Below are 115,343 nucleotides of genomic sequence, written 5' to 3'. Positions count from 1 at the left end.
CACAGATCGAGGTCCGGGTACAGCTGACGGCCCAGGCCTTCGATGTTCAACAGGGTTTTTTGCAGCAAAACGAGTTGTGGCTGCACTTCCATGTTGAAGCGTCGGGCGGTCTGGAACAGGCGCATCAGCACCTGACCGAAGGAAATATCTTTTAACGGTTTTTCGAAGATAGGCTCGCAAACGGTACGGATCGCCGCTTCGAATTCGTTGAGTTTGGTTTCCGCCGGTACCCAGCCCGAGTCGATGTGCAGTTGCGCCACGCGCCGGTAATCGCGTTTGAAGAACGCGAACAGGTTGCGCGCCAGGTAATCCTGGTCTTCCGGGGTCAGGCTGCCGACGATGCCGCAGTCGATCGCAATGTACTGCGGGCTCCACGGGTTGACGGTGCTGACGAAGATGTTGCCCGGGTGCATGTCGGCATGGAAGAAACTGTCGCGGAACACCTGGGTGAAAAAGATCTCGACGCCGCGCTCGGCGAGCATTTTCATGTCGGTGCGCTGGTCGGCCAGGGTCGCGAGGTCGGTGACCTGAATGCCGTAGATGCGCTCCATCACCAGCACTTTCGGCCGGCACCAGTCCCAATAGACTTGTGGCACGTACAGCAGCGCCGAACCGTCGAAATTACGCTTCAACTGGCTGGCGTTGGCCGCCTCGCGCAACAGGTCGAGTTCGTCGTAGATGGTTTTTTCGTAGTCGCTGACCACGTCCACCGGGTGCAGCAGACGCGCGTCGGCGGAGAGTTTTTCCGCTGCGCGGGCGAGGATGAACAGCCATGCCAGGTCTTGCGCGATGATCGGTTTCAGACCGGGGCGGATGACTTTGACGACGACTTCTTCACCGGTTTTCAACTGCGCGGCGTGCACCTGCGCCACCGAAGCCGAGGCCAGCGGTTCGACGTCGAAACGGCTGAACACTTCACTGATCTTTTTGCCGAGCTGTTCTTCGATCAACTTGACCGACACTTGCGAATCGAACGGCGGCACGCGGTCCTGCAGCTTCATCAGCTCATCGGCGATGTCTTCCGGCAGCAGGTCGCGGCGGGTGGACAGGATCTGCCCGAACTTGATGAAAATCGGCCCCAGGTCCTGCAGCGCCAGGCGCAATCGCGCGCCACGGCTCAGGTCCAGCGGCTTGCGCGGGAACCAGCGCCACGGCAAGGCGTAGCGCAGCGCCAGCAGAAACCACGGCAGCGGCAGGGCGAACAACAGGTCATCGAGGCGGTAGCGAATCACAACGCGCTGGATGCGCAACAAACGGCGGACGGCAAGCAGCTTCATGCGTTATCGCTTGGGTCGAGGGATCGGGAAAGGCGCTCGAAACGCGCCTCGAGACGTTCCAGATCGAGTTTGATCTGGTCCAGTTCACTGAATCGGGCTTCGGCTTCGCGCTGACCGACGAGGGTGCGCGATTCTTCGGCCAGGTATTCGCCCAGGTTCTGACCCAGGCTGGCAAATCCTTGCTGATACCAGCGTGCGCGACTGCGCAGGTGACCGCCGACCAGTTGCGTGGCCACGGGTCCCAGCCAGCGCGAAAGTTCGTATTCCCAGTCCAGCTCCAGGTCCTGGAGGATCGCGGCCAGTTCCAGCAGCACGCCGCTGTCGCCGTCGAGTTCGACTTCAGGGGCATGCAAAACCGAGGTCTTGTCCTTGCTCATCGCCAGTTTCAACAGGCTGGAAGCCGGTGCACGCAAGGTGCAGTCGGCGCCGGTTTCCCAGTGGGTCGCCAACATCAAGCCTTCGTCGCTGGGCAGGATGAACAGTTGCAGTGCCGGGCTGCGGCAATCGACGGCAATCACCCGGCCGCTCAAATGCGCCAGCCGCGGCAGCGCCGTGCTGTCGAGACGCAGCACCCGGTTCAGGCCGAGTTCAATGCTGGCGAGCAGACCGGCCAGCAACATCAGGGTTTGATGCCGCGGTGCAGGGCGACGATGCCTGCGGTCATGTTGTGGTAGGTCACGCGGTCGAAACCGGCCTCGACCATCATCGACTTCAGGGTTTCCTGATTGGGGTGCATGCGGATCGATTCGGCCAGGTAGCGATAGCTTTCCGAGTCGTTGGTGATCAGCTTGCCCATCAGCGGCATGAAGGCGAACGAGTAGGCGTCGTAGGCTTTGGACATCAGCGCGTTGGTCGGCTTGGAGAATTCCAGCACCAGCAAACGGCCGCCCGGCTTGAGTACGCGCAGCATCGAGCGCAGTGCGTCTTCTTTATGCGTCACGTTGCGCAGGCCGAAAGCGATGGTCACGCAGTCGAAATGGTTGTCCGGGAACGGCAGCTTTTCAGCATCGGCCTGAACGAATTCGACGTTGCCGGCCACACCCAGGTCCAGCAGGCGGTCACGACCGACCTTGAGCATGGATTCGTTGATGTCGGCCAACACCACCTGGCCGGTCGGGCCCACGAGGTGCGAGAATTTTTTGGTCAGGTCGCCGGTGCCGCCGGCAATGTCCAGCACGCGGTTGCCGGTGCGAACGCCCGACAGCTCGATCGCAAAACGCTTCCACAAACGGTGCATGCCGCCCGACAGGAGGTCGTTCATCAAGTCGTACTTGGCGGCTACCGAGTGGAAAACCTCAGCGACTTTTTCCGCTTTTTGGCTTTCCGGAACGTTTTTGAAACCGAAGTGCGTGGTGGGTTCGGCATCGCTGCCTTTGCGCTGATCAGTCATATCGCTGTCACCAGAAGAGAATGCGGGACATTCTAATCCCGGTGGCCTGCTTTGTCTTGGCAAGGCTGAAGGTAAGATGTAGAACCGCCGGGACGTTTTGCCGCAGGCGCGGTCAAGATGCTTCAGGAAAGTATTCATAAAGCAGGAGTCATTCGATGGCCCGTATTAGTGTTGAACGTGCCCACGGCCTGGGCAAGGAAGCAGCCCGCGAGAAGGCCAACCAGTTGGCGCAGAAACTGTCCGATCAATATGGCCTGGAGCCGCAGTGGTCCGGCGACACCCTGAACCTCAAGCGTTCCGGGGTGAAAGGCGCGGTGCATGTGGGCGAGGATTCGATTCGCGTTGATGTGGAATTGGGCCTGATGATGTCGGCCATGAGCGGCATGATCAAATCGGAAATCGAAAAGGCCCTCGATAAAGCCCTGGTCTGATTTTCGAGTCGAACCACATCCCCTGTGGGAGCCAGCCTGCTGGCGATGGCGGTGTATCAGTCAACATTGATGTTGATGGATAGATCGCTATCGCCAGCAGGCTGGCTCCCACATTTGTTTTAAGGCGCGCCCGAGGTTTTATGTCAGTTGTTAGGGTGCCGTTTCTAATTTTTCTCCCTACTTTGTGCATGAGCCCGACACTTTTGCGGGCAGTTCCTCAAACCTTCTGCGCGTGAGGTGCACCATGGCCAAAGTTATTTTGAAGAAAAAAATCGACGCTTCGACAACCGCTCTGAGCGACGTCAAATCCTATGCCCGCAAGATCTGGCTGGCAGGCCTGGGTGCCTACGCCAAGGTCGGCCAAGAGGGCAGCGATTACTTTCAAGAGTTGATCAAGGCTGGTCAAACTGTTGAAAAGAAAGGCAAAAAGGTAGTTGCCGAGAAACTTGAAGCAGCTAACGCCGAGATTGATGAAGCCAAGAGCGAAGTAAGCACTTTCAAAGGCAAGGTCGAAGTTCAACTCGACAAGGTCGAGAAGGCTTTTGACTCGCGTGTCGCAAGTACCTTGAATCGTATTGGCATTCCGTCTAAACATGACGTTGAGGCACTCTCTGCTAAGCTCGATGAGCTGACGGCATTGCTCGAACGCGTCGCGCGTAAATCTTAAGGAGAACGGGATGGCTGGTAAAAAGAACACCGAAAAAGAAGGCAGCTCGTGGATCGGGAAAGTCGAAGACTACTCCCGCAAAATCTGGCTTGCTGGTTTAGGCGTGTACTCGAAGATCGACACTGACGGCAGCAAGCTCTTCGATACATTGGTCAAAGACGGCGAGAAAGCCGAGAAGCTCACCAAGAGCGCTGTCGGCAAGAAAGTCGATGCCGCCAAGGACTCCGCTACCTCTGCCAAATCGCGCATCACTGGCGTGAAAGATCGTGCGCTGGGCAAGTGGGATGAGCTGGAAGGGGCTTTCGACAAGCGCCTGAACAGCGCCATTTCGCGCCTGGGTGTCCCGAGCCGCAACGAAGTGAAAGCGCTGCACAGCAAGGTCGATACCCTGACCAAGCAAATCGAAAAACTCACCGGTGCCAAGGTTGCGCCTGTTGCGGCGAAAACCGCAGCAGCCAAACCAGCGGCTAAAACCGCTGCCAAGCCACTGGCAAAAGCTGCCGCTAAACCGGCTGCAAAACCCGCTGCCAAACCCGCCGCGAAAGCAGCGGCCAAGCCGGCTGTCAAAACGGCCGCAGCAAAACCTGCCGCAGCCAAGCCAGCAGCGAAACCGGTTGCCGCCAAAGCCGCCGCTAAACCGGCTGCTAAACCTGCAGCAGCCAAGCCTGCGGCAAAACCTGCCGCCGCGAAAAAACCAGCAGTGAAAAAACCGGCAGCGCCGAAAGCTGCTGCTCCAAAACCAGCAGTGGCTGCCGCCAAACCGGCAACCCCATCGGCTCCGGTCAGCAGCTCGAACTCTGCTACCGCACCGACTCCTGCTGTAACCCCGACTGCCGCGCCGGCTCCATCGACGCCAACCAGTCAGTCCTGATTTCAGGGCTCAAAAAAACGCCCGGCCTGCAAAGGTCGGGCGTTTTTGTTTGTGCACGATCCTGCAAACACCGCAGAGCCATTGTGGGAGTGAGCCTGCTCGCGATTACGGTGTGTCATTCAACATTGATGTTGACTGACCCGACGCCATCGCGAGCAGGCTCACTCCCACATTGGAATGTGTTTATCCAGTGAAAGGGTTACTCGTGTTCTTCGAGGTATTGGAGTGCCAGTTGCTCCGTCGCCACCTTGATCGGCGGCAGCAGATGCGGCGCCACCAGCATCATGATCTGATACACCACCAGCCTCACCTCACCTTCGCGATCCAGAATCCGCTGGTAATCCAGCGAAAACAGCAGCGTCATGGTGATCTGTTCCACCAACTGCCCCAGCGCCTGCGTGTCGCTGACCAAGTGCCCCTGAGCCTTCAACCGCGCCAGCAATGAAGCCAGTGTGCGCTTCAGCGCATTGAGCAGGTTGCGAATCCCCTTGGCCAGTTTCGGCAGGCGCCCGGCGAGGTTCGACAGGTCCTGAAAGAGAAACCGATAGTGCGACAGGCGCTCGACGATCAGGTGCAGGAACAGCCAGTAATCTTCCGGTGCCAATTCCACATCGGACGGTGGATCGAGCAGCGGCGCAAGCTCCGCCTGGAAGCGCTCGAACAGCCCGAGAATCAGCGGTTCCTTGCCGTGAAAGTGGTAATAGAGGTTGCCCGGGCTGATGCCCATTTCATTGGCAACTTCCATGGTGGAGACGTTCGGTTCGCCCTTCTGATTGAACAATTGCAGGGCACATTCGAGGATCCGGTCGCGGGTTTTCATCCAGTCTTCTTAATGATCATTCCAATCCAACCTCCTCCCTGTAGGAGCGAGCCTGCTCGCGATGGACGTTAACGATAGCGCGTGCTGCCTGGATGAACGCGTTGCCTAAACGTTTTTCGCGAGCAGGCTCGCTCCTACAGGGGGAAGACCGTGGTGTGTTGGGTGTCAGCGCACGCGCACGTAAGTGCCGGGTGCCGCCTCCATGGGTGGATAGTTCTGGTTGCCGAGGGCCATGTGGGTTTCCTTTTGCGCGCCCGAACGTTCCTGAATCCAGCTCAGCCACTGCGTCCACCAGCTGCCGTCGACTTGCTTGGCGTCGTAATACCAGGCCCGCGGATCGCTGCTCAGTTTTGTGCTTTCGATGAAGTTGGCTTTCGGGTTGGACGGCGGGTTGAGGATGCTCTGCACATGACCGCTGTTGGACAGCACGAAGCGTCGCTCGCCACCCAGCAGCAGCGTCGAGCGATACACCGCATCCCACGGCGTGATGTGGTCGTTGATGCCGGCCACGCTGAAGCTGTCGACGGTGACTTTCTGCAAGTCGATCGGCGTGCCGCACACTTCCAGGCCCCCCGGATGACTCAGCGGGTTGTGCTTGAAGAAGTCCAGCAGGTCGCCGTGAAAGGCGGCCGGCAGGCGTGTGTTGTCGTTGTTCCAGTAGAGGATGTCGAACGCCGGCGGCTCCTTGCCCAACAGGTAGTTGTTGACGAAGTAGCTCCAGATCAAATCGTTGGGGCGCATCCAGGCGAAGACCTTGGCCATGTCGCGACCGTCCAGCACGCCCTTCTGATAGGACCGACGCTTGGCCGCTTCCAGGGTCTGTTCGTCGGCGAACAAGGTCGCGGGACTCTCCATCTGGCTGTCGAGCAGGCTCACCAGATAGGTTGCGCTGGATACACGGCGCAGTTGCCGTTTCGCCTGCAAATGACCTTGCAGCGCGGCAATGGTCAGCCCGCCGGCGCAGGCGCCCATCAGGTTGACTTCCCGGGCGCCGGTGATCGCCCTGCATACATTCATCGCTTCTTCGACGGCTTCGACGTAGGTCGAAAGGCCCCATTCGCGATGGCGCACATCCGGGTTGCGCCAGCTGATCATGAAGGTTTGCAGGCCGTTTTTCAGGGCGAACTGGACGAAGCTGTTGTTCGGGCTCAGGTCGAAAATGTAGTACTTGTTGATCTGTGGCGGCACCACCAGCAGCGGTTTGGAATACTGCTTTTCGCTCATCGGCTTGTACTGGATCAGTTCCAGCAGCTCATTGCGAAACACCACGGAGCCGGTGGTGGTCGCGACCGTCTTGCCGACCTCGAAGGCCTGCTTGGTCACTTGCCTGGGCAGGCCGTCGTTGTGCAGGAAATCATCGACCAGGTGACTGACGCCACGCACCAGGCTGTTGCCGCCGGAGTTGAAGATTTCCTTGACCGCCAGCGGATTGAGCAGGGTGTTGGACGGTGACACCGCGTCATTGAGCAGCGCGAACGCGAAGTGGGCGCGGGCGCGATCGTCCGGGTCCATGTTGCTCTCGTCGATCCAGCTTTTGACCTGTTTCTGCCAGCTCAGGTAGGCCTGCAAACTGCGGCGATAAAACGGGTTGAGGCTCCAAGCGGGGTCGGCAAAGCGATTGTCGTTGGGGTTGGTCGGGTGCAGGGTTTCGCCCAGCAACACGCGCCCCAGTTGACCGCCCAGCTTCAACGCATGGCGGGCGCTGTGCACGGGGTTGCGCAAACCATGGGCGGCAACGCTGCGCAGGGTCGAAAACAGATCCCGACCACGCAGGCCGGTAATCGCACTCTGTGCGTTGATGAACGCTGCGGGAGTCGGTAAAGATTCCCTCGCTGGCTTGTCGCGCATGACTCAACACTCCTTCGTCTTCAGGCCAAATACAAACACACCGAACCAGAACACCATAGACGCTGTAACGGGTTGTTGCGCGGCGCGGCGTCCTGCCGACCGACGATAAGTCGGTTAGCCGCCCGATGGAGCCGGATGCGGATGCATCACGGCGCGCTGCCGTTCTTCCTCGAGAAACTTCATGATGATCGGCGCCACGGCCTCGGCGCGAGTGATCAGGAACAGGTGCCCGTCATCGATGATGTGCAACTGGGCATTGGGAATCCGCCAGGCCAGCAAGCGCATGTTGATCAACGGGATCAGCGGGTCATCGTCGCCGGCCAGCACCAGCGTCGGCTGGTGGATCTTGTGCAGCCAGTGAATGCTGGTCCAGCCGAGCCCGGCGAACAGCTGCCAGTAGTAACCGAGCTTGCCTGCCGAGCGCACCTTCGCCGCATGGCTGGCCGCCAGTGTCGGATCGCGACGGAATGAGCCGCCGTAGATCATCGGCGCAATGCGGATCACGTGCGATGGCTGGATGTAGCGCCGTGGGCTGGCCATCATCCACAGCACTTTCGGTTTGCCCGGCACCATCACCGCACCCGCCGCCGTCGCCGCCAGCACCAGTTTCTTGCAGCGCTCCGGGTAGTCGTAAGCAAACTGCTGGGCGAGGGCGCCACCCCATGACACACCGATCACGTTCACTTGCCCGTAATCGAGATAGTCGAGCATCCGCGCCGTGAGTTTGGCCAGGCCCGGAAAACGATACGGCCGGTTCGGCGTCGACGAACCGCCGACACCGGGCACGTCGAAAGCGATGACTTCGAGGTCCGGGTCCAATGCTGCGACAAACGGAAACACCAGCTCCAGGTTGGCGCCGATGCCGTTGAAAATCAGCAAGGGCGTCAAGTGAGGCTTGCCGGGGCGTACTGCCGTGCGGAGGGTCTGGCCATCCAGGTCGACGGTACGAAAAATGAACGGTTGCGGCATGCTTCAAGCCCTGTGGGTTAATTCGTCCCCGATCCCCTGTAGGAGCGAGCTTGCTCGCGAAAAACGAAAGGGCAACGCGTTCATCAGGTGGCGCGCGTTATCGTTGACGTCCATCGCGAGCAAGCTCGCTCCTACAGGTAATCGGGGTGTGTCAATTACCGCTCATGTACGTAAGTGCCCGGTGCTGCTTCACCTTCGGGATAAGCCTTGTTGCCCAGTTTTGTCGGGGATTTTTTCAATTCGCCCGAACGCTCGGCTTGCCAGGCTTGCCAGTGCAGCCACCAGGAATCGGTGTGCTTGGTGGAATTTTCCTGCCACTCCTCAGCCTTCAACGGCATCTCGGTGCCCGTCATGTAGCGTGATTTCGGGTTGCCCGGCGGGTTCAGAATGCTCTGGATATGCCCGCTGCTGGACAGCACGAATTCGACCTTGCCGCCGAACAGTTGCGCCGACTTGTAGCAGGACTTCCACGGGGTGATGTGGTCGTTGGTGCCGGCCAGGGAAAAGATGTCGGCCGTGACCTGCTTCAGGTCGATCGGCGTGCCGCACACTTCCAGTGCATCCGGGCGGATCAGCGGATTGTTTTTGAACATCTCGATCAGGTCGCCGTGGAACGCGGCGGGCAACCGGGTGGTGTCGTTGTTCCAGAACAGAATGTCGAACACCGGCGGCTCGTTGCCGAGCAGGTAGTTGTTGACCCAGTAGTTCCAGATCAGATCGTTGGGGCGCATCCAGGCGAACACTTTCGCCATGTCGCGGCCTTCGAGTACACCCGCCTGATAGGAATGGCGTTTGGCGGCTTCAAGCGTCTGCTCGTCGACGAACAGTGCGACGTCGCTGTCCAGGGTGGTGTCCAGCACGCTGACCAGCAGCGTCAGGGCGTTGACTTTGTTCTCGCCGATTGCGGCGTAGTGGCCCAGCAGCGCGGTGCAGGTGATGCCGCCGGAGCAGGCGCCGAGCATGTTCACGTCTTTGCTGCCGGTGATCGCGGTGACCACATCAACCGCTTCCTTGAGCGCTTCGATGTAGGTCGACAGGCCCCATTCGCGCTGTTCCTTGGTCGGGTTGCGCCAGCTGACGATGAAGGTCTGCACGTGATTGCGCAGGCAGAAACGCGCCAGGCTTTTGTCCGGGCTCAGGTCGAAAACGTAGAACTTGTTGATCTGTGGCGGCACCACCAGCAATGGACGCTCATGCACCTGCTCGGTGGTCGGCCGGTACTGGATCAGCTCCAGCACGTCGTTACGGAAAACCACCGCACCTTCGGTCACGCCCAGGCTCTTGCCGACTTCGAATGCGCCCATGTTGACCTGGCTCGGCATGCCGCCGTTGTGTACCAGATCCTTGGCCAGGTGCGAGAGGCCGTCGAGCAGGCTCTTGCCACCGGTTTCGAAGAAGCGTTTGACCGCTGCCGGGTTGGCCGCCGTGTTGGTCGGGGCCATGGCTTCGGTCATGAGGTTGATCACGAAATGCCCGCGTGCCACATCCTTGGGCCCGAGGTTACTGTCGTCGATCCAGTCGTGGAGTTCCTTGCGCCACGCCAGGTAGGTTTGCAAATAACGTTTGTAGAGCGGGTTCTGGCTCCAGGCCGGATCGGCGAAACGACGGTCATCGCTGGTCGGTAGCAGTTCGGATTTGCCGAACAGCACGTTCTTCAGTTCAAGACCGAAATGAGCGACATGCTTCGCACTGTGAATCGGTTGTTTAATGGCCTGCCTGAGCACCATTCGAGCAGAAGCCAGTAGATCCTTTCCACGCAGCCCAACGACAGGATTAAGCCCCAAGGTGTTTTCCGAGGCTTGATTCTTCAAGTCATCGTTATTCTTGTTACTCATCTACGACGCTCCATTGTCCTGAGACGAGTACCTGAGTCCAGCCGTGTAGTCACACAGCCAATGCCAGGTACTACTGCTCGGGTGACCGATAATTCTGCATCGCTGCTTTTTAGTTCAGAGAGCACTGCAGGTAACTTGCCAGCTCCATTGGTTACCCGAGTTTAATTTTTTTCGCAAGCAGGCTAATGACTGACCTCGCGGCCAAGCATTCAAACAGATGAAATTAGAAAATGCCTTCTAATGCGCAAGAGGCGCGGGTTAGAGCATCAGCTTGACGACAGATTCGTTAGGGTCGCGGGTCTTTCCGGCCGCTTTCAGTTCGGCAAGATAATCGTTCCAGAGATCCTCTTGGCGCACGCCCAACTGGTACAGATATTCCCAGGTGAACAAGCCGCTGTCGTGGCCGTCGTCGAAGGTCAATTTCAGTGCGTACTGACCGGCCGGTTCTACCTTGGTCAGGCCTACGCCGATCTTGCCAAATTGCAGGATAGGTTTGCCGTGGCCCTGGACCTCGGCGGAAGGAGAGTGCACGCGCAGGAACTCGGCGGGCAGGTGATGTTCCTCGCCGGACGCGTATTTCAGCGACAGGGTTTTCGAGGCTTTGTGCAGTTTGATGTCGGTGGGGAGTTGGGTCATGACCTGATGTCCGTCAGTGTGGAACTCTCGCGGTCCCTTGTAGGAGCCGGCTTGCCGGCGATGGCGATCTCAAGGTCCCCATCGCCGGCAAGCCGGCTCCTACACAGGTCTCACATGACCTACAGGATATAACGGGACAGGTCTTCGTTCTGCGCCAATTCGCCGAGGTGGTTGTTGACGTAGTCGGCGTCGATCAGGATCACCTTGTCATCGTGAGCGCTGGCCAGGTCGCCGGCGCTGAACGACACCTCTTCGAGCAGGCGCTCAAGCAGCGTGTGCAGGCGACGGGCACCGATGTTCTCGGTTTTCTCGTTGACCTGCCAGGCGATCTCGGCGATGCGCTTGATGCCATCCGGCTGGAACTCGATGGCCAGGCCTTCGGTTTTCAGCAGTGCGCAATATTGCTCGGTGAGCGAGGCGTGCGGTTCGCTGAGAATGCGTTCGAAGTCTTCCGGCGTCAGCGCCTTCAGCTCGACACGAATCGGCAGACGGCCTTGCAGCTCCGGCACCAGATCGCTCGGCTTGCTCAAGTGGAACGCACCGGAAGCGATGAACAGGATGTGGTCGGTCTTGACCATGCCCAGTTTGGTGTTGACGGTGCAGCCTTCGATCAGTGGCAGCAAGTCGCGTTGCACGCCTTCACGGGACACGTCGACGCCACCGGAGTTACCGCGCTTGGCAACCTTGTCGATTTCGTCGATGAACACGATGCCGTGCTGCTCGACCGCTTCCAGCGCCTTGGCCTTCAACTCTTCATCGTTGACCAGGCGGCTGGCTTCTTCGTCGCGGACCAGTTTCAGCGCTTCCTTGACCTTGAGCTTGCGGCTCTTGCGTTTGCCCTTGCCCATGTTGGCGAACAGGCTCTGCAACTGGTTGGTCATTTCTTCCATGCCCGGTGGCGCGGAGATATCGACGCCGGACACTTCGGCGACTTCGATTTCGATCTCCTTGTCGTCCAGCTGACCTTCGCGCAGGCGCTTGCGGAACAGCTGGCGGGTGTTGGAGTCGGCCGACGGGGCGTCATCGTTGTTGAAGCCCATGCGCGCCGGTGGCAGCAGGGCGTCGAGGATGCGCTCTTCGGCGGCATCTTCGGCGCGGTGGCGAACCTTGGTCATTTCCTGTTCGCGCAGCAGCTTGATGGCAGCGTCGGCCAGGTCACGAATGATCGACTCGACGTCGCGGCCAACGTAGCCGACTTCGGTGAACTTGGTCGCTTCGACTTTGATGAACGGTGCGTTGGCCAGTTTGGCCAGGCGACGGGCGATCTCGGTTTTGCCGACGCCGGTCGGGCCGATCATCAGGATGTTCTTCGGCGTTACTTCAACGCGCAGCTCTTCCGGCAGTTGCATCCGGCGCCAGCGGTTACGCAGCGCGATGGCGACGGCGCGTTTGGCATCGTCCTGGCCGATGATATGGCGGTTGAGTTCGTGGACGATTTCACGGGGAGTCATGGACATAATATTTTGACGGACCTTAAACAAGATGAGTCGTGGCGTGGGGCCGAAACAGACTTACTCGTCGCCTTTGGCGCAGTCCTGCTCCTCAATGGTCTGGGTGTGGTTGGTGAATACACAGATGTCGCCGGCAATGCCGAGGGCGGTTTCGACGATTTCCCGGGCTGACAGGTCGGTTTTTTTCAACAGCGCACTGGCGGCGGCCTGGGCGTAGGCGCCGCCGGAACCCATGGCGATCAGGCCTTGTTCAGGCTCAACAACGTCGCCGTTGCCGGTGATGATCAGGGACGCGTCTTTGTTGGCGACCGCGAGCATGGCTTCGAGGCGGCTGAGGGTGCGGTCGGTGCGCCATTCTTTGGCGAGTTCGACGGCGGCGCGAACCAGATGGCCCTGGTGTTTCTCCAGTTGACCTTCGAAGCGTTCGAAAAGGGTAAAGGCGTCAGCCGTGGCGCCAGCAAAACCGGCGAGGACTTCGCCGTGGTAGAGGCGACGAACTTTCTTCGCGTTGCCTTTCATCACGGTATTGCCGAGAGAAACCTGGCCGTCGCCGCCCATGACGACTTTGCCGTGGCGGCGAACTGAAACGATGGTGGTCAAGGGAGAGTCTCCACGCAGCGGGGCGAAAATGCCTTATGCCAACTCATATGGGGGTGGTGGAGCGTTTTTCAACTGCGGGGCGGGAGAGGGGACGAGCGGTGTTGCGCGGGGGAAGGTGTGTTGTCTGATCTGACGCCATCGCCAGCAAGCCGGCTCCTACAGGATTTACGCGATCCCCTGTAGGAGCCGGCTTGCTGGCGATGAACGATAATGCGGTCTTGCTGGCGGGATCAGCGGTTCTGGCGTTGTTGTAACAACAGGTTGCTGAACCCGGCGCCGGACAGTTGTTTCTGCGCGGTGGTCAGCTGTTCGCGGTTGCTGAACGGCCCGACCAACACCCGATACCAGGTCTCGTCCTTCACCGTGCCGGACTCAACCGATACCGCCTGGCCGAGCAGGATGATCTGCGCGCGTACCTTGTCTGCATCAGCCTCTTTGCGGAACGAACCGGCCTGCAGGAAGAACTTGGTCACCGGTGCCGCCTTGGCCACGGGTGGCGGTGGCGGCGGGGTGATGCCAGCCAATGCCGCCTGAGCCCGCGCCGTGTCGATCTTCGCCGCTTCCGCCGGGGTTACCGGCGTTGTCGGTACAGCTGGCGTCGGCGGTGTTTTCTCCGGCACGGCATCCGGCGGCACGATGACTTCCGATTCCGGCAGCAAGGTGTAGAAGTCGTACTTCGGCTTCACCGGTTGCGTCGGGCTCGGCGGGGTCTTGTTAGCCTCGGCAACCTTGGTGGCTTTCTGCTGCTCGATCTTCTCGCGCTTGACGCTGTCGCTGCCCTTGCCCGGTTCCAGCTTCATCAGGAACACAATGAACGCGCCGACCGTCAGGCCGATGGCCATCCACAGCCAGCCCGGGATCGGTTGCTTTGCAGGAGCTTGGTAACGGCTGGCGCCACGCTTGGGTGCAGGTTTTTTCTTGGCAGCCAACTTACATACGCTCCAGAGTTTCCAGACCCAAGAGTTCCAGGCCTTGCTTGAGAGTGCGGCCGGTCAGCGCGGCAAGACGCAGGCGGCTTTGCATTTGCGCCGGGGTTTCAGCACTGAGGATCGGGCAGTTCTCGTAGAAGCTGGAGAACAGGCCGGCAACGTCGTACAGGTAGGTGCAGAGGATGTGCGGCGTGCCTTTCTCGGACACGTTGTTCAGGATTTCGCCGAATTGCGCGAGTTTGGCTGCCAGCTCATGTTCATGCGCGGCTTCCAGGACGATCTGGCCTTCGACTTCGCTGAAGTCCTTGCCGAGCTTGCGGAACACGCCCGCCACGCGGGTGTAGGCGTACAGCAGGTACGGCGCGGTGTTGCCTTCGAAGTTCAGCATCAGGTCGAAGTTGAAGCTGTAGTCGCTGGTGCGGTGCTTGGACAGGTCGGCGTATTTCACTGCGCCGATGCCCACGACCTTGGCGATGTTGCGCAGCTCGTCTTCGGCCAACTCCGGGTTTTTCTCTTTGACCAGGTTGTAGGCGCGCTCCTGGGCTTCGGTCAGCAGGTCGATCAGCTTCACGGTGCCGCCATCGCGGGTCTTGAACGGACGGCCGTCGGCGCCGTTCATGGTGCCGAAGCCCATGTGTTCCATTTCCATCGGGTGCGTCACGAAGCCGGCCTTGCGGGCGACGGCGAACACTTGCTGGAAGTGCAGGGCCTGGCGCTGGTCGACAAAGTACAGCGCGCGATCAGCCTTCAGCTTGCCACTGCGATAACGTACTGCCGCCAGGTCGGTGGTGGCGTAGAGGTAGCCGCCATCCGCCTTGACGATGATCACTGGCAGCGGGTCGCCGTCAGCGTTCTTGAAGTCGTCGAGGAACACGCACTGCGCGCCGTTGCTCTCGACCAGCATGCCAGCGGCCTTGAGGTCGTTGACCACATTGATCAGGTCGTCGTTGTAGGCGCTTTCGCCCATCACGTCGGCCATGGTCAGTTTGACGTTCAGCAGCTCGTAGATTTTCTGGCAGTGCGACAGCGAGATGTCCTTGAACTTGGTCCACAGCGCCAGGCAATCCGGGTCGCCGGCTTGCAGCTTGACCACCAGGCCACGGGCGCGGTCGGCGAACTCTTCGGATTCGTCAAAACGGCCCTTGGCGGCGCGGTAGAAGTTTTCCAGGTCCGACAGCTCGTCGCTGGTGATCGGGTTTTCCTGCAAGTAAGCCATCAGCATGCCGAACTGGGTACCCCAGTCGCCCACGTGGTTCTGACGGATCACTTCGTCGCCGAGGAACTCCAGAACGCGAGCCACGCCGTCGCCGATGATGGTCGAACGCAAGTGGCCGACGTGCATCTCTTTGGCGAGGTTCGGTGCCGACAGATCGACCACGGTGCGTTGCGCCGGGCCGGCCTTGCGCACGCCGATGTGCTCGTCGGCCAGTGCGGCGTCGAGGCGGGTGGCCAGGGCGTCGGTGTTCTGGAAGAAGTTCAGGAAGCCAGGACCGGCGATTTCGGTCTTGGTGACGTTTTCGTCAGCCGGCAGCGCGGCGATGATTTTCTCGGCCAGATCGCGCGGCTTCATGCCGGCCGGCTTGGCCAGCATCATGGCGATGTTGCTGGCGAAGTCGCCGTTCTTCTTGTCTCGGGAGTTTTCCACCTGGATCGCCGGCGTCAGGCCTTCAGGCAACACACCTTCGTTGACGAGTTGGGTGATGGCTTGTTGGATCAACTGGCGAATGGTGTCTTTCATGGTCTTCTCTTTCGACCGCAAGCGCGGCGGCGCTTCGATGCGCTGGTGGAAAAACTGGGCATTATCCGTTGCGAAGGCGGGCTTGCCAACTATAGCGGGCAGGTTGTGGATATGTGGTGATAAATAGGACCCCTTCGCGGGCAAGCCCGGGCAAGCCTCGCTCCTACAGAGGCCATACGAATACCTGTAGGAGCGAGGCTTGCCCGCGAAGGCAATATTGAAATCAATACAAATCGACCGGGTCGACATCCAAAGACCAGCGCACCGCCCGCCCGCTCGGCATCTGCTCCAGCACCAGCAACCAACTGGCCAGCAACCGGTGCAGCGGCGCCCGGGCCGTTGCCTGCAACAATAACTGCGCGCGATAACGCCCGGCCCGACGTTCCATCGGTGCGGGCACCGGCCCGAGCAATTCGATCCCGGTCAGATTCTGTTCAGCCAGCAAACGCTCGGCCTCGCTGCACGCCTCGTCGAGAAACCCTTCAGCCTGCCCCGGTTTGTGCGCTTCGGCCCGCAGCAGCGCCAAATGCGCAAACGGTGGCAACCCGGCAGAGCGCCGCTCGCTGAGTGCTTGTTCGGCAAAAGCGAAATAGCCTTGTTCAGTCAGTTGCACCAGCAGTGGATGGTCCGCCAGATGGGTCTGGATAATCACTTTACCCGGCTCTTCAGCCCGCCCCGCACGGCCGGCGACCTGCACGATCAGTTGCGCCATGCGCTCACTGGCGCGGAAGTCACCGGAGAACAAACCACCGTCCGCATCGAGAATCGACACCAGCGTCACCCGTGGGAAGTGATGCCCTTTGGCAAGCATTTGCGTGCCCACCAGAATGCACGGGTGACCCTTCTGAATGGTCGCGAACAACTGATTCATCGCGTCCTTGCGCGACGTGCTGTCGCGGTCAACCCGCAGCACTGGGACATCCGGGAACAGAATGGCCAAGCGTTCTTCGGCGCGCTCGGTGCCGGCGCCCACCGGCCGCAAATCCACTTTGCCGCACTTCGGGCAGTGCCGGGGCACGCGTTCGACGTAGCCGCAATGGTGGCAGCGCAGTTCGCCGGAGCGCTGGTGCACGGTCATTCGCGCATCGCAGCGCTGACATTCGGACATCCAGCCGCAGTCGTGGCACAGCAGCGTCGGGGCGAAACCTCGACGGTTGAGGAACACCAATACTTGCTGTCCGGCCGCGAGTGTCTGGCCGATGGCTTGGTGCATCGGCCCGGAAATGCCGCTGTCGAGCGGGCGACTTTTCACATCCAGGCGCAGGAAGCGCGGTTGCTTGGCGCCACCAGCACGCTCATTGAGGCGTAGGAGGCCGTAACGCCCGGTGTAGGCGTTGTGCAGGCTTTCCAGCGAAGGCGTGGCGGAACCGAGCACGATCGGGATGTTTTCCTGCCGTGCGCGGACCAATGCCAGGTCGCGGGCGTGATAGCGCAGGCCTTCCTGCTGTTTATAAGAGCCGTCGTGCTCTTCATCGATGATGATCAGGCCGGGGTTTTTCATCGGCGTGAACAGCGCCGAACGGGTGCCGATAATAATGTCGGCGTCGCCGTCGCGCGCGGCGAGCCAGGCTTCGAGGCGCTCGCGATCGTTGACCGCCGAGTGGATCAGCGCGATGCGTGCATTGAACCGTTGTTCGAAGCGCGCCAGGGTCTGCGGGCCGAGGTTGATCTCCGGGATCAACACCAGTGCTTGCTTGCCGGCTTCAAGGGTTTCGCGGATCAACTGCAAATAGACTTCGGTCTTGCCGCTGCCGGTGACCCCGGCCAGCAGGAACGCGTGATAACTGTCGAACCCGGCGCGAATCGCCTCATAGGCTGCGCGTTGTTCAGGGTTGAGCGGCAATTCCGGTTGCGCCAGCCAATGCTCGTGACGGGCGCCGGGGGCGTGTTTGCGGATCTCCACTTGCACCAGATCCTTGGCCAGCAGCAGATCCAGGCTGTCCTTGCTCAGCATCAGCTTGCTCAGCAACTGATGGGCGACGCCGTGAGGGTGCTGCGCCAGGGTTGCCAACGCTTCACGCTGACGCGGGGCCCGGGCGATGCGCGGGTCATCGAGGCTGGCGCCAGGCGCGGCGGACCAGAAACGTTCCTGGCGCGCTTCGGCCAGCTCACCCTGACGCAACAACACCGGCAGCGCCCAGCTCAAGGTATCGCCGAGGCTGTGCTGATAATACTGAGAGGTCCACAGGCACAGCTTGAACAGCGCTGGCGGCAAGGGCGGCGTGGCGTCGAGCAGGGCCAGGGCCGGTTTGAGCTTTTCTGCCGGCACTTCGCTGGTGTCGGTGACCTCTACCAGAATCCCGATCATCTCCCGCCGGCCGAAAGGCACACGCAGGCGCATGCCCGGTTGCAACTGGGCACGCAGGACACCGGCCGGGGCACGGTAATCGAACAGGCGGCGCAGGGGCGAAGGCAGGGCGAGGCGCAAAATGGCGTCGGGCACGCGGGGGGTCTCGATCAACAAACAATAGGGGGCGTGACATATAACCTGTAGGAGTGAGCCTGCTCGCGATAGCAATCTTGCAGTCAACATTACGGCGACTGGCAGACCGCTATCGCGAGCAGGCTCACTCCTACAGGGGATCGCGTATTGGGGCGGGAGCCTAGCAGACGGTCGGTCTCAGTGACAGCTTGCGTGATTGAGATTGTCTGGTAGAATCCGCGGCCTAATTACGTGCGGTATTCAACAATAGTGTTGGGTGGCGGCACGCAGCCTGAGGAAGACACCATGAAAGCTGATATCCATCCAGAATACCCAGCCATCGCTGTTACCTGCAGCTGTGGCAACAAGTTCGAAACCCGTTCGACCTTCGGCAAAGCCCTGGCGATCGACGTTTGCAACGAATGCCACCCGTTCTACACCGGTAAGCAAAAGACTCTGGACACTGGCGGCCGCGTTCAGCGCTTCGCAGACCGTTTCGGTGCTTTCGGCGCGAAAAAGGCCTAAGGCCAATCATTTTGGAAGGTCGTTCCGGCTTTTCCAGACTGATAAAAAAGGCGTCCCTTGCGGGCGCCTTTTTTGTGTCCGCGATTTGGCTTTCGGGCGCCCAGGCCTTCTGCCCGGTGCCGGATGGGCTGACGTCGGTCGCGGTGCAACGGGTGGTGGATGGCGACACCGTGCGCCTGAGCGATGGCCGCAGCGTGCGCATGATCGGCTTGAATACGCCCGAGCTGGGCAAACAAGGCCGCTCCGACGAGCCGTTCGCGGTGGCGGCGCGCAAGCGCCTGGAAGCATTGGTGGCTGCCAACGGCGGGCGGGTCGGTGTGCTGCCGGGTAAAGAGAGCAAGGATCACTACGGTCGTACCCTTGCGCATCTTTATGGCGCCAAGGGTGCCAACCTCGAAGCGCAGATGCTCGCAGAAGGGCTCGGTTTCCTGGTGGCGGTCGCGCCGAATGTCGATCTGGTGGCCTGTCAGCAAGCAGCGGAACGCAGTGCGCGGCAAGCCGGGCTCGGTGTGTGGCGCCAGTCGCCTGTACTGAAAGCGGAGCAGATCAACACGTCCGGCTTCGCGGTGGTCAGTGGGCGTGTGAGCAAGGTTCAGCGCAATCGCGGCGGTGTTTGGATCGAGTTGCAGGATTCTCTTGTACTGCGTGTTGCGCCCAATGTGCTGGGGCAATTTGATGGTGCGGCGCTGGAGCGCCTGAAAGGCAAGCAGGTCGAGGCCCGTGGCTGGGTTGTGGACCGTTCGCGCCGTGGCGGATTGCAAGCGGGGCAAGCGCGCTGGCTTCTTCCATTGACCGATCCGGCGATGTTGCAAGCGGCGCCTTGATAAAAAAATTGTAGACATTTTTATTGTCGATTGTGAACAGTCTATCCCTTGTGTTCCGTGGCTCTTGGCCCAAAGTCGTAGGGCGGGGCGCTTGACAGGGGTGACTGGTCAGTCTTGTGGGGACTTTGCGAGGCGCGTATCCTCGCTGACCAGTCTGTCCAACAGTAAAAGCGGAATGCCCCCATGTCTGATCTGAAAACTGCCGCTCTCGAATATCACGCCCATCCTCGTCCAGGTAAGCTGAGTGTCGAGCTCACCAAGGCCACCGCTACCGCCCGCGACCTGTCGCTGGCCTACAGCCCCGGCGTAGCCGAACCAGTACGCGAAATCGCCCGCGATCCTGAACTGGCCTACAAATACACCGGTAAAGGCAACCTGGTTGCAGTCATTTCCGATGGCACCGCGATTCTGGGCCTGGGTAACCTCGGCCCATTGGCTTCCAAGCCAGTGATGGAAGGTAAGGGCGTGCTGTTCAAGCGCTTCGCCGGCATCGACGTTTTCGACATCGAAGTCGACTCCGAAAGCCCGCAAGCCTTCATCGACACCGTCAAGCGCATCTCCATCACCTTCGGTGGCATCAACCTGGAAGACATCAAGGCACCTGAGTGCTTTGAGATCGAACGCGCTCTGATCGAGCAGTGCGACATCCCGGTATTCCACGATGACCAGCACGGCACCGCAATCGTGACTGCCGCCGGCATGATCAACGCCCTGGAAATCGCTGGCAAAACCCTCGCCGACGCCAAGATCGTCTGCCTGGGTGCCGGTGCGGCCGCCATCTCCTGCATGAAATTGCTGGTGAGCATGGGCGCCAACATCGAAAACATCTACATGGTTGACCGTACTGGCGTGATCCACTCCGGCCGTGACGACCTGAACCAGTACAAGGCTGTCTTCGCTCACGCGACCGACAAGCGCACCCTGGCTGACGCCCTGCAAGGCGCAGACGTGTTCGTCGGCCTGTCCGGTCCGAACCTGCTGAGCGCTGAAGGCCTGCTGTCCATGGCGGCCAACCCGATCGTGTTCGCGTGCTCGAACCCGGATCCGGAAATCTCCCCGGAACTGGCACACGCCACCCGTAACGACGTGATCATGGCGACCGGCCGTTCGGATTACCCGAACCAGGTCAACAACGTACTGGGCTTCCCGTTCATCTTCCGTGGTGCCCTGGACGTTCGCGCCAAGCGCATCAACGAAGAAATGAAAGTGGCAGCGGCCAACGCCCTGCGTGAACTGGCCAAACTGCCGGTTCCTCAGGAAGTGTGCGACGCCTACGGCGGCATCAAGCTGGAATTCGGTCGTGAGTACATCATTCCGAAGCCAATGGACAAGCGTCTGATCACCCTGATCTCCGATGCCGTGGCCAAGGCTGCAATCGAGACCGGCGTGGCAACCCTGCCGTATCCGAAGAACTACCCGCTGAAAAGCGTGGATGATGTGTTCAACGGCTAAGCCGTAGTCGCATCAAACAAAAAGCCCCGGCTCTGATGAGTCGGGGTTTTTTTATGCCTGCAAGTTTTGTGTTGTCGGTGAGGGCCCCATCGCTGGCAAGCCAGCTCCTACAGAGAATTGGTGAGCTGCTCATATCCCTTGTAGGAGCTGGCTTGCCAGCGATGACGGCCTGACAGGCGCCACATCTATGGCGCAATGCACAGAGCGAAAAAAGCCCCGCACTTCTCTCGAAGGCGGGGCTTTTTGGGTGGTGCTGCGATCAGAACAGATCGATTGGCGCCGCTTCATCCGCTGGCAGCGGGCTGCCCGGCGCATTGCCGTTGCCCAGCTCATTCACCGACGGTGGCGTATCTTCGGCCTTGAACAGTTCGAAGTACGCTCCAGGCGTGCCTGGGGTGGCTGCCCGGCCGCTGACCGGGTCAACCCGCAGGCTGAGGATGCCTTCCGGCTCCGGTTGCGTGTGCGGCGGCTTGTCTTTGAGCGCGGCGCCCATGTAGTTCATCCAGATCGGCAGGGCAACGGTGCCGCCGAACTCGCGTTTGCCCAGGCTTTCCGGTTGGTCGAAACCGGTCCAGACGGTGGTCACGTAATCGGCGTTATAGCCCGAGAACCAGGCATCCTTCGATTCGTTGGTCGTACCGGTTTTGCCTGCAATGTCGGGGCGCCCCAAGGCCAGTGCGCGACGGCCGGTGCCGAGTTTGATCACGTCCTCAAGCATGCTGTTGAGGATGTAAGTGGTGCGACCATCGACAATGCGTTCGGCCACGGCCGGCGCCTGAGGTGTTGGCAGGCCTGGAGCTTCGCCCGGCGTTGCATTGACCGTAAAGGCCTCGGCGGTCGGCGCGGCGATGCCGTCGGTGGCCACATCGCCTTTCGGCACGCTTGGCGGATTGGCGACGAACAGCGTGTCGCCGTTGCGGCTTTCGATCTTGTCGATGATGTACGGGGTGATCTTGAAGCCGCCGTTGGCGAACGTGCTCCAGCCGGTGGCGATTTCCATTGGCGTCAGGGTCGCGGTGCCCAGGGCCAGCGACAGGTTGCGCGGCAGGTCCTGCTTGTTGAAGCCGAACTTGCTGATGTAGTCGATGGTGCGATCGACGCCCAGCGCCTGCACCAGGCGGATCGACACCAGGTTGCGCGACTTGTACAGCCCTTCACGCAGGCGGATCGGGCCGAGGAAGGTGTTGGTGTCGTTCTTCGGACGCCAGACCTTGTCCAGGTACTCGTCGACGAACACGATCGGTGCGTCGTTCACCAGGCTGGCGGCGGTGTAGCCGTTATCCAGCGCAGCGCTGTACACGAACGGTTTGAAGCTCGAACCTGGCTGGCGCTTGGCCTGCAGGGCGCGGTTGTAGTTGCTCTGCTCGAAGGCGAAACCGCCGACCAGCGAGCGAATTGCGCCGTTCTGCGGATCAAGGGAGACCAGTGCGCCCTGAGCTTGCGGGATCTGGCTGAACTTCAGCGAATTGTCCGGCTGACGCTGTACGCGAATCAGATCACCGACCTGAGCCACATCCGAGGGCTGCTTCGGATTGGCGCCCATGCTGTTGGTGTTCAGGAACGGCCGCGCCCATTTCATGCTGTCCCAGCCGATGTGTTCGTCGCCGGTACGGGTCAGCACTTGCAGGCCGTTCTTCTCGACCTGCGTGACGATGGCCGGCTCAAGGCCGCTGATGGTGCGCTGCTTGGTCAGCTCCGAGATCCAGGCCTCGCGGGTCTTGCCCGGCAGGCGTGACTCGGGACCGCGATAGCCATGACGCTGATCGTAGGTCATCAGGCCTTCGTGGACGGCTGTGTTGGCCATTTCCTGCAGGTTGCTCGGCACGGTGGTCGTGACGCGGAAACCTTCGGTGTAGGCATCGCTGCCGTAGCGGCCGACCATTTCGGCGCGGGCCATTTCAGCAATGTACGGCGCGTTCACTTCCGGGGTCGGCACGTGATAGCTGGCGTTCAGCGGCTCGTTGATCGCGGCGGTGTAATCGCTCTCGGTGATCTTGCCGAGCTTGTACATGCGGCCAAGGATCCAGTCGCGACGCTCCTTGCTGCGAGCCGGGTTGGCCAGCGGGTTGAAGCGCGACGGAGCTTTCGGCAGGCCGGCGATCATCGCCATCTGCGCCAGGCTGACGTCACGAATCGACTTGCCGTAGTAAACCTGCGCCGCGGCCTCGATGCCGTAGGCGCGGTTGCCCAGATAGATCTTGTTGACGTACAGCTCGAGGATCTCGTCCTTGGTCAGCTGCCGTTCGATCTGCAGGGCCAGGAGGATTTCAGTGGTCTTGCGCGAGAAGCTGCGTTCGCTGGTCAGGAAGAAGTTCTTCGCCACCTGCATGGTGATGGTGCTGCCGCCGGACTGGATGTGTCCGCTTTTGACCAATTGGGTGGCGGCACGCATCAGGCTGCTGGGATCGACGCCGTAGTGGTTGGCGAAATTGTCGTCTTCAGCACTTAGTAACGCATTAATGAAATTGGGGGGAATGTCGGCGAAACGGATCGGTGTGCGGCGCATTTCGCCAAACTCTGCGATCAACTTGTTGTCGCTGCTGTAGACGCGCAATGGAATCTGCAACTGGATGCTTCGCAGTGCCTCCACAGAAGGCAATCCCGGACTAAGGTAAAGAAACGCGCCACTCAGACCAAGGAGCAGTCCGCAGAAAACGGCGACGATGGACCAACCGAAGAATTTCAGCAGACGAATCAAGGCTTTGGGATATCCAGGGCAAAGAATGAATTAGGCAGCAGGGTTCAGATAAACAGGGAACGACCCGCGCTTGCAGTAAAAACCGGAAAAAAACGCTGGGCATTATAAGCATTTTTACGTCGAGAGCGTCATTTGCGCTGCTGTCAAGACGGGTGGTTTGAACGCAACGGACATTACAGAGTCCGTAAGACACGGATAGTCATAGGGAATTGGTAGTGCTAGGACTCTTCAATAAAAAAGCCAATACGCTTTTGGGGATCGACATCAGCTCCACGTCGGTGAAACTTCTGGAGTTAAGCCGCCAGGGCGACCGTTACCGGGTCGAGGCTTATGCGGTAGAACCGCTACCCGCCAACGCGGTGGTCGAGAAAAATATCGCCGAGCTCGAAGGCGTGGGTCAGGCACTTTCACGCGTGCTGCTCAAGGCCAGAACCAGCCTCAAGAATGTGGCCGTCGCCGTGGCCGGTTCTGCCGTCATCACCAAAAACATCGAAATGGATGCAGGTCTTTCCGACGACGAGATGGAAAACCAGCTGAAGATCGAGGCCGATCAATACATCCCTTATCCACTGGACGAAGTCGCCATCGACTTTGAAGTACAGGGCGTATCGGCACGCAACCCGGAACGGGTCAGTGTGCTGCTGGCAGCGTGTCGCAAGGAAAACGTCGAAGTCCGTGAAGCGGCGCTCGCACTGGCCGGCCTGACGGCGCGCGTGGTCGATGTCGAGGCTTACGCGCTGGAGCGCTCCTTCGGCCTGCTGACCGGGCATCTGGCGGCGTCTCGCGAAGATCTGACAGTCGCCGTGGTCGACATCGGCGCGACCATGACCACCCTGAGCGTGCTGCGCAACGGGAAAATCATCTACACCCGCGAACAGTTGTTCGGCGGTCGTCAACTGACGGAAGAAATCCAGCGGCGTTATGGCCTGACCGTTGAGCAAGCGGGGCTGGCGAAGAAGCAGGGCGGTTTGCCGGACGATTACGTCAGCGAAGTGTTGCAGCCCTTCCGTGATGCGCTGGTGCAGCAAGTGTCGCGTTCGTTGCAGTTTTTCTTTGCTTCCGGCCAGTACACCTCGGTCGACCATATCCTGTTGGCTGGCGGCACCGCTTCGGTTCCGGGGCTGGACCGATTGATCGAGGAGCGCCTGGGCACTTCGACGCAAGTGGCCAATCCATTCTCCGACATGACCCTGGGCAGCAAGGTCAACGCCGGTGCCCTGGCCAGCGACGCGCCGGCGCTGATGATCGCCTGCGGGTTAGCCCTCAGGAGCTTCGACTGATGGCGCGGATCAACCTTTTACCTTGGCGCGAAGAGTTGCGGGACGCACGTCGCAAACGCTTTTTGCTGGCGCTGGTCGGCGTGCTGGTGGGCGCTGTGGCAGTGGTGCTGGTCGCGGATCAGGCCCTCAACGGCGCCATCGACCGACAGGTCGCCCGAAACGATTACATCGGTAAACAGATTGCGGTGGTCGACGAGCGGATCAAACAGATCAGCGACCTCAAGGCCCGGCGTCAGCAACTGGTCGAACGCATGCGCATCATCCAGGACCTGCAGGGCAACCGTCCGATCAGCGGGCGGATCTTCGATCAGTTGGCGCGCACCCTGCCGGACGGGGTCTATTTCACCGAGGTGAAAATGGAAGGTAAAACCCTGTCCATCACCGGCGCGGCAGAATCCAATAATCGTGTTTCCGACTTGATGCGCAATCTGGATGCATCGGACTGGTTCGATGCGCCCACCCTGACAGAGGTCAAGGCGACCACCGCAGGCCAACTGGATCAGGCCAACGTCTTTCAGTTGACCGTGCGCCAGACCCAGCCTGCTGCCGTGGAGGCCGTTCAATGAGGCCGGCCGAATGGATCGAAGGGCTGCGCAAGATCGACATCAACGATCTGGACACCAACAACATGGGGTCCTGGCCGCCCGCCATCAAGGCGCTGGCAGGTCTTCTATTGATGATTCTGGTGTTGGCGCTGGGCTACAGCTTTTCCATCAGTGACCTTGAGAGCCAGCTTGAACTCAAGCGCGAGGAAGAGTCGACCCTCAAGGAGCAATTCGCCACCAAGGCCCACATGGCGGCGAATCTTGAGCTGTACACCCAGCAGATGAAGGAAATGGAGAACTCCTTCGGCGTACTCCTGCGGCAATTGCCCAGTGACACCGAAGTGCCCGGCCTGCTGGAGGACATCACCCGTACCGGCCTCGGAAGCGGGCTGGAGTTTGAAGAGATCAAACTGCTGCCAGAGGTGACCCAGCCGTTCTACATCGAACTGCCGATCCAGATCACCGTCACCGGTGCCTATCATGACCTCGCCACGTTCGTCAGTGGCGTGGCCGGGCTGCCACGGATCGTCACCCTGCATGATTTCGACCTGGCCCCGGCCACCCCCGAAAGCGGCGCGAAATTGCGCATGAGCATCCTCGCCAAGACTTACCGCTACAACGACAAGGGGCTGCAAAAATGAGCCCGGTTCGTATTTTTCCGATGATCGGGATGTTGGCCGCCCTGGCCGGTTGTGATGGCAGCAATGACTTCAGTGATCTCGACGCTTACATGAACGAAATGCGTCTGCGTGCGCCCGGCAGGATTGAACCAACGCCGACATTCCGGTCTTACCCAACGTTCACCTACAGCGCGGCTAACTTGCGAAGCCCGTTTTCCCGGCAGCTCAGAGTTGATCTGGCCGGCCAGAAGCATGGCGCACGCAATGTCAAACCAGACCCCAGCCGGGTCAAGCAGTACCTCGAAGGTTTCAACATCGAGCAGTTTGAAATGGTCGGCACGATCTCCAATGCGGCGGGCTCCTTTGCGCTGTTGCGCGGGGCGGGCGGTGTGCATCGGCTGAAAGTCGGCGATTACCTGGGGCGCAACGATGGCCGGATCGTCGCCATCAGCGGCTCGCAAGTCGATGTGGTCGAAATCGTTCCTGACGGCGAAGGCGCCTGGCTGGAGCGGCCACGGACTATCCCTTTGAAAGAGCACTCATAGTGGAACTCGAATAATGAACAGGATTTTCTCAACCTTCGGTATTTCGCTATGGATAGCGTTGCTGTCGCCGATGGTACAAGCGGCCAACCTCAAAGCGCTGGATGTTGCCGCGCTGCCGGGAGACCGCGTCGAGTTGAAGTTGTCATTCGATGGCGCGCCGCCGGCGCCCCACGGTTACACGACGGAGCAGCCTGCGCGGATTGCGCTGGATCTGCCTGGCGTGGTCAGCCGGTTGGCGAGCAAGACCCGTGATCTTGGCGGCGGCAACGCCCGCAGCGCCACAGTGGTAGAAGCCAAGGACCGCACGCGGCTGATCATCAACCTGACTCAATTGACCCCGTACACCGCACGGGTCGAAGGCAACAACCTGTTCGTTGTGGTCGGGCGGGGAGGCAGTAACGCTGCGGCGCCTGCCGCCAGGCCTTCACGACTCGCCACGGCAACTGCGGCGCCGGCCAAGGCTTATGCGCCGGTGAGCAAGGCCATTCGCGGTGTGGATTTCCAGCGTGGAACCCAGGGCGAAGGTAACGTGGTCATCGACCTGTCGGACCCTTCCATCGCCCCGGACATTCAGGAACGCGATGGCAGGATCGTCCTTAATTTTGCCAGAACCCAATTACCAGAACCTTTGCGAGTGCGCCTGGACGTCAAGGATTTCGCCACGCCGGTGCAGTTCGTCAACGCCAGCGCAACCGGTGACCGGGCGACCATCAGCATCGAGCCCAGCGGCGCCTTCGATTACTCGACCTACCAGACCGACAACAAGCTCACCGTCAGCATTCGCCCGATGATCGTCGATGACCTGCAAAAGCGCAACGCCGAACGTTTTGCCTACACCGGTGAAAAGCTCTCGCTGAACTTCCAGGACATTGACGTGCGCTCGGTGCTGCAACTGATCGCCGACTTCACCAACCTCAATCTGGTGGCCAGCGACACGGTGCAGGGCGGCATCACCTTGCGCCTGCAAAACGTGCCATGGGATCAGGCGCTGGACCTGGTGCTGAAAACCAAGGGGCTGGACAAGCGCAAGATCGGCAACGTGTTGCTGGTGGCGCCGGCCGACGAGATTGCCGCGCGCGAACGTCAGGAGCTGGAGTCGCAGAAGCAGATTGCCGATCTGGCGCCATTGCGTCGTGAGCTGCTGCAGGTCAATTACGCCAAGGCGGCGGATATCGCCAAGTTGTTCACGTCGGTGACCAGTGCCGAGGCGAAAGTGGACGAGCGGGGGTCGATCACTGTCGATGACCGGACCAACAACATCATTGCCTATCAGACCCAGGATCGCCTCGACGAACTTCGCCGGATCGTCGCGCAACTGGACATCCCGGTGCGTCAGGTGATGATCGAGGCGCGAATCGTCGAAGCCAACGTCGACTACGACAAAAGCCTCGGCGTGCGCTGGGGTGGTTCGTTGCAGAACAAGGGCAACTGGAACACGTCCGGGGTCAGCAACGGCGCCGATGCTTCGTCGACCATCGGCACGCCCGGCAGCACCAGTACCAACTCGCCGTTCGTCGATATGGGCGCCGCCGCCAACACCTCGGGGCTCGGCATCGCCTTCATCACCGACAATGTGCTGCTGGATCTTGAGCTGACAGCGATGGAGAAAACCGGTAACGGCGAAATCGTCTCACAGCCCAAAGTGGTCACGTCCGACAAGGAAACCGCCAAAATCCTCAAGGGCACCGAGATCCCGTACCAGGAAGCCAGCTCCAGCGGCGCCACATCGGTGTCCTTCAAAGAGGCCTCGCTGTCGCTGGAAGTGACGCCGCAGATCACCCCGGACAACCGGATCATCATGGAGGTCAAGGTCACCAAGGACGAACCGGACTACCTGAACAAGGTCCAGGATGTACCGCCGATCAAGAAAAACGAGGTCAACGCCAAGGTCCTGGTCAATGATGGCGAGACCATCGTAATCGGTGGCGTTTTCTCAAATACTCAGAGCAAGGTTGTAGATAAGGTGCCATTTCTCGGCGATGTGCCGTATCTTGGCCGCCTTTTCCGGCGTGACGTGGTTTCGGAGAAAAAATCCGAGCTGCTGGTATTTCTCACTCCGCGTATCATGAACAACCAGGCGATTGCTGTGAGTCATTGATTCTGTGCGAAATTTGATTCTTGTTGGACCGATGGGGGCTGGAAAAAGCACCATCGGCCGGTTGCTGGCCAAAGAGCTGCGCCTGCCATTCAAAGATTCCGATAAGGAAATTGAATTGCGCACGGGCGCCAATATCCCATGGATTTTTGATAAGGAAGGCGAACCGGGCTTTCGCGACCGCGAGCAAGCGATGATTGCCGAGCTGTGCGATTGCGACGGCGTGGTGCTGGCGACCGGCGGCGGTGCAGTCATGCGCGAAGCCAATCGTCGGGCGCTGCGTGCCGGTGGTCGGGTGGTTTATCTGCACGCTTCCGTGGAGCAGCAGGTCGGCCGCACTGCCCGCGACCGCAATCGGCCACTGTTGCGTACCGCCGATCCGGCCAAGACCCTTCGGGATTTGCTGGAGTTGCGCGATCCGCTTTATCGGGAAATCGCCGACCTGGTGGTTGAAACGGATGAGCGGCCGCCGCGTATGGTGGTGCTCGATATTCTCGAGCGCTTGCAGCAGCTGCCTCCCCGTTAAAGCGCAGCGCGAAATGCGCTATCCTCGGCGTCCTGCCATGACCGCTCAAGGTTGTGGCGGATGGCTACCGAACGGCGTCACACCATCAGATGCCCTGGATACTCGATAACTCAAGGCGGGACGCCTGATTTCATCTTCACTGTGGGGACACATGCAGACACTCAAGGTCGATCTAGGCGAGCGCAGCTACCCGATTCATATTGGCGAAGGTTTGTTGGATCAGCCTGAGCTGCTGGCCCCGCATATTCGCGGGCGGCAAGTGGCGATCATCTCCAACGAAACCGTTGCGCCGCTCTATCTTGAACGTCTGACCCGCAGCCTTGCGCAGTATTCGGTGATTTCCGTGGTGCTGCCCGACGGCGAAGCCTTCAAGACCTGGGAAACCCTGCAACTGATTTTCGACGGCTTGCTGACCGCACGACACGACCGTCGCACGACCGTGATCGCCCTCGGTGGCGGCGTGATTGGCGACATGGCCGGGTTTGCCGCCGCCTGTTACCAGCGTGGCGTCGATTTCATCCAGGTTCCAACCACTCTGTTGTCGCAAGTCGACTCCTCGGTGGGCGGCAAGACGGGGATCAATCATCCACTGGGCAAAAACATGGTCGGCGCGTTCTATCAGCCGAACGTGGTGCTGATCGATACCGCCTCCCTCAATACCCTGCCGGCCCGCGAGTTGTCCGCCGGGCTTGCTGAAGTCATCAAATACGGCTTGATCTGCAACGAGCCCTTCCTGACCTGGCTCGAAGAAAACGTCGATCGCCTGCGAGCCCTGGACCAGGTCGCCCTGACCTATGCCATCGAGCGCTCCTGCGCGGCGAAGGCAGCGGTGGTCGGCGCCGATGAAAAGGAAACCGGCGTTCGCGCCACGTTGAACCTGGGCCACACGTTCGGCCACGCCATCGAAACCCACATGGGCTATGGTGTCTGGCTGCATGGTGAAGCGGTCGCTGCCGGTACTGTAATGGCGTTGGAAATGTCCACGCGTCTGGGCTGGATCAGTGAGCAAGAGCGTGATCGCGGCATTCGCCTGTTCCAGCGTGCCGGCCTGCCGGTCATCCCGCCTGAAGAGATGACTGAAGCCGATTTTCTCGAACACATGGCAATTGACAAGAAAGTGATCGACGGTCGTTTGCGCCTGGTGCTGCTGCGCCACATGGGCGAAGCAGTGGTGACCGACGATTATCCGAAAGAGGTTCTACAGGCCACGCTGGGAGCGGATTACCGCGCCCTGGCTCAGCTTAAAGGTTAATAAGATCCCGATGACTAGTTTGCACGCCGACGAGGCTTTCCTCGGCCATTACCAGTTGAGTCATGACCCTTTTGCTCCACGGGTGCCTGGCTTCAAATTCTTCCCGGCCCAGCGCAAACCTGTGCTGGGTCAGCTGCACCACCTGGCACGTTACAGCCAGTTGCTGCTGGTGGTCACCGGCCCGCAAGGCAGTGGCAAGACCCTGTTGCGTCAGGCCCTGGTGGCCAGCACCAATAAACAGTCCGTTCAAAGCGTGGTGGTTTCCGCCCGTGGCGCCGGTGATGCGGCGGGCGTGCTGCGTCAAGTGGCTCAGGCGCTGAACGTTGCCGAGGCCGAGACCGGCGCGATTCTGGCTCAGGTCGTGCAGCTCGCGCTGACCGGTCAGGAAGTCTATTTGCTGGTGGACGACGCCGAGCAGCTCGACGAGTCCGCGCTCGAAGCCTTGATGGAGTTGGCCGCCGGTGCGCCGGAAGGCCGCCCGCACGTGTTCCTGTTCGGCGAATCCTCGCTGATCGCTCAACTTGAGGCGCTGAGCCTTGAAGAAGAGCGCTTCCACGTCATCGAGCTGCAGCCTTACACCGAAGAAGAAACCCGCGAATATCTGGACCAGCGGCTCGAAGGTGCTGGACGGGGTATCGAACTTTTCACCGTAGAACAGATCTCTGATATTCACGAAAGCTCCGACGGTTGGCCTGGCAACATCAACCAGGTTGCCCGCGATGCAATGATCGAAGCCATGATTGCCAGCCGCTCAGCGGTCAAGCGTCCAAGTATGGGGTTCAACATGCCGAAGAAACACGTATTGGCGATTTCCGCCGTCGTCGTGGTCGCGGTAGCCGCCGCCTGGTTGATGCCGGGTCGCAGCAAAGCACCGACCACCGGCGCACCTGCCAACGAACAGGCGCAACTGCCGCTCGGGCAGGGCACGCCACAACCTAACAGCGGCGGCGCACCTGCCGTGGAATTCGCCGGTAATTCGCAACCGATGCCATTGCCGTTGGTCGGCAACTCGCAGCCGGTCATGCGTGGCCCGCTGGCTGAAGCCGCCGGTGGCATCACCGAGGGCGATGATGGCGTGCCGGTAGAGGGTTCCAGCGCTACACCGCCGACCGTAACCACCATCGCGCCTCCTGCGGGCATCCAGGCCGGTCCTGCGCCGACGCCAGCCGCCAAGCCGACGCCAGCGCCTGCACCAGCCCCAGCGCCGACTCAGGTCGCGACGGCCAAGCCGGTTCCGACGGCACCTGCAGTGAAGCCGGCACCAGCGCCTGCGCCAGCCAAGCCAGCGGCCGTCGCAACCGCCAAGCCTGCCGAGAAACCAGCGGCTGCGGCCAAGGCTGCCGGCGGCACCTGGTACGCCGGTCAGGCTCCGGGTAACTACGTGGTGCAGATCCTCGGCACCAGCTCCGAGGCGACCGCGCAAAACTTCGTGAAAGAGCAGGGCGGCGAGTACCGTTATTTCAAGAAAGTCCTCAACGGCAAGCCGCTTTACGTCATCACTTACGGTAACTTCGCCAACCGCGATGCAGCCGTTACCGCCATCAAGGCCTTGCCAGCGAAGGTTCAGGCTGGTAAACCTTGGCCTCGCACTGTCGCCAGCGTCCAACAGGAACTGGCAACAACTCGCTGAAGATTCGGCGGCCTTACCCAGGCCGCCTCTCCCGGCACCTCAAAATTTCTACAAGCGCATGCCGCCTCTACAGGCCGCGTGCCTTGTGGTGTCTGCGTCACAGTAGTCTTTGAGTCGTTGCAGTCAAAATTAAAAAAGTTTTGACTAGCACAGCAGATCGCTTTAAACCTTTCACAAATGCGACATAGATTTTCGACATTTCGTCGTCAAATTTGTGAGCCTCTGTGTCGGTGTGTACAATGACCTCCCTTTTGCCCCCGCAAAGCTGGCGTACGTTCGGCGCGGATGGTAAGTGGTTGAATTGAAAAGAAATTTGCCTCGATAAGAGGCAGCCTGGTGAGAAAGTGTCTATGAAAGCAGGTCTGTACCAACCAGATGAATTCAAGGATAACTGCGGTTTCGGCCTGATAGCCCATATGCAGGGCGAGCCCAGTCATACCCTTTTGCAAACGGCCATCGAGGCCCTGACCTGCATGACCCACCGCGGTGGGATCAACGCCGACGGCAAGACCGGTGACGGTTGCGGTCTGCTGATTCAAAAGCCGGACGTGTTCCTGCGAGCCATCGCCCAGGAAACCTTCGGCGTCGAACTGCCCAAGCAATATGCGGTGGGCATGGTCTTCTTCAACCAGGACCCGGTCAAAGCCGAAGCCGCTCGCGAGAACATGAACCGCGAGATCCTGGCCGAAGGCCTGACCCTGGTCGGCTGGCGCAAAGTGCCGATCGACACCAGCGTCCTCGGCCGCCTGGCCCTTGAGCGCCTGCCGCAGATCGAGCAGGTCTACATCGGCGGCGAAGGCCTGAGCGATCAGGACATGGCGATCAAGCTGTTCAGCGCCCGTCGTCGCTCGTCCGTGGCCAACGCCGCCGACGTCGATCACTACATCTGCAGCTTTTCGCACAAGACCATCATTTACAAAGGCCTGATGATGCCGGCGGATTTGACCGCCTTCTATCCAGACCTCAGCGATCAGCGCCTGCAAACCTCGATTTGCGTGTTCCACCAGCGCTTTTCCACCAACACCCTGCCGAAATGGCCGCTGGCCCAGCCATTCCGCTTCCTCGCCCACAACGGCGAGATCAACACCATCACCGGCAACCGCAACTGGGCCCAGGCCCGTCGCACCAAGTTCACCAACGATCTGATGGATCTGGAAGAACTCGGCCCGCTGGTGAACCGCGTCGGTTCCGACTCATCCAGCATGGACAACATGCTCGAGCTGATGGTCACCGGTGGCATCGACCTGTTCCGTGGCGTGCGGATGATCATTCCGCCAGCGTGGCAGAACGTCGAAACCATGGACCCGGATCTGCGTGCGTTCTACGAATACAACTCGATGCACATGGAACCGTGGGACGGCCCGGCCGGCGTAGTAATGACCGACGGTCGTTACGCGGTGTGCCTGCTCGACCGTAACGGTCTGCGTCCGGCGCGTTGGGTCACCACCAAGAACGGTTTCATCACCCTGGCGTCCGAAATCGGTGTCTGGAACTACCAGCCTGAAGACGTGATCGCCAAGGGCCGCGTTGGCCCGGGCCAGATCTTTGCCGTGGACACCGAAACCGGCCAGATCCTCGACACCGACGCGATCGACAACCGACTGAAGTCCCGTCATCCGTACAAGCAATGGCTGCGCAAGAATGCCCTGCGCATCCAGGCGACCATGGAAGACAACGACCACGGTTCGGCGTTCTACGATGTCGATCAACTCAAGCAGTACATGAAGATGTATCAGGTCACGTTCGAAGAGCGCGACCAGGTGCTGCGTCCGCTCGGCGAGCAAGGTTACGAAGCCGTTGGCTCCATGGGCGACGATACGCCGATGGCCGTGCTGTCCCAGCGCGTGCGCACGCCGTACGACTATTTCCGCCAGCAGTTCGCGCAGGTGACCAACCCGCCGATCGACCCGCTGCGTGAAGCCATCGTCATGTCGCTGGAGATCTGCCTCGGTGCCGAGCGCAACATCTTCCAGGAGTCGCCGGAACACGCCTCGCGCGTAATCCTCAGCTCGCCGGTCATTTCCCCGGCCAAGTGGCGCTCGCTGATGAACCTCGATCGTCCGGGCTTCGAGCGCGCGATCATCGACCTCAACTACGACGAAAGCGTCGGCCTCGAAGCGGCTGTGCGCAACGTCGCCGATCAGGCTGAAGAAGCCGTTCGTGCCGGTCGCACCCAGATCGTCCTGAGCGACCGTCACATTGCACCGGGCAAGTTGCCGATCCACGCTTCCCTGGCCACCGGCGCGGTACACCACCGCCTGACCGAAAAAGGCCTGCGTTGCGACTCCAACATCCTGGTGGAAACCGCCACCGCACGCGACCCGCACCACTTTGCGGTGTTGATCGGTTTCGGCGCCTCGGCGGTCTATCCGTTCCTGGCTTATGAAGTGCTGGGCGACCTGATCCGTACCGGTGAAGTCCTGGGCGACCTCTATGAGGTGTTCAAGAACTACCGCAAAGGCATCACTAAAGGCCTGCTGAAGATCCTGTCGAAGATGGGTATCTCGACCATCGCTTCTTACCGCGGTGCTCAATTGTTCGAAGCCATCGGCCTGTCCGAGGAAGTCTGCGACCTGAGTTTCCGTGGCGTGCCGAGCCGCATCAAGGGCGCACGTTTCGTCGACATCGAAGCCGAGCAGAAAGCCCTCGCCGCCGAAGCCTGGAGCCCGCGCAAGCCGATCCAGCAAGGCGGTCTGCTGAAGTTCGTCCACGGTGGCGAATATCACGCCTATAACCCGGACGTGGTCAACACCCTGCAAGCCGCTGTGCAGCAGGGCGACTACAGCAAGTTCAAGGAATACACGTCGCTGGTGGACAACCGTCCGGTGTCGATGATCCGCGACCTGTTCAACGTCAAGACGCTGGCCACGCCGCTGGACATCAGCGAGATCGAACCGCTGGAATCGGTGCTCAAGCGCTTCGACTCCGCCGGCATTTCGCTTGGCGCACTGTCGCCGGAAGCTCACGAAGCCCTGGCCGAAGCCATGAACCGCCTCGGTGCGCGTTCCAACTCCGGCGAAGGCGGCGAAGACCCGGCGCGCTACGGCACGATCAAGAGCTCGAAAATCAAGCAAGTCGCGACTGGCCGTTTCGGTGTGACCCCGGAATACCTGGTCAACGCTGAAGTGCTGCAGATCAAGGTCGCTCAGGGCGCCAAGCCCGGCGAAGGCGGTCAACTGCCAGGCGGCAAGGTCAACGGTTTGATCGCCAAGCTGCGTTACGCAGTGCCGGGCGTGACCCTGATTTCGCCGCCGCCGCACCACGACATCTATTCGATCGAAGACTTGTCGCAGCTGATTTTCGACCTGAAACAAGTCAACCCGAAGGCCCTGGTCTCGGTGAAACTGGTAGCAGAAGCGGGCGTCGGTACCATCGCGGCCGGTGTGGCCAAGGCCTACGCGGACTTGATCACCATTTCCGGTTACGACGGCGGCACCGGCGCATCGCCGCTGACCTCGATCAAATACGCGGGCGCTCCGTGGGAACTCGGCCTGGCCGAAACCCACCAGACCCTGCGTGGCAACGACCTGCGCGGCAAAGTCCGGGTCCAGACCGACGGCGGCCTGAAAACCGGCCTCGACGTGATCAAGGCAGCCATCCTCGGCGCTGAAAGCTTCGGTTTCGGCACCGCGCCAATGATCGCGCTGGGCTGCAAATACCTGCGTATCTGCCACCTGAACAACTGCGCCACCGGCGTCGCGACTCAGAACGAGAAGCTGCGCAAGGATCACTACATCGGTACCGTCGACATGGTGGTGAATTTCTTCACCTACGTCGCCGAAGAAACCCGTGAGTGGCTGGCCAAGCTGGGCGTGCGCTCCCTCGAAGAGCTGATCGGCCGCACCGATCTGCTGGAAGTCCTCGAAGGCCAGACCGCCAAGCAGAACCACCTGGACCTGACCCCGTTGCTGGGCAGCGATCACATCCCGGCAGACAAGCCTCAGTTCTGCCAGGTCGACCGCAACCCGCCGTTCGACAAAGGCCTGCTGGCCGAGAAAATGATCGACATGGCCACCTCGGCCATCAACGACATGAGCGGCGCCGAATTCGCGCTGGATATCTGCAACTGCGACCGTTCGATCGGCGCGCGGATCTCCGGTGAAATCGCGCGCAAGCACGGCAACCAAGGCATGGCGAACGCGCCGATCACCTTCCGCTTCAAAGGGACGGCCGGTCAGAGCTTCGGTGTGTGGAACGCCGGCGGTTTGAACATGTACCTGGAAGGCGACGCCAACGACTACGTCGGCAAAGGCATGACCGGTGGCAAACTGGTCATCGTTCCGCCGAAGGGCAGCGCCTACAAGACTCAGGACAGTGCCATCATCGGCAACACCTGCCTGTACGGCGCCACCGGCGGCAAGTTGTTCGCTGCCGGCACTGCGGGCGAGCGTTTCGCAGTGCGTAACTCCGGTGCTCACACCGTGGTGGAAGGCACTGGCGATCACTGCTGCGAGTACATGACCGGTGGTTTTGTCTGTGTCCTGGGCAAAACCGGTTACAACTTCGGCTCAGGCATGACCGGCGGTTTCGCCTACGTGCTCGACCAGGACAACACCTTCGTTGACCGGGTCAACCACGAACTGGTGGAAATCCAGCGGATCAGCGGCGAAGCGATGGAAGCCTACCGTAGCCACCTGCAACGCGTGCTGAACGAGTACGTCGAGGAAACTGACAGCGAGTGGGGTCGTGAACTCGCGGAAAACCTCGATGACTACCTGCGCCGTTTCTGGTTGGTCAAGCCCAAGGCTGCCAGCTTGAAAACGTTGCTTTCCAGCACCCGTGCCAACCCGCAGTGATATGCGCCTGAAGAGTTTGATGAGGTTTTAACAATGGCTGAACGTCTGAATAACGACTTCCAGTTCATCGACGTCGGGCGCAAAGATCCGAAGAAGAAACTGTTGCGTCAACGCAAGAAAGAGTTCGTGGAGATCTACGAACCCTTCAAACCCCAGCATTCGGCCGATCAGGCCCACCGCTGCCTGGGTTGCGGTAACCCGTATTGCGAATGGAAGTGCCCGGTGCACAACTTCATTCCGAACTGGCTGAAACTGGTGGCCGAGGGCAACATCCTCCAGGCCGCCGAGCTGTCGCACCAGACCAACACCTTGCCGGAAGTGTGCGGCCGGGTGTGCCCGCAGGATCGTCTGTGCGAGGGTGCCTGCACCCTCAACGACGGCTTCGGCGCGGTGACCATCGGTTCGGTCGAGAAGTACATCACCGACACCGCGTTCGCCATGGGCTGGCGCCCGGACATGTCCAAGGTCATACCGACCGGCAAGCGTGTCGCGATCATCGGCGCAGGCCCGGCCGGCCTCGGTTGTGCCGACGTGCTGGTACGCGGCGGCGTGACCCCGGTGGTGTTCGACAAGAACCCGGAAATCGGCGGTCTGCTGACCTTCGGCATCCCGGAGTTCAAGCTGGAAAAGACCGTGCTGAGCAATCGCCGCGAAGTCTTCACCGGCATGGGCATCGAGTTCCGCCTGAACACCGAAGTGGGCAAGGACGTGTCCGTCGAGCAACTGCTCGAAGAATACGATGCCGTGTTCATGGGCATGGGCACCTACACCTACATGAAGGGCGGCTTTGCCGGTGAAGACCTGCCGGGTGTGCATGACGCGCTCGACTTCCTGATCGCCAACGTCAATCGCAACCTGGGCTTTGAAAAGTCGCCGGAAGATTTCGTCGACATGAAAGGCAAGAAGGTCGTGGTACTGGGCGGCGGCGACACGGCGATGGACTGCAACCGTACGTCGATCCGCCAGGGCGCCAAGTCGGTGACCTGTGCGTATCGTCGTGACGAAGCGAACATGCCAGGCTCGCGCAAAGAGGTGAAGAACGCCAAGGAAGAAGGCGTGAAATTCCTCTACAACCGCCAGCCGATCGCCATCGTGGGTGAGGACAAGGTTGAAGGCGTGAAGGTGGTCGAGACCCGTCTCGGCGAGCCGGACGCCCGTGGCCGTCGCAGCCCCGAGCCGATCCCGGGCTCCGAAGAGATCATCCCGGCCGACGCCGTGGTCATCGCTTTCGGTTTCCGTCCAAGCCCGGCGCCGTGGTTCGAGCAGTTCAGCATCCAGACCGACAGCCAGGGCCGCGTAGTTGCGCCTGAACAAGGTCAGTTCAAGCACCAGACCAGCAACCCGAAAATCTTCGCCGGTGGCGATATGGTTCGCGGTTCCGACCTGGTGGTGACGGCGATCTTCGAAGGCCGCAATGCGGCGGAAGGGATCCTGGACTACCTGGGCGTCTAAATCTGCTTGATCGGCGTCGCTCCCTTCGCGGGCAAGCCTCGCTCCTACAGGTGCAATATGACCCTGTAGGAGCGAGGCTTGCCCGCGAAGAGGCCGGTAAATTCAACGCAGATTTAGTTGATGTAACCCGCGACAAATTGACCCGATAGACAAAAGGCTGACCTGCATCCGTGCCTTTTGCGTCGAGCTCTGAGAAAATGCCCGCACTTTTTTTCCGGATGCCGACATGACTGCCCTGAAGAACGACCGTTTCCTTCGCGCCCTGCTCAAGCAACCTGTAGACGTCACCCCTGTGTGGATGATGCGTCAGGCCGGTCGCTACTTGCCTGAATACCGCGCCAGCCGTGCCAAGGCCGGCGACTTCATGAGCCTGTGCATGAACCCGGCGTTCGCTTGCGAAGTCACCATGCAACCGCTCGACCGCTATCCGCAACTGGATGCGGCAATCCTGTTCTCCGACATCCTCACCATCCCGGACGCCATGGGCCAGGGCCTGTACTTCGAAACCGGTGAAGGCCCACGCTTCAAAAAAGTCGTCAGCACGATGGCCGACATCGAAGCCCTGCCGATTCCTGATCCGCACAAAGACCTCGGTTACGTGATGGACGCGGTCAGCACCATCCGCCGCGAACTGAACGGCCGTGTACCGCTGATCGGTTTCTCCGGCAGCCCATGGACCCTGGCCACCTATATGGTTGAAGGCGGTTCGTCGAAAGACTTCCGCAAGACCAAAGCCATGCTCTACGACAACCCGCAAGCCATGCACCTGTTGCTGGACAAGCTGGCGCAGTCGGTGACCTCGTACCTCAACGGCCAGATCATGGCCGGCGCACAAGCGGTGCAGATTTTCGACACGTGGGGCGGCAACCTGTCGGCGGCGGCGTACCAGGAATTCTCCTTGGCCTACATGCGCAAAATCGTCAGCGGCCTGATCCGCGAGCACGAAGGCCGCAAGGTTCCGGTCATCCTGTTCACCAAGAACGGCGGCCTGTGGCTGGAAAGCATCGCTGATGCCGGTGCTGATGCGCTGGGCCTGGACTGGACGTGCGATATCGGCAATGCCCGGGCTCGCGTTGGCGACAAAGTTGCCTTGCAAGGCAACATGGACCCGACCGTGCTCTACGCCAAACCGGAAGCCATTCGTACCGAAGTCGGACGGATCCTCGCCAGTTATGGCAAGGGTAGCGGCCACGTGTTCAACCTGGGTCATGGCATTACGCCGGAAGTCGATCCGGAACATGCGGGTGCGTTCCTGCGCGCGGTGCATGAGCTGTCGGCGCAGTATCACGAGTAGTCCTCGCAGGTCCCATCAAGCCTGTCCGGCCAACGCCGGGCAGGCTTTTTTTTGTCTGAAATACCGTGTGCCCGCCTAATCCGTTTCATCCTGTAAGAAAGTTTTCCCTCTTTGTCAGACAAGTGAAGAGAGAGAGTAATCCCCATGTAAGCGGTGACTTGTCCTACATAGAATTCGTGCCCATCTCAGTAAGGTTTCAGACCTTCGTCCGGTGCAGCCCACCGAACGAGATTACGAACAGCGGCGTCCTTATGGCGCCTTAATTTTCGATAAGTAGTCTGGAACACACTCATGAAAAAGACCTTCTACAAGGGAGGAGCGCTAACCGCATGCTCCTCTTCAATGATCCTGTTATCGGCAATGTTGGCGTCTCAAACTGTTTCGGCCCACGGCTATATGGAAGTGCCGCCATCGCGCGCGCTGCTGTGCCAGAAAGGGGTGAACACCAACTGTGGTGCCGCGCAATACGAGCCTCAAAGTGTTGGCGAAACGTTCAAAGGTTTTCCGGCTGGTACAGGCGGTGCGCCTTTGCAAGGGCCGATCGATGGCAAGATTCCGAGTGGCGGTCATCCATCGTTCTCCGCTATGGATGCTCAGTCCGCTACCCGTTGGCAATTAACGGAAATCAAAGACCGTAACATCGATTTTCAATGGCGCTACACCCAGGCTCATCCGGCCACCAAGCATGAGTACTTCATCACTCGCAACGGCTGGAACGTTAACGAATCCCTCAAGCGCGCCTCGTTTGAAAGCACCCCGTTCTGCGTCGTCGAGGGCAATCATCAGCTGCCGGTATCCGGCGCCAAACACAACTGCAACATTCCTGACGACAAATCCGGACAGCACGTCATCCTCGGGATCTGGACCGTCGGAGATACCGACGCGGCGTTTTACAACGCCGTCGATGTGAACATCCTCGGCGAACCGTCGTTGCCCGGTGGCTGGACCTCTGTTGGCGGCATCACGCCATCGACCCAATTGCTGATCGGTGACAAGGTCAAGGCCCGCGCATTCTCTGCCAACGGTGTCAGCCCGGATTACGACGTCGAGATCTCCATCGACACTGCCGAGGAAGGCTCGCCGAATAACTGGGCGTTCAAACTGGCAGAAAAAATCAACAGCACTCATTCGCTTATCCGCGCCGGTATTCGTAATGAGAACGGCAACATCGAACCGGTCCGGGGTAACAACACCCTCTACGCCCAGAAAGAAAGCGGCGTAACCCGTTACGAAGTTCAGCTGGACATGAAGGAAGACACCGCTGCGCGCATGTCGGTGGCCTCCCAGCAAGCCGAATACGTTCTGGACAAGGGCCTGGCCAACGTCCAGTTCAGCATGATCTCGAACCGTACGATGAACGTCGAAGCGACCTTGTTCGACGAGAACAACAAGCCGGTCGGTTCCGTCGCGACGCAGGTGGACAACGGTCCGACCTGGCTGACCATGGATGTCCGCAGCAATCCCGGCAAACACACCCTGACGCTGGTCGGCACCACGCTGGATGGCCGCACCACTCGCCAGGACACCCAGCCCACCCACATGACCGGTGAAGGCGCGGGCATCGAGCACGACTTCGTGTTCCCCGAAGGCATCAGCGGGTACACCGCCGGCACCAAAGTGCTGCAACCGAAGACCAATGAAATCTTCGAATGCAAGCCACTCCCCGAGGCCGGTTACTGCAAGCAGTACAGCCCGACGGCCAACGGCTTCGAGCCCGGTGTAGGGGCACACTGGCACATGGCGTGGGACAAAATCTAAGTCTCTCGTAACACTTCAGGCGATCCGGAACAGGATTGCCTGAAGGCTAATTTTCCTGTTGAAAGTCGAGTTGAAAAATGACGGTTTTGGGTTACTCCACCCAACGCGTATGGCTGCACTGGTTGTCGGCGGCGGTGATCATCTGGACGCTGGCGTCGGGGTTCTATGTGGCCTGCGTGGACGTGCCAGCCCGCGTCGGTGAGCGGGTTGCCTTTATCAATGTGTCGCTGACAACGGTGTTCATCCCGTTTTTTGTCTGGCGTCTGTTTATTTTTGTCGTTCACGCCCGGCAGACGAGCGTGAACACCTTGTCGGCTATGGAAAAACTCGCGCTGTTTGCCCACACGCTGATCTACCTGACGGTGACTGTCGTGCTGGTGACCGGTGTGTTGATGATGGACCGCCCGATCGATGTATTCGGGTGGTTCGATATTGCGCAGCCGCTGAGTGATCCAGCGCTTATCGCGCTGTTTGTCACGGTTCACGTTTGGTCGTGCCTGGTGCTTTCACTGCTGATCGCGATGCATGTCGGTGCGGTGATTTTCCATGAACTGTGCGGTCACCGCGTACTGCGGCGAATGTCCTTGTGCAGTCTTGTTCGCAGTGAGCGCGCCGAGTGAACGGGCGACTCTGCACCCTCTGCCTGCTGCTGGTGACCGTCGCGTACGGAGCCTTTCTGGTGTGGCAAGAGTGGGGATTTCGTCAAAGCCGTGTCGCAGCGATGCCCACCGTTGCAACGATAGCGACGCCACCGTCCCGTGCACCTCTGAATACCACAGCGGTGGCGACGGTGCTCGGTCTGACGGCTGGAGCCACGTTGTTGGCCAGCGCCGAGCCGCTGACCCTGCAGGCCAGTTTTGTCCTCGCCACAGGGTTGTCCAGAGCGCTGCTGGCAGACGCTCAAGGCTCGCGGATTTATCAGGTGGGCGATCCGTTGCCGGGCGGCAGCGTTCTGCGTCGCGTCGAGGCGGATCGGGCGGTGTTGTGGAACAAGGGGCGAGAAGAAGTGCTGATGCTGCAGACGTCTGACACGCAGCTCTTGCGTCGATTCGACCCGCAAGCCGAGGCTCCGGCCCCCGCGACTCCTGCGCATTTTCTACGCCCGCTCACCGGGCCGTCAGAGTGATCACCCTATGAACTGTTCCATCAGCGCGCAGGCGTTGCGCACCCTGCTTTTTCTCGCCGCGTTGGCGCTGTCACTCTTTCATGGCGCGGTACGGGCCGAGGAAGAAAAATGGCAACTGGCGATGAACAATGCCGAGCTGCGCGACATCGTCGAGGAAATCTCCACCATTCTCGGGACCACGGTGGTGCTTGATCCCAGAGTCTCCGGGCGCATCACCGTCATGTCCCGTCAGGCCCTCGACCGCGAAGGTGTTCGCCGATTGTTTTATTCGGTGCTGGATGCCCACAACTTCACGGTCATCGACGAGGGTGACCGGATCCTGATTACGCCGGTCACCGAAGCGAAAACCCGCGCCGGCCAAGGCATTGCAAAAAACGCTACGGCTTCTCAATTCATCACCCGGGTCGTCGAACTGAACACCAGCAGCGCTTCCGACATTGCCGGCCTGGTTCGGCCGCTGGTGTCGGCCAACGGCTATGTCGGTCCTTCGGTGTCAGCCAATGCGCTGGTGGTCACCGATACTGCGGCCAATGTGAACCGTATCGCGCAGGTGGTCCGGCAACTGGATTCCGGGCAGAACAATCAGCATGCCGTGGTGCAAATGCAACACGCTCAGGCCGCTGATGTGGCGACTGTCATGGAGTCCTCGCTGGGCAAGCGCAGCGCTGATACGGCGATCCAGGTATTGGCCGACGCCAGAACCAATCGGCTGATCCTCATTGGTTCACCGTCGGTTCGCCAGCGCCTGATCGACCTCGCACGCCGTCTCGATACCCCCGCGACCGCCACCCTCGACAACGCGCGGGTGATTCGCCTGCGTCACAGCGATGCCAGGCAATTGGCCGAGGTCCTCGAAACGATGGGGCAGGGCCGAAAGCCGGCAACGGCCGTCGGTGGCCCCCGGGATAACTCACCCGGCACGACGTTCATGATCAAGGCCGATGGAAGCCAGAATGCGCTGGTGCTGATTGCCGAACCGGCGCAAATCCGCACCATCGAGGACATCGTGCGTCAGTTGGACCAGCCTCGGGCTCAGGTGCTGATCCATGCCGCCATTGTCGAGATTTCCGGGGACATCGCCGAGGCCGTGGGTGTTCAGTGGAGCGTCAGCGGCAGCGATGCAAAAGGCTTCATCAACTTTCCCGGCACCGATATTCCGATCATCGGCGGGCTGAACTTTGACGAGAAAAAAACCGCACCGGAAGGGGCCATCCTGCAACTGGGCAATGACCGCTTCGGCGCGTTGGTTTCGGCGCTGGCCAGCAACACCCGCAGCAACCTGCTGTCCACGCCGAGCCTGCTGACTCTGGACAATCAGGAGGCAGAAATCATCGTCGGCCAAAACGTCCCGTTCAAGACCGGCTCCTACGCCACCAACAGCAACGGCGCGGAAAATCCGTTTACCACCGTCGAGCGCAAGGACGTGGGCATCAGCCTGAAAATCAAGCCGTACATCAACGAAGGTTCGACGTTGCGCCTGGAGGTCGCGCAGGAAGTGTCGGACATCGCGCCTTCGGTATCGGGTATCGATTCTTCGGACCTGATTACCAACAAACGTGCGCTCAAGAGCACGATCCTGGCGGACGATGGCGAAATCATCGTCATCGGTGGGCTGATCAGGGACAGCGTCCGCACCCAACAGAGCGGGGTGCCGTTGCTGCGCGATATTCCCTACCTCGGTGCGCTGTTTCGCTGGACCCGCGACACCCAGACCAAAAGCAACCTGATGGTGTTTTTGCGGCCGACCATCGTGCGCAGCAAGGAAGACCTGTCAGACGTCAGCCAGCAGCGTTACAACGCGCTGCGTGAATTGAGCAAGCCTGGCGCGCGAGGGAACAACTCCTTGCTGCTGCCGGCCGAGGCGCGTCAATTGTTCGACCCCGCACCCGACGCCCCCGTGTTCGATTTGCGTAAGCAAGCGGCGGAATCGCCATGAACGAACCGCGTGAATCCCTCCAGCAATTGCCCTTCGGTTTCGCCCGGCGTTTCGGCGTACTGCTGGAGCACGACGGGCCGGGCTCAAGCCTTGTGCTGCGCGCCAATACGCCACTCACGGCCCTGTCGGAAGCCCGTCGGGCAAACACTCGGGATCTGCCGATGCGGGTGCTTGAGCCAGATGAGTTCGCCGCACGTCTGGCCGTCGCTTATCGCGAAGGTCAGAGCGCGGCCGAGCAAGTTGCCCAAGGGCTGGACGAAGAGCTGGACCTGCTCAGCCTGGTCGATCAAGTCCCGCAAACCGCCGACCTGCTGGAGCAGCAGGGCGACGCGCCGATCATCCGGTTGATCAACGCACTGCTCAGCGAAGCGGTGCGCGAGCACGCGTCGGACGTGCACCTGGAAACTTTCGAGCAGTACCTGTCGGTACGCATGCGCGTCGACGGGCAATTGCGCGAAATGCTCAGGCCCCGACGTGAACTGGCCACCTTGCTGGTGTCGCGGATCAAGGTCATGGCACGCCTGGACATTGCTGAAAAACGGGTCCCGCAGGATGGTCGAATGGCCCTGCGGCTGGCCGGGCACGAAGTCGATGTGCGGGTCTCCACGCTGCCTTCGGCCCACGGCGAACGGGTGGTGCTGCGCCTGCTCGACAAGCAGGCCGGGCGCCTGGAATTGCCGCGACTCGGCATGCCTGCCGATACCCTCGCCGCGTTGCGCCAGTTGCTCGCAAAACCTCACGGCATTCTGCTGGTGACCGGGCCTACCGGTTCCGGCAAGACCACCAGTCTGTACGCCGCGCTGGGCAGCCTGAACGATCAGACACGCAACATTCTCACGGTCGAAGACCCTATCGAATATCACCTGCCGGGTGTGGGGCAGATGCCGGTCAATCCGAAAGTGGACATGACGTTTGCCCGCGGCTTGAGGGCGATTTTGCGACAGGATCCGGACGTGGTGATGGTCGGCGAAATCCGTGATCGCGAGACGGCGGAAATCGCCGTCCAGGCATCGCTGACCGGGCACCTGGTGCTCTCGACGTTGCACACCAACAGTGCCGTCGGTGCAGTGACGCGGCTGGTGGACATGGGCGTCGATGCCTACCTGCTGGCGTCGTCGCTGGTGGGCATTCTGGCCCAGCGTTTACTGCGCACGTTGTGTCCCCATTGCAAAGCGGCATACAGCGCCGATGGCGCCACGTGCGAACGCTTGGGGCTCGATTCCGCAGCGCCACCGCAACTGTTCAGGGCGGTTGGGTGCGACCAGTGCCAGCACGGTTATCGCGGGCGGATCGGAATCTACGAGCTGATCAGCGTGACGCCCGCCGTCTCGGTTCTGATTCATCAAGGTGCGAGTGAACAGGCGTTGATAGAAGAGACGCGCAAGGTCTCCCGCAGCCTGTTACAGGACGGTCGCCAGCGGGTGCTGGAGGGCGCGACCAGCCTCGACGAATTACTGCGCGTGACGCAGGAGGACTAGCGAGTGCCGACGTTCGATTACCGCGCTGACGACGCCCAGGGCCGACGCTGCAAAGGCCGACTGGAGGCCGACGGCCCGCGTCATGCCCGGCAACTGATGCGTGAACGCGGCTTGTGGCCGCGTGAGTTGAGCGAGGTCAGGGCAGGTGGCGACACGGGGACGCAACCTCGCAGCGGACGTCTGAGCGCGGCGGATCTGGCGCTGTTGACCTTGCAGCTGTCCACCCTCGTACAGGCGGGGCTGCCTCTGGAGGAAGCCCTTGAAGCGGTGACGAAGCAGAGTGCGAAGCGCAAGGTTGCCGGTCTGTTGTCGGCGGTCAGGAGTCGGGTGATGGAAGGTCATGCCCTGTCGACGGCGCTGGCTCAATTTCCCAAGGCGTTCCCCGAATTGTTCCGAGCCACCGTCGCGGCTGGCGAACGTTCCGGTCACTTGGGGCATGTGCTGGAACAACTGGCCGCTTACACCCAGGCCCGCCAGGCGTCGCGGCAGAAAATCCAGATGGCCCTGGTGTACCCGTTGATCCTGATGTTGGCCAGCGTCGCGATTGTTGGTTTTCTGCTCGGCTACGTGGTGCCCGACGTGGTGAAGATCTTCGTCGACAGTGGCCAGCCGTTGCCCTGGCTGACACAGGCGCTGATCGCCCTCAGCAATGGGCTGCGCAATCACTTTCTGCTGTTGATGGGCGTGCTGGCGACGCTGCTCGGCCTCTGGCGCTGGAGCCTGCGCCAGCCGGCCTGGCGCCTGCGCTGGCATCGTCTCGCGTTGAAACTGCCGGTCATGGGCGAAGTGCTGCGGGCGATGGAAGCCGCGCGGTTCGCCAGCACGCTGGCAATCCTCGGCAAAAGTGCAGTGCCATTGGTGGACGCACTGGAGATCGCGGCGGCCGTCATCGGCAACCTGACCATCCGCAGCCGCATGGCCGATGTCGCGCGCTCGGTCCGTGAAGGTGGAACGCTGACTCGCGGCCTGGAACTGAGCGGCGACATCCCGCCGATGATGCTGCACATGATCGCCAGCGGCGAACGTGCCGGTGAACTCGATCGCATGCTGGTGCGGGCCGCCGAGCAGCAGGAAAGCAGCCTGGCAGCGCGTATCGCACTGGTCGTGAGCCTTTTTGAACCGGCCATGCTGGTGCTGATGGTCGGCGTGGTGCTGCTGATCGTCATGGCCATCCTCCTACCGATTCTCAGCCTCAACCAATTGGTGAATTGACCCATGAATGCAGCACAGAGAAACAGCCCTCGCGCTCAACGCGGTTTTACCCTGATCGAAATCATGGTGGTGGTGGTCATCATCGGCGTGCTGGGGGCCATCGTGGTGCCGCAGTTCATGAGCCGTCCCGACCAGGCCAAAGTCACCGCCAGCAAAATTGATCTCCAGGCCATCGCCACGGCCCTCGAAATGTATCGCCTCGACAACTTCAACTACCCCTCGACACAGCAGGGGCTGGAAGCCTTGAGCAAACCACCTTCCGGCCTGCCGGCGGCGAGGAACTGGAACCCTCATGGGTATCTGAAAAGCCTGCCGGTCGATCCGTGGAACACGCCCTATCAGTACCTCAATCCCGGTGTGCATTCAGTGGACGGCGGCTATGACTTGTACTCCCTCGGTTCCGATGGCGTGAAGGGTGGCGAAGGGCATGCGGCCGATATCGGCAACTGGGGCGACTGAATCATGCGCCAGCGTTGTCGGGGATTCACCTTGCTCGAACTGATGATCGTGATTGTTTTGATCGGCGCGCTGTTGGGCATGGTGAGCTTCGCCACCGGGTCGAATCCGGCGCGTCAGGCCCGGCAGGAAGCGCATGGGATCGTGGGCGTAATTCAACAGTTGCGTGAACGCGCAGTGCTCGATGGCCAGGAGTTCGGCTTGCGGCTGAGTGTCGAGGGTTATCGGGTGATGAGGCTCGATGTTCAGGGCTGGGAACCGATGGTGGCTTTTTATCGATGGCCCGAAAACGTGCGGCTACGGCTTGAGCAGGACGGTCATCCGGTAACCCTTGGCGCCGACGATGGACCTCCTCAGTTGCTGATGTTCAGCAACGATGAAACCAGCGTCTTTACGCTGACGTTTGGCAACGACAAAAAGACGTGGCTCAGCCTGTCCAGCGATGGCCTTGGCCAGGTGGTGATCGATGGCTAGCCGGCCGTTTGCTTCACGCATGCGTGGCTTCACCTTGCTGGAAATCATGGTGGCCCTGGCGATCTTTTCGACGCTGGCGGCTGCCGTGTTGTCGGCGAGCCAATATGTGCTCAGGCAAACCGGCGCGGTCGAGGAACGGCTCTTCGGCGCGTGGCTGGCAGACAACCATCTGAATGAACTGCGCCTGCAAACCGGATTGCCCCTCGACCAGCAACAACGGATCGTGTCGATGGATCGCCGCGACTGGTTGCTGCGCCAGCGCATCAGCGTTTCGTCCGACCCGCGCCTGCTCAAGGTCGATGTTGACGTCAGCCTTTCCGGGCGTGAGCAAACCGTACACCGCGCCAGTGGCTGGGTACCTCATCGTGATGAATAAGCAGAGCGGTTTCACCCTGCTGGAACTGGTCATCGCCATGGCGATCTTCGCGTTGCTGGGCCTGGCCAGTTGGGGGCTGTTCGATGGCGTGGTGCGCGTGCAACGAGGGACGACGGAGCATGAGCGTGAGTTCCGAAGCCTGCAACGGGCGGTGGCGGTGATCGAACGGGATGTGCTGCACGCCACCGATCAACCCGTCCTGCTCCAGCAATCGGTGTTGCAGTTGCAGCGCAGCCATTGGCGCAACCCTTTGGACCAGCCGCGCAGCGAGCGCCAGTTGCTGACCTATCGACTCGATAACGGCACGCTGTGGCGTGAAAGTCAGGGGGAGGGGGTGCCGAGCGTGCAGCGGCAAAAACTGCTGGGTGATGTTCGAGACTTGAGTTGGCGGGTGTTTGACGCACAGTCCGGTTGGAGCAGCGATTGGCCATCCGGGCGGGGCGTGAAGCGGCCGATGGCGGTGGAAGTGCAATTCTCTACTGGCCGTTTCGAGGCGATTCGTCGGGTATTGCTGTTGCCCGGCGCGTTGCCATGAGGAGGCATCAACGCGGCATCGCGTTGATCAGCGTGTTGCTGGTCATGAGTCTGGCGTTGTTGATCACCAGCGGCTTGCTGCGCAGCCATCGCCTGTCGCTACACAGCAGCGGCCAGGCCCTGCAGCACATTCAAATGCGCCAACTCGCCGTTGCGGGGGAAAGCTGGGCGCTTTTGCGCTTGCGGGACGCGGCGCAGGGCTCGCAAAAAACCGTCGATCTGACCCAGGACTGGGCGCGGATGACTCCCGACTTCGACGTCGAAGGCGCGCAGATCCGCGTTGATATCGAGGACCTCGCCGGGCGCTTCAATCTCAACTCGTTGTTGAGTCAGGGGCAGATCGATCAAGTCACCCTCAACCGCTGGGCGCGCTTGCTCGACGTGCTGGATCTTCCACCGCTGCAACTTGCTCAGGTAGGAGCGTTCCGAGAACTGAGCCAACTGCGCCTGCTGCCGGGGGTTGACGCTCATGTGCTGCGTCAACTTGAGCCTTGGGTGGCGATGTTGCCCGGCCACGCAACGCTGAACGTCAACACGGCCCCGGCGTTGGTGCTGAGGACGCTCGATGACGTGGACGCGACCACGGCTGCGGCGCTGGTTAGTCAGGCTTCGACGACTGGATGGGCCAGCGCTCAGGCCTTTACGCAAGACCCGCTGCTCTCCGGTGCAGGCCTGAGCAGTCATGGACTTGGCACCGGCAGCCGCTGGTTCCGCATCACGGTGCAGGTCACTCAGGGACAGCGCCGATTGCGGCTGGCCACGGAGGTCGAACGCGACGCCGACACGCACCAATTCAACGTTCTGCAACGACGCCTTCTTCCTTCGACTGCCCACGAGATGCCGCAATGAATACCTGGCTTTACCTGACAGCCGAGGGCCTGGGCGAGCCGTCGACAGACTGGCCTTGCTGCGTCTGGTCCTCGACTGGGCAACGCCAGTCCATGCCCTTGAATCAAGCGGCACAGGTGCTGAACGGGCAGGCGGTCGATGTGCTGCTGCCCATGGAATTGTGCAGCTGGGTGCGCAGCGCTCCGTGGCCTTCCAAACGCCAACCCGGCGCGCAAGCCGTCGCGTTTGCCGTGGAAGATCAATTGAGCGAGGTGTTGGAAAAGCTGCACCTGAGCATCGGCGCTCGCGATCAGGAAGGGCGTTATCCGGTCATGGTGATCGACCGTCAGCGGTTTGCCGCGATGCTCGCGTTACTGGCCGAAGAGGGCGTCGAGGTGCGTTCGGTGTTCGTCGATGCCGATGTCTTGCCCCTGGATCAGGCACTCGGTGTTTGGTGGTTCGGTCGATGGCTGGTCGGCGGAGGGCTGCCGGCCCGCCTGGCGTTGACGGACGACGGGTTGACGTTGCTGGGACCGGCCTTGCCCGCAGGGATTCAATGGGTCGACGCGCGTCAGGGTGCGACGGATGTCGATCAATACCTGGCCCACCGTCCCGCGCAGGCCATCAATCTGCTGCAGGGCGAATTCGCCCTGCGCAACAAACGTCTGCCCTGGCGCCTCGGTGGTTTGACGATCCTGACGCTGCTGTTGCTGACCTGGGGCGCCAGCGCTGCGCGAATCCATTTTATGGAGAGTGAAACACGCAGGCTCTACAGCCAGAACGAGCAACGGTTCAAGACGCTTTACCCCGAGCAGAGCCGCATCGTCGATCTGGCAACGCAGCTCAACGCGCTTCAACAGCAGACCGCCGAGCCGCAGCGCACACGCGTCGCCGAGCTGGTGACGCTGGTTGAACAGGTGATTGGCGCAAGCAATGTCGAGGTCCGGCGCATCGAATTCCGTGCCGGCGATGGCTGGAAAATCCAGCTGAGCGCCAACAGCTTTGCCGAGCTGGAGCAACTGCGCGAGCGTGGGCGACAACAAGGCGTGCCACTGCGGCTCGACAGTGCGAGCAAAGAGCGCGACCGCGTACAGGCGACCCTGACAGTGGAGGACCGAACATGAAAGCGGCCTGGCAACGGCTGTCCCTTCGCGAGCAACGACTGTTGCTGGCCATGGGCGCATTTTTATTGGCTGTCGTGGCGTTCAGCCTGATCTGGCAACCGACACGCCAACGCCTGGAAACCATGGAGCGCCAGCACCAACAGCAACTGGCCGTGTCTGCGCAACTGCAACGGGCACAACCGCGAAGCACCCCGCCCGTCGTCAGCCATCAGTCGTTGTCGCTGCGTGTCAGCGAAAGCGCCACAGAAGTGGGGTTTGAGATCCATCAGATGGACACCGACAACGACGTGTTGCGCCTGACCCTCAGCGGCGACGCGCAGGCGTTGTTGCAATGGCTGGACCGCACCGAACGTGACGGCGTCGCCTTGCAATCGCTGACCCTGGAAAAGCGTGACGCGGTGCTTGAGGCACGGGTGGTGCTCAGGTAGTCGAACCATTCCCCGGCAGCAGCGGCAGGCGGGCCAGTTTCAACGCAACCAGCAACGCCACCACCAGCAGCGCACCGATGAACACGCCAATCCCGTTCCACCCGCCGAGGTGCCAGAACACACCGCCCGCCGTACCGGCAATGCTCGACCCGGCGTAGTAACTGAACAAGTACAACGACGATGCCTGACCCTTGGCCTTCGTGGCGCGACGGCCGATCCAGCTGCTGGCCACCGAGTGCGCGCCGAAGAAACCGAAGGTGAAAATCAGCATGCCGATGATCACCACGGGCAACGGCGTAAGCATGGTCAGGGCGAGACCGGCGAGCATCAGCACGATAGTCGACCAGAGCATTTTGCGGCGTCCGAGTTTGTCGGCCAGCGAACCGATTTTCGCCGAGCTGTAGATGCCCGACAGGTACACCACCGACAGCAGCCCGACAAAGGCCTGGTCCATGTGGTACGGCTCGGCCAGCAGGCGATAGCCGATGTAGTTGAAGAGCGTGACGAACGCGCCCATCAGCACGAACGCTTCTAAGAACAACAGCGGCAAACCGGCGTCGCGAAAGTGCATGGTGAAACCGTCGAGCAGGCTGCGCGGGTGCAGCGAGCGGGCGCGGAAGTTGCGCGATTCGGGGAGGATTTTCCAGAACACCGCCGCCGCGATCAGTGCCAGGCCGCCGATCACCAGCATCGCCGTGTGCCAGCTGACGAAGTCGATCAACACCCCGGTAATCAAACGCCCGCACATCCCGCCAATCGCGTTGCCGCCGATGTACAGGCCCATCGCCAGGCCGATGTGTTGCGGGTGGATCTCTTCGCTCAGGTAGGTCATGGCGACTGCCGCCAGGCCACTCAACGACAACCCGATCAACGCGCGCATCACCAGCACGCCGTGCCAGCTCGGCATCATGGAACTGGCGATGGTGCACAGCGCCGCGGCAAACAGCGCCGCCACCATCACCGGTTTGCGCCCGACCCGGTCCGAGATCGGCCCGGTGATCAGCAGGCCGATAGCGAGCATGGCCGTGGCCACCGACAGAATCAGGCTGCTCTGCGCCGCGTTGATCGAATATTCGTGGGACAGCAGCGGCATCATCGGTTGCACGCAGTACAGCAGCGCGAAGGTCGCAAAGCCGCCAGAGAACAGCGCCAGTACCGTGCGCATGAACATCGGCGTGCCCTTTTCGATGTAGATCTCCTTCAGTTCAGAGGCGACATCGTCCAGCGCGGCGGGCGGAACTTCATGGGCGAGTGGGGCGACAGCAGTTTTCACTTCAGACCTCGGGGGAGCGCAGCCGGTCAGGCAATGAAAAAAGCATATAGCTGCCTAATGATTCAATCCAATATATTGTTCGACCTGTTTGAGAGGTTTTACGACCTAATGGAGTTTTCATGGAATTGCGTCATCTGCGCTACTTCATTGCCGTCGCCGAAGAACTGCACTTCGGCCGCGCCGCCCAGGTGCTGGGCATCTCGCAACCGCCGCTGAGCCAGCAGATTCAGGCGCTGGAGCAGGAAGTCGGTGCGCGATTGTTCGAGCGTACCAATCGTCGGGTCGAGCTCAGTGAGGCCGGGCGATTGTTTCTGGAAGAAGCCCGGTTGGTGCTGGCGCAGGTCGACAAAGCGGCGGATGTGGCGCGGCGGGCGCAGCTCGGTGAGTTGGGCGAACTCAAAATCGGTTTCACCTCGTCGGCACCGTTCAACTCGACCATTCCCCAGGCGATTTTTTCATTCCGCCAGCGGTTCCCGGCGGTGCACCTGAACCTGCGGGAAATGAGCAGCACCCAGGTGGCCGAAGCGCTGGTGGACGAGTCGATCGAGGTCGGGATCATGCGGCCGTTGGGTTTGCCGGATTCGCTCAGCGTGGTGGAGTTGATGCGCGAGCCGCTGGTGGCCGTGCTCAGCTCCAAACATCCGCTGGTGCAGGACAGTGAAGAGGGAATATTCCTGTCAGCTCTGGCCCTGGAACCGTTCGTATTTTTCCCACGTAGTTACGGCAGTGGTCTGTACGCACAATTGCTCAGCCTGGCGCGGGATGCCGGTTTCAGCCCGCACTTTGCGCAAGAGGCGGGTGAGGCGATGACCATTATCGGGTTGGTGGCGGCGGGGCTCGGCGTGTCGGTGCTGCCGGCGTCTTATCAGCGGATGCGGATTGATGGCGTTGTGTACAGACCTCTGCTCGACCCTGCAGCGGTTTCGGCGGTGTGGCTGGTGCAGCGCAAGGATCAGAAATCGCCAATGGCCAAGGCGTTTGTGGACCTGCTGACGCGCAAGGTCGAACCCCTCAAATCATGAACGACACAAACCTGTAGGAGCCGGCTTGCTGGCGATGGCGGAATATCAGGCGACATCGATGTTGAATGATCCACCGCTATCGCCAGCAAGCCGGCTCCTACAGGTTTTGTATTCTTTCTGTAGCAGTTGTGGGACGTTTCCTAAGACGGCTTCCGGGAGGCTACAACACCTTGCGGCAGCGCCTACAACTACGCCAGAATCCGCCGGCTTGTGCGCTTTGGGGGCCATCGGTAACTTGGTTCGCATCACTGATTTCCAGTGATCGGGTTTAGTAGCCCGTGGTTTTGCGAAGCGTATTTGCGTTCCATACAGTCAGGTATTTCGATACCTGCGCTCGATGGCAGCAGTGCGCAGGGCGCCTTCGGGCGCGCCGGCTTCGCGCTTCCCCGGTCTACTAACCTGCGCACAGCTGCCACCCTTTTGATTAGTAGCAATTCGGTGGCTCCTCTTTCAAGGAAGCCGGAATATGACTAAAACAAAAAATCCACCGGACATTGATCCGGATGCTCCACGTCAACCAAGCAAAATCTTCCTCATCAATCCCGATATCGACAACCAGACCCTGCTGGAATACGCCTGTGAATCCTTGGCATCAGCGAATGTCATGGCGAGCGATTTCGTGAGATATCTGGAAGGATCGCATTGCAACACGCTGCTGGGCATTCAGCAGTCAATCATGCTCGGGGAGTTGGCGGTGAACCGAGTGCTGGATAACCTTGATCCACCCTAACTGTCACCACTTGATTGATCGTTCCGAAAGGGGCTTGTGAGGCTTTAAAGATCCTGGGCAACCAGCCATCGCCGAGAATTCAAGGTTTATCACTGAGTACTTCACACTCGGGGATCGGCGGTGGCTTGGGACTTCCATGGCACAGTGAGTACACCTGCTCCCACCCTGCTTCAATTTCATCGAAGGGTACCCACGGTTTGGCAACCGAAAGGGTAATGAGATAGCGTTCTTCGGTCGGATTTCTGGAATCACTAAACTGTCCTAGAAGCAGCATTGCTTGATACTTGTCTCCTGCCTGCCAAAAGGATCTCCCTGATCGCTCACTGTCCCGAAGCCAGGCTCGCCATTCCAGTGTATCGGCAATGGTAGGGTTGCTCCGCAGGCCCCTCGCCACCCAGCCTTTTTCGCGCCATTGGTCCTGTAAGTCGAGAACGACCTTGAGGGCATCATCGAGCAGCAACGGTTCTATTTGAGGTGACATGCGGATGTCGTCAATGACATTGTCGTCGAATCCAACCGTGAAAAAGCGAGCCAGAGGCGTGACGAACCCGAACTGCGGGTCGATGAATCGCATTCGTGCATCCACCATAGGAACTCCGAGCCACAGGTGCCCACGGATTAACGGGCTAAAAGAGGCTGAAGAGCGATTACGCATCTCTTCATACGTTCCGCCTATCTCCACGGCGACTTCCGGTTCATCCCACAAAGGCTGTCTCAGTTGGTGTATGGCGGCCAGCGCCAAAACAGCCAGAAGCAACCAGCCTGCTCCTCGGCGCCAGCTGCGTAAGTTCATGCCTCGCCACCGGAGGCGATTTCTCGAATCGACTGCTCTAATGCCCTTCGGTTACTGTCGTTTAACATGTCATTAAATCTCGCCGCAGCCCTGAGTACGAAAAGCATGCGTTGCTTGATGTCCGACAAATCCGCCAGCGGGTTGGAACTAAAACCGATGGTGCGTTCGTCCTCAACGCTTTGGCATTGGCTCGTGAGGGTCAACTCGATAGCCTGAGCCACGCCAGTAGGAAAACCGGTCACGTAGGCAGCATGATTGGTACGCAGCAATGCCACCAATTGCTGGTCCTCGTAAATGGCTGGCTGGAGGATGTTGCGCTGCTCATGCCACGCCAGAAACTCCACGCTTGGGGCAATATCCCCTTCATCAATCAACTCGAAAGCACGAATAATTTCCTGATGAAATTGTCCAAAGCGGAGCTTTTTCTGCCCCGCTGGCCAAAGCACTGGCCACTTCGGATGTCCGTAAATCCCCGCTCGCACTTCCAGGCATTTCTTCAACTCCTTCAAGCCTCGCTTCGCATAGAACTCATGCAGCGGGAAAATATCCAGAAACAGCGTGGTGTTCCCCAGCGCCATCATGTCGTGGACATGCCGGAACTGTTGCTGCACCAACGACAAGTCATTTCCCTTGAAACGGAGATCTACGGACGGAACCGGGTTACGCGCATCCGCTTCGTTGTAGTCACGCAGCGCTTCGGCCTGTTCGGCCATCCTGTCAGGTGTAAACAACCCGAATTCACTACGGCTATCTCGCACGCGCTGTCGGGATTGATGTTCCGCGCCAATACGCCCAATGCTGTCCGCCGCATGCAGCAGTCCGCAGCCAACCTGCTTGGAAGCAAACGCCGCGAGCCCGGCCCACTGGAATCTCGAGTCATGCAGCCACAGCCGAGCATAAGCGGCATTTATCACACGATTGCGTTCCATGGGGTCAGCGATCAGAACCCCGCCGGGGGCAACGATTTCTTCGGCTTCGCGTTGGTAGATACGCCAAAGGCATGCGCACGTGAGGATGGGGACGTCGGTCACCATGGTCTTGACGCCGTAAAGCAGTTCTTCTTTGCATTCACAGTCAGCAACGGGCGTGCTGTTGTGGTTCAGGCGTTGTTCATCGCAGGGGTGTACTTTGAAACACTGAGTCATGTCTGGAGGACTGCCTATCAGGGAATTCTTGAACCCTAACAGCCATAAATCCCGCTCAGATCAGGCAGACGAAAAATCAGAAGTCACTGGCAGATGAGATGCGCAAAGCGCGAGGAAATTACGATGAGGCGTGTAGGAAATATCCTCAAGCGCCTCGTCCATCGTCGAAAACCAGCTTTTTTGTTGGGGGGAGTAAATGATCGCCGCAAGCGGCGATCATTTGATTTCGCTTAAACCCAGCGCTTGAAGATCAGCGAGGTGTTGACGCCGCCAAACGCGAAGTTGTTGTTCATCACATACTGATTGCTCATCTGCCGAAACTCGCCGCGCAGGTAATCGAGCTTGCCGCAGTGCGGATCGACCTCATCGAGGTTGAAGGTGTGTGCGTACAAATCGCGGTTCATCATTTCGATGCTGAACCAGGATTCCAGTGCACCGCAGGCGCCGAGGGTGTGGCCGAGGAAGCTCTTCTGTGAACTGATCGGCATGTGTTCGCCGAACAGGCTGCTGGTCGCCAGTGTTTCAGCGATGTCGCCCTGTTCGGTCGCGGTGCCGTGACCGTTGACGTAGCCGATGTCCGATGGCTGCAAACCGGCGTCTTCCAGGGCCAGCTCCATCGCGCGGCGCATGGTGGCCTGCTCTGGACGGGTGGTGTGCTGGCCGTCGGCGTTGCTGCCGAAGCCGACGAGTTCGGCGTGTATGTGTGCGCCGCGTGCCAGCGCGTGTTCGAGCTCTTCCAGCACCAGCATGCCGCCGCCTTCACCGATCACCAGGCCATCGCGACCGCTGTCGTAAGGGCGTGGTGACGTCTGCGGCGCGTCGTTTTTCAGGCTGGTGGCGTAGAGCGCGTCGAAGACCATGGCTTCGGTGGGGCACAGCTCTTCGGCGCCGCCGGCGAGCATCAATGGCAAGCGGCCGAACTTGATCGATTCGTAGGCATAACCGATGCCTTGGCTGCCACTGGTGCAAGCGCTGGAGGTCGGGATCAATCGGCCGGTGAGGCCGAAAAAGATGCTGATGTTCGCCGCCGTGGTGTGCGGCATCATGCGCACGTAGGAGTTGGCGTTCAGGCCTTCGGCCACCGAGTTGAGCAGCATGTTGCCGAATGCCTTGATTTCGTCGGTGCTGCCGGTGGATGAGCCGCAGGCGACGCCCATGCGCCCGTCCTTGATCGAAGGGTCACCGAGCAAACCGGCATCGGCCAATGCCTGTTCCGCCGCGCCGACGGCCAGGCGCGAGACGCGGCCCATGCTGCGCAGTTGTTTGCGGGTCCAGTGGCTCGGCACTTTGAAATCATCAATGGGACCTGCCAGGCGCGTGTTGAGCTCGGTGAAACGGTCCCACTCGTCCATGCGGCGGATGCCGCTGCGGTTGGCTGCGAAGTTGCCGGCGATGGTCTCCCAATCGCTGCCCAGTGAGGTGATGCCGGCCATGCCGGTGACGACGACGCGCTTCATCAGCACAGGCCTCCGTTGACGGCCAGAACCTGCCGGGTGATGTACGACGCTTCCGCCGACATCAGGAAATTCACCGCGCCGGCCACCTCTTCCGGGGTGCCCATGCGCTGTGCGGGAATCATTTTCATCAGTTCTTCCACTGGCACGTTTTCGTCGAGCATGGCGGTGTCGATCAGGCCGGGTGCGACGCAATTGACGGTGATTTTGCGCTTGCCCAGTTCAATCGCCAACGCTTTTGCCGCGCCGATCAAACCGGCCTTGGAGGCACTGTAATTGACCTGCCCGCGATTGCCGATCAAACCGGAAACCGAGGTGATGCAAACGATTCGCCCGGCGGCGCGACGACGGATCATCGGCATCATCACCGGGTGCAGCACGTTGTAGAAACCGTCGAGGTTGGTGCGCATCACCACATCCCAATCATCCTCGCTCAGCGCCGGAAAAGCACCGTCACGCGTCAGGCCGGCGTTGAGCACCACGCCGTAATAGGCGCCATGGCTTTCCACGTCGGCTTCGAGAATGGCTTTGCAGCTGGCGCGGTCGGACACGTCGAATTGCAGGACGCGCACGTTTCGGCCAATCGCTTCGATTTCGGCTTTCACCGCGAGGGCGTCAGCAAGCCCGCTGCGGCAATGCAGCACGATGTCATGCCCGGCCTGAGCCAGACGCAACGCGATAGCGCGGCCGATGCCACGGCTGGAACCGGTGACCAGTACGGATTCAGTCATGCCTGCGTTCCTTGTGAAAAGCCTTGTGGAGTTTCATGAAGATATTGAGCGGCTTGCGGTGGACGAAACACGTTCAGACGGGCGGTAGCGTGAATGCCGGGGGCGTTGATGTGGCATTCGAACACGCCCATGCCGTTGTCGTCTTCCAGCGAACGCAGACCATGGATAGTCAGCTCGGTGCCGGCGGGAAAGTGTTCGACATTGCATTCGAATTTGCGGGTGCCGAGCAGGAAGCCCAGCTCCACCGCATCACCTCGCTGGCGCGCATGGCAGCCGGCGAAGGCGGCGACGCTCTGGGCCATCAGTTCGATGCCGACCCACGCCGGCAGGCTGCCGTCGGGACGGTTGAACAGGCCATCGGGCTTGACGGTGAGGCGGGTGTGGATCTGCTCGTCATCGAACGCGAGGATCTGATCGATGAGGATCATGTCGCCAGCGTGCGGCAGCAGTTCGGCGAGCGGCCAGTCAATCATGGGGCGTCTCCGATAATCAGGCTGACGTTATTGCCACCGAAGGCAAAGGAATTGCTCATCAGGTAGCGAGGTGCAATGGACGCCAGGCGATCGGCCGGGGTCACCCAATTCAGGGCTGGCAGTTGCGGGTCAGGCTGGCCGTCCCAGACATGTGGCGGCAACGTATGTTTTTGATTGTCAGCGCTCAGGCTCAACCAGCAGAACGCCGCTTCCAGCGCGCCGGCCGCGCCGAGGGTGTGACCGGTCATCGGTTTGGTCGAAGAACACGGCACGCCGGCCGGAAACAAGGCGGACACCGCGAGGCTTTCCATGGCGTCATTGTGTTGCGTGGCGGTGCCGTGCAGGTTCAGGTAACCGATCTGTTCGGGTTGCAGGTTTGCGCGGCCCAGGGCCTTGCGCATCGCTTGCAGGGCGCCACGGCCGGCCGGTTCCGGCGCGGAAATGTGGTGCGCATCTGAGCTGGCGCCACTGCCGAGCAGTGCAATCGATGGTTTATCGCCAGGCACTTTGGTCATCAGGAACAGCACCGCCGCTTCGCCGATGTTGATGCCGTTGCGGTTGACCGAAAACGGGTTGCAACGTTGTTCGGACACCGCTTCCAACGCCGAGAAGCCGTTGAGGGTCAATTTGCACAAACTGTCGACGCCGCCGCACAACACCGCGTCGCACAGGCCCAGGTCCAACAGGCGCTGGGCACTCATCAGTGCCCGGGCGCTGGAGGTGCAGGCGGTGGAAATCACATAAGCCGGGCCGCTGAGTTGCAGCCAGTCGGCAAGGAAATTCGCCGGTGCGCCGAGTTCCTGTTGCTGATAGTCGTAATAGTCCGGGAACTGATGCTCGCGGATGTAATGAGCCAGGCCGCGACTGGCTTCATCGATGCCGGATGTGCTGGTGCCGAGGATCACGCCGATGCGGTCGCGGCCGTAGGTCTGGATCGCCTGATCGATATCGCCGCGGATTTGCAGCGCCGCTTCCAGCAACAACTGATTGTTGCGGGTGCTTTGCTTTACCAGTTCCGCCGGGATCGGCGCCAGTGCACCGCGCACTGCGGCCACCGGCAACGAACGTTCCGGCACCCAGCCAGACTCGCTGCGCATGCCGGAGCAATCGCCGGCAAACAGGTTGCGCGCAACTTCGTGCTTGTCGCGGCCCAGGGCGCAGATCACCCCGAGGGCGTTCAGGTAGGCGGTCATGGTGTCTCACCGGACAGGGGCGTGACTTGGTACGTCGGACCTTTGGGCAGGTTCAATTCAAAGCTCATCGGTTGTGAATAACGGACTTCCCAGTACTCGGGCAGGGAGCGTTGTGCGCCATGCTGCCAGGCCGTTGGGTAGTTGCCGCGCAATTCATCCTTGGGCGTCAGCGCAAACACCAACGCCGCGAACAGCTCACGGGCTTCCGGGTTGGGCGGCAACAGGCCGTCCGCTTGCCATTGACCGTCGATCAGTTTTTGACGCGCCTGTGGAATGCCCAGCAGGTCCATCATCGACCAGCGAATGCCCGGGCCTTCACGCGCAATCACCAGTACCCAATCCTGACGCTGGCCGTCCGCCAGACGCTGGATGTGCAATTGCTGCGGCAACGGCAGGCTCGGGGTTTGCTCGGGCAGCGGTGCCTTGCTGGCGCAGGCGCTGATCAGCAGGACCGCGCCAATGAGCAAAAATCTCAACACCGCCGCATACCCTGTGGGAGTGAGCCTGCTCGCGATGGCGGCCATACAGTCGACATTTATGCTGACTGACACACCGCTATCGCGAGCAGGCTCGCTCCTACAGTTTTGAGTTGCACTAGACATCACACAGCACCTTCAAGCGGTTTGCGCGCCACCACATTGACCAGGGTTTCTTCCCGTTGGCCGAAGGGTTTTGGCTGGCGCAGACCCCAGCGTTCAAGCAGGCCGAAATCCTTGGCGCGACTCCACCACAAGTAAGGATAAGACACGTTGTGCGGGCCGAATTCGAAACCCTGGCGACGAATCATTTCAAGGTACCCCGCGGCGCTCTTCTGCACATGCATCGGATGGCGGAACAACCAGCGGATCACCCAAGTATCAATGTAAGCCTCGGTGGATTCGGCGAACAGCAGATAACCACCGGGCTTGAGCACACGGTAGAACTCGGCGAGCGCTTTGTCCTGTTCCACCAGATGATGGAAGGTCTGGTGGCAGAACAGCAGGTCGACGCTGGCATCCGGCACGGCCAGCGTGGCGCAGTCGCTGCCGATCAACTCCACGTCCATGCCCTGACGGGTGGCTTCTGCGCCGCTCAGGTCGAGGCTGTGCGGGTCGGCGTCCACGCCGATCAGGCGCTGTGGCGCAAAGGTCTGGCGCAGGTACTGGAACGACTTGCCCTGGCCGCAACCGGCATCCAGCAACACCGGATGGGCGGGCAACGGTTCGCTGAACAGGCTGCGCAGGTCATTGATCGCCACACGCAGCACATGGTGCTGCCAGGTGTGGCTGCGCAGGAACCAGAACCCGAAGCGGGTTTCCTCAACGTAGTTGTCGCTCAAGTAGCTCATGTGGCATCCCTTGCACAGAGTTCCGACAGCATCCGCAGTCGGCGTTTCGGTTCGGCGACGAACGGATTGCGTTCATCCCAGGCATAACCGGCGAGGATCGAACTGATCATGCGACGGATGTCCGGCGAGCTGTCCGGATGGAAGATCACGTCCTGGAACGTCCCGGCATACCAGCCTTCAACGTAGCAGCGGAAGGTGTCGACGCCGCGCTTGAGCGGTGTGGCGAACTCGGTTTGCCAGTCGACACGTTCACCTTGCAGCTGGCGATGCAAAACCCCGGCGGCCATGCTCGCCGAACGCATGGCGATGGTCACGCCGGAGGAGAACACCGGGTCGAGAAATTCTGCCGCGTTGCCCAGCAGCGCAAAACCCGGGCCGTGCAGGGTTTTGACGTTGGCCGAATAGCCGCCGATGGTGCGCACCGGTGTATCCCACACCGCGTTGTTCAACACGCTGGAGAGGCTTGGCGTCTCTGCAATGAAACCGCGCAGACAATCGTCCAGATTATAGGCACGACCGGCGAAATGCTCCGCCGCTGCGACCACGCCCACCGAGCAGCGGCCGTTGCTGAACGGGATGGTCCAGAACCAGACATCGCGTTCGGTTGGATGCGTGGTGACGAGGATTTTCGTGCGGTCGAAACCCGGGTGGTCGATGTGGTCTTCGACGTGGGTGAATACCGCTTGGCGCACCGGGAAATTCGAGGGTGCCTCAAGGTCGAGCAGGCGCGGCAGGACGCGGCCGTAGCCGCTGGCATCGAGCATGAAATCAGCCTCGACGTGGTACTCGCTGCCGTCCTCGCGCTGCACGCCGAGCAGCGGTATTTCCCGCTCGACATCGACGCTGACGATCGCTTCGCCATAGCGGATTTCCGCGCCTTGCAGCGCGGCTTGATCGGCCAGCAGTTTGTCGAAATCGGCGCGCTGGACTTGAAACGTGGTCGGCTTGCCGTTGCTGAAGGTGTCGCCGAAATCGAAGGCGCTGTACTGCTCGCCCCAGGCGAACGCCGCACCGGTTTTCAGCTGGAAACCAGCCGCATTGACCGCTTCGAGCATGCCGGCTTCTTCGACGAAATCCAGGCAGTGCGACAGCAGGCTTTCGCCGATGGAGAACCGTGGGAAATGCTGGCGTTCGATCACCAGAACATCGTGGCCCTTGCGCTTGAGCAGCGCGGCGGCGATGGCGCCCGATGGGCCGGCGCCGATGATCACTACCTGACGACGTTCCATTTCAACGATTGGCATGGGGGCTCCTTGCCGGGACGGCAGCTTTCAAAGGGATTCGGTGCATGCCGGCCAATGCCGGCAGCAATGTCGCGATAAGACCCATCAGCATCAGCGCAAAGTACAGCGGCGGGCTGATGAGCTGTTGTTGCAGCAGCAGGTTGAGAAAGACGATCTCGCTCAAGCCGCGAATATTGAGCAGCACACTTTCGCGCCAGCGGCTGGCGCCCGCAAACGAAGCACCGGCCCAGCCAAGTCCCAGCCAGTTGCCCAGCAGTTTGCTGGCAATCGGGAACAGCAGCAGCGCAGCCAGTTGCGCCCAGCTCAGGCTGTCCATGGCGCTGTGGACGTTGATCTGCACGATGCCGAACGTCAGGATCAGCGGGATCGCGATCCAGGTCTGCAGGCGATTCATCCACGCCGCCGGCATTGGCAGCACCAGCGGCACCTTCAGCGCGGCCATGCACAACAAGTAACCGATGCCGACAATCAGCGCATTGAGCTTGTAGTGCTCGGCCACCACCAGCAACGCGAAGAAACACCCGCTGTAGAGCCGTGGCTGGCGCAAGCCGAGTACCCGCAGCAGCAAGGGCACACATGCGCAGACCAAGGGCAGCAGCAAACTGCTCAAGTGCAGGCTGCCTTGGGCGATGGCGAACACGGTCCAGCACGTGAGGTCGATAAGGATCGCGGTTTGTACCAGGCGCCGGGTCGCGGCGACCGGGTAATCGATATGCCGAAGGTACAGGTACAACACCGGAATCGCGGTAATGGCGAATAGCAGGCCGACCGCCAAAGAGCTGATCCACGGCTGTGGCGGCAGCAGCCAGATCGCTGTCGCGAGCCCGCCGGCGAACGGAATGCAGAAACTCGGCAGGGCGATTTTCAGGCTCTGGCGGTCCAGGCGCAGGTCGATCACGTCGCTGAGGATGTAGCCCAGCAATAGCGCGAAACTCAGGCTGTAGAGGTTTTTCAGCCAGATCGGTGCGACCAGCGTCGCGCCGCTCAAGTGCCATTGAGGTTCGATCCAGAAGTACATCAGCAGCGGCAAACCGACGGTGGCCAGCAATAACTGACTGACGATCGGGATCAAACCGAAGTGGCGCCCGACACGCGTGGCCACGGCGAACAGCGCCAGGGCCATTGCCCAGAACAACACGACCATCACGCAGCAGACTCCGCGACCGTGGCCGCTTGCACGTGCCGTCCGGCCCACGGCGCGAGGATGAAGCTGAACGCCAGGCCGAGGCTCACCGACAACCCGAAGTTGCTCACCGCTGGCGTGCTGGACACGGCCAGCAATCCGAACGACAGCCACGTGGTCAACGCCGCCAGCAAGGTGCCCAGCAGGCTGACGGCGGCGCCGCCGACCTGTTCGCGCATGAGGATCGCGTAATCGACGCTGATCGCCGTCACCAGCAGCAGGCCGAACAGGCTGAACAACGTCAGCGGCTGTCCGAGCCAGCCGAGACTGGCGAGGCTGCACAGCGCCGCCAGCAACGGCAGGGCGACGATGCGCAAGGCGCCGCCAAGGCCGAACGGCAGGATCAGCACCAGTACGATCAGCACGCAGGAGGCGAGTTTCAGTTCCGCAGCGCTGATCTGGGTTTTGGCGAACACGTTATTCAATTCGCCCAGACGATCCACCAGTTCCACCCCCGGCAAGTCCAGCGCCTGCACCCGCAGCAGTGCAGGGTTGTTCAGGCCTTGCAGGCTGACCATCGCCGCCACGCCGTCCTCGGTCGGACCCAGCCATAGCGTGCGATAGGGTTCGGCCAGCGGACCGGTCAGTGCGCTGTCGATGTCTTCAACCGGCAGTGCCTGCAGCTTCGCCAATTCGGTTTTCAGTGCTTCGACGGGCACGCCGACGTCGAGCAGCGGTTGCCAGAACGCCGGCAACTTGTTCAGCGCTTCGCGCACTTGCCGTTGCTCGCTGGGCTGGCTGACCAGTTGATTCAGCGACAGATAGCCTTGAAGTTTGTTCAGATTGACCAACTGATCCAGCCGCTCACTCAACGCGGTTTGGCGTTCGAGCAATGCTTGTTGATTGGCCGCTCGCACCAGGAAGAACTGGCTGGTGGGTTGGTAGCCGGTGATGCGCGCAATGGTCTGGGCTTCGTCGGTCAATTGCTGCGGTGCGCCGACCCATTGGCGAATATCGTTTTTGGTATCGAGCTGCAACAGACCGCCCACGCAGAAGGCAATCAGCAGCACCAGCAGCACGGGCGTACGGGCGAATTTCAACAGCCTTTCGCGCAGCGCCAGCAAATACTCGGCGACGCGCAATGGCCATTGCGCCGGGCGCAAATCCGAACCCTTGAGCAGCGCAGGCAACAGGCACACCGCCGACAGGTAGGCGCCGAGCAGGCCGGCGGCGGAGAACACGGCGATCTGGGTCAGGGCCGGGAACGGGGTCCAGGCCAGCGCGAGGTAACCGATGCAACTGGTGATCAGGCTCAGCGTCAGCCCCGGCAAGGTCAGGCGCAACGCCGGCCAGCTGTGCCAGGGTTTCAGGCTCCAGCTCTTGGACAAATAGTGCAGCGGGTAATCGACCGCGACGCCGATCAGGCTGGAGCCGAGCACCAGCGTCATCACATGCATATGGCCGAACAGCGCCACGCACGCCACCGCGCCGAACAGCATGCCCACCAGCACCGGGACGAATGCCAGCAATACGCGCAAACGGCGGAAGGCCAGCAACAACAGCAACAGAATACCGACGGTGGCACCACCGCCGACCCAGGTTATCTCGCGTGTGGCTTGCCGCTGCCCGTTGGCCGCGTAGAGCAAACCGCTGGCGGCCAGCAGTTGCACGTCAGCCTGGGCCGCTTCTTCACGGCTGTGCTTGAGCAGATCGGCCACTTGCAGCGGCAGGTTCATGTCGAAAGCGTTGCCGGTGGTGCGCGCCCGCAGCAACACCCAGCTCTTGCCGTCGGCATCGGCAACCAGCGCGCCGCTGCCAATGTCCAGTTGCACCGAACCGTGTTGCGGCTGGCTGTTCTGGATGCGCCCGGTCAGGCCCAGCCAGTCATCCTGGCTCGCCACCAGGCTGAAACCGGTGAATGGGTCGAACAATGCCTGCACCCGTTGCTGGATGAACGCGTCGGGGTGCTCGATCAATTGCTGGCGATCCGCTGCCGAGAGCATCGCCAACCGGCCTTGCAGCAGTTGCGTGCGCAGCGCCGGCAAGTCGGCTTGCAGGGTCCACTGGACCTTTTCGAACAAACCGCTGGCCTGCCATTGCTCGCCCAGTTTCTGCGCCATGGCGACGGCTTGCTGGCGATCGGTGTGACCGACCAGCACCAGCATTTCGCGGTTCAGCGGCTCTTGCATGCGTTGTTCGGCGCGCAGCTCCAGTGCGTCTGGCGCCGTGCCCGGCACCAGTTCCATCAGGTTGGCGGACAGCGGCGCACCGTCCCGCCATTGCCAACCGGCGAGCGCGAGCACCGCCAGCAGCAGGATCAGAAACAGCCGTGGAAGCGTGCGTTCACTCGGCAAAGTCATGTTGCTCCGCGTCGCTCAACGGTTGGGTGCTGGTGCTGTCCTGCATCCGCAGCAAGGTGCTGTCACCCTGGGTTTCCAGCAGTTCGATGGTGTTCACCAATTCGCCACCGGTGATGTTGATCTGATTGAACACCTGCTTGAGCAGCAGCGAACGCGGGGTCAGCGTCAGTTTCCAGTTCTGCGCCTCACCGCTCAGCGACAGTTCGAAGTCCCGTTGCAGCCCGCTGCTGTCGCCTTGCAGCACGGCGAGGAACAAGCGGTTCTGCTCGGTGCCGGCACTCTTGCCGGGCAGCATTTGCCAGCCGCTGGCGTCACGTCGCGCAATGCCTTTGCCGGTGATGCGGTAATCCTGTTGCAGCGGAGTTTTCAGCAACCACAGCAGACCGTGGTTTTTTGCGAGAACGAAGGTGCCTTTGCTGGTCAGCGGCTGGGGCAGGGCGCGCAGGTGTTTTTCCTGGATGAAGTGGCCGTGGATCACATCGGGTTTGGCCAGTTGATCGCTGAGCTGTTGCAGATCGAAGGCATGGGCCAGGCCTGGAATGCCCAGCAGCAGGCACAACACTGTAGGAGCGAGCTTGCTCGCGAAAAACCTGAGAGCGCCGCGGAGTGTCAGGTGTCCAGCGTCATCGTTAACGACCATCGCCGGCAAGCCGGCTCCTACAGGGGAACGGGGGTGGCAGAAAATCATGACAGGGCCCTTGCGACGGCATCGGTGAAGATTTTTGGCGAAGCCAATTGCATCTCACGGCTGCTCATGTCGACTGCAACCTGCACGGAGACGGCGCGGGTCAAGCGTTCGCCGGTTTCCAGGTCGCTGATCAGGTAGTTGATCTTCAGCCGGTTCTCCCACTCCACCAGATTGGCGCGCACGTTCAGCTTTTGGCCGAACACCGCACCACGCACATAGCGCAATTGCAGGTCGATCACCGGCCAGGCATAGCCCGACTCGGACATGGCCGTGTAGTTGTGGCCGATTTTATCCAGCAGCGCACAACGGGCGATTTCCAGGTACTTGATGTAATGGCCGTGCCAGACCACGTTCATGCTGTCGACGTCAAAGAACGGCACGAGGATTTCCGTATCGGTGTGAAGCACTCCCTTGCTACGCATGCAGCCTCCAGTGTTGCTCGGCAATCCGTTTCAGGCACAGGCGCAATTCACCTTCCAGCGCGCGGTCTTCGATGACCGGCGGGAAGTCCTTGGCCAGCTCTTCATGCATGGCAGCAAGGGCCGGCGGCAACGGGCGCGCGTCCTCGGCCTTGCTGCGCAGCCACACGCCCTGATTGGCGGCGAGCAGCGTGGCGGCGGCGACCTGTTCGGTCAGCTCCAGCACACGAATGGCATCGCGGGCAGCGATGGTGCCCATGCTCACTTTGTCCTGGTTGTGGCATTCGGTGGAGCGTGAAAACACGCTGGCCGGCATGGTGTTTTTCAACGCTTCGGCGGTCCAGGCGCTGGTGCCGATCTGCACGGCTTTGAAGCCGTGGTTGAGCATCGCGCGATCTGCCGTGGCGCCGGAAAGGTTGCTCGGCAAGCCATGGTTGTAACGCTCGTCCACCAGCAACGCGAGTTGACGGTCGAGCAGGTCAGCCACGTTGGCCACCAGGTTTTTCAGGCTGTCCATGGCGAACGCGATGTGGCCGCCGTAGAAATGCCCGCCGTGCAGCACGCGCTCGGCTTCGGCATCGATGATCGGGTTGTCGTTGGCGCTGTTGAGTTCGATCTCGATGAACGAACGCAGCCAGTTCAGGCTGTCGGCCAAGACGCCCAGTACGTGCGGCGCACAGCGCAGGGAATAGCGGTCTTGCAGACGATGCAGCGGCGCGGTCGGCGCGTCGATCGCCAGATCCTTGCGCAGCCACGCGGCGACCTGCATTTGCCCCGGATGCGGTTTGGTGGCGAACAGGCGCTCGTCGAAGTGCTCCGGATTGCCTTGCAGCGCGACCACGTTCAGCGCGGTGATGCGCGTTGCCAGTTGCAGCAGGTAGTCGGCGCGGGCATAAGCCAGGCAGGCGAGGCCGGTCATGACGGCGGTGCCGTTCATCAGCGCCAGCGCTTCTTTGGGGCGCAGTACCAGCGGCTCCCAACCGAGTTCGCGGTGCACATCGGCGGCCTGGCGGCGTTCGCCGCGGAAAATCACTTCGCGCTCGCCGGACAAGGTCGCCGCGACATAGGACAGCGGCGTCAGATCACCGCTGGCGCCCACCGAACCTTCTTCCGGGATCAGCGGCAAAATGTCGTGTTCAAGGAATGCTTGCAGGCGTTCCAGCAGCTCGATGCGAACCCCCGACACGCCGTGGCACAGCGACTGCAAGCGTGCAGCCAGCACCGCGCGAGTGGCTTGGGCGTCGAGCAGTTTGCCCAGGCCGCAACCGTGGAACGTGTACAGATGACGCGGCAACGCTTCGACGTGATGCAGCGGCACCGCGACCACGCAGGAATCGCCGTAACCGGTGGTCACGCCATAAATCACGCCTTCCTTGTCCAGCAGGGAATCGAGGAATCGTGCGCCCTTGGCGATGCGCTCGCGGTACGCAGGGTCAGCCTGCAACTGCGTCGGCACCTGACGGTTGGCCAGGGCCAGCACGTCTTCGATGCGCAAAGGGAGTTCGCCGAAGGTTACCGGCTCAAGCGTTGGCGTCGTCATCGGTCTTCCAGAAAGGGTAAAAGTTGAACCATTGTTGAGGTGCTTCAAGGCAATAGTGACCCAGGCGTTCGGCGTAGCGGGTCGCCCACTGATGAATGACCTGCTCGCGGTCGCTGCGCTTCCAGGTGATCGAGTCGGCGAACGGTTCGAGGGTCAGTCGATAATCGCCGTCGGGTTTCTTCAGGCACAGCATCAGGTTGACCGGGCATTTCAACAGGCCGGCCAACAACCACGGGCCCTGCGGAAACTTTGCCGGATGGCCAAGGAAATCCACGGTCACGCTGCGACCGCCGTGCAACGGCACGCGATCACCGGCAATCGCCAGCCATTCGCCGCGCTCCAGGCGCTCGTGCAGTTGCAGCATGATCACCGGGTCCAGTTCGCTGACCTGAATCAGCCGCAGATTGGTGGCCCCGGCTTCGCCCAGCAGACGGTTGAACTGCTCGGCGTGCTTGGTGTGCACCAGCACGTTCATCGTGACTTTTTCGCCGATCTCCGCCAGTGCGCGGCAGACTTCGAGATTGCCCAGGTGTGCGCCCACCAGCAGTTGCCCGCGGCTGCCACGCAACTGATTGCGCAGCAACGCCGGGTCGACGATTTCGATCTGCTCGATGCTCAACTTGCCGTTCCACACGTCGAGTTTGTCGAGCATCGAATCAGCGAAGGCCATGAACTGGCCGAATACCCGCCAATGGGTCGGGCGCAACTCAGTGCGAGCGCTCCAGTCGGCGAGGCGTTGCTGGTATTGCCAGGCACTGCGGCGAGCGCTGCGCCCGAACAGGAAAAAGTACAGAACGATGCCGTACAACAGCGGGCTCAACAGTCGGCGGCCAAGGACTTTGGCGCCGAACGCAGTGAGCTTCATCAGCCAGAAACTGCCGCGCTCCTCGCGGTCGGCCCAATGCTTTTTGTCGACGTTGCTGCTCATGCTCGCCACCGTCGCCAGAGGATCACCGGCGCCCGCAGCAACATGCCGAAGAACAACCGGGTGTGCATGCTCGAAATCAGCACATTGTCGTGGAACATGCGGAAATGCGAGACGCCGTCCAGCGGGTAATGCACCTTGGTGGGCAACCACTGCATCGGCTGATTGCGCCAGGACAGGCGCACCAGAATGTCCGAGTCGAAGTCCATGCGCTTGCCGACTTTGGCCGATTCGATCACGGCCAGGGTCGGTGACAATGGATAGACGCGGAAACCGCACATGGAATCGCGAATCTGCAACGACAAGGTGTTGATCCACACCATCACGTGCGTCAGGTAGCGGGCATACAACCGACCTTTCGGCACACTGGCGTCGTATTGCGGATAGCCGCAGATCACTTCTCGCGGATGGGTGCGTGAGTGCTCGATGAACGTCGCGACGTCTTGCAGGTCGTGTTGACCGTCGGCGTCCACCTGCAAGGCGTGGCTGAAGCCCAGGCGTGAGGCTTCGCGCAGACCGGTCATGACCGCACCGCCCTTGCCCTGGTTGGCGGCGAGGCGGATCAGGTAGACCATCTCGCGCTCAGCCAGGCGATCGAGCACCTTTGCACAGGCCGGGCTGCTGGCATCGTCCACCAGAATGCACGGCAGGCCGCAGGTAATCAGGGCGTCGACCACCGTGGTGATGGCGGTTTCGTGGTTGTAGACGGGCACGACGGCGCAGGGGTTATGCATGTTGGGTTACACCCGCAAGACCGAGTTGCCTGCATCGCGAGCAGGCTCGCTCCCACACTAGATTCGTGTGCGACGCAGACACCCTGTGGGAGCGAGCCTGCTCGCGATTGAGTGCGCAGCACTCACCAAATTTATGCATCACTCGAAGCCTCCAGCAAAATCCGCCCGCTGGAACACGTGGCGGTCTCGTTGCGATAGGCGAAATACAACTTGCTGCGTACCGGATCGAAACGCAGGTGTAACTGGATTTCATCGCCGGGGCGCACCAGTTGCTGGAACTTCAGCACTTCCATGCCGGCGAATTTTTCCGGCAGGTTCATCAACTGTTGGCCAAGGCTCAGCGCCCAATCCACTTGCACCACGCCGGGCAATACCGGCGCCTGAGGGAAATGGCCGCTGAAGTAGGCGAGGTCCGGTGGCACCGCCAGTTGCAGGCTCCATTCGCCATCGGCTTCGACCTGCTCCAGCACTTGCGGCGCCTTTGGACGCGGCGCCAGCAACTGCGCTTCGACGTCGGCCTGAGGCAGTTTGCCCTGAGCGTTCAGCGGCAACTGCCGCAGTAAACGCCAGCGTCGAGGCAAGGCAAGGGCTTCGCAATGCTGGCTCAAGTGTTGGCGCAATGCCTGAGTGAGGGTGCGTCGACCTTGATTGCGCAAGGCATGCAAACCTTGCTCACTCAGCACCAGCAACGCACCCAGTGACGCGCGATTTTCCTGAACCACGCCCAGGCGCGCTTCGGCGACCCAGTCGTGGGCCATCAGCGCGTGTTCCAGCATCGGCAGGGAGATACGTTTTTCTTCCAGTTTGACGATCCGGTCCAGACGGCCCAGCAATTCGAAGCGGCCATCGGCAGCGATTCGCGCGGCGTCCGCGGTGTGTTCAATATGGCCGGGTGGCAGGTACGGCGAGGCAATGAGCAGCGCGCCATCGCTGTCCTGGCTCAATTCGATGCCGGCAAACGGCTGCCACAAATCAAGTCCCTGGCGCCAGGCAATGCCGCCGGTTTCCGAGCTGCCGAAGATTTCCGTCGGCCACTGTTGCAGGCGTTGCTGCAGGCTTTGCGCCGCCTCGGCCGGCAATGCGCCGCCCGAGGAAAACACCCGACGAACCGCGCTCAAGGCCGGCCAGTCGAGGTTGTCGCCCATGCGCTTGAGCAGCGCCGGGCTGGCGACCCAGGCAAAGGCCGGGTGTTCGCGGCTGGCGCGCTGCAAATCTTCCGGAAAGGCCAGTTGCTTGCGCACGAACGAGCGCCCGGCACACAGCGGCCACAACACCCGAAACAGCAAACCGTAGATGTGTTGGGTGGCGACGCTGCCGATGATGCAGGCTTCAGCCAGATCGGCGCCCCAGAGGTGTTCCAGCGCTTCGACTTCATTGGCCAGTTGGCGCAGGTTTTTGTCGATGCGTTTGGGCGCGCCACTGGAGCCGGAGGTGCACAGGCTAAGCGTGCAGCGATCAAGGTCCAGCGCTGCGCCACTCAGCGGCGCATGGCGATAGTCGCTCAGCTGCGTGTCATCGGCCTGATCCGTCAGCCACAGATCGACTTCGCTCGACCAGCGCTGGCGCGTCTGGGGTTGCAGGTCGGCAGGCAGCAACACGCTGACCCCGGCACGCCAGGCGCCAAGCAGGGCAATCGCCAGGTCGGCGGCGTCTTCCAGATGCACGGCAATGCGCCGCACACCCTGCGCTTGCAGGCCGGCGGCCAGGCTCAGGGCCTGTTCGCACAACTGTGCGTGATTCAGCACCGGCCCGGCCGTCACGGCGCGTTCCGGTTGAGCCTTGAGCAACAGTTGCTCAAGTTTTATCCAATTCATGGGTGGCCTCGTACCCGTTGTCGTATGAGCCATTCAATGGCAAACATCAGGCCGATCAATCCATAGGAGATCAGGCCGGTGTACAACATCCACCAACTCAGCGGCGCCCAGAGGGTCAGGGCGGCGGCGCACAAACCGTTGCAAAGAAAAAACCAGCACCAGGCAATGGTGACCTGGCGGGTGTAGCGAATGGCCTTGGCCGGCAAGCGTGGCTCACGCAGGCGGGCCAGACGTTCGATCATCGGCGGGCCGAATTTCAGGCTCAACCCGAACAGCACCAGCATGAAGCCGCTGATCAGCACGGGGTACCAGCGCAGCATGGCGGGGCTGTCGAACAGTGCGAGCAACAGGCAAAACACGATGGCGACGATGGCCATCCACAGGCTTCCCGGTCGACGCACGCCCGTCACCGCTCGCGCCAGCCACAGGCTGCCCAGCAGCAGGCCGAACTGCCACGGGGCGAAATGCTCCATGCCGAAATACACCGCGAAAGGGTACAGCAGCCCCGCGAGCAGCAGGCCGAGGCCGATCAGTCGACTCATGCGGCCGGCTGAACCAGACGGTAGACCGCCTCGACGACGTCGCTGACGGTACGCACCGATTTGAATTCTTCGGCGGCGATTTTCTTGCCGGTCTGGCGTTTGATGTGATCGATCAGGTCGACCGCGTCAATGCTGTCGATTTCCAGGTCCTGGTACAGGTTGGAGTCGAGGCTGACACGTTCTGGATCCAGCTCGAAGAGTTCGACCAAGGCATCGCGCAAGGTGTTGAAAATGTCGTCACGAGTTTGCATGGTCCGGTCTCAAGCTGCCTGTTTTGCAGTGACGAACGCCGCAAGGCTCGCCACGTTGCTGAAGTGATTGCGGGTGTCCTTGGCGTCGGCATCGATTTTGATGCCGTACTTTTTCTGGATCGCCAGGCCGAGTTCCAGGGCGTCGACGGAGTCCAGGCCCAGGCCCTCACCGAACAGCGTCTGGTCGTTGCCGATGTCTTCGACGCTGATGTCTTCGAGGCCAAGGGCGTCGATGATCAGCAGTTTTATTTCACGGTGCAGATCGCTCATCTTCGGCGAGCTCCTTAATAAAGTAGTGATGCAGGTAATCATTGAGCTTGCGCGAGGCTTGAGGCGCCGGGCCTTGTGCAGCGAAGGCCTGTGGGTCTATATCGGCCCCGACACGGAAACTGAAGTGCACGCGACGTTTAGGGATCCGATACCAGGGTTCGGCCTTGGTCAAGGTGGTCGGGCTGACCTTGATGACCACGGGAGTGAGGATTTTCGCACCGCGCAATGCGATCGACGCCGCACCCCGATGGAAGGCGGGTGCTTCGCCGGGCTGGGTGCGGGTGCCTTCGGGGAAAATGATCAGGGTCTGGCCGCTTTTCAGCGCGTCGGCCGCAGCGTCGAGCATGTCCATGCTGCCGTCGTTGCTGATGTATTCGGTGCAGCGTAACGGGCCACGGGTGAAGGGGTTTTCCCACAGGCTGCTTTTGACCACGCAGTTGGAATGGCGCACCAGGCCGATCAGGAACACCACGTCGATCAGCGACGGGTGATTGGCGATGATCATTTGCCCGGGGCGGCCGAGTTTTTCCGCGCCCTCGATGTCGTAGGTCAGCACGCCGGTGCGGGCCATGAACCTGACGAAAAACCAGAAGCAGCGGCTGACGGTTTGCCGCGCACGCAAGCGATGCGTCTGCGCATCACCGGGCAGACAGCCCAGCACCGGGAATACCACCAGGCGCAGGCACAGCCCGCCCAATCCGAATAGGGTGAAGCTTGCGGCGGTGGCCAGCAAACGCCAGTAATAGGCGTCGCGGTTTTTTTCGGTTACCGATTGCGTTGCCAGTTCCATACACGATTTTTCCAGGCATGTTGGCAGGTGGTCTGCTGGCCCAGCAGGGTACGCAAGAGATTCAGGGCATGGGGCCATTGGGCTTTGGACAACTCATCCGAAGTGCTGTTCAAGGACAGTTGCCAGTCATTGCCCGGTGTGAGCAACAAAGCCACCGCGTAGGGAAATGGCACGTCGTCGATCCAGGTCGAATAGGCTTCGGGTGGCTGCTCTTCGGTGACCACCAGCAGGACTGCGGGCGCCCCTTCGCCAAGCAGCGCCGCAGCCTCTAGCATGCCGTGTTCAAGTCCATCGCCGGCCGCAGCCAGAGCGGTCATTTCGCTGGTTTCGCCGCGCATGATCGACCACAGGCCGATGACTGCGTTGTGCACAGACAGGCTGAACTGGGTCGGCGACAGGGGCTGATCGGCGGCCAGATCGCTGAGGATATCGAAGGTACGCGGGGTTTCGCCGTGGCGGGAAATAAAGACCAACGGTAGGTCAGGGCGACCATCGGCCAACGGCCAGCCGACACTGAACGCCATCCGCGCCAGACGGCTGAGCCGCCGCCGTTGCATGGCCGGCAGAAACGAGACGTCGGGGGCGGCATCGCAGCTTGGCAGCACGACCGGTTGTCGGCTCCAGGCCTGCCAATCGTCCACGCTTTCGAGCCCAGGGGCCCACGCGCGCCATTGGGCGATGTTGAAGTTGATCACAGACATTCATCCCGCCCCTGCGGGCTTTCTTGACGCGGCAAGTCGCCAAATCGGCGATTCACCTGACGTGACGCTGAGCGTCGAGTGGCGCGCATTATCCCGTTGCGGCGGGCGCGTAGCAAATGCTGGTTACATTTTGCTCAACGAAATGTACCGATTGGTTCGTGAAAAGCTGTCGTTTGGCCATTATCCACATCGGTGGGCGGATGTCTGTCGGCGCCGAGAGCATTTTTCCGGACGAGAAGGCGGCTTTTTCAGTGAGTGTTTGCACCTGACTGCGTAGTCCCTGTGCCGGCGAGGTAGCTAAGCGATGCCGTGGACTACTACACTCGGTCATCTTTGATACACGGAGGTTTTGACATGCGGCGCGTGGTATTCAATCAGAAAGGCGGCGTAGGCAAATCCAGCATTGCCTGCAATCTGGCGGCGGTCAGTGCCAGCGAGGGCTATCGCACCCTGTTGGTAGATCTCGACGCTCAGGCCAATTCGACCCAGTACCTCACCGGGCTCACCGGTAATGACATTCCGATGGGGATTGCCGACTTCTTCAAGCAAACGCTGTCTTCAGGCCCGTTTTCGAAGAAAAACCAGGTCGATATCTACGAAACCCCGTTCGACAACCTCCACGTCATCACCGCCACCGCCGAACTGGCGGACTTGCAGCCCAAGCTTGAGGCGAAACACAAGATCAACAAGCTGCGCAAACTGCTCGACGAGCTGGCCGAAGATTACGACCGGATCTACCTCGATACACCGCCAGCACTGAACTTTTATGCGGTGTCTGCCTTGATTGCCGCCGATCGTGTGCTGATCCCCTTCGACTGCGACAGTTTCTCGCGCCAGGCACTGTACGGTCTGCTGGCGGAAATCGAAGAATTGAAGGACGACCACAACGAAGGGTTGGAAGTGGAAGGCATCGTCGTCAACCAGTTCCAGGCCCGCGCCAGCCTGCCGCAGCAGATCCTCGACGAGCTGATTGCCGAAGGTTTGCCGGTGTTGCCGGTGTACCTGGGCACTTCGGTGCGCATGCGCGAATCGCATCAGGCCAACACGCCGCTGATCCACCTCGACCCACGGCACAAGCTGACCCAGCAATTCGTCGAGCTGCATAGCCTGCTGGAAAATGCCTGATCTCGCGATGACACCGGACACCTGTGGGAGCGGGCTTGCTCGCGAATGCGGTGTGTCAGTCGACATCAACATTGGCTGACACTCCGCATTCGCGAGCAAGCCCGCTCCCACATTTGATTTGGGGTGGCTTCAGATCCCCTGGCTACGCAACCAGCTCATCAACTGCGGCAACGGAAACGCCCCGCTCTGGCGTGCCACTTCCCGGCCGTTCTTGAACAGAATCAGGCTCGGAATCGAGCGAATCCCCAACTGCGCCGACAACTGCTGATTCGCCTCGCTGTCCAGCTTGGCCAGCCTGCATTTGCCCGCCAACTGACCGGCCGCCTGTTCAAACACCGGCGCAAACGACTTGCACGGCCCGCACCAGTCCGCCCACACGTCCACCAGCAACGGCAGATCGCCCTTGATCTGACTGGCGTAATCACCTTGTTTCAATTCGAAAGGCTTGCTCAGCAAGACCTCGGCTTTGCAGCGCCCGCATTTCGGCTGATCGCCGAGGCGCTCGGCGGGGATGCGGTTGAGGCCGTTGCAGTGGGGGCAGGGGATGAGGAGTGGGTCGGACATAATCGGGCTCTGAATAAATGGGTAATCAGTGAAGCTGATCTGGAGTCGAAGTCGGTGGTTATCAAAGCGACATTCCGTAAGTCACTCAAGAGGAACAACTGATCTCCAAATGCTTCCCCCACTCCGGCGGCCGTTCGGCGTAACCCTCCATCCCCGGTTGCTCCTCGAACGGCTTGCTCAGCACCGCATGCAGCCGGCGAACCTCTGAATAGTCGCCGCTTTCCGCCGCATCGATGGCTTTCTGCGCCAGGTAGTTGCGCAGGATGTAGAGCGGGTTGACCGCGTGCATCCGCTGGCGGCGCTGTGGCTGGTCAACTTCACCTTCGCGGGCAACACGGGCGACATAGCGTTCAGCCCAGGCATCAAAGCCCTTGATGTCGACGAAGTCGTCGCGCAGGCGAGCAACGGCCAATTCCGGTGATTCCTCGCCGAGGCGGCGGAAGAACAGGCTGTAATCGACGCCGCTGTTCTGCATCAGTTGCAGCAATTGCTCCAGCAGTTTCTGATCATCGTCTTCGGCGGTGGTGAGGCCGAGGCGACGGCGCATCAGGTCCAGGTAATGGGCCTGGAACAGCGGCAGGTACAGCCCGAGGGTTTCGCGCAGGGCTTCGACGCTGATGAACGGCGTCAGCGCCTGGGCCAGGGCGCTGAGGTTCCACTGGCCGATCGGCACCTGGTTGCTGAAGGAATAACGGCCCTGATCATCGGAGTGGTTGCAGATGAAGTTGGCGTCGAAGTCATCGAGGAAGGCGAACGGGCCGAAGTCGAAGGTGATGCCGAGGATCGACATGTTGTCGGTGTTCATCACGCCGTGGCAGAAGCCATAAGCCTGCCATTTGGCGATCAGCTCGGCATTGCGCTCGACGACTTCGCGGAACATCGCCAGGTACGGTTCTGGCTGTTCGAGGCATTCCGGGAAGTGCATGGCCAGCACGTGCTCGCCGAGTTCTTTCTGCTTTTCGGGGCGTTTGGTGTAGTAGAAATACTCGAAATGCCCGAAGCGCACATGGCTCGGTGACAGGCGCAGGATCATGGCTGCGCGTTCCTGTTTTTCGCGCCACACCGGCGTGTCGGAGCCGATCACGCACAACGCACGGGTGGTCGGGATGTTCAGGGCATGCAGCGCTTCGGACGCAAGGAACTCGCGGATCGACGAACGCAGCACCGCACGGCCATCGCCCATGCGCGAAAAAGGTGTCTGGCCGGCGCCCTTGAGGTGCAGGTCCCAATGCTCGCCGGCCTCGTTGTAGACCTCGCCCAGCAGCAGTCCGCGACCGTCGCCCAGTTGTGGGTTGTAGGAGCCGAACTGATGCCCGGAATAGACCATCGCCCGCGGAATCGCGTCGGCCCAAAGCTTGTGGCCGCTGAACAGCTCGGCGAACTCCGGGGTATCGGCCTCGGCCGGATCAAGGTCGAGCAGCGCCATGGCGGCAGGGCTCGCGACGACCAGGCGAGGATTGTCGATGGGCTCGGGCAGTACGTGGGCAGAAAACGTATCGCCCAGGCGATCGAAGCGATTATCGAAGGTCAGTTCGTCGAGGGCTTTCACCGGCCATCTCCAGCAGAATGTCCGAGCATTCTGCTAGGGATAGGGCGGTTAGTCGAGTTTGGCGGGCGGCGGCTCTTGCAGCGGTTTGCCATCGGCCATCGGCACGATGGTTTTGGCTTCCGGCTCGATGGGCACCATTTTGTATTCCTGGCCGTGCAGGTTCTTCAGGTAAACCTCCATCTGCCGGAACGAAATGTTGATGTGCTGCTTCTTGAACTCGCGGTTGATGAAGCGGTTGACCTCATCGAGTACCGGGTTGCGGTCGCCGAGGTCACGCACATGCATGCGCAGCTCGTGGTCGAGGGTGCTTTCGCCGAAGTTCAGGAAGTACACGTGCGGTTCTGGGTCCTTCAGCACGCGCGGGTTGTCCCGGGCGGCTTTGAGCAGCAGTTCTTTCACCAGGTCCAGGTCCGAACCGTAATCGACGCCGAGCTTCAAGGTCACCCGGGTAATGGTGTCGGTCAGCGACCAGTTGATCAGTTGCCCGGTGATGAACGTCTTGTTCGGGACGATGATGTCCTTGCGGTCGAAGTCGGTGATGGTCGTGGCGCGGATGCGGATCTTGCTGACCGTGCCCGACAGGTTGCCGATGGTGATCGTGTCGCCGATCCGCACCGGGCGTTCGAACAGGATCATGATCCCGGAGATGAAGTTCGCGAAAATCTCCTGCATCCCGAAACCAAGTCCCACCGAAAGCGCCGCCACCAGCCACTGCAACTTGTCCCAGCTCACGCCGAGTGTGGACAGGGTCGAGACGAAACCGATGCCGGCGATCACGTAAGACAGCAGCGTGGTCGTGGCGTAGGCGCTGCCCTGCGCCAGGTTCAGCTTCGACAATACGAACACTTCCAGCAGACCTGGCAAGTTGCGTGCGAGGGCGAAGGTGATGCCGATGATGATCAGCGCCCCCAGCATGTCGCCGATGCTGATCGGCACCATGCTCATGTTGGCGCCGGTGCCGCTGGTGTATTCGTAGAGGGTGATGTTGTCGAGGTACGAGAACACCGAAATCAGATCAGACCAGACCCAGTACAGCGCAGCGATGAAGCCACCGAGCAGCGCCAGGCGAATCAGGCGCAACGACTGTTCGTTGACCTTCTCGATGTCCAGGGTCGGCTCTTCGATCACTGCTTCGCCATCGCCGGCCTCTTTCGCTGCCTGACGTTTGGCCAGGGCGCGCTGGTAGGCGAGACGGCGTGCCGCAACGCTCAGGCCGCGGACGAACGTGGCTTCAATCACCAGCCAGAACATCAGCAGGTAAAGCGTGTTGATCAAGCGGTCGCTGAGCTTCAGCGCGGTGTAGTAGTAGCCGAAGCACACCGCCACGAACAACGCGACAGGCAGGACGGTGAACAGGACCCCGACCGCTTTGCGGAACAACGAGGCGTTTTCGTGCGTCGGGCTGCTGATCAGCAATCGGCTGAGCAGCCAGGTCATCAAGGCGTAGCAGATCAGTACGACCGGCATGCCCAGCACGTCATCGGCCAGCCCCGCCGGTTGCAGCTCGGCAACGGCCACCACCGCGACCAACGCCATGACCACCAGCCCGAGACGACGGACCCAGCCCTGAAGGAATTCGACCTGAGGCTTTTCCCAGCGGAAATGCAGTTCGGCGACGCCGCCCGGCGCGAGGATTCGGTAGGCGGTGTAGAACACCAGCCAGGCCTGAGCCATTTGCAGCAGCGCCGCGCCCATGTTGGCGTTCTGCCCCCGAGCGTCGATTTGCAGGGCCAGGCCACACAGGGCCAGGCCCAGCGCAACCGGCAATGCCAGCAGAATATTGACCAGAATCGCCTGCGGCGTGTGCAACTGGCTGTCACGCTTGAAGTGGCCGATGTCCTGGTGAACCTTGTTCAGTCGGGCATACAGGCTTTTACGCCGCCACAGCAGGGCGCCGATCACCAGTACCAACGGGAGAAACAGCAGCGGTCGCTGAGTCAGGCCGTCAATCAATTCACTCACGCTCGACGCCAGCGGCAGGCTCGCCACCTGGCGTTGCAGACGCTCCGGCACGCTGCGTATCCATTCAAGGTCCAGCGGCTTGTTGCTGGGAATCCAGAACATCTGTTCGTCGAGGGTCGCCCGCAGGCTTTGCGCGGTGCTGAGCAGTTGCTTCTGATTGAGTTGCAGCGTGATCGATTCGTTGAGCACCGCGCTCAGTTCGCGGTTCAGCCGCTCCAGCAGGTCGGCGCGGGTCGTGGCCAGTTCCAGCAGGCTCTTGCGCAGTTGCGGGGTGACTTGCTCGGGCGGCTGAGTCGACAGCAGGTTGTCGACATAGGTCGCCGGGTTGCTGAGTAATTCCCGTTGCTGACTGACTTCGAACTGATACAGGCGAATGTCGGCGATCTGGTCGGCCAGGTTGCGGTCGACCTTGAGGCGCGGCAGGCCCTGTTTCTGTTTGTAGAGGATTTTCGACAGCAGCAGGCTGCCCTTGAGCACACTGATTTGCTCGTCGAGGGCCGAATCGCTCTGGGTTACGTTGTCGAGTTGCTGCTTGGTTTGCAGGTTCTGCTGGGTGACTTCGTTGAGACGGTCGGTGCTCTTGAGCAGGTAGTCCGAAAGCTTCAGGTTTGCCGCACTTTCGGTGGCCAGCAGGGCGCTGCCGCCGGACTTCTGCGCTTCGATGGACTGCTGCGTCACCGTCTCCTGGGACTGGGCCAGGCGTTTCTGGTTGATCAGGTTTTGCAGCTCCTGGATTTCGCGATCCAGGCGGTCGGATTTTTCCGAGAGCAAGTCATGCTGGCTGTTGCCCAGGTCCTGCAACTGGCTGTTGCCGGCCAGTTCTTGGCGACGCAGCGGGATCAGCGCATTCAGTGCCGCGAGTTCGGCATTGAGCAGGTCGCGCTGTTCGCTGCTCAAGGTCTTGCCGTTGTCTTTGCCGGCCTTGAGGATGTTATTGATCTGCTGGATGCGCGTCTGGCTGGTGGAAATTTCAGCCTGGGCGCGCTCAGGGCGGGTCTGGGCGGTAATGACCAGGCTGTTCGCATCAGCGAGGGCTTTCTGCATATCACTTTGCTGGGTCGCGCGCTCGGTCAGCATCTGCTCGAGCTGCTGCACGGATTCTTTGCCGTAGCGTTGCGCCACAGGGATGACGCTGCTGGCTTTCAGGCGCGTCAGCTCGCGCTGGTTCTCGATGTTCTGCTTGGGCGCGGTAGCGAGTTGCTGCTTGAGATCGGCCAGCTTGCGCTCGTAATCACGCTTGTTGTTGAGCTGGGTCAGCGTGCTTTGCAGCAACGTTTGCAGGGCTTTCTGATCGGCTTCCGGCAGTTTGCGGTCGGCGATCTTGTCCAGGCTCGCCTGCACGGCTTCGCTGGACGGCGGTTCCGCCGCTTGCAACGTGCCGACAGACAGACTCAAGCCCAGCAGGGCCATGATGAAAAAGGTGCGCAGGGTTGACATAGAGACCGATCGAAAACGAGACGAAGAATGAAGTTTAGAGGAAGAGTCCCGGACCCGGGCGACTTCCTTCGGGGAATCTGACGCCCACTTTGCCGATCTTGTTCCCTTCCATGACCGCGACGGTCCAGATGGTATTGTTCCACTCCACCTGGTCACCCACGACTGGCGCACCGCCCACTTTGTGAGCAATGAAGCTGGCCAGAGTCATATCCGGATCGATGCCTTCGACTTTCAACCCGTACAGGGCAGCAACCGCCGCCAGCTGGGCATCTCCTTCGAGTACGAAGTCGCCGAAGAAACGCAAATCGAGGCCTCGTTGAGGCGCCTGGCTAAACAGTTTTCCAAGGGCCGGCAGGTTGTGTTCGTGGCCGATTACGCAGAGCAAATCATCGACTTCGAGCACCGTACTACCCGACGGATGGAGCAGTTGCTGGCCACGAAACAGTGCGGCGATGCGTGTGCCTTCGGGCATTTTCAGTTCACGAAGGGGCGAACCGATGCACCATTTTTCGGCACCGAGGCGATAAACGAACAGCTCCCACTCGCTGGTGACATGTACTTCCAGGGCTGAACGCGAGATCGGCGCAGGTTCCGGTGGCACCGTCACCTTTAACAGTTTGGCGATCCACGGCAGGCTCGTCCCTTGTACCAGCAGCGACACCAGCACAATAAAGAAGGCAAGGTTGAAGTAGAGCTGGGCGTTGGGCAGGCCGGCCATCAGCGGGAACACCGCCAGAATGATCGGGACTGCGCCGCGCAGGCCGACCCAGGAAATAAAGGCTTTCTCGCGACCGTGGAAGGCCTTGAAGGGCAGCAGGCCGACCAGCACCGACAGTGGCCGTGCAAACAGGATCATCCACAACGCCAGGCCCAGCGCAGGCAGGGCGATCGGCAGCAAGTCGTGCGGCGTGACCAACAGGCCCAGCACCAGGAACATGCCGATCTGCGCCAGCCACGCCATGCCGTCGAGCATGTGCAGAATGCCGTGGCGGCTGCGTACCGGACGGTTGCCGATCACCAGGCCGCACAAGTAAACCGCGAGGAAACCGCTGCCGTGCAGGGCGTTGGTCAGGGCGAACACCACCAGGCCGCCGGCGATCACCAGAATCGGATAGAGGCCGGTGGCCAGATTGATCCGGTTGACCAGTTGCAGCATCAGCCAGCCGCCACCGAGCCCGATCACGCCGCCGATGCCGAACTCGCGCAACAGGTGGGTCAGCAGGCTCCAGTGCAGGCCGGTCTGGCCGCTGGCGAGCATGTCGATCAGGGTGACGGTGAGGAACACTGCCATCGGGTCGTTGCTGCCGGATTCGATTTCGAGACTGGCGGTGACCCGTTCATTCAGGCCTTTGCCGCCGAGCAGCGAGAACACCGCCGCAGCATCCGTGGAGCCGACGATGGCGCCGATCAGCAGGCCCTGAATCAGGTTCAGATCGAACAACCACGCCGCAGCCATGCCAGTCAGCCCGGTGGTGATCAACACCCCGACCGTGGCCAGCGACAGCGCCGGCCATAACGCCACGCGAAAACTCGACACCCTGGTGCGCAAACCGCCATCGAGCAGGATCACCGCCAGTGCGAGGTTGCCGACCAGATAAGCCGTTGGGTAGTTATCGAAAATAATCCCGCCGCCATCGACGCCGGCGGCCATGCCCACGGCCAGGATGATCACCAGAATCGGGATACCGAGGCGGGACGAAAGTGAGCTCACCAGAATGCTCGCACCTACCAGCAACGCGCCGATCAAGAACAGGCTGTTGATGGTCGTCGCATTCAAAGGCAATACTCCAGAAAGCTGAAAGGCGGGCACACACTGACCATGCAGTCTGCGTGCCAGCGATTCTAACCTGTTGAAATGTGATGCTGTCAAAAAGCTTTTGTAGATCAAAAGCCCTACGCGAAATCCGCCATTACGCAATCCCCTGTAGGAGCCGGCTTGCCGGCGATGGCGGCCTCAAGATCATCGTAAAATCTTAGGGACCCATCGCCGGCAAGCCGGCTCCTACAGGGATTTGTGGTGTTAGAGGATCAGAGGCTGAACCGTCCAACCATCGTGTTCAGGTCCACTGCCAATCGCGACAGTTCGTTGCTCGCTGCGCTGGTCTGATTGGCGCCGGTGGCCGATTGCACCGACAGATCACGAATGTTCACCAGGTTACGGTCCACTTCACGGGCCACTTGGGCCTGTTCTTCGGCCGCGCTGGCGATCACCAGGTTGCGTTCGTTGATTTCGACGATGGCGCTGTTGATCGTGTCCAGCGACATCCCTGCGCCGCGAGCGATGTTCAAGGTCGACTCGGCGCGCTCGGTGCTGTTGCGCATCGAATCCACCGCGTGCTCGGTGCCGGTCTGAATGCTGCCGATCATGCGTTCGATTTCGCTGGTCGATTGCTGAGTGCGGTGCGCCAGTGCACGCACTTCGTCCGCCACCACCGCAAAACCGCGCCCGGCTTCACCGGCACGGGCCGCTTCGATGGCGGCGTTCAAGGCCAGCAGGTTGGTCTGGTCCGCCAGGCCACGGATCACATCCAGTACCTTGCCGATGTCGCGGGATTCATTGGCCAGATCGCCGATCAGTGTCGCCGTGCTCTGCACATCGGCGCTCATGCGTTCGATGGCGCTGACGGTTTCCTGCACCAGATCACGACCGTCACCGGCCGACGTGGTGGCGTTTTTCGACGCTTCCGAGGTGCTCACCGCGTTGCGCGCGACTTCTTCCACGGCGCTGGTCATTTCATTGACGGCGGTGGCGGCCTGTTCGATTTCGTTGTTCTGTTGGGTCAGGCCACGGGCGCTTTCGTCGGTGACACTGTTGAGCTCTTCAGCGGCGGAGGCCAGTTGCGTGGCCGAGCCGGAAATCCGCTGCAGGGTGTCGCGCAGCTTGTCTTGCATCTTCGACATGGCCAGCAGCAAACGGCCGGCTTCGTCTTTGCCATCAACGGTGATCGGTCGAGTCAGGTTACCTTCGGCAATTTGTTCGGCAGCGCTCAAGGCATTGGCGATTGGCTTGGTGATGCTGTTGGTCAGCAGCCAGGCAAACAGCACGGTCAGGCCGGTGGCGATGACCAGCAAGGTGATCACCAGATTGAACGCCGAATCGTATTGATCGGCAGCGCGCTGATTGGTGTCGACGGTCTGCTGGGTGTTGATCTCCAGCAAGCGATTGAGCACTGCGTTGACGGCTTCGGAGTTGGTCAGCAGATCGGTGTTGAGCAAGGTGCGCAGTTCATCGACCTGATTGTTGCGCGACAGGGTTTTCATCCGGTCTTCGATCTGGCGGTACTGCCCCAGCAACTGTACGTATTGATCGTAGGCTGCACGTTCCTGCGGGCTGGCGATCAGTTTTTCGTAGGTGGCTTGAGCCGCACGAATCTGTTGGTTGCGCGTGTCCAGCAGCTCCATGGTTTTCTGCTGAACATCGGGCTCGCGGTTCACCAGCAAACGGTAGGACAGCACTCGCAGGCGCAAGGTGAGTTGAGTGAACTCGTCGAGGCTTTTGATACTCGGCACGCTGCTCAAGGTGATCTCCTCGGCAGCACCGCGAATCTTGCTCATCTGGTTCAAGGCAAACACCCCCAGAACCAGCATCAGACCGCCAATCAGGGCGAAACCGAGGAACGCCCGCGGAGCGATATTCATATTACGAAGGGACATGGTGTTTACCGAAAAAAGCGCACCTGTGCGGCGCTGAGACTGACGTATGGATGACTTATCGGTCATACGACTAAAGTCTTGAGGGGCTGCGCGTATTTGTCGCAGTCAGACCGTTTCCTGTAGGAGCGATGCTTGCTCGCGAAGGACGTTAACGGTAACGCGTGCAGTCTGGATGAACGCGTTGTCTTGACGTCCTTCGCGAGCAAGCATCGCTCCTACAGAAACTATGGCGACGAAGTGCAGGAACCAGATCCGCCAATCACAGTCTTTAAAGTTCGCGAGGAAGGTCGCTCGCCAGGAAAATCAAGGCCTTGCGCCCCATTAACCCTGGCATCCGTGGTGACTTTTCTTTATCGTACGCGCCCCTTGAAAATGCTTGGAAAATCAAAATGTTGGAAGCATCCCTAAGCCAATTGGAACAACTGGTCAGCGACCTTGTTCAACAGAACCAGACCCTGAGTGCAGAACTGGCCCAGGCCAAGGATGAAAACGAAAGCCTGCAACTGAGCCTGATGGAACAGGAAGAGAAACAAGGCGCCACCGCCGCCCGCATCCAGGCCCTGGTTGAACGCGTCAGCGCCGGCCCGGTCAGCGCATGAGTGTCGGCGCCGCAGGGGTAAAAGTCGTCTCGATCCTGGGGGAGGACTATTCGATCAAGGCGCCGGCCGGGGAAGAGCAAACCCTGCTGGACGCCGCATTGATGTTGAAGGCTGCTTTGGCTGACACCAAAAGAAAGTACCCGACCCTGATCGGTGACCGACTGCTGGTACTGGCCGCGATGAATCTGTGTTCTCAGCAGATCGAAATGAAAAAGCAGCACAAGCTCGAACTCGACCGTTACCAAGAGCAAGTCAGCGCCACGGTTGAAGTGATCTCCAAGACGATCAATCAGGCCTGATCGGCTTTGCGCACAACCAAAGAATAAATTGTCGTCTGCGTTGTATACAATCGGCACGGCTGTTGCAGTGTTTCAGCCTCTTATTCTTTGGGGGTGCTCCATGCAGTTCTGGCGTCGAAGTATTCAGTGGCAGTTGATCCTCAGTATGGGCACCGCCCTGCTGGTCAGTATTCTGATCGTGGTTGGCGTTTATACCCTCGTGGTCAACCGTCTCGCCCAGAGCTACCTGGTCGAACAAGCGCTGCCGTCGAGCATCGAAGCGATGCGCAACGACATCGAGCGCATCCTCGTTCAACCCCTCACCGCCGCCAAGGACATCGCCAGCAACAGCATGGTGCGCGACTGGCTCGCCGGGGGCGAAAACAGTGATCAGACCGCCGCGTTCGTGCAGTATCTGGAAGGCATCCGCGCCGAACACAAAGCCTTTACCGCGTTAATTGTCGGTACGGCTTCAAACCACTATTTCACTGAAAAAGGCCTGGACCGCAGCCTTAGCCGTTCCAATCCCAAAGACGCCTGGTTCTATTCGTTCCTCGACAGCAACCAGCCGCGCACCCTCAATATCGACAACGACACAGCCACCGGAGAATTGGCACTGTTCATCGACCTCAAGGTCGAGCAGGCCGGCAAAGTCGTGGGCGTTGCCGGGCTTGGCCTGAGCATGAAAGAGCTGTCGGAGCTGATTCACAACTTCACCTTCGGTGAGCGCGGCAAGGTCTATCTCGTGCGTTCCGACGGTTTGATCCAGGTTCACCCCGAAGCGCAATTCAGTGGCAAGCGCACCTTGGTCGAGCAAATCGGTGCGTCGGCCGCGCAGGCAGTCATGGGTCAAAAAGCTGCCAGCAGCAGCTTCGTGCGTGATGGCGAAGACTTCCTGGCCTTGAGCCTGCCGCTGAGGGACTTGGGCTGGACCCTGGTGGCCGAAGTGCCACAGTCGCAGATCTACGCCGAAGCCCGCCGCGCCATGTGGATGAGCAGCGGCATTGGCCTGGCGGTGGCGTTGGTGTGCCTGTTGCTGGTGGTGTTGCTGGCTCGTGGGTTGGTGCGGCCGATTCGTCAGGTAACAGCAGCGTTGGTTGCCATCGGTAGCGGTGGTGGAGATTTGACCCACAGGTTAGATTCCAGCCGCGCCGATGAACTGGGTGACCTGGCGCGCGGCTTCAATCGATTCCTCGACAGTCAGCGCGAGATGATCGGCGAAGTGCTGACCACCAGTGAGCGTTTGCGCACCGCCGTCAGCCAGGTGGCGAAGGTTGTGGATAACACAGCCGAACGCTCCGGGCGTCAGCAGGAAATGACCGACATGGTTGCCACCGCCGTCCACGAAATGGGCCTGACCGTGCAGGAAATCGCGCAGAACGCCGGTAATGCGGCGGTTGCCTCGCAGGATGCTCGCGATGAGGCGATGCAGGCGCGGGAAGTGGTCGGTGGGTCGATCCGACATATTGAAAGCATGTCTGATGAAATCGGTGTCGCCGCCAGTGCAGTGGGCGAACTGGCTGATCAGGTGGCGTCGATCGATCAGGTGTTGGCGGTGATTCGCGGGATTTCCGAGCAGACCAACCTGTTGGCGTTGAATGCGGCTATTGAAGCAGCGCGGGCTGGAGACATGGGCCGTGGATTTGCCGTCGTGGCAGATGAAGTGCGGACGCTGGCGCGGCGGACTCAAACGTCCACCGATGAAATTCAGCAAATCATCGGCTGCCTTAAACAAGGCGCGGAGAACGCGGTGTCGTCGATGCACACCGGTCAAGCGGCGACCGGCACCGGTGTCGAATCGAGCCAGCGCACCGGGACGTCGCTGACCGCGATTACCGGGCAGATCGAGCGCATCAGCGACATGAACCACCAAGTCGCGACCGCGACGGAAGAACAGTCGGCGGTGACCGAAGAGATCAACCGCAACGTGCAGGGGATTTCCGATCTGGCCCGGGCGACAGCGGGGGAGGTCAGGGCTTGTCGGGAGGATTGCCAGACGTTGCAGCGGTTGGCGGATGATTTGGCGCGGCAGATGGGTGGGTTCAAGTTGAGTTGATGTGTTGTCTTCGCTGACGCCATCGCGAGCAGGCTCGCTCCTACAGGGGAAATGCATTCCAACTGTGGGAGTGAGCCTGCTCGCGATTGGTTTTCAACGGCGCTGCAAAAATCTGATCAGAACCACTCATCCTGCATCCCAAAACACACATCATCCCGCGCCTCAAGAATCGCCAGCTCATGGTGGCAACCCGGCACTTCCCAGGTCAGGAAATACCGCGCCGCCTGCAGCTTGCCCTTATAGAAGCTCACATCCGCCGTGTTCCCCTTGGCCAACCCTTCCTCGGCACGAATCGCCTGTTCCAGCCAGCGCCAGCCAATCACTGTGTGCCCGAACACTTTCAAGTACAGCGCCGAATTCGCCAGGCTGCTGTTGACCTTGCCTTGAGCCAGGTCGGTCAGCAAACCGAGGGTTACGGTTTGCAGGCGGGCCACCAGTTTCTCCAGCGGTTCACGCAGTGCATTCAGCGATTCGTAGGCTTGCGCCCGTTCGGCCGTGTCGGCGATCAGGCGGATCAATTGTTTCAGTCCCGCACCACCGTTCTGCGCCAGTTTGCGCCCGAGCAAGTCCAGTGACTGAATGCCGTGGGTGCCTTCATGAATCGGGTTCAGACGGTTGTCGCGGTAATACTGCTCAACCGGGTATTCGCGGGTATAACCGTGGCCGCCGAGAATCTGGATCGCCAGCTCGTTGGCCTTCAGGCAAAACTCCGACGGCCAGGATTTGACGATTGGCGTCAGCAAGTCCAGCAGCTCATGCGCCTGTTTGCGCTCGGCTTCGGTCGCAAGCGTCGTGGTGTCATCGAACAGTCGCGCCGCGTACAACCCAAGATCGAACGAGCCTTCGACGTAGGCCTTTTGCGTGAGCAACATGCGTTTGACGTCGGCGTGCTGGATGATCGCCACCGGCGCGGTGTTCGGGTCTTTGCTGTCCGGCACGCGGCCTTGTGGGCGCTCGCGGGCGTACTCCAGCGAATACAGGTAACCGGCGTAACCGAGCATCACCGCGCCCATGCCGACGCCGATTCGCGCTTCGTTCATCATCTGGAACATGTAGCTCAAACCGTGGTGCGGCTTGCCCACCAGATAACCGACGCACTCACCGTTATCACCGAAGTTCAGCGCCGTGGACGTCGTGCCGCGCCAGCCCATCTTGTGGAACAGCCCGGCCAGCAACACGTCGTTGCGCTTACCGAGGCTGCCGTCATCGTTGACCAGGAACTTGGGCACGATAAACAGCGAAATCCCCTTCACCCCGGCCGGTGCATCCGGCAACTTGGCCAGCACCATGTGCACGATGTTTTCCGACAGCGGGTGATCGCCGCCGGAGATGAAGATCTTGTTGCCCTTGAGTCGATAGGTGCCGTCAGAAGCAGGCTCGGCGCGGGTACGAATATCCGACAACGACGACCCCGCGTGGGGTTCGGTCAGGGCCATGGTGCCGAAGAAACGGCCGTCGATCATCGGTTGCAGGAAGCGCTGCTTCTGTTCTTCAGTGCCGAAGCTTTCGATCAGGTTCGCCGCGCCCATGGTCAGGAACGGGTACGAAGTCGAGGCCGCGTTGGCTGACTGGAAGTGCGCGAAACAAGCCTGGGACAACAGCGTAGGCAGTTGCATGCCACCGGCGTCGAAACTGCGCGCGGCGTTGAGGAAACCGGCTTCGAGGAAGGCATCCACCGCTGGTTTCACTTCCGGAATCAGAATCGCCTGACCGTTCTCATAGCGCGGCTCATTCTCGTCGCCCTTACGGTTGTGCGGGGCAAAAAACTTCTCGGCAATGCTGCGAGCGGTGCCGATGGCGGCGTCGAAGGTCTCGCGATTGTGCTCGGCGAAACGCTCACGCTGGGTCAGGCCTTCGGCATCGAGGACTTCATACAGCTCGAAAGCCAGATTGCGGGAACTGAGCAACGTCTCGGACATGGCGGCCTACCTTTTTTTGGAGTGGACCGAGTCTAGGCGTGGGGAGGTTTGGGTGAAAGGAAGATAGATAACGGTGATAGACAGGCCAAACACGACCCCTGTAGGAGCCAGCTTGCTGGCGATAGCGGTGCCTCAGATACACCGCGTTGAATTGATCGCCAGCAAGCCGGCTCCTACAGGGCCTGTGAGGTATTCCGGTTTAGTGGTTCAGGCAAAAAAATGGGCGCCGGTGAGGGCGCCCATTTTTGCAGCTGACACTCGGCGGTTTAGCCGATGGTCATCAAGCTCGCATTACCACCCGCCGCAGCGGTGTTAACGCTCAACGCTCGCTCGATCACCAGACGCTCCAACGCAATGTTGGTCTCGCCCAGCGACAACCCGTGAACCCCGACAATCGCCCCGGCACGCTTGGCCACTTGCTGGCACACCGCACGCAGTTGATCGGAATGGCCGTGATGCAGAACCGCATCAAACACCACTTCGTCCTTGTTCCAGTCGGCAACCAGCTTGATGCGCGCCTGAACTTCCTTCGGCAGGCGTGCGAACAAGGCTTTGGTCAGGTCAGCTTCCGGCCATACCGCTGAGCCGCCGACAGCCAATACCGCCGCCAGTTGCGTCAGCAGGTCGCCTTCAGCTTCGGCCAGGGACAGCACGTGCTCACGCGGCAGAATGGCGTAGCTGTTGCGCTCGCCGGTCGGGCCCGCCAGCACGCGGGTGATGCCGCTTTGCGATTGCGCCGCGAACTGCACGCACAAGGCGCTCAGGTCGGCAAACTTGTTGCTGTCGGCCCAGGTTTGCAGGGCGGTCAGTGGTTTGCTCATGGCATCGCGCAGACGAACATCCGGTGCAGTGGCGGCGTCGCCACGAGCGAAGGATTGTTCGATTGCATCGGCAGGACGCGTCGACAGCAGGCGGTACAGGTACAACGGACCACCGGCTTTCGGGCCGGTGCCCGACAGGCCTTCGCCACCGAACGGTTGCACGCCAACCACAGCACCAACGATGTTGCGGTTCACGTAGACGTTACCGGCATTGACGTTGTCGATCACCTTGGCGATGGTCTCGTCGATGCGCGTATGCACGCCCAGCGTCAGGCCATAGCCGGAAGCGTTGATCTGACCGATCAACTGGTCGATGTCTTTGCGCTTGTAGCGCACCACGTGCAGCACCGGGCCGAAGATTTCGCGTTGCAGCTCATCGAAGCTTTCCAGCTCGATCAGCGTCGGCATCACGAAGGTGCCGCGTTTGACTTCTTCGCTGTTGGCGATGGCCACCTGGTACACGTTGCGACCTTTGTCGCGCATGGCCTGGATGTGCTTCTCGATGCCCGCCTTGGCTTCGGCGTCGATCACCGGGCCGATGTCCACGGACAGGCGCTCAGGGTTGCCGAGACGGCATTCAGCCATGGCGCCCTTGAGCATTTCGATGACACGGTCAGCGGAATCTTCCTGCAAGCAAAGTACACGCAGAGCCGAGCAACGTTGACCGGCGCTGTCGAAGGCGGACGACACCACGTCGATCACGACTTGTTCGGTCAGTGCCGAGGAGTCGACGATCATCGCGTTCTGGCCGCCGGTTTCAGCGATCAGCGGAATCGGACGGCCCTGTGCATCCAGGCGGCCAGCGACGTTGCGTTGCAGCAAACGAGCGACTTCGGTGGAGCCGGTGAACATCACGCCTTTGACCCGATCGTCACCGACCAGACGGGCACCCACAGTTTCGCCACGGCCCGGCAGCAGTTGCAGCACGCCTTCCGGAATCCCGGCTTCGAGCATCAGGCGCACGGCCTGGGCGGCGACCAGCGGGGTTTGTTCCGCAGGCTTGGCCAGTACCGGGTTGCCGGCGGCCAATGCAGCGGCAACCTGACCGCTGAAGATTGCCAGCGGGAAGTTCCACGGGCTGATGCACACCACCGGACCCAATGGGCGGTGGGCGTCGTTGGTGAAATCGTTGCGAGCCTGCACCGCGTAATAACGCAGGAAGTCCACGGCCTCACGCACTTCGGCGATGGCGTTGGCGAAGGTCTTGCCGGCTTCGCGAGCCAGCAGGCCCATCAGCGGCTGGATCTCGCCTTCCATCAAATCGGCGGCACGTTCCAGAATCGCAGCACGTTCGGCCGGCGGGGTGGCCTGCCAGATCGGTGCAGCGTTCAGGGCGCACTGGATCGCGTTGTCGACGTCTTCGACATTTGCTTCCTGTACGTGACCGACCACGTCACGCAAATCGGACGGGTTCAGAACAGGCGCAGGGGTTTCGGTGCTGGAGACGCAACCGAGCATCGGCGCGGCTTTCCAGTGGTTGTGAGCAGTGGCCAGCAGAGCGCACGACAGCGAAGCCAGGCGATGTTCGTTGGCCATGTCGATGCCGCTGGAGTTGGCGCGCTCGGCACCATAAAGATCGCGCGGCAGCGGGATACGCGGGTGCGGCAGGCCGAAGCCGCCTTCCAGCGTCGCCATCTGCTCGATGCTGGCCACTGGATCGGCCACCAGCTCCTGAATCGAAATGGACTGGTCGGCGATACGGTTCACGAACGAGGTGTTCGCGCCGTTTTCCAGCAGACGACGTACCAGGTACGCCAGCAGGGTTTCGTGAGTCCCGACCGGTGCGTACACGCGGCATGGACGGTTCAGCTTGCCTTCGGAAACTTTACCTACAACCTGTTCGTACAGTGGTTCGCCCATGCCGTGCAGGCACTGGAACTCGTACTGGCCCGGGTAATAGTTCTGACCGGCGATGTGGTAAATGGCCGACAGAGTGTGGGCGTTGTGCGTGGCGAATTGCGGGTAGATGACTTCCGGCACCGACAACAATTTGCGGGCGCAAGCGATGTAGGAAACGTCGGTGTACACCTTGCGGGTGTAGACCGGATAGCCTTCCAGGCCTTCGACCTGGGCGCGCTTGATTTCGCTGTCCCAGTACGCGCCTTTCACCAGGCGGATCATCAGGCGATGACGGCTGCGGCGAGCCAGGTCGATCACGTAATCGATCACGTACGGGCAACGCTTCTGATACGCCTGGATCACGAAACCGATGCCGTTCCAGCCGGTCAGTTGCGGCTCGAAGCACAGGCGCTCCAGCAGATCCAGCGACAGCTCGAGGCGGTCGGCTTCTTCGGCGTCGATGTTCAGGCCGATGTCGTATTGCTTGGCCAGCAGGGTCAGCGACAACAGGCGCGGGTACAACTCGTCCATCACACGCTCGTACTGCGCACGGCTGTAACGCGGGTGCAGTGCCGACAGCTTGATGGAAATGCCCGGGCCTTCATAAATCCCACGACCGTGGGACGCTTTGCCGATCGAGTGGATGGCTTGTTCGTACGACGCGAGGTACTTCTGCGCGTCGTGCTCGGTGAGGGCTGCTTCACCGAGCATGTCGTAGGAATAGCGGAAACCCTTGGCTTCGAACTTGCTCGCGTTGGCCAGGGCTTCGGCGATGGTTTCGCCGGTGACGAACTGCTCGCCCATCAGGCGCATGGCCATGTCGACGCCCTTGCGGATCATCGGCTCGCCGCTCTTGCCGATGATGCGGCTCAGGGACGAAGTCAAACCTGCTTCATTATGGGTGGCGACCAGTTTGCCGGTCAGCAGCAAGCCCCAAGTGGCGGCGTTGACGAACAGCGACGGGCTGTTGCCCAAGTGCGGCTGCCAGTTACCGGTGCTGATTTTGTCGCGGATCAGTGCGTCACGAGTGCCCTTGTCCGGGATGCGCAACAGCGCTTCGGCCAGGCACATCAGTGCCACGCCTTCCTGGGACGACAGGGAAAATTCCTGCAACAGGCCCTGAACAATTCCGGCACGGCCACCGGCGCTCTTCTGATTGCGCAGTTTCTCGGCAATCGAGGCAGCCAACTTGTTGGTGGCGTCAGCCATGGCAACCGGCAGGCGCGCCTGTTCGATCAGCATCGGCACCACTTCCGGCTCAGGGCGACGGTAAGCAGCGGTAATGGCGGCGCGCAGCACCGATTGCGGCAAGATGCTTTCGGCGAACTCAAGGAAGCACTGGTGCGCGTGGTCGACGTGGACGTCGCCACTGTCGTCAGCTTCTTTGGCCGTCAGGCCGTTGAGCTCGGTCAGGGTTGCACCACCCTCGAGTTTTTCCAGGTAATTGAAAATTGCCTGCTTGATCAGCCAGTGCGGCGTGCGATCAATCGAAGTCGCGGCCGCCTTCAGGCGTTCGCGGGTCGGGTCGTCAAGTTTGACCCCAAGGGTGGTGGTAGCCATATTTTTATCCTCATGTTTGCCACGACCGCGTGGCATCAGCTGGCGGCAAGATTAGCTGCGCGCTCTCTGAGGTGCAACCGGGTGCAACCCTTTTTTTGTCGGAATAATAGGCAGCTCGTCAGGAATTAAATTCCGGTACGAACGTACCGCTCCTGCTTGGTGCTTTTGCTTCTAGTAAACGCTCATGACTGCTCTAAAAGGGAGCAAAAACAGACCTTTTCAAGCTAAATCCGACTAGGTGCAACTTATTCTCAAAAAATGGGTTGCACCTTATTTGTGTTGTTGAATAGGATTCGCGCCCAAGGTGCAACCGGTTAAAAAGACAGGTGCACCGGCTGATGGCTTTCCTGGGGAAACATCAGTCCTAAATGCGCGGACCCGCAAATCGTTTGATCAAACATTGTCGTTTGTCGGCGTTTTCATACTCTGCCGCTACATAAAAACAAAGCCAGGGCATCACTTAATGAGCGTTAGCAATCCAACCCTGATCACGTTCGTGATCTACATCGCAGCAATGGTGCTGATCGGCTTCATGGCCTATCGCTCCACCAACAACCTTTCTGACTACATTCTGGGCGGTCGCAGCCTGGGCAGCGTCGTGACTGCATTGTCCGCCGGTGCCTCCGACATGAGCGGCTGGTTGTTGATGGGTCTGCCGGGCGCCATCTACATGTCCGGTCTGTCCGAAAGCTGGATCGCCATCGGTCTGATCGTCGGTGCTTACCTGAACTGGCTGTTCGTCGCCGGCCGTCTGCGCGTGCAGACCGAGCACAACGGCGATGCGCTGACGCTGCCGGACTACTTCTCCAGCCGTTTCGAAGACAAAAGCGGCCTGCTGCGGATCATCTCGGCGGTTGTGATCCTGGTGTTCTTCACCATCTACTGCGCGTCCGGCATCGTCGCTGGCGCCCGTCTGTTCGAAAGCACCTTCGGCATGTCCTACGAGACCGCGCTGTGGGCCGGTGCTGCGGCGACGATTGCCTACACCTTCGTCGGTGGTTTCCTGGCAGTCAGCTGGACTGACACCGTACAAGCCACGCTGATGATCTTCGCCCTGATCCTCACTCCGATCATCGTGTTGCTGGCGACCGGCGGCGTCGATACCGCGTTCCTGGCCATCGAAGCGCAAGATCCAGCCAACTTCGACATGCTGAAAAACACCACCTTCATCGGCATCATCTCGCTGATGGGCTGGGGCCTGGGCTACTTCGGCCAACCGCACATCCTGGCGCGTTTCATGGCCGCGGATTCGGTCAAGTCGATCGCCAATGCCCGTCGCATTTCCATGACCTGGATGATCCTGTGCCTGGGCGGCACCGTGGCTGTAGGCTTTTTCGGTATTGCCTACTTCTCGGCCAACCCTGCCGTGGCGATGCCCGTCAGCGAAAACCACGAGCGTGTGTTCATCGAACTGGCCAAAATCCTGTTCAACCCATGGATCGCCGGTATTTTGCTGTCAGCTATTCTGGCTGCGGTCATGAGCACCCTGAGCTGCCAGTTGCTGGTGTGCTCGAGCGCCCTGACCGAAGACTTCTACAAAACCTTCCTGCGTAAATCGGCTTCCCAGGTTGAGCTGGTCTGGGTCGGTCGCGCCATGGTGCTGCTGGTTGCCCTGATCGCCATCGCATTGGCCGCCAACCCGGAAAACCGCGTGCTGGGTCTGGTCAGCTACGCCTGGGCCGGTTTCGGTGCTGCGTTCGGTCCAGTGGTCCTGATCTCTGTGATCTGGAAAGACATGACCCGCAACGGCGCACTGGCCGGCATCCTGGTCGGCGCGATCACCGTGATCGTGTGGAAACACTTCGAGCTGCTGGGTCTGTACGAAATCATCCCTGGTTTCATCTTCGCCAGCCTGGCGATCTACATCGTCAGCAAACTGGGCACGCCGACTCACGGCATGCTGCAGCGTTTCGCTGCTGCCGAGGCTGATTTCCGCCTGAACAAGTGATCGGGATGAGCTGAGGCTCAAACCTTTCGCCGAACATGAAAACGGCCCGCTTCCTTTGGAGGCGGGCCGTTTTTATTGGGCGTTAGAAAAGCCCCTCTGTGGGAGCGAGCCTGCTCGCGATGGTGTGTCAGCCAAAGAGGTTTCGACTGACACACCATCGCGAGCAGGCTCGCTCCCACAGGAGGGCAGTGGTGGTTATGAAAGGAATGTCTGTAGCCAAACATCCCGATTTTTGAAGGAAGATTCTTTAAAAAAGCACGACAAATCTGAGTTTCCTGTCCCTTCGTCAACACCCCTTGCCGCTCATGCAGAATCGCCCGCCTTCACTCTGCAGAGACACATCGGATGTTCGCTCTTGCTAATCAACCGCGTTTCACGCTGACCGTCGACGGTGACCAGCATGACCTCAAGGTGCTTGAGTTCACCGGCAAGGAAGCCATCAGCCAGCCTTACCGCTTTGACCTGGAACTGGTCAGTGAACGGCCGGACATCGAGCTCGAAAGCCTTCTGCATCGTCAGGCGTTTCTGAGTTTCGATACACAAGGCAGCGGTATTCACGGTCAGATTTTTCGGGTTGGCCAGGGCGATTCCGGTAAGCGTCTGACGCGCTATCAAGTCAGTCTGGTCCCGCGTTTGACCTACCTCGACCAGCGCATCAATCAGCGGATTTTCCAGCACAAAAGCGTGCCGGTGATCATTGCGCAAATCCTTGAAGATCATGGCATCCAGCGCGATGCGTTCGCCTTTCAGCTCGGCAGCGATTACCCCGATCGCGAGTACTGCGTGCAATACGCTGAAAGCGATCTGGCGTTCATCCAGCGGTTGTGCGCCGAGATCGGCATTCACTACCACTTTCAGCACAGCCCCGACGGGCACTTGCTGGTGTTTGGTGACGACCAGACGGTTTTCCCCCGGATCGACAAACCGACACTTTTCTCGCCTGACACCGGAATGGCCGCCGACGCGCCCGCGATCAATCGCTTCAACGTGCGGCTGGAAACCCGCACCACTTCGGTAGCCCGTCGCGACTACGACTTCCACAAACCCGGGCTGCAACTTGAAAGCCGAAGCGACAACGGACAACTGCCGACGCTTGAGGATTATCACTTTCCTGGCCAGTTCACAGATCGCGAATCCGGCAGGGCGCAGGCTCAACGAACACTGGAGCGCCACAACGCAGACTACCGTCAGGCTGAAGGTCGCAGCGATGAGCCCGCTTTGGTGACAGGTCACTTCCTGGCGTTGTCGGAACATCCACGCCAGGCCTGGAATGACCTGTGGCTGATCACCCAAATCGAACACCATGGCCGTCAGCCGCAAGTGCTCGAAGAGTCAATCAGCAGCGACGGGGCGGATGATTTCCAGGGCTATCGCAATACCTTTCTGGCGACGCCGTGGGATGTTTCGTTTCGCCCACCGCTGATCGGGAAACCCACTTTCACCGGCTACCAGACCGCCGTAGTCACTGGCCCCACCGACAGTGAAATCCACTGCGACGAGTACGGCCGCGTCAAGGTTCAGCTCGCCTGGGATCGTGACGCAAAGCGCAATGAACATTCCAGTTGCTGGCTGCGCGTCGCCACCGGCTGGGCGCATGACGGCTACGGCATCGCACTGATTCCTCGGGTCGGCATGGAAGTGTTGGTGGGGTTCCTCGATGCCGACGTCGATAAGCCGATGGTCATGGGCTGCGTGCCCAATGGCACCAACTCGATACCCCTGAATCTGCCCGCCGATAAAACCCGCAGCATTTTCCGCAGCCAAAGTAGTCCCGGTGGCGGTGGTTACAGCGAATTACGCATCGAGGATCGCAAAGGCGCCGAGGAAATCTACCTGCGAGCCCAGCGAAACTGGACTCAACACGTGTTGAACGACCTGCACGTCCAGGTCGGAAATCAGCGCAGTGCGGTGATTGGTGCCAACGATAACCTGCACGTTCACGGTGACCGCTCCATCACCGTCAGCAACCAGACCCTCAAAGTGAGCGGGCAATTTCACGCCAGCGCCGGCCAGCAAATTGTCATCGACGGCGGCGCAAACGCGACCATCCAGGCGGGTGGCCACTGGATCAACATCGGCCCCGCCGGGATCTTCAGCAGTGTTCCGATTGAATTGGGCGGTGCACCGATGCCGGCCATGGGCGCCGCGACCACTCAACGAACACTTCTGGCTCTCAGCGCAGCACAGATTCTGACCCTGAAAAGCGACGCCCCATTCTGCGAAGAATGCGAACGCTGCAAGGGTGGTGTCTGTGCAGCCTGAGTGCTTGTCACCCCTCACTTGGCTTGAGCGCCAACCGCTCGAGCCTTCCGAGAAGTTGTTCGCGGTGTTCGGCAATGCCAGTTCCGCTGAGCCGTTCAAAGCCTGGCAGCGCTCCAATCCTTTGCATACGCCAAGCCCGATCTGGGCCGACACCCCTTACGCCGAGTGGGAACCGGTCATGCCCTATGTCGGAATCGTCGCTGCTGACAGTGAGTTTCTGGACTGGGTCGCCACTACCGAGTCTCGCGATTGGGGTTGGCTGGCAGTTTCTTCTTCGCCTCAAGACGTGTTGATCGAGCATCTGCGCAGCCTCACGCAAGTGTTTTTGCCCAATGGCAGCGCGGTGTTTTTCCGCTTTTGGGATGGGCATTACTTGCTTCCGATTCTTCAGTCGGCCGAAGTCGATGTCACTCAACTGCTACCAGTCGTGGGGCGGTGCCTGATCAATGGTCAGCCGCTCGACATCGGTGGAACTGCACTGAAAACCGCCGGGGTTTTTCCATGGTGGGAAATCTCCACAACGCTGTTGAAGCAACTCTGCGAACACTCAAACACCACTCGGCTGAACAACGTGCTCACGTGGTTGAGCGAGGACCGTCCTGATCTTTTCGAGGCGTTTTCCGAAAGCGTTTTGCGGCACAAAGTCGCGATCTTTCTGGAAGAGCCGGGCCTGCCGCCAGCCCCGAAATCAGCCTTGGTGGCTTACCTGTCGATGGAGCTGGACTGATGGATCAGATCGTACGGATCGAGCAGGAGCTCGACGGTTTCAAGGACACGCTGAGTGTGTATCGCCAGCAACTCAAGGGCTTTTTAAGTCGTAACTCCGACAAGGTCAGCCGGGCAATGGACCTGCCCTCGCTGATGGACATGGACCGGCAGATCAAACTGGGCAATACCACTACGTCGGTGAGCCGCAGTGATGACGACTTTTTCTCCAGTGTTGCGCAGTGTCCGCTAAACGGAATTCTGCAGATCGAGAGCAAGTTCGAATCGGTTTATGACGTTCCGCTGGGGAACATTGATGTTGAGGTGATTGCCGTTGATGGCGGCGAAAAAACCACCGTCACGCTCGATGAAAACGGCAAGGGACAATTCAGGGGCATTGCCGGCAAGTTCTACCGCGTGCATGTCCACAGCGCGGTGACTTCGGATCAGGTTGATGAGCTTTTCAAGTCTTATGACGGCCTGACCGGGCAGTTGGAAGACTGGCTGCGCACTGAGTGGCAAGGCTTCAAGCCGCAGTGGTCGCAGCAATCCGCATCCGCTTCGCTGGCCGCAGCGGGTAACGGAATACTGGCGGGCGGTTGGGCGGCGATTCAGGCGGTTTGGGATGGCATCGGTGAACTCACCGACATTCTGAAAGACCCCAATGCCTTCGTAGAAAAGCTGGGTGAAAGCGCCGGCGAACTGGCCGAGCTCGCGAAAAGCGCGCCAGACATGATGGAAAAAGCCATGTTGCTGGCCAGTGACGAGGCCGCACTGTGTTTGTTGATGCGCACCGCGACGCTATGGCTGGAAATGTTGCCACCGACGCAACTGGCCGAGTCGTCTGCAGAGGCGATTTCCAAAGTGGTCGTCGGGCTGGTCATCGACCTACTGATTGGTCTGGTGCTGAGTGTGGTCGGGGTTGGCGTTGCCTGGTTGGCAGTACGCCTGACCAAGTACAGCGCGCAGATTTTTCAGGCTGCGATGGCATTCGTGAAGTCGATGGTCACGATCATCAACAACTTCATGGGCTATGTAAGCCGCTACAAAAAAGTCGCTGCACGGGGCGTTGCGGCTGGACCGAAAAATGGTGCCATGCACTTGCGCTGGAATGCTCGCAAGAACACCACGCTCAAACAAAACGAACACCACGACGACGCTTCGAAGCAGGCCACAAATCCCAACGGCGACAGCGCCGAATCCGCCGATAAAACCGCCACCAACAAATGCCCGGTGTCGATGGTCACCGGTGAAGAACTGCTGACCCTCACCGACGGTTCATTGAATGGAATTCTGCCGTTCGACTTCACGCGGCTCTATCGCACCAGCGCCGTCGAGATGGATTGCGGCCTCGGTTTCGGCTGGAGTCACAGCCTTGCGCACCGACTGGAAATCGATGGCGATGGCGTCGTCTGGATCGACCACGAAGACCGTCGCACCACCTTTCCGCTGCCTGGCAATGAGCGCCCGGCGATCCACAACAGCCTCTCGCGCGCGGCGATTTACCTGGGCGATGCCCCGGAAGAACTGATCCTCGCTCAGGCTGGCGACGACACGCGCTTCTACCATTTCATCAACGGTCGATTGACGGCGATCAGCGACGGTTACGACAACCGGTTGCGCATCACTCACGACCGCCGCGAGCGTATCCAGCGCCTCGACAACGGCGCCGGCCGCGCCTTGCTGTTGCGCTATGACCAGCACCATTTGATTGCCGTCGACTATCAGCGTTTTGTCCCGGCAGACACGTCGGACGAAGCCTGGATAACCGAACAGACGCTGGTCAGCTACCGCTACGACGAACGCGCTCGACTGATCGAAGCAACCAACGCCGCCGGGGAAAGCGAGCGTTACGACTACGACGACCGGCACGTCATCCAGCAGCGGCAACTGGCCGGTGGGGCGAGTTTCTTCTGGGAGTGGGAAAGGTCTGGCAAGGCTGCGCGATGCGTCCGGCATTGGGCGTCGTTTGCGCAGATGGAAGCTCGTTATGTCTGGGATGAGGAGGGCAGTGTCACCGTCCACAACATCGACGGCAGCGAAGAGGTTTACCAGCATGACGACCGGGCGCGACTGGTGCGCAAGGTCGAGCTGGATGGCGGCGAACACCTCAAGGCCTACGACGACAAAGGGCGGTTGATTGCCGAGCAGGATCCGCTCGGCGCCGTCACCGAGTACCACTACGACGAAGTCGGACGCTTGGTGGCGCTGATTCCGTCAGAAGACGAGCCCACGTCCTACGAGTATCGCAACGGTTTCCTGCATGCCCGGTATCGCGGCAAAGCGGTCTGGAAATATCAGCGCAATGCTCAGGGCGACATCACCGAAGCGACTGATCCCGACGGTCAGGTCACCCACTATCACTACGATGAAAAAGGACAGTTGCTGTCGATCCGTTACCCGGATAGCAGTCGCCATCTCTTCGTCCGCAATGCTTTGGGGCAACTGGTTGAAGAAACTTTGCCGGACGGTGGGCTGCGGCGGTTTTCCTACGACGTGCTGGGTCGACGGATTACCGATCAGGATGAACACGGATCGCTCACTCACTACGGGTGGGACGCCGTTGGGCGACTGGTTCAGACGACACTTCCTACGGGCGCCACTCGCGCCTTCAGCTACAACACCTACGGAAAAATCACCGCCGAACGCGACGAGCTTGGCCTCGTTACCCGCTACGAATACGTCGATGGTTTGCATTTGGTCAGCCGCCGGATCAATCCCGACGGCACGCAGCTCAACTATCGCTACGACAACGCGCAGCTGCTGCTCACAGAAATCGAAAACGAATCCGGCGAACAATATCGCCTGGACTACACGCCTGGCGGATTGATCCGACAGGAAACCGGATTCGATGGCCAGCGCACGGGGTACACCTACGACCTCAATGGAAACCTGCTGGAAAAAACCGAGTTCGGCGACGACGGCTCGCAGCGGGTTACCGCTTATGAGCGAGATTCGGCAGGGCGGTTGCTGGTCAAAACGCTGCCCGACGACATCAAGGTCGAATACCGCTACGACAACCTTGGCCGACTGGTCAGCGTCGACGACGGTCACGATCATCCACTGGAATTCGAGTACGACCGACAAGACCGTTTGATCACCGAGCACCAAGGCTGGGGCACCTTGCGCTACGGCTACGACGCCTGCGGCCAACTCAACCGCATGCGCCTGCCGGACGGCAGCAAGCTCGATTACCACCACGCCAAGGGCGGCGCGCTGACCGCCATCGACCTCAACGGCGCGCCGCTCACCACCCACCAATTCACGTTTGGTCGCGAACAGCAGCGCCAACAAGGCCAACTCACCAGCCGCTACCACTACGACGAACAGGGCCGCCTGCAAGCACACGCGATCAATCAACAAACCCGGCCGCTGTACCTGCGCCACTACACCTACGCGGTCAACGGCAACCTGGCGACCGTCGCCGACAGCCGTCACGGCCAGCGCAGTTATTACTACGACGCCCTCAACCGCCTGACCCGCGTGCGCCACACCCGCGACGACCCACCGGAAAGCTTCGCCCACGACCCGGCCGGCAACCTGTTGATGCAAAACCGCCCCGGTGTGGCTGCCGTAAAAGGCAATCGCCTGCTCATGCAAGGCGACCGGCATTACGACTACGACGCCTTCGGCAACCTCATCCGCGAACGTCGCGGCACCGGGCAAAAACTCGTCACCGAATATGCCTACGACTGCCAGCATCGCTTGGTCAGCGCCACGACCCCGGACGGACGTTTCGCGAGCTATCGCTACGACGCCTTCGGCCGACGCATTGCCAAAACCGTCGATGGTAAAACCACTGAATTCTTCTGGCAGGGCGACAACCTCGTCGCTGAAAGCAGTCGCGAACACTACCGCAGCTATGTTTACGAACCGGGCACCTTCCGCCCATTGGCCATGCTCGACGGCAAAGGCCCGCGCAAGGCTTGCCCGTTTTACTACCAACTCGATCACCTTGGTACGCCGCAGGAACTGACCGATTTTGGTGGCGAGATTGTCTGGTCGGCGAAGTACAACGCCTACGGAAAAGTTACGCGGTTGGCGTTCGGTGGGGGCGAGCAACTTGAGCAGCCGCTGCGGTTTCAGGGGCAGTACTTCGACGCCGAGAGCGGCCTGCACTACAACCGGCATCGGTACTATGATCCGGAAGTGGGGCGGTACCTGACGCCGGATCCGGTCAAGTTGGCGGGTGGGCTGAACGGGTATCGGTATGCGCTGAATCCGACGGGGTGGGTTGATCCGTTGGGGTTGAGCGGGAATTGTCCGCGTAAGGATGAGCCAGGGTGTGGAGCGCCGGATGATACGGCTGGCGCTAGGGTTGATGAGGGTGAGGCGGCTCTGCCGAAGCTGACGGGGGATCAGCGAAGAGCGCGTATCGATGAGCTGGCGGAAGCGAATGCATATCGACGTTTAGATGAGATGGAAAGGGCCACTCCAGGTGCTCATTTTCTAGAAAAACATGGCAAGCAAACTAGTTTGGCGTCGCAACGTGAGCGGGTGATGACCGGAAGGAACCCTACAACGGGAGTTATTGAAAGATACACAAGCGGGAGAAGGACTGGTCAGCCAAAGATCCCTAGTGCTGCGACACGTTTTATTAGTTATAGAGATCAGTTGAACGCTATTCACCGTGCTCAGCTAATATTCAGGCGTAATGGTCATGCTGCATCTAAAGAGCCAATGAATATGGGTAAACAAATAGGCGAGGGGTACAAACGAGGTGGTTTGGTCTATGGCAAACAAACAGATGCAGTCGCCATACTAGATAGAATCGGTGCTCCTATAACAACTTATGCGGATTTTTGAATATGAAACGCCAACCTAAGCTTTCTATCTTGCGCGGCCTGCTTTTTCTATTCGACATTGACAATGTTGATGACGTTGAAAGAGAAGAGATAATAGCTTCTAAAAACGTTAATGATGAGGCGGAGCTCGCTGAGTTGTTCGATATGCTAATGAGGCCAGAATTCACTGCCTATACTGACAGTGATCGCGAGTGGTATATCGATACATTGATTTATTATTTGGGGTTGGAGGAAAGCTTTGATTCTGTTTTTGATAAGTTGACAACTTATTTTGATGACGAGGTTGAAGATCAACGAAAGTTTATGCAGGTCCTTCTGGAATGCCTGTTGCGATATCAGTCTGAAATAAAATAAAAAAACTATGCAGTTCTAAAATAAATAAATCCGTCCCGTTTTTTTAATGTGCTTCTGGGCCGTTTGAAATGATATCAGTCAAGAAATGATGGAGCATGAATTATGCCTGAAGTTATTGAGGGGAGATGGTCGTTTAATGATTTAAAACGTTGGACTTGTGGAGAAACAGACGCAGCGTTGTTTGACGATGACTACGCGGAGGATCCTGATGCAGTTGATATGAATATTTTAGGAGAGTGCGGTGATGCAGGCATTTTAGAGTTGATTTCGAACCCGAGCTGTAGGGCTCGATCTTACTTTGCTGATCTGTTAGCTCTCAGTCTATGCAATGTGTTTCGGTCTGACAGGGATCTGCCATTTCATTTTTCTCGATTTCTAGGGATTAAGTCTCTAGAAGACTACATGTCGGAAGTTGAAGAAGTGACGGTGCGTGTTTACGAGGCGTGTTTGGTGATCGATAGTATGAAAAGTATCACTGATCCTGCTATTCAATCGTTATACAAACAAATTATGGATTTTAGGCATGCTAAAACTAGCAGTGTGCTTGAGTTCTATTGGGACTGTCGGAGAAAAACAGATTTCAGTTTGTTTGAAACTGATGCGGATAGTTAAGCAGTGCGAGTTAGGTCTATTGCTCTCCGTCGGAAATTCGTCCCGGTTTTGTACTTGATTAGATGGGTTCAGCTTTTTAGAGATTGGTTATTTTGTTGAAGGTTGTTGAAAAAGAAAGCACTGCATCATTGCGTGAGCGAATGGATAGCGCCGGATGCGTGTTCAAGTTTGTGGTTCTTTCACCGGAGTCTGAGATTGAAGCTGGTGAAAGCATGCATCGACAGGCGTTGATAGCGCTTCATGAGATGCTGATGACAGAGGCGATGGAGTGGCACGAAAATCTCATCAAAGATCCAAAATATGAGGATTATCCGGAGCCCCTGATTAGTTGGGATGTGGAAAATGCCATAGCTACTCCACTCAGTCCGGATGAGGTGCTGCATCTGACTTCCACTGATAAAGACGATATTTTTGAGCGATTAGCGCTATACGCCTGCTTTGTAAATCCTCCGTATCGTGCTCGGTTTAAAGGGGGGGAGACAGAGGCACAGTCGGTTTTTCTCAAATGGTGCGAACTCCTTGGGTTAAGCGAAATAGATGATGTCTCAGTGGTGAATTGGGTCGAACGGCTCAATACAGGTCTGCATGGTTATGACGACACCATTGAACGTGTCGAGTCATGGAGCAATTATTTTGATGCAGGCTTGGAGTGGTGGGGAGTGTGGTGTCTCACGATCTGGAATCCCAAGCGTCGAACTATTAGCGCGTTGATTGCTAGCACCACAGACTGATTCAGCTGTTTAGAAGTCTCGGAACAATCGCGAAATTTCTGGGCAAGGTCGTCGGAAGTTTCCTTCAATCTGCGGCGGTTTCCATGAACTGGTGTGGAATGTTTTCCATCGATAGTCTTTGGTGGTCGCTGAAAGCTCAGTGGCAGGGTGTAGGAACCCTTCAAGACTAGAGAGGACGCTGTGGCGTCGTCACTGTATTTGCGGCCGTCAGCGTGCGTCCGTAAGATCAGTTGCGGCGGCTGTGCGCGGGCACGCTTCGGCGTGGTCGAGTTTTCTGGTCTCGATATTCCTACCCCGCGTATAGCTGCCACCCAAGCCTGTAGGAAGGCCGATGGTAGCTTCCCTTCTTACCAGAGGTTTAAAAATGACTAATCTTCACCCCGATCCACCCTACGAAAAACCAGCCCCTCCACCCAAAAGCCGTTTCATGGCACTGACCAGTAACTGCGACGACATGCCCACCTTGTTCGTCGATACCCTCGCACCACTCGACGTTTTATACGACGCGGCTAGCTATCGAATCCGCGCCGTAACCCAAGTAATGGAAAACCTGTCGATGCGTGGCTCTATCGAGTGCGAGTCCTTCATCCTCAGTGACTTTGCCTTGCTCTGCGCCATTCCGTTGCGGGACGGGTGTGATGTGCTGGACGTGTTGGGGCGGCGGTTGAAGGCTCGGCCTTCCGCGTAGCGCCGCTGAATGATCGTTTCCACGTGCTGCGTGGGAACGATCACTGCCCGCTCAGCCGCGAAGCCCTGACGTTCGCCTCGGTACAAGGTAAACTTCCCGGCCTTCGCAGGAGCAATCATGAATTATCGTCACGCCTTCCATGCCGGCAATCACGCCGATGTGTTCAAACACCTGACCTTGACCCGCCTCATCGCCCTGATGTCGCGCAAGGAGCAGCCGTTTGCCTATCTCGACACTCACGCCGGCATTGGTCTGTATGACCTGCAAGGCGATCAGGCGAGCCGTACCGGTGAGTACCTGGAAGGCATCGCACGGTTGTGGGATCAGCCGGATCTGCCGGAACTGACCGCCGATTACATGAAGGTGCTGCACGACATGAACCCGGATGGCCAGTTGCGCTATTACCCGGGGTCGCCGGAGCTGGCGCGCCGTCTGACGCGGCCGCAGGATCGGGTGATGCTCAACGAGAAGCACCCCGAAGACGGTGTGTTGCTCAAGGACAACATGGCCGGCGACCGTCGGGTGAAGGTTCACTTGGGCGAAGGCTGGCATGTGCCGCGTGCGATGTTGCCGGTGCAGGAGAAGCGCGCGGTGATGTTGATCGATCCGCCGTTTGAACAGCTCGATGAGATGCAGCGTTGTGCGGCGTCGCTGAAAGAAGCGATTGGCCGGATGCGCCAAACCGTGGCGGCGATCTGGTACCCGGTGAAGGACCAGCGCATGTTGCGTCGTTTTTATCAGGATCTGGCCGGCACGGGTGCGCCGAAGTTGTTGCGGGTGGAGTTGCTGGTGCATCCGCTGGACACGCCGAACAGTCTGAACGGTTCCGGGTTGGCGATCGCGAACCCGCCGTGGGGGCTGGAAGAGGAATTGCGTGAGCTGCTGCCGTGGTTGTCCAAGAAGTTGGGACAGACCCAGGGTGGGTGGCAGATGGATTGGTTGATCGCCGAATAACCACGGCAAACGAAAAACCCTGTAGGAGCCGGCTTGCCGGCGATGACGGCCGGGAGATCTGCGCTGGATTTCCCGCCGCCATCGCCAGCAAGCCGGCTCCTACAATTGGATCTGCGTCAGATCGGATTGAGCGGGTAACGCCAATCAGTCGTGTGTCGAGCGCAATCTCGTGGCTGACACATAACCTGTAGGAGCCGGCTTGCTGGCGATGGCGTCCGGGAGATCATCGCTGGATTTTCCGACGCTATCGCCAGCAAGCTGGCTCCTACAATTGACTCTGCTTCAGGTCAGATTGGGCAGGTGACGCCGGTGCCGCCAATCCCGCAGTAGCCTTCAGGGTTCTTGGCCAGGTACTGCTGGTGATAGGCCTCGGCGAAGTAGAACGTCGGCGCTTCTTCGATTTCGGTGGTGATGGTGCCTTTACCTGCCTTGGTCAGTTCGGCCTGGAACACTTTTTCGCTGTTCTTGGCCGCTTCCAGTTGGGTCGGGTTAGTGGCGTAGACCACCGAGCGGTACTGAGTGCCGATGTCGTTGCCTTGGCGCATACCCTGGGTCGGGTTGTGCAGTTCCCAGAACATTTTCAGCAGTTCTTCATAGCTGACTTTCGCCGGCTCGTAGACCACCAGCACCACTTCGCTGTGGCCAGTCAGGCCTGAGCAGACTTCTTCATACGTCGGGTTCGGCGTGAAGCCACCGGCGTAACCCACCGCGGTACTCACCACACCTTCGCGCTGCCAGAACTTGCGCTCTGCACCCCAGAAGCAACCCAGACCGAAGATCGCAAAATCCACGTCCATGGCGAATGGGCCCAGCAGCGGGGCGTCGTGGACGAAGTGTTTTTCCGGCACGGTCATCGGGGTTTCGCGGCCAGGCAGAGCTTGTTCTTTAGTAGGGAGCACGTTTTTGTTCACCAGAATTTCCGAGCGCAGAACCATGATCAGTCCTCTCAGTCAGGTTGAAATGTAGATAGTCAGACCGCCAGTTTGCCCAATGCCGCCTGGTTACGCACTATCCAATGTGGGAGCGGGCTTGCTCGCGAATGCGGTGTGTCAGATGACACTGTTGGTGGCTGAAACACCGCATTCGCGAGCAAGCCCGCTCCCACAGGGATTGCGGTGTGCTCAGGCGATTGGGCCGCGGGGGTAGCGCTTGAGCTTTTCGATCAGCTCGGAGCCCGGAATCGGTCGGTCGAACAGGTAGCCCTGGCCGACGTCGCAGCGGTGGCGGCGCAGGAAAGCCAGCTGTTCGGCCGTCTCGATGCCTTCAGCCACGACCTTGAGTTTCAGGTTGTGGGCCATGGCGATCACCGCGGAGGTGATTTCCATGTCATCCTGGTTGTCCGGGATTTCGTGAATGAAGCTTCGATCAATCTTAATGATGTCGATGGGGAATTTTTTCAAGTAACTAAGCGACGAGTAACCGGTGCCGAAGTCGTCCATGGCCAGGGTCAGGCCCAGGCGCTTGAGCTGGTCGAGCTGCAAGTGGGTGTCTTCGGTGGCTTCCAGCAGCAGGCCTTCGGTCAGTTCCAGCTCCAGCAGGCTCGGCGGCAGCGCTTCTTCCTTGAGGATGTTGGCAATCGACGACACCAGGTCCGGGTCGGAGAACTGTTTGGGCGACAGGTTGATCGCCACTTGCAGATTGCCCAGGCCAGCGGCCGTCAGGTCTTTGCTCATGCGGCAGGCCTGGCGGGCGATCCATTTGCCGATCGGGATGATCAACCCGGTTTCTTCAGCGACGCTGATGAACTGGTCCGGGCGGATCATGCCTTTTTCCGGATGGTTCCAGCGCAGCAACGCTTCCATGCCCAGCAGGCGACCGCTGCGCAGGCACAGCTTCGGCTGGTAGAACACGTCCAGCTCGTTCTGTGTCAGGGCGCGGCGCAGGTTGTTCTCGACGAACAGTTTGTAACTGGCCTCGGCGTTCAGCGCTTCGGTGAACACCTGAACCTGATGCTTGCCGTTGGCCTTGGCCTTGTGCAGCGCGAGCCCGGCGTTACGCATCAGGGTTTGCGGGTCGCGGCCGTGCAGCGGCGCGCAGGCCAGGCCCACGGAGCCGGTGACGCTGATCAGCTGGTTGTCGACGAACATCGGTTTGTCGAGGGTCGCCAGCAGTTGGTTGGCGACTTGCTGGCCCATCGCGAGGTCGGTGTTGTCCAGCAGCACGGCGAATTCGTTACTGGCGAAGCGCGCCAGGCTGCCGCTCGGGATCAGGCTGTTGCGCAGGCGTCGGGCCAGGCTGATCAGCAGTTTGTCGCCGGTCTGGTGGCCGAGGCTGTCGTTGATTCGCTTGAAGTTGTCGATGTCCACCAGCAGCAGGCTGATCGGGGTATCGCTGTCTCGGGCGAAGCGCTCATCGAGATTACGGATGAACGCCGGGCGGTTACCGAGGTTGGTCAGGTTGTCGGTGTAGGCCAGGCGCTCGATGCGCTGCTGGGCGAGTTTGGTCTGGGTGATGTCTTCGTAGATGCCGATGTAATGCGTCAGCTCGCGGTTGTCGCCGTACACCTTGGAAATCGACAACTGGCCCCAATAGGGTTCGAGGTTTTTGCGGCGGCTCTTGAATTCACCCTGCCAACTGTTGCTCTTGGCCAGCGCCGAGGGCGCGTCGAACAGCAGTTCACTGAGGTTTTCCAGGGCCGGCAGTTCCGACAGTCGCTGGCCGTGGACTTCTTCGGTGGAATACTGGGTGATCGCGGTGAAACTCGGGTTGACGTACTCCACCACGCCGTCGCAATTGACCAGCAAAAAGGCGTTGGCACTTTGCTCGACTGCACGCTGGAACAGGTGCAGGGCGCTGGTGGCGGTGCGACGGTTGTGGTTGTTGATGACTTGGGCGAACTGGTCGGCCAGCTCACCGGCGAAGGCGATTTCGTCGGACTGCCAGGCGCGGGTCGCACCGGTCTGCTCCAGACAGAGCACGCCGACCACTTGGCCATCGACACGAATGCTGGCATCGAGCATCGCGTTCACATCACGCGGGCGCAGGCTTTCGGCCATTTCCCGGGTGCGCGGATCGCGAATCGCATTGTGGGCATCGATTGCACGGCTGCCGTGCAGCGCGTCCATGTAATCGGGGAAGCCACTGATGTCGATCGGCGCCGGTAGGGCGTATTCCTGGGTGGTGCGGTGATATGCCGAGATCGGCACCAACATCGAACCGTCAAGGTTCCACAGGCTGGCGCAGTCGATTTCGTAGATGTCACAGGCGCTGCGGGTGATCAGCTCGGCGGCTTCTTGCAGGGAATTGCCGGTGCTGTAGCGCTGGCGGGTCAGCAGCAGGATCAAGTCTTGCTGGGCGCGCACGCGGTCCAGGTGCAGGAGCTGCTCCTGTTGGGCACGCTGATTGAGTTCCAGGGCGATCTGCAAGCGCGAGTTCTGGGTTTCGAGGTCCAGCGCCGGCAGCAGCGGATCGCCTTCGAACATGCCATCGACCACCAGCAGGTAGCCGCGCAGCAGGTGTCGATTGTGTTGTTTGTAGGCTTCGCCCAGTTCCAGCAGGCTCAGGGTGCCTGCGGCGGTGTGCAAGGTGTAGCGGATCAGGTAATGCGGGCTTTCGGTGAGTTGGTGCTGGACCGCGTCATGCAGCTGATAGCGCGCTTCGGGCTCCATCAGGCTGGCATAGGGCGAACCGACCAACGCACAGAGTTCCACCGCGGGCAGGCCGAACTGTCGCTCGCAATTGGGATCGAGAAACAGCAGCGCCCAGCTGGGTTCATTCAGCCGTTCGAAACGCAGCATGCCGAGCCGCGAGGGCACCGGCAACTGCGTCACTACCTCGGCCACCATACGGCTGGCGGCATCGGGTTGGCTTTTCATGGAGGGTAACTCGCTTCGAATGTGCTGATCGCGCCGGGCTCTCGCCCTCTTTACTGTTGCCTGCGGCAAGGTTGCATCATTGCGACACCGACTGACAAGAGACATGAAGGCCAAGTGCTATAAGAATATGTCGGCCGGCGTGAACATTTCTTCAGTAATGGCTGAAAACTAACGTATTTCGCTGGAAAAAGCGTTGGGGCTGATCGCCAGCAAGCTGGCTCCTACAGGGGAGGTGGGGTAATTCTCGATCTGCGGGGCGACACCGGACCTGTGGGAGCCTGGCTTGCCAGCGATGGCGGCCTGAAGGGTGGCGCTGAGTTTGAGGTCGCTCTCGCCAGCAAGCTTGCTCCTACAGAGGTTTGCGTGATTTCTCGATCTGCGGGGCGGCACCGGACCTGTAGGAGCCTGGCTTGCCAGCGATGGCGGCCTGAGGGGCGGCGCAAAATTTGAGGCCGCGATCGCCAACAAGCCGTCTCCTACAGGGGAGGTGGGGTAATTCTCGATCTGCGGTGCGACACCGGACCTGTGGGAGCCTGGCTTGCCAGCGAAGGCGATCTGAAGGGCGGCGCAAAATTCGGGGCCGCTATCGCCAGCAAGCCGGCTCCTACAGAGGTTTGCGTGATTTCTCGATCTGCGGGGCGGCACCGGACCTGTAGGAGCCTGGCTTGCCAGCGATGGCGGCCTGAGGGGCGGCGCAAAATTTGAGGCCGCGATCGCCAACAAGCCGGCTCCTACAGGGGAGGTGGGGTAATTCTCGATCTGCGGGGCGACACCGGACCTGTAGGAGCCTGGCTTGCCAGCGATGGCGGCCTGAGGGGCGGCGCAAAATTTGAGGCCGCGATCGCCAACAAGCCGGCTCCTACAGGGGAGGTGGGGTAATTCTCGATCTGCGGGGCGACACCGGACCTGTAGGAGCCTGGCTTGCCAGCGATGGCGGCCTGAAGAGCGGCGCAGAGTTTGAGGTCGCTATCGCCAGCAAGCTGGCTCCTACAGGGGATCGCGTAGGTTCTGTAGGAGCCGGCTTGCTGGCGATGTTTTCGGCATCAGCGCAATGTAATGCTCGTCGACTGTAAAAGTTTGCCGTCGCGGTCGTAATAACTGACGCGGATCTGTTCCGGCTCAACGATCAGGTGCGCGAAATTGTCCTGGCTGATGACCTGGCTGGTCAGTTCATGCCGATAATCTCCGGCGGCAGTCCGCACCAATGGCTGATCGAGGATGAAGGTCGAGGCCTTGGCGTAGGGCAGCAGTTTGCTGTTGCACAGCGGCGAGGAGACGATGGTGTGCACTTCGAAGTCCGGGTCTTCGCTGTGGGTCAATCGACTGGTCAGGGAGCCGTGCACATCACCGGACACGAAGAACACGTTCTTGATGCGGCGTGTACGAATGGTCTCCAGCAACCGTAGTCGTTGCTCCGGAAAGGCTTTCCAGGCGTCATCGCCCAGGCGTTTTCGGTCGGGGTAGAACATCACGCTGGTGACCACGAATTTGACCCGGGCCGGGCTGTGGATCAGCCATTCGCACAGGGCTTGCTCCTGCTCTTCGTCGAGAATGCGCCGGTCGCCGGCCGACAGGTTGCGTCGGGTTCGGCTGTCGGTGACAAACCATTCGATATCCCCGTTGGTGAATTGATACCAATAGCGTTTCAGGGGGTGACGGATGTTTCCATCTTCAAGCAACTCATGGGCCGGGCTATGGCTGGCTTGATATAACTCATAAGCGGCGATGGCATTGTTATAGAGAAGGTCATCGTTTTTGTTTTTGTTGGCGGGCCAGTTATCTTCGATTTCATGGTCGTCAAGGATCATGTAAGTCGGCGTGCCGGACATCAACTTTGAAATGTGCGGCTGGGAAAAAGCCATGCGGTACTTGCTGAGTATTTCTTTATATTCCCGATCAGGGGCGATGATGTTCAAGTCATCGATATAGACTTGGTCGCCGGTCATCAACAGGGCGCTGATGGGCGTTTCGGCGCGCTGCGCCAGGTTCGTGATGGAGGCAAAGATCCGGTCGCCCATATGCGGGAACGAAGGTGCGCCGACCGTCATCCGCAGGTAACGGCATGACCCGACGATGTAAGCCCGTGGCGCTGCGGGATTGCCGGACTGGGTGCTGAAACGGTAGACGTGCCTGGGCCATTGCAGCGGCAGTTCCTGAACCGTCTCCACGGTGTGCACGGGGCTCATGGGGCTGAACCAGCCTGCCTGGTATTCGTACTCTGTATCGGTGGCGAGATCGTTGAGGGCAAAGACGTCGCACATGTCTCGCGTGCTTGTCAGTTGTTTGAATATTGCTTTGGACCACGGCGTATCACCGCTGCGTCGATAACGAATTCCACCAAACGCCAAAGTGTCTTCTTGTAACTCGCCACGTAAAAAAATACGGGTATGTTGAGTTGTAGTGTGGCCAATAATCGGGCCGACGGTAGGTTTAAACATATTCGAATCCATTCGAAGGGGTATTAACTGAATAAGTAAGCCAACTAAACCTTTAGTTAGTCATTTGTATAACCAAGCCTAGTGGGAGGCCGGCAAAAAATATCGTGCCGAAGTGGATTCGAGTTGTGGGCTAACTCAACCACGAACGTAGGAAAGTGACTTTCTTCAAGTCAAAAAAAGCCCCGCCAAATTGGCGGGGTTGAGGTACGAGCGTGGCGCTCGGAAAACGTGAAACGCGAACGGCCCTCCGGTGAAGGAGGGCCGGCCGGTGTTACAGCAAGATGGTGCGGATGTCCGCCAGCAGGCTGCTCAGACGCTGGGTGAAGCGTGCAGCAGCGGCGCCGTTGATCACACGGTGATCGTAGGACAGCGACAGCGGCAGCATCAGTTTCGGCTGGAAGGCTTTGCCGTCCCAGACTGGCTGGATGGTTGCCTTGGAAACACCGAGGATCGCCACTTCCGGCGCGTTGACGATCGGCGTGAAGCCGGTGCCGCCAATGTGGCCGAGGCTGGAAATGGTGAAGCAGGCGCCTTGCATGTCGTCAGCGGTGAGCTTCTTGTCGCGGGCTTTGGCAGCCAGCGCAGCGGCTTCGGCTGCCAGTTGCAACAGGCTCTTCTGGTCGACGTTCTTGATGACCGGTACCAGCAGGCCTTCAGGGGTGTCGACGGCGAAGCCGATGTTCACGTACTTCTTGCGGATGATCGCCTTGCCGCTTGGTGCCAGCGAACTGTTGAAGTCCGGCAGTTCCTTGAGCATGTGCGCGCAGGATTTGAGCAGCAGCGGCAGGATGGTCAGCTTGACGCCGGCCTTCTCTGCAACGGCTTTCTGAGCGATACGGAACGCTTCCAGCTCGGTGATATCAGCCGAATCGAATTGAGTCACGTGCGGGATGTTCAACCAGCTGCGGTGCAGGCTCGACGCGCCGATTTGCATCAGGCGAGTCATCGGCACTTCTTCGGTTTCACCGAAGCGGCTGAAGTCCACGACCGGAATCGGCGGGATGCCCGCGCCACCGGTTGCGCCGGCAGCAGCGGCCGGTGCTTCCTTGGCCTTCTGCATCATGGCTTTGACGTAAACCTGCACGTCTTCTTTCAGCACACGACCGTGCGGACCGCTTGGGCTGACCGCGCTCAGCTCGACGCCGAATTCGCGGGCCAGTTGGCGTACTGCAGGGCCTGCGTGAACCTTGGCGCCCGATTTGGCCGGGGCCGCCGCAGGTGCTGGAGCAGCAGGAGCAGCGGCGGCTGGCGCAGGAGCGCTCGGTGCCGTAGCGGCTGGAGCCGACGCCGCAGCCGGGGCAGCAGCAGGCGCAGCGCCTTTGACTTTCAGCTTCAGGATCAGGTCGCCGGTACCGACTTCGTCATCCAGCTTGATGGAAATGCTTTCCACCACGCCAGCGGCAGGCGATGGGATTTCCATGCTCGCCTTGTCGGATTCCAGGGTGATCAGCGACTGGTCGGCGGCGACGGTGTCACCGGCCTTGACCAGTACTTCGATGATCTTGGCCTTGCCCGCCGAACCGATGTCCGGGACGTGAATGTCCTGAACGCTGTCGGCAACCGGTGCGGCCGGGGCGGCAGCGGCTGGCGCAGGTGCAGCGGCAGGAGCAGCCGCCTGAGCTGGCGCGGCAGCAGCCGGTGCCGCAGCACCTGCCACTTCCAGGTCCAGAATCAGGTCGCCGGTGCCGACTTCGTCGTTGAGCTTGACGCTGATGGCTTTGATCACGCCAGCGGCAGGCGATGGAATTTCCATGCTCGCCTTGTCGGATTCCAGGGTGATCAGCGACTGATCAGCCTCGACAGTGTCGCCGACCTTGACCTGGATCTCGATGATCTGGGCCTTGCCCGCCGAACCGATGTCCGGCACGTGCACTTGCTGAACCGAAGCGGCAGCTGGCGCAGCAGCAGGAGCGGCCGGCGCTGGAGCAGCGGCCGGTTTCTCTGCGGCTTTGGCTGCAGGCGCGGCAGCCGCAGGAGC

General features: G+C 60.2%; 93 protein-coding genes and 1 pseudogene (1 of these 94 running past the window's edge). 45 read left to right on the top strand and 49 right to left on the bottom strand.

All coding sequences use genetic code 11. The annotated features are described in order from the left end of the window. The 3 genes in view from ubiB to ubiE are tightly spaced (each overlapping or abutting the next) and all read right to left on the bottom strand, a layout consistent with a single transcriptional unit that may run on beyond the window. Nucleotides 1–1,277, bottom strand: partial view of a ubiquinone biosynthesis regulatory protein kinase UbiB gene (gene ubiB, locus PMI32_RS25305; RefSeq protein WP_008025230.1) — the 5' portion only. The gene continues 328 nt to the left of window position 1, outside the view; only the first 1,277 of its 1,605 coding nucleotides appear in the window; its start codon is at nt 1,275–1,277; the stop codon falls past the left edge of the window. After that, nucleotides 1,274–1,897: a ubiquinone biosynthesis accessory factor UbiJ gene (locus PMI32_RS25310; RefSeq protein ID WP_008025228.1), complete on the bottom strand. Its 624-nt coding sequence runs from the start codon at nt 1,895–1,897 to the stop codon at nt 1,274–1,276. Before PMI32_RS25310 ends, ubiB begins: the two co-directional genes overlap by 4 nt. Next, nucleotides 1,897–2,667: a bifunctional demethylmenaquinone methyltransferase/2-methoxy-6-polyprenyl-1,4-benzoquinol methylase UbiE gene (gene ubiE, locus PMI32_RS25315; RefSeq protein WP_007948968.1), complete on the bottom strand. Its 771-nt coding sequence runs from the start codon at nt 2,665–2,667 to the stop codon at nt 1,897–1,899. The genes PMI32_RS25310 and ubiE overlap by 1 nt, the downstream gene beginning before the upstream one ends. Before the next feature lie 155 nt (nt 2,668–2,822). On the opposite strand from ubiE, the gene PMI32_RS25320 reads away from it, so the two are divergent. The 3 genes from PMI32_RS25320 (at nt 2,823) to PMI32_RS25330 (ending at nt 4,636) form a co-directional block, all read left to right on the top strand. Further along, nucleotides 2,823–3,098, top strand: a complete 276-nt coding sequence (locus PMI32_RS25320) for a polyhydroxyalkanoic acid system family protein (protein WP_008025227.1) — start codon at nt 2,823–2,825, stop codon at nt 3,096–3,098. 244 nt (nt 3,099–3,342) lie between these two features. Beyond that, nucleotides 3,343–3,765 carry a phasin family protein gene (locus PMI32_RS25325; protein ID WP_008025226.1) on the top strand — a complete coding sequence of 141 codons (423 nt, stop codon included), beginning with the start codon at nt 3,343–3,345 and terminating at the stop codon, nt 3,763–3,765. 10 nt (nt 3,766–3,775) lie between these two features. Further along, complete coding sequence (locus PMI32_RS25330) at nt 3,776–4,636, top strand: phasin family protein (RefSeq protein ID WP_008025225.1); 861 nt, start codon at nt 3,776–3,778, stop codon at nt 4,634–4,636. 199 nt (nt 4,637–4,835) lie between these two features. Here PMI32_RS25330 and PMI32_RS25335 read toward each other — a convergent pair whose 3' ends face one another. From PMI32_RS25335 to PMI32_RS25380, 10 genes are all read right to left on the bottom strand, one after another. Then, nucleotides 4,836–5,456 carry a TetR/AcrR family transcriptional regulator gene (locus PMI32_RS25335; RefSeq protein WP_008025224.1) on the bottom strand — a complete coding sequence of 207 codons (621 nt, stop codon included), beginning with the start codon at nt 5,454–5,456 and terminating at the stop codon, nt 4,836–4,838. A gap of 165 nt (nt 5,457–5,621) precedes the next feature. Then, nucleotides 5,622–7,304, bottom strand: coding sequence for a class II poly(R)-hydroxyalkanoic acid synthase (phaC, locus tag PMI32_RS25340; RefSeq protein WP_008025222.1), 1,683 nt, complete (start codon nt 7,302–7,304; stop codon nt 5,622–5,624). 114 nt (nt 7,305–7,418) lie between these two features. After that, nucleotides 7,419–8,273, bottom strand: coding sequence for a poly(3-hydroxyalkanoate) depolymerase (phaZ, locus tag PMI32_RS25345; protein WP_008025220.1), 855 nt, complete (start codon nt 8,271–8,273; stop codon nt 7,419–7,421). Between the two features lie 155 nt (nt 8,274–8,428). Further along, a complete protein-coding gene (gene phaC / locus PMI32_RS25350; RefSeq protein WP_008025218.1) occupies nt 8,429–10,108 on the bottom strand; it encodes a class II poly(R)-hydroxyalkanoic acid synthase in 1,680 nt (559 codons plus the stop codon). Nucleotides 10,109–10,366: 258 nt separating this feature from the next. After that, the gene (locus PMI32_RS25355) at nt 10,367–10,744 is read right to left on the bottom strand and encodes a gamma-butyrobetaine hydroxylase family protein (RefSeq protein ID WP_008025216.1); all 378 of its coding nucleotides are present in this window, start codon (nt 10,742–10,744) and stop codon (nt 10,367–10,369) included. Nucleotides 10,745–10,863: 119 nt separating this feature from the next. After that, nucleotides 10,864–12,201, bottom strand: coding sequence for an ATP-dependent protease ATPase subunit HslU (hslU, locus tag PMI32_RS25360; RefSeq protein ID WP_008025214.1), 1,338 nt, complete (start codon nt 12,199–12,201; stop codon nt 10,864–10,866). Nucleotides 12,202–12,255: 54 nt separating this feature from the next. Continuing rightward, nucleotides 12,256–12,795 (bottom strand): ATP-dependent protease subunit HslV, encoded by a 540-nt coding sequence (hslV, locus tag PMI32_RS25365; RefSeq protein WP_008025213.1) that lies wholly within the window; start codon nt 12,793–12,795, stop codon nt 12,256–12,258. Nucleotides 12,796–13,025: 230 nt separating this feature from the next. Further along, nucleotides 13,026–13,724, bottom strand: coding sequence for an SPOR domain-containing protein (locus PMI32_RS25370; RefSeq protein ID WP_008025212.1), 699 nt, complete (start codon nt 13,722–13,724; stop codon nt 13,026–13,028). A 1-nt stretch (nt 13,725) separates the two neighbouring features. Continuing rightward, the gene (gene argS, locus PMI32_RS25375) at nt 13,726–15,462 is read right to left on the bottom strand and encodes an arginine--tRNA ligase (RefSeq protein ID WP_008025210.1); all 1,737 of its coding nucleotides are present in this window, start codon (nt 15,460–15,462) and stop codon (nt 13,726–13,728) included. A 223-nt stretch (nt 15,463–15,685) separates the two neighbouring features. Then, complete coding sequence (locus PMI32_RS25380; RefSeq protein ID WP_008025209.1) at nt 15,686–17,905, bottom strand: primosomal protein N'; 2,220 nt, start codon at nt 17,903–17,905, stop codon at nt 15,686–15,688. 285 nt (nt 17,906–18,190) lie between these two features. Between PMI32_RS25380 and rpmE the strand changes: the two genes are divergently transcribed. From rpmE to PMI32_RS25395, 3 genes are all read left to right on the top strand, one after another. Further along, entirely contained in the window at nt 18,191–18,409 is a 219-nt protein-coding gene (gene rpmE / locus PMI32_RS25385) for a 50S ribosomal protein L31 (RefSeq protein ID WP_008025207.1), read from the top strand. 11 nt (nt 18,410–18,420) lie between these two features. Continuing rightward, entirely contained in the window at nt 18,421–19,233 is an 813-nt protein-coding gene (locus PMI32_RS25390) for a thermonuclease family protein (RefSeq protein WP_008025205.1), read from the top strand. 183 nt (nt 19,234–19,416) lie between these two features. Next, nucleotides 19,417–20,685, top strand: a complete 1,269-nt coding sequence (locus PMI32_RS25395; RefSeq protein WP_008025204.1) for a malic enzyme-like NAD(P)-binding protein — start codon at nt 19,417–19,419, stop codon at nt 20,683–20,685. A 259-nt stretch (nt 20,686–20,944) separates the two neighbouring features. Here PMI32_RS25395 and PMI32_RS25400 read toward each other — a convergent pair whose 3' ends face one another. Next, complete coding sequence (locus PMI32_RS25400) at nt 20,945–23,380, bottom strand: penicillin-binding protein 1A (RefSeq protein WP_404943241.1); 2,436 nt, start codon at nt 23,378–23,380, stop codon at nt 20,945–20,947. Between the two features lie 218 nt (nt 23,381–23,598). Here PMI32_RS25400 and PMI32_RS25405 point away from each other — a divergent pair, with 218 nt between their 5' ends. The 24 genes from PMI32_RS25405 (at nt 23,599) to PMI32_RS25520 (ending at nt 51,148) form a co-directional block, all read left to right on the top strand. Beyond that, nucleotides 23,599–24,663: a pilus assembly protein PilM gene (locus PMI32_RS25405; protein ID WP_008025201.1), complete on the top strand. Its 1,065-nt coding sequence runs from the start codon at nt 23,599–23,601 to the stop codon at nt 24,661–24,663. Beyond that, nucleotides 24,663–25,229 (top strand): PilN domain-containing protein, encoded by a 567-nt coding sequence (locus tag PMI32_RS25410; RefSeq protein WP_008025199.1) that lies wholly within the window; start codon nt 24,663–24,665, stop codon nt 25,227–25,229. Before PMI32_RS25405 ends, PMI32_RS25410 begins: the two co-directional genes overlap by 1 nt. Then, on the top strand, nt 25,226–25,849 hold the full coding sequence (gene pilO / locus PMI32_RS25415; protein WP_008025198.1) for a type 4a pilus biogenesis protein PilO: 624 nt from the start codon (nt 25,226–25,228) through the stop codon (nt 25,847–25,849). Before PMI32_RS25410 ends, pilO begins: the two co-directional genes overlap by 4 nt. Next, nucleotides 25,846–26,373: a pilus assembly protein PilP gene (locus PMI32_RS25420; RefSeq protein ID WP_008025197.1), complete on the top strand. Its 528-nt coding sequence runs from the start codon at nt 25,846–25,848 to the stop codon at nt 26,371–26,373. The genes pilO and PMI32_RS25420 overlap by 4 nt, the downstream gene beginning before the upstream one ends. Nucleotides 26,374–26,386: 13 nt before the next feature. Continuing rightward, on the top strand, nt 26,387–28,471 hold the full coding sequence (locus PMI32_RS25425) for a type IV pilus secretin PilQ (RefSeq protein ID WP_008025196.1): 2,085 nt from the start codon (nt 26,387–26,389) through the stop codon (nt 28,469–28,471). A 4-nt stretch (nt 28,472–28,475) separates the two neighbouring features. Continuing rightward, on the top strand, nt 28,476–28,994 hold the full coding sequence (aroK, locus tag PMI32_RS25430; RefSeq protein ID WP_032828585.1) for a shikimate kinase AroK: 519 nt from the start codon (nt 28,476–28,478) through the stop codon (nt 28,992–28,994). Nucleotides 28,995–29,145: 151 nt separating this feature from the next. Next, nucleotides 29,146–30,246 (top strand): 3-dehydroquinate synthase, encoded by a 1,101-nt coding sequence (aroB, locus tag PMI32_RS25435; RefSeq protein WP_008025194.1) that lies wholly within the window; start codon nt 29,146–29,148, stop codon nt 30,244–30,246. 10 nt (nt 30,247–30,256) lie between these two features. Continuing rightward, nucleotides 30,257–31,876: an AAA family ATPase gene (locus tag PMI32_RS25440; protein ID WP_008025192.1), complete on the top strand. Its 1,620-nt coding sequence runs from the start codon at nt 30,257–30,259 to the stop codon at nt 31,874–31,876. Between the two features lie 350 nt (nt 31,877–32,226). After that, a complete protein-coding gene (gltB, locus tag PMI32_RS25445; protein ID WP_008025189.1) occupies nt 32,227–36,672 on the top strand; it encodes a glutamate synthase large subunit in 4,446 nt (1,481 codons plus the stop codon). A 33-nt stretch (nt 36,673–36,705) separates the two neighbouring features. Beyond that, nucleotides 36,706–38,124: a glutamate synthase small subunit GltD family protein gene (locus PMI32_RS25450; protein ID WP_008025188.1), complete on the top strand. Its 1,419-nt coding sequence runs from the start codon at nt 36,706–36,708 to the stop codon at nt 38,122–38,124. 226 nt (nt 38,125–38,350) lie between these two features. Next, complete coding sequence (gene hemE / locus PMI32_RS25455; protein ID WP_008025187.1) at nt 38,351–39,418, top strand: uroporphyrinogen decarboxylase; 1,068 nt, start codon at nt 38,351–38,353, stop codon at nt 39,416–39,418. A 291-nt stretch (nt 39,419–39,709) separates the two neighbouring features. Beyond that, the gene (gene gbpA / locus PMI32_RS25460; RefSeq protein WP_008025185.1) at nt 39,710–41,176 is read left to right on the top strand and encodes an N-acetylglucosamine-binding protein GbpA; all 1,467 of its coding nucleotides are present in this window, start codon (nt 39,710–39,712) and stop codon (nt 41,174–41,176) included. 77 nt (nt 41,177–41,253) lie between these two features. After that, a complete protein-coding gene (locus PMI32_RS25465) occupies nt 41,254–41,796 on the top strand; it encodes a cytochrome b (protein ID WP_008025183.1) in 543 nt (180 codons plus the stop codon). Continuing rightward, a complete protein-coding gene (locus tag PMI32_RS25470; RefSeq protein WP_008025181.1) occupies nt 41,793–42,302 on the top strand; it encodes a type II secretion system protein N in 510 nt (169 codons plus the stop codon). Before PMI32_RS25465 ends, PMI32_RS25470 begins: the two co-directional genes overlap by 4 nt. A 7-nt stretch (nt 42,303–42,309) precedes the next feature. Then, nucleotides 42,310–44,238: a type II secretion system secretin GspD gene (gene gspD, locus PMI32_RS25475; protein WP_008025179.1), complete on the top strand. Its 1,929-nt coding sequence runs from the start codon at nt 42,310–42,312 to the stop codon at nt 44,236–44,238. Beyond that, nucleotides 44,235–45,716: a type II secretion system ATPase GspE gene (gene gspE, locus PMI32_RS25480; protein ID WP_008025177.1), complete on the top strand. Its 1,482-nt coding sequence runs from the start codon at nt 44,235–44,237 to the stop codon at nt 45,714–45,716. Before gspD ends, gspE begins: the two co-directional genes overlap by 4 nt. 3 nt (nt 45,717–45,719) lie before the next feature. Then, nucleotides 45,720–46,928, top strand: coding sequence for a type II secretion system inner membrane protein GspF (gene gspF, locus PMI32_RS25485; RefSeq protein WP_008025175.1), 1,209 nt, complete (start codon nt 45,720–45,722; stop codon nt 46,926–46,928). 3 nt (nt 46,929–46,931) lie between these two features. Then, on the top strand, nt 46,932–47,387 hold the full coding sequence (gene gspG, locus PMI32_RS25490; RefSeq protein ID WP_008025172.1) for a type II secretion system major pseudopilin GspG: 456 nt from the start codon (nt 46,932–46,934) through the stop codon (nt 47,385–47,387). A gap of 3 nt (nt 47,388–47,390) precedes the next feature. After that, nucleotides 47,391–47,858, top strand: coding sequence for a type II secretion system minor pseudopilin GspH (gene gspH, locus PMI32_RS25495; RefSeq protein WP_008025170.1), 468 nt, complete (start codon nt 47,391–47,393; stop codon nt 47,856–47,858). After that, a complete protein-coding gene (gene gspI / locus PMI32_RS25500) occupies nt 47,851–48,234 on the top strand; it encodes a type II secretion system minor pseudopilin GspI (RefSeq protein ID WP_008025168.1) in 384 nt (127 codons plus the stop codon). Before gspH ends, gspI begins: the two co-directional genes overlap by 8 nt. Next, on the top strand, nt 48,227–48,769 hold the full coding sequence (gene gspJ / locus PMI32_RS25505) for a type II secretion system minor pseudopilin GspJ (protein ID WP_008025166.1): 543 nt from the start codon (nt 48,227–48,229) through the stop codon (nt 48,767–48,769). The genes gspI and gspJ overlap by 8 nt, the downstream gene beginning before the upstream one ends. Further along, nucleotides 48,766–49,617, top strand: a complete 852-nt coding sequence (locus PMI32_RS25510; RefSeq protein WP_008025165.1) for a type II secretion system protein GspK — start codon at nt 48,766–48,768, stop codon at nt 49,615–49,617. Before gspJ ends, PMI32_RS25510 begins: the two co-directional genes overlap by 4 nt. Then, on the top strand, nt 49,614–50,720 hold the full coding sequence (gene gspL / locus PMI32_RS25515) for a type II secretion system protein GspL (RefSeq protein WP_008025163.1): 1,107 nt from the start codon (nt 49,614–49,616) through the stop codon (nt 50,718–50,720). The genes PMI32_RS25510 and gspL overlap by 4 nt, the downstream gene beginning before the upstream one ends. After that, nucleotides 50,717–51,148 carry a type II secretion system protein M gene (locus PMI32_RS25520; protein ID WP_008025161.1) on the top strand — a complete coding sequence of 144 codons (432 nt, stop codon included), beginning with the start codon at nt 50,717–50,719 and terminating at the stop codon, nt 51,146–51,148. The genes gspL and PMI32_RS25520 overlap by 4 nt, the downstream gene beginning before the upstream one ends. Here the strand turns inward: PMI32_RS25520 and PMI32_RS25525 are convergent. Beyond that, complete coding sequence (locus tag PMI32_RS25525; protein WP_443216495.1) at nt 51,141–52,373, bottom strand: MFS transporter; 1,233 nt, start codon at nt 52,371–52,373, stop codon at nt 51,141–51,143. The two genes, PMI32_RS25520 and PMI32_RS25525, sit on opposite strands and share 8 nt — an antisense overlap. Nucleotides 52,374–52,540: 167 nt before the next feature. On the opposite strand from PMI32_RS25525, the gene PMI32_RS25530 reads away from it, so the two are divergent. Continuing rightward, nucleotides 52,541–53,443, top strand: coding sequence for a LysR family transcriptional regulator (locus PMI32_RS25530; protein WP_008025158.1), 903 nt, complete (start codon nt 52,541–52,543; stop codon nt 53,441–53,443). Nucleotides 53,444–53,909: 466 nt separating this feature from the next. Next, nucleotides 53,910–54,173 (top strand): DUF6124 family protein, encoded by a 264-nt coding sequence (locus PMI32_RS25535; protein WP_008025157.1) that lies wholly within the window; start codon nt 53,910–53,912, stop codon nt 54,171–54,173. A gap of 79 nt (nt 54,174–54,252) precedes the next feature. Here the strand turns inward: PMI32_RS25535 and PMI32_RS0128660 are convergent, their stop codons facing one another. The 22 genes from PMI32_RS0128660 to PMI32_RS25635 form a co-directional block, all read right to left on the bottom strand. After that, a complete protein-coding gene (locus PMI32_RS0128660) occupies nt 54,253–54,966 on the bottom strand; it encodes a hypothetical protein (protein ID WP_032828584.1) in 714 nt (237 codons plus the stop codon). Continuing rightward, a complete protein-coding gene (locus tag PMI32_RS25540) occupies nt 54,963–56,111 on the bottom strand; it encodes a DUF2515 family protein (RefSeq protein WP_008025153.1) in 1,149 nt (382 codons plus the stop codon). Before PMI32_RS25540 ends, PMI32_RS0128660 begins: the two co-directional genes overlap by 4 nt. A gap of 230 nt (nt 56,112–56,341) precedes the next feature. Beyond that, nucleotides 56,342–57,568, bottom strand: a complete 1,227-nt coding sequence (locus PMI32_RS25545) for a beta-ketoacyl-ACP synthase (RefSeq protein WP_008025151.1) — start codon at nt 57,566–57,568, stop codon at nt 56,342–56,344. Further along, nucleotides 57,568–58,296, bottom strand: a complete 729-nt coding sequence (gene fabG / locus PMI32_RS25550) for a 3-oxoacyl-ACP reductase FabG (protein ID WP_008025148.1) — start codon at nt 58,294–58,296, stop codon at nt 57,568–57,570. Before fabG ends, PMI32_RS25545 begins: the two co-directional genes overlap by 1 nt. Beyond that, on the bottom strand, nt 58,293–58,769 hold the full coding sequence (locus PMI32_RS25555; RefSeq protein ID WP_008025146.1) for a hotdog family protein: 477 nt from the start codon (nt 58,767–58,769) through the stop codon (nt 58,293–58,295). The genes fabG and PMI32_RS25555 overlap by 4 nt, the downstream gene beginning before the upstream one ends. Then, on the bottom strand, nt 58,766–59,962 hold the full coding sequence (locus PMI32_RS25560; RefSeq protein WP_008025144.1) for a beta-ketoacyl-[acyl-carrier-protein] synthase family protein: 1,197 nt from the start codon (nt 59,960–59,962) through the stop codon (nt 58,766–58,768). Before PMI32_RS25560 ends, PMI32_RS25555 begins: the two co-directional genes overlap by 4 nt. Then, nucleotides 59,959–60,564: a hypothetical protein gene (locus PMI32_RS0128655; protein ID WP_008025143.1), complete on the bottom strand. Its 606-nt coding sequence runs from the start codon at nt 60,562–60,564 to the stop codon at nt 59,959–59,961. The genes PMI32_RS25560 and PMI32_RS0128655 overlap by 4 nt, the downstream gene beginning before the upstream one ends. After that, entirely contained in the window at nt 60,564–61,289 is a 726-nt protein-coding gene (locus tag PMI32_RS25565; protein WP_008025142.1) for a class I SAM-dependent methyltransferase, read from the bottom strand. Before PMI32_RS25565 ends, PMI32_RS0128655 begins: the two co-directional genes overlap by 1 nt. After that, the gene (locus tag PMI32_RS25570; RefSeq protein ID WP_008025141.1) at nt 61,286–62,533 is read right to left on the bottom strand and encodes an NAD(P)/FAD-dependent oxidoreductase; all 1,248 of its coding nucleotides are present in this window, start codon (nt 62,531–62,533) and stop codon (nt 61,286–61,288) included. Before PMI32_RS25570 ends, PMI32_RS25565 begins: the two co-directional genes overlap by 4 nt. Next, on the bottom strand, nt 62,520–63,677 hold the full coding sequence (locus PMI32_RS25575; protein ID WP_008025140.1) for a cation:proton antiporter: 1,158 nt from the start codon (nt 63,675–63,677) through the stop codon (nt 62,520–62,522). The genes PMI32_RS25570 and PMI32_RS25575 overlap by 14 nt, the downstream gene beginning before the upstream one ends. Continuing rightward, a complete protein-coding gene (locus PMI32_RS25580) occupies nt 63,677–66,016 on the bottom strand; it encodes an MMPL family transporter (RefSeq protein WP_008025139.1) in 2,340 nt (779 codons plus the stop codon). The genes PMI32_RS25575 and PMI32_RS25580 overlap by 1 nt, the downstream gene beginning before the upstream one ends. Further along, nucleotides 66,000–66,704: an outer membrane lipoprotein carrier protein LolA gene (locus tag PMI32_RS25585; protein ID WP_008025137.1), complete on the bottom strand. Its 705-nt coding sequence runs from the start codon at nt 66,702–66,704 to the stop codon at nt 66,000–66,002. The genes PMI32_RS25580 and PMI32_RS25585 overlap by 17 nt, the downstream gene beginning before the upstream one ends. Beyond that, nucleotides 66,701–67,126 carry an acyl-CoA thioesterase gene (locus tag PMI32_RS25590; protein ID WP_008025135.1) on the bottom strand — a complete coding sequence of 142 codons (426 nt, stop codon included), beginning with the start codon at nt 67,124–67,126 and terminating at the stop codon, nt 66,701–66,703. The genes PMI32_RS25585 and PMI32_RS25590 overlap by 4 nt, the downstream gene beginning before the upstream one ends. Beyond that, nucleotides 67,119–68,663 carry an HAL/PAL/TAL family ammonia-lyase gene (locus PMI32_RS25595; protein WP_008025133.1) on the bottom strand — a complete coding sequence of 515 codons (1,545 nt, stop codon included), beginning with the start codon at nt 68,661–68,663 and terminating at the stop codon, nt 67,119–67,121. Before PMI32_RS25595 ends, PMI32_RS25590 begins: the two co-directional genes overlap by 8 nt. Next, entirely contained in the window at nt 68,644–69,591 is a 948-nt protein-coding gene (locus tag PMI32_RS25600; RefSeq protein ID WP_008025131.1) for a lysophospholipid acyltransferase family protein, read from the bottom strand. The genes PMI32_RS25595 and PMI32_RS25600 overlap by 20 nt, the downstream gene beginning before the upstream one ends. Next, entirely contained in the window at nt 69,588–70,322 is a 735-nt protein-coding gene (locus PMI32_RS25605; RefSeq protein ID WP_008025129.1) for a glycosyltransferase family 2 protein, read from the bottom strand. Before PMI32_RS25605 ends, PMI32_RS25600 begins: the two co-directional genes overlap by 4 nt. Nucleotides 70,323–70,453: 131 nt before the next feature. Continuing rightward, a complete protein-coding gene (locus tag PMI32_RS25610; RefSeq protein WP_008025128.1) occupies nt 70,454–72,136 on the bottom strand; it encodes an acyl-CoA synthetase family protein in 1,683 nt (560 codons plus the stop codon). Beyond that, entirely contained in the window at nt 72,133–72,678 is a 546-nt protein-coding gene (locus PMI32_RS25615; protein ID WP_008025126.1) for a COG4648 family protein, read from the bottom strand. The genes PMI32_RS25610 and PMI32_RS25615 overlap by 4 nt, the downstream gene beginning before the upstream one ends. Then, nucleotides 72,675–72,929: an acyl carrier protein gene (locus PMI32_RS25620; protein WP_008025124.1), complete on the bottom strand. Its 255-nt coding sequence runs from the start codon at nt 72,927–72,929 to the stop codon at nt 72,675–72,677. The genes PMI32_RS25615 and PMI32_RS25620 overlap by 4 nt, the downstream gene beginning before the upstream one ends. Nucleotides 72,930–72,938: 9 nt before the next feature. Continuing rightward, nucleotides 72,939–73,199 carry a phosphopantetheine-binding protein gene (locus PMI32_RS25625; RefSeq protein ID WP_008025122.1) on the bottom strand — a complete coding sequence of 87 codons (261 nt, stop codon included), beginning with the start codon at nt 73,197–73,199 and terminating at the stop codon, nt 72,939–72,941. Then, complete coding sequence (locus tag PMI32_RS25630; protein ID WP_008025119.1) at nt 73,180–73,989, bottom strand: lysophospholipid acyltransferase family protein; 810 nt, start codon at nt 73,987–73,989, stop codon at nt 73,180–73,182. Before PMI32_RS25630 ends, PMI32_RS25625 begins: the two co-directional genes overlap by 20 nt. Further along, a complete protein-coding gene (locus PMI32_RS25635; RefSeq protein WP_008025117.1) occupies nt 73,965–74,690 on the bottom strand; it encodes a beta-ketoacyl synthase chain length factor in 726 nt (241 codons plus the stop codon). The genes PMI32_RS25630 and PMI32_RS25635 overlap by 25 nt, the downstream gene beginning before the upstream one ends. Before the next feature lie 354 nt (nt 74,691–75,044). Here PMI32_RS25635 and PMI32_RS25640 point away from each other — a divergent pair, with 354 nt between their 5' ends. After that, nucleotides 75,045–75,815 (top strand): ParA family protein, encoded by a 771-nt coding sequence (locus tag PMI32_RS25640; protein WP_008025116.1) that lies wholly within the window; start codon nt 75,045–75,047, stop codon nt 75,813–75,815. 129 nt (nt 75,816–75,944) lie between these two features. Here the strand turns inward: PMI32_RS25640 and trxC are convergent, their stop codons facing one another. The 6 genes and pseudogenes from trxC to PMI32_RS31010 form a co-directional block, all read right to left on the bottom strand. Further along, entirely contained in the window at nt 75,945–76,379 is a 435-nt protein-coding gene (gene trxC, locus PMI32_RS25645; RefSeq protein WP_008025114.1) for a thioredoxin TrxC, read from the bottom strand. Between the two features lie 85 nt (nt 76,380–76,464). Then, nucleotides 76,465–77,928, bottom strand: coding sequence for a protein adenylyltransferase SelO (selO, locus tag PMI32_RS25650; RefSeq protein ID WP_008025112.1), 1,464 nt, complete (start codon nt 77,926–77,928; stop codon nt 76,465–76,467). A gap of 48 nt (nt 77,929–77,976) precedes the next feature. Continuing rightward, nucleotides 77,977–81,327 (bottom strand): mechanosensitive channel MscK, encoded by a 3,351-nt coding sequence (gene mscK, locus PMI32_RS25655; RefSeq protein ID WP_008025110.1) that lies wholly within the window; start codon nt 81,325–81,327, stop codon nt 77,977–77,979. A gap of 34 nt (nt 81,328–81,361) precedes the next feature. Further along, nucleotides 81,362–83,104: a potassium/proton antiporter gene (locus tag PMI32_RS25660; RefSeq protein ID WP_008025108.1), complete on the bottom strand. Its 1,743-nt coding sequence runs from the start codon at nt 83,102–83,104 to the stop codon at nt 81,362–81,364. A 251-nt stretch (nt 83,105–83,355) separates the two neighbouring features. Then, nucleotides 83,356–84,219: a methyl-accepting chemotaxis protein gene (locus PMI32_RS31015; RefSeq protein ID WP_407013414.1), complete on the bottom strand. Its 864-nt coding sequence runs from the start codon at nt 84,217–84,219 to the stop codon at nt 83,356–83,358. Continuing rightward, nucleotides 84,211–84,966 (bottom strand): annotated as a pseudogene (locus PMI32_RS31010) (MCP four helix bundle domain-containing protein); the annotation flags it as partial. The gene PMI32_RS31015 and the pseudogene PMI32_RS31010, both read right to left, overlap by 9 nt. Before the next feature lie 404 nt (nt 84,967–85,370). Here PMI32_RS31010 and PMI32_RS25670 point away from each other — a divergent pair. The 3 genes from PMI32_RS25670 (at nt 85,371) to PMI32_RS25680 (ending at nt 87,914) form a co-directional block, all read left to right on the top strand. Next, entirely contained in the window at nt 85,371–85,580 is a 210-nt protein-coding gene (locus PMI32_RS25670) for a hypothetical protein (protein ID WP_008025106.1), read from the top strand. Beyond that, complete coding sequence (locus PMI32_RS25675) at nt 85,577–85,879, top strand: cell division protein ZapA (protein ID WP_008025105.1); 303 nt, start codon at nt 85,577–85,579, stop codon at nt 85,877–85,879. The genes PMI32_RS25670 and PMI32_RS25675 overlap by 4 nt, the downstream gene beginning before the upstream one ends. A 100-nt stretch (nt 85,880–85,979) precedes the next feature. Further along, nucleotides 85,980–87,914 (top strand): methyl-accepting chemotaxis protein, encoded by a 1,935-nt coding sequence (locus PMI32_RS25680; RefSeq protein ID WP_008025103.1) that lies wholly within the window; start codon nt 85,980–85,982, stop codon nt 87,912–87,914. 116 nt (nt 87,915–88,030) lie between these two features. On the opposite strand, the gene PMI32_RS25685 is transcribed toward PMI32_RS25680, so the two are convergent. Continuing rightward, entirely contained in the window at nt 88,031–89,833 is a 1,803-nt protein-coding gene (locus PMI32_RS25685) for an acyl-CoA dehydrogenase (RefSeq protein WP_008025101.1), read from the bottom strand. A gap of 266 nt (nt 89,834–90,099) precedes the next feature. Beyond that, nucleotides 90,100–94,053, bottom strand: coding sequence for a trifunctional transcriptional regulator/proline dehydrogenase/L-glutamate gamma-semialdehyde dehydrogenase (gene putA / locus PMI32_RS25690; protein WP_008025099.1), 3,954 nt, complete (start codon nt 94,051–94,053; stop codon nt 90,100–90,102). Nucleotides 94,054–94,516: 463 nt separating this feature from the next. Between putA and putP the strand changes: the two genes are divergently transcribed. The 9 genes from putP to PMI32_RS25730 all read left to right on the top strand — a co-directional run bounded on the left by putP (nt 94,517) and on the right by PMI32_RS25730 (nt 107,112). Then, entirely contained in the window at nt 94,517–96,001 is a 1,485-nt protein-coding gene (putP, locus tag PMI32_RS25695; RefSeq protein ID WP_008025098.1) for a sodium/proline symporter PutP, read from the top strand. Nucleotides 96,002–96,346: 345 nt separating this feature from the next. After that, on the top strand, nt 96,347–98,263 hold the full coding sequence (locus PMI32_RS25700; protein WP_008025097.1) for a type VI secretion system Vgr family protein: 1,917 nt from the start codon (nt 96,347–96,349) through the stop codon (nt 98,261–98,263). After that, the gene (locus PMI32_RS25705; RefSeq protein WP_008025095.1) at nt 98,253–98,990 is read left to right on the top strand and encodes a DUF4123 domain-containing protein; all 738 of its coding nucleotides are present in this window, start codon (nt 98,253–98,255) and stop codon (nt 98,988–98,990) included. Before PMI32_RS25700 ends, PMI32_RS25705 begins: the two co-directional genes overlap by 11 nt. Next, nucleotides 98,990–103,774 (top strand): RHS repeat-associated core domain-containing protein, encoded by a 4,785-nt coding sequence (locus tag PMI32_RS25710; RefSeq protein WP_008025093.1) that lies wholly within the window; start codon nt 98,990–98,992, stop codon nt 103,772–103,774. The genes PMI32_RS25705 and PMI32_RS25710 overlap by 1 nt, the downstream gene beginning before the upstream one ends. A 2-nt stretch (nt 103,775–103,776) precedes the next feature. Continuing rightward, nucleotides 103,777–104,127 (top strand): hypothetical protein, encoded by a 351-nt coding sequence (locus PMI32_RS25715; protein WP_008025091.1) that lies wholly within the window; start codon nt 103,777–103,779, stop codon nt 104,125–104,127. A gap of 102 nt (nt 104,128–104,229) precedes the next feature. Further along, nucleotides 104,230–104,739, top strand: a complete 510-nt coding sequence (locus PMI32_RS25720) for a hypothetical protein (protein ID WP_008025090.1) — start codon at nt 104,230–104,232, stop codon at nt 104,737–104,739. Between the two features lie 95 nt (nt 104,740–104,834). After that, nucleotides 104,835–105,470 (top strand): hypothetical protein, encoded by a 636-nt coding sequence (locus PMI32_RS0128650; protein WP_238541015.1) that lies wholly within the window; start codon nt 104,835–104,837, stop codon nt 105,468–105,470. Between the two features lie 364 nt (nt 105,471–105,834). Beyond that, nucleotides 105,835–106,158, top strand: coding sequence for a hypothetical protein (locus PMI32_RS25725; RefSeq protein WP_008025087.1), 324 nt, complete (start codon nt 105,835–105,837; stop codon nt 106,156–106,158). 117 nt (nt 106,159–106,275) lie between these two features. After that, nucleotides 106,276–107,112: a 23S rRNA (adenine(2030)-N(6))-methyltransferase RlmJ gene (locus PMI32_RS25730; RefSeq protein ID WP_008025084.1), complete on the top strand. Its 837-nt coding sequence runs from the start codon at nt 106,276–106,278 to the stop codon at nt 107,110–107,112. 287 nt (nt 107,113–107,399) lie between these two features. Here the strand turns inward: PMI32_RS25730 and msrA are convergent, their stop codons facing one another. The 4 genes from msrA to aceF form a co-directional block, all read right to left on the bottom strand. Then, nucleotides 107,400–108,047 carry a peptide-methionine (S)-S-oxide reductase MsrA gene (msrA, locus tag PMI32_RS25735; RefSeq protein ID WP_008025083.1) on the bottom strand — a complete coding sequence of 216 codons (648 nt, stop codon included), beginning with the start codon at nt 108,045–108,047 and terminating at the stop codon, nt 107,400–107,402. Nucleotides 108,048–108,233: 186 nt separating this feature from the next. Next, entirely contained in the window at nt 108,234–110,927 is a 2,694-nt protein-coding gene (locus PMI32_RS25740; protein WP_008025081.1) for a putative bifunctional diguanylate cyclase/phosphodiesterase, read from the bottom strand. A 1,043-nt stretch (nt 110,928–111,970) separates the two neighbouring features. After that, entirely contained in the window at nt 111,971–113,365 is a 1,395-nt protein-coding gene (locus tag PMI32_RS25745) for an alkaline phosphatase D family protein (RefSeq protein WP_008025078.1), read from the bottom strand. Between the two features lie 271 nt (nt 113,366–113,636). Then, the coding region (aceF, locus tag PMI32_RS25750) for a dihydrolipoyllysine-residue acetyltransferase (protein WP_008025076.1) at nt 113,637–115,343 on the bottom strand (1,707 nt) is incomplete at its 5' end.

Origin of the sequence: Pseudomonas sp. GM60, from assembly GCF_000282415.1 — a bacterium.
Classification (GTDB): Bacteria; Pseudomonadota; Gammaproteobacteria; order Pseudomonadales; family Pseudomonadaceae; genus Aquipseudomonas; species Aquipseudomonas migulae.
The sequence above is the reverse complement of the archived record's forward strand: the minus strand, read 5'-3'. Positions and strand labels throughout refer to the sequence as shown.

Coding starts and splice junctions, on each gene's coding strand:
- PMI32_RS25410 (WP_008025199.1), top strand. CDS start 24,663: ATGGCGCGGATCAACCTTTTACCTTGGCGCGAAGAGTTGCGGGACGCA.
- fabG (WP_008025148.1), bottom strand. CDS start 58,296: ATGACTGAATCCGTACTGGTCACCGGTTCCAGCCGTGGCATCGGCCGC.
- PMI32_RS25715 (WP_008025091.1), top strand. CDS start 103,777: ATGAAACGCCAACCTAAGCTTTCTATCTTGCGCGGCCTGCTTTTTCTA.
- PMI32_RS25675 (WP_008025105.1), top strand. CDS start 85,577: ATGAGTGTCGGCGCCGCAGGGGTAAAAGTCGTCTCGATCCTGGGGGAG.
- PMI32_RS25605 (WP_008025129.1), bottom strand. CDS start 70,322: ATGCATAACCCCTGCGCCGTCGTGCCCGTCTACAACCACGAAACCGCC.
- PMI32_RS25330 (WP_008025225.1), top strand. CDS start 3,776: ATGGCTGGTAAAAAGAACACCGAAAAAGAAGGCAGCTCGTGGATCGGG.
- PMI32_RS25670 (WP_008025106.1), top strand. CDS start 85,371: ATGTTGGAAGCATCCCTAAGCCAATTGGAACAACTGGTCAGCGACCTT.
- gltB (WP_008025189.1), top strand. CDS start 32,227: ATGAAAGCAGGTCTGTACCAACCAGATGAATTCAAGGATAACTGCGGT.
- gspD (WP_008025179.1), top strand. CDS start 42,310: ATGAACTGTTCCATCAGCGCGCAGGCGTTGCGCACCCTGCTTTTTCTC.
- gspE (WP_008025177.1), top strand. CDS start 44,235: ATGAACGAACCGCGTGAATCCCTCCAGCAATTGCCCTTCGGTTTCGCC.
- PMI32_RS25560 (WP_008025144.1), bottom strand. CDS start 59,962: ATGACCGCCTACCTGAACGCCCTCGGGGTGATCTGCGCCCTGGGCCGC.
- PMI32_RS25595 (WP_008025133.1), bottom strand. CDS start 68,663: ATGACGACGCCAACGCTTGAGCCGGTAACCTTCGGCGAACTCCCTTTG.
- PMI32_RS25630 (WP_008025119.1), bottom strand. CDS start 73,989: ATGGAACTGGCAACGCAATCGGTAACCGAAAAAAACCGCGACGCCTAT.
- gspH (WP_008025170.1), top strand. CDS start 47,391: ATGCGCCAGCGTTGTCGGGGATTCACCTTGCTCGAACTGATGATCGTG.
- mscK (WP_008025110.1), bottom strand. CDS start 81,327: ATGTCAACCCTGCGCACCTTTTTCATCATGGCCCTGCTGGGCTTGAGT.
- PMI32_RS25620 (WP_008025124.1), bottom strand. CDS start 72,929: ATGCAAACTCGTGACGACATTTTCAACACCTTGCGCGATGCCTTGGTC.
- gspL (WP_008025163.1), top strand. CDS start 49,614: ATGAATACCTGGCTTTACCTGACAGCCGAGGGCCTGGGCGAGCCGTCG.
- PMI32_RS25580 (WP_008025139.1), bottom strand. CDS start 66,016: ATGACTTTGCCGAGTGAACGCACGCTTCCACGGCTGTTTCTGATCCTG.
- hemE (WP_008025187.1), top strand. CDS start 38,351: ATGACTGCCCTGAAGAACGACCGTTTCCTTCGCGCCCTGCTCAAGCAA.
- putA (WP_008025099.1), bottom strand. CDS start 94,053: ATGGCTACCACCACCCTTGGGGTCAAACTTGACGACCCGACCCGCGAA.
- PMI32_RS25680 (WP_008025103.1), top strand. CDS start 85,980: ATGCAGTTCTGGCGTCGAAGTATTCAGTGGCAGTTGATCCTCAGTATG.
- PMI32_RS0128655 (WP_008025143.1), bottom strand. CDS start 60,564: ATGTCTAGTGCAACTCAAAACTGTAGGAGCGAGCCTGCTCGCGATAGC.
- gspG (WP_008025172.1), top strand. CDS start 46,932: ATGAATGCAGCACAGAGAAACAGCCCTCGCGCTCAACGCGGTTTTACC.
- PMI32_RS25585 (WP_008025137.1), bottom strand. CDS start 66,704: ATGATTTTCTGCCACCCCCGTTCCCCTGTAGGAGCCGGCTTGCCGGCG.
- PMI32_RS25535 (WP_008025157.1), top strand. CDS start 53,910: ATGACTAAAACAAAAAATCCACCGGACATTGATCCGGATGCTCCACGT.
- PMI32_RS25635 (WP_008025117.1), bottom strand. CDS start 74,690: ATGTCTGTGATCAACTTCAACATCGCCCAATGGCGCGCGTGGGCCCCT.
- aroB (WP_008025194.1), top strand. CDS start 29,146: ATGCAGACACTCAAGGTCGATCTAGGCGAGCGCAGCTACCCGATTCAT.
- PMI32_RS25555 (WP_008025146.1), bottom strand. CDS start 58,769: ATGATTGACTGGCCGCTCGCCGAACTGCTGCCGCACGCTGGCGACATG.
- PMI32_RS31015 (WP_407013414.1), bottom strand. CDS start 84,219: ATGCAAGACAAGCTGCGCGACACCCTGCAGCGGATTTCCGGCTCGGCC.
- hslU (WP_008025214.1), bottom strand. CDS start 12,201: ATGTCCATGACTCCCCGTGAAATCGTCCACGAACTCAACCGCCATATC.
- PMI32_RS25425 (WP_008025196.1), top strand. CDS start 26,387: ATGAACAGGATTTTCTCAACCTTCGGTATTTCGCTATGGATAGCGTTG.
- PMI32_RS25720 (WP_008025090.1), top strand. CDS start 104,230: ATGCCTGAAGTTATTGAGGGGAGATGGTCGTTTAATGATTTAAAACGT.
- PMI32_RS25395 (WP_008025204.1), top strand. CDS start 19,417: ATGTCTGATCTGAAAACTGCCGCTCTCGAATATCACGCCCATCCTCGT.
- PMI32_RS25610 (WP_008025128.1), bottom strand. CDS start 72,136: ATGAATTGGATAAAACTTGAGCAACTGTTGCTCAAGGCTCAACCGGAA.
- PMI32_RS25520 (WP_008025161.1), top strand. CDS start 50,717: ATGAAAGCGGCCTGGCAACGGCTGTCCCTTCGCGAGCAACGACTGTTG.
- PMI32_RS25740 (WP_008025081.1), bottom strand. CDS start 110,927: ATGAAAAGCCAACCCGATGCCGCCAGCCGTATGGTGGCCGAGGTAGTG.
- PMI32_RS25310 (WP_008025228.1), bottom strand. CDS start 1,897: ATGTTGCTGGCCGGTCTGCTCGCCAGCATTGAACTCGGCCTGAACCGG.
- rpmE (WP_008025207.1), top strand. CDS start 18,191: ATGAAAGCTGATATCCATCCAGAATACCCAGCCATCGCTGTTACCTGC.
- PMI32_RS25685 (WP_008025101.1), bottom strand. CDS start 89,833: ATGTCCGAGACGTTGCTCAGTTCCCGCAATCTGGCTTTCGAGCTGTAT.
- PMI32_RS25355 (WP_008025216.1), bottom strand. CDS start 10,744: ATGACCCAACTCCCCACCGACATCAAACTGCACAAAGCCTCGAAAACC.
- phaC (WP_008025218.1), bottom strand. CDS start 10,108: ATGAGTAACAAGAATAACGATGACTTGAAGAATCAAGCCTCGGAAAAC.
- PMI32_RS25625 (WP_008025122.1), bottom strand. CDS start 73,199: ATGAGCGATCTGCACCGTGAAATAAAACTGCTGATCATCGACGCCCTT.
- gspI (WP_008025168.1), top strand. CDS start 47,851: ATGGCTAGCCGGCCGTTTGCTTCACGCATGCGTGGCTTCACCTTGCTG.
- PMI32_RS25545 (WP_008025151.1), bottom strand. CDS start 57,568: ATGAAGCGCGTCGTCGTCACCGGCATGGCCGGCATCACCTCACTGGGC.
- PMI32_RS25730 (WP_008025084.1), top strand. CDS start 106,276: ATGAATTATCGTCACGCCTTCCATGCCGGCAATCACGCCGATGTGTTC.
- gspJ (WP_008025166.1), top strand. CDS start 48,227: ATGAATAAGCAGAGCGGTTTCACCCTGCTGGAACTGGTCATCGCCATG.
- PMI32_RS25565 (WP_008025142.1), bottom strand. CDS start 61,289: ATGAGCTACTTGAGCGACAACTACGTTGAGGAAACCCGCTTCGGGTTC.
- ubiE (WP_007948968.1), bottom strand. CDS start 2,667: ATGACTGATCAGCGCAAAGGCAGCGATGCCGAACCCACCACGCACTTC.
- PMI32_RS25420 (WP_008025197.1), top strand. CDS start 25,846: ATGAGCCCGGTTCGTATTTTTCCGATGATCGGGATGTTGGCCGCCCTG.
- PMI32_RS25745 (WP_008025078.1), bottom strand. CDS start 113,365: ATGTTTAAACCTACCGTCGGCCCGATTATTGGCCACACTACAACTCAA.
- PMI32_RS25700 (WP_008025097.1), top strand. CDS start 96,347: ATGTTCGCTCTTGCTAATCAACCGCGTTTCACGCTGACCGTCGACGGT.
- phaZ (WP_008025220.1), bottom strand. CDS start 8,273: ATGCCGCAACCGTTCATTTTTCGTACCGTCGACCTGGATGGCCAGACC.
- PMI32_RS25570 (WP_008025141.1), bottom strand. CDS start 62,533: ATGCCAATCGTTGAAATGGAACGTCGTCAGGTAGTGATCATCGGCGCC.
- PMI32_RS25640 (WP_008025116.1), top strand. CDS start 75,045: ATGCGGCGCGTGGTATTCAATCAGAAAGGCGGCGTAGGCAAATCCAGC.
- gbpA (WP_008025185.1), top strand. CDS start 39,710: ATGAAAAAGACCTTCTACAAGGGAGGAGCGCTAACCGCATGCTCCTCT.
- trxC (WP_008025114.1), bottom strand. CDS start 76,379: ATGTCCGACCCACTCCTCATCCCCTGCCCCCACTGCAACGGCCTCAAC.
- PMI32_RS25540 (WP_008025153.1), bottom strand. CDS start 56,111: ATGACTCAGTGTTTCAAAGTACACCCCTGCGATGAACAACGCCTGAAC.
- PMI32_RS25575 (WP_008025140.1), bottom strand. CDS start 63,677: ATGGTCGTGTTGTTCTGGGCAATGGCCCTGGCGCTGTTCGCCGTGGCC.
- argS (WP_008025210.1), bottom strand. CDS start 15,462: ATGAAAGACACCATTCGCCAGTTGATCCAACAAGCCATCACCCAACTC.
- PMI32_RS25510 (WP_008025165.1), top strand. CDS start 48,766: ATGAGGAGGCATCAACGCGGCATCGCGTTGATCAGCGTGTTGCTGGTC.
- PMI32_RS25320 (WP_008025227.1), top strand. CDS start 2,823: ATGGCCCGTATTAGTGTTGAACGTGCCCACGGCCTGGGCAAGGAAGCA.
- PMI32_RS25450 (WP_008025188.1), top strand. CDS start 36,706: ATGGCTGAACGTCTGAATAACGACTTCCAGTTCATCGACGTCGGGCGC.
- msrA (WP_008025083.1), bottom strand. CDS start 108,047: ATGGTTCTGCGCTCGGAAATTCTGGTGAACAAAAACGTGCTCCCTACT.
- PMI32_RS25710 (WP_008025093.1), top strand. CDS start 98,990: ATGGATCAGATCGTACGGATCGAGCAGGAGCTCGACGGTTTCAAGGAC.
- putP (WP_008025098.1), top strand. CDS start 94,517: ATGAGCGTTAGCAATCCAACCCTGATCACGTTCGTGATCTACATCGCA.
- PMI32_RS25335 (WP_008025224.1), bottom strand. CDS start 5,456: ATGAAAACCCGCGACCGGATCCTCGAATGTGCCCTGCAATTGTTCAAT.
- PMI32_RS25465 (WP_008025183.1), top strand. CDS start 41,254: ATGACGGTTTTGGGTTACTCCACCCAACGCGTATGGCTGCACTGGTTG.
- PMI32_RS25725 (WP_008025087.1), top strand. CDS start 105,835: ATGACTAATCTTCACCCCGATCCACCCTACGAAAAACCAGCCCCTCCA.
- phaC (WP_008025222.1), bottom strand. CDS start 7,304: ATGCGCGACAAGCCAGCGAGGGAATCTTTACCGACTCCCGCAGCGTTC.
- PMI32_RS25590 (WP_008025135.1), bottom strand. CDS start 67,126: ATGCGTAGCAAGGGAGTGCTTCACACCGATACGGAAATCCTCGTGCCG.
- pilO (WP_008025198.1), top strand. CDS start 25,226: ATGAGGCCGGCCGAATGGATCGAAGGGCTGCGCAAGATCGACATCAAC.
- PMI32_RS25615 (WP_008025126.1), bottom strand. CDS start 72,678: ATGAGTCGACTGATCGGCCTCGGCCTGCTGCTCGCGGGGCTGCTGTAC.
- PMI32_RS25600 (WP_008025131.1), bottom strand. CDS start 69,591: ATGAGCAGCAACGTCGACAAAAAGCATTGGGCCGACCGCGAGGAGCGC.
- PMI32_RS25325 (WP_008025226.1), top strand. CDS start 3,343: ATGGCCAAAGTTATTTTGAAGAAAAAAATCGACGCTTCGACAACCGCT.
- PMI32_RS0128660 (WP_032828584.1), bottom strand. CDS start 54,966: ATGAACTTACGCAGCTGGCGCCGAGGAGCAGGCTGGTTGCTTCTGGCT.
- PMI32_RS25440 (WP_008025192.1), top strand. CDS start 30,257: ATGACTAGTTTGCACGCCGACGAGGCTTTCCTCGGCCATTACCAGTTG.
- PMI32_RS25530 (WP_008025158.1), top strand. CDS start 52,541: ATGGAATTGCGTCATCTGCGCTACTTCATTGCCGTCGCCGAAGAACTG.